Annotated in this window: 106 protein-coding genes and 1 riboswitch (1 of these 107 running past the window's edge); of the genes, 81 read left to right on the top strand and 25 right to left on the bottom strand. The window is 46.7% G+C overall.

Annotated features, from left to right (window positions below; translation table 11 throughout):
• From BP97_RS0116755 to BP97_RS0116715, 9 genes are all read left to right on the top strand, one after another.
• Nucleotides 1–953, top strand: the 3' portion of a protein-coding gene (locus BP97_RS0116755) for an ABC transporter permease (protein ID WP_028550125.1). The gene continues 10 nt to the left of window position 1, outside the view; only the last 953 of its 963 coding nucleotides appear in the window; the start codon falls outside the window, past its left edge; it ends in the stop codon at nucleotides 951–953.
• Nucleotides 954–968: 15 nt separating this feature from the next.
• Nucleotides 969–1,850 (top strand): carbohydrate ABC transporter permease, encoded by an 882-nt coding sequence (locus BP97_RS0116750; protein ID WP_028550124.1) that lies wholly within the window; start codon nucleotides 969–971, stop codon nucleotides 1,848–1,850.
• 119 nt (nucleotides 1,851–1,969) lie between these two features.
• A complete protein-coding gene (locus BP97_RS0116745) occupies nucleotides 1,970–3,268 on the top strand; it encodes an ABC transporter substrate-binding protein (RefSeq protein ID WP_028550123.1) in 1,299 nt (432 codons plus the stop codon).
• Between the two features lie 12 nt (nucleotides 3,269–3,280).
• On the top strand, nucleotides 3,281–5,509 hold the full coding sequence (locus BP97_RS0116740) for a glycosyl hydrolase family 95 catalytic domain-containing protein (RefSeq protein WP_197035479.1): 2,229 nt from the start codon (nucleotides 3,281–3,283) through the stop codon (nucleotides 5,507–5,509).
• Nucleotides 5,510–5,851: 342 nt separating this feature from the next.
• Entirely contained in the window at nucleotides 5,852–8,206 is a 2,355-nt protein-coding gene (gene helD / locus BP97_RS0116735) for an RNA polymerase recycling motor HelD (protein WP_036746072.1), read from the top strand.
• Nucleotides 8,207–8,323: 117 nt separating this feature from the next.
• A complete protein-coding gene (locus tag BP97_RS0116730; RefSeq protein ID WP_028550120.1) occupies nucleotides 8,324–8,560 on the top strand; it encodes a DUF6953 family protein in 237 nt (78 codons plus the stop codon).
• 530 nt (nucleotides 8,561–9,090) lie between these two features.
• Nucleotides 9,091–9,993: a PAS domain S-box protein gene (locus BP97_RS0116725; protein WP_028550119.1), complete on the top strand. Its 903-nt coding sequence runs from the start codon at nucleotides 9,091–9,093 to the stop codon at nucleotides 9,991–9,993.
• A gap of 32 nt (nucleotides 9,994–10,025) precedes the next feature.
• Complete coding sequence (locus tag BP97_RS0116720; RefSeq protein WP_051620664.1) at nucleotides 10,026–11,990, top strand: HAMP domain-containing methyl-accepting chemotaxis protein; 1,965 nt, start codon at nucleotides 10,026–10,028, stop codon at nucleotides 11,988–11,990.
• A gap of 130 nt (nucleotides 11,991–12,120) precedes the next feature.
• Nucleotides 12,121–13,437: a deoxyguanosinetriphosphate triphosphohydrolase family protein gene (locus tag BP97_RS0116715; RefSeq protein WP_028550117.1), complete on the top strand. Its 1,317-nt coding sequence runs from the start codon at nucleotides 12,121–12,123 to the stop codon at nucleotides 13,435–13,437.
• 376 nt (nucleotides 13,438–13,813) lie between these two features.
• On the opposite strand, the gene BP97_RS0116710 is transcribed toward BP97_RS0116715, so the two are convergent.
• On the bottom strand, nucleotides 13,814–14,878 hold the full coding sequence (locus tag BP97_RS0116710; RefSeq protein ID WP_028550116.1) for an acyltransferase family protein: 1,065 nt from the start codon (nucleotides 14,876–14,878) through the stop codon (nucleotides 13,814–13,816).
• Nucleotides 14,879–15,067: 189 nt separating this feature from the next.
• Here BP97_RS0116710 and BP97_RS0116705 point away from each other — a divergent pair, with 189 nt between their 5' ends.
• Complete coding sequence (locus BP97_RS0116705) at nucleotides 15,068–15,397, top strand: hypothetical protein (RefSeq protein WP_028550115.1); 330 nt, start codon at nucleotides 15,068–15,070, stop codon at nucleotides 15,395–15,397.
• A gap of 80 nt (nucleotides 15,398–15,477) precedes the next feature.
• Here the strand turns inward: BP97_RS0116705 and BP97_RS40700 are convergent, their stop codons facing one another.
• The 3 genes from BP97_RS40700 to BP97_RS0116690 all read right to left on the bottom strand — a co-directional run bounded on the left by BP97_RS40700 (nucleotide 15,478) and on the right by BP97_RS0116690 (nucleotide 19,533).
• Entirely contained in the window at nucleotides 15,478–15,930 is a 453-nt protein-coding gene (locus BP97_RS40700) for a hypothetical protein (protein ID WP_028550114.1), read from the bottom strand.
• Between the two features lie 188 nt (nucleotides 15,931–16,118).
• Nucleotides 16,119–17,828 (bottom strand): proline--tRNA ligase, encoded by a 1,710-nt coding sequence (locus BP97_RS0116695; RefSeq protein ID WP_028550113.1) that lies wholly within the window; start codon nucleotides 17,826–17,828, stop codon nucleotides 16,119–16,121.
• 364 nt (nucleotides 17,829–18,192) lie between these two features.
• Nucleotides 18,193–19,533, bottom strand: coding sequence for a hypothetical protein (locus tag BP97_RS0116690; RefSeq protein ID WP_442952370.1), 1,341 nt, complete (start codon nucleotides 19,531–19,533; stop codon nucleotides 18,193–18,195).
• Nucleotides 19,534–19,869: 336 nt separating this feature from the next.
• Here BP97_RS0116690 and BP97_RS36610 point away from each other — a divergent pair, with 336 nt between their 5' ends.
• Both BP97_RS36610 and BP97_RS0116680 read left to right on the top strand, forming a co-directional pair.
• On the top strand, nucleotides 19,870–20,559 hold the full coding sequence (locus tag BP97_RS36610) for a TetR/AcrR family transcriptional regulator (protein WP_064745713.1): 690 nt from the start codon (nucleotides 19,870–19,872) through the stop codon (nucleotides 20,557–20,559).
• Nucleotides 20,556–21,212, top strand: coding sequence for an MBL fold metallo-hydrolase (locus BP97_RS0116680; protein ID WP_028550111.1), 657 nt, complete (start codon nucleotides 20,556–20,558; stop codon nucleotides 21,210–21,212). The genes BP97_RS36610 and BP97_RS0116680 overlap by 4 nt, the downstream gene beginning before the upstream one ends.
• Nucleotides 21,213–21,279: 67 nt before the next feature.
• Here BP97_RS0116680 and BP97_RS0116675 read toward each other — a convergent pair whose 3' ends face one another.
• A complete protein-coding gene (locus tag BP97_RS0116675; RefSeq protein WP_028550110.1) occupies nucleotides 21,280–22,080 on the bottom strand; it encodes a Cof-type HAD-IIB family hydrolase in 801 nt (266 codons plus the stop codon).
• Nucleotides 22,081–22,250: 170 nt separating this feature from the next.
• Between BP97_RS0116675 and BP97_RS0116670 the strand changes: the two genes are divergently transcribed.
• Both BP97_RS0116670 and thyA read left to right on the top strand, forming a co-directional pair.
• Entirely contained in the window at nucleotides 22,251–23,003 is a 753-nt protein-coding gene (locus BP97_RS0116670; protein WP_028550109.1) for a (S)-benzoin forming benzil reductase, read from the top strand.
• Between the two features lie 145 nt (nucleotides 23,004–23,148).
• Nucleotides 23,149–23,943, top strand: a complete 795-nt coding sequence (gene thyA, locus BP97_RS0116665; RefSeq protein ID WP_028550108.1) for a thymidylate synthase — start codon at nucleotides 23,149–23,151, stop codon at nucleotides 23,941–23,943.
• Between the two features lie 64 nt (nucleotides 23,944–24,007).
• Here the strand turns inward: thyA and BP97_RS0116660 are convergent, their stop codons facing one another.
• Nucleotides 24,008–24,910: a helix-turn-helix domain-containing protein gene (locus tag BP97_RS0116660; RefSeq protein ID WP_028550107.1), complete on the bottom strand. Its 903-nt coding sequence runs from the start codon at nucleotides 24,908–24,910 to the stop codon at nucleotides 24,008–24,010.
• A gap of 320 nt (nucleotides 24,911–25,230) precedes the next feature.
• Between BP97_RS0116660 and BP97_RS0116655 the strand changes: the two genes are divergently transcribed.
• From BP97_RS0116655 to BP97_RS0116635, 5 genes are all read left to right on the top strand, one after another.
• Nucleotides 25,231–25,485: a hypothetical protein gene (locus BP97_RS0116655; RefSeq protein WP_028550106.1), complete on the top strand. Its 255-nt coding sequence runs from the start codon at nucleotides 25,231–25,233 to the stop codon at nucleotides 25,483–25,485.
• Between the two features lie 104 nt (nucleotides 25,486–25,589).
• The gene (locus BP97_RS0116650; protein ID WP_028550105.1) at nucleotides 25,590–26,090 is read left to right on the top strand and encodes a dihydrofolate reductase; all 501 of its coding nucleotides are present in this window, start codon (nucleotides 25,590–25,592) and stop codon (nucleotides 26,088–26,090) included.
• A 79-nt stretch (nucleotides 26,091–26,169) separates the two neighbouring features.
• Nucleotides 26,170–26,487: a hypothetical protein gene (locus BP97_RS0116645; protein WP_231506324.1), complete on the top strand. Its 318-nt coding sequence runs from the start codon at nucleotides 26,170–26,172 to the stop codon at nucleotides 26,485–26,487.
• A 266-nt stretch (nucleotides 26,488–26,753) separates the two neighbouring features.
• Nucleotides 26,754–27,911, top strand: a complete 1,158-nt coding sequence (locus BP97_RS36605) for an LCP family protein (RefSeq protein ID WP_051620662.1) — start codon at nucleotides 26,754–26,756, stop codon at nucleotides 27,909–27,911.
• A gap of 15 nt (nucleotides 27,912–27,926) precedes the next feature.
• Entirely contained in the window at nucleotides 27,927–28,583 is a 657-nt protein-coding gene (locus BP97_RS0116635; RefSeq protein ID WP_028550103.1) for a hypothetical protein, read from the top strand.
• 249 nt (nucleotides 28,584–28,832) lie between these two features.
• On the opposite strand, the gene BP97_RS0116630 is transcribed toward BP97_RS0116635, so the two are convergent.
• The 3 genes from BP97_RS0116630 to BP97_RS0116615 form a co-directional block, all read right to left on the bottom strand.
• Nucleotides 28,833–30,212 carry a sensor histidine kinase gene (locus BP97_RS0116630; protein ID WP_028550102.1) on the bottom strand — a complete coding sequence of 460 codons (1,380 nt, stop codon included), beginning with the start codon at nucleotides 30,210–30,212 and terminating at the stop codon, nucleotides 28,833–28,835.
• Nucleotides 30,209–30,889 (bottom strand): response regulator transcription factor, encoded by a 681-nt coding sequence (locus BP97_RS0116625; RefSeq protein WP_028550101.1) that lies wholly within the window; start codon nucleotides 30,887–30,889, stop codon nucleotides 30,209–30,211. The genes BP97_RS0116630 and BP97_RS0116625 overlap by 4 nt, the downstream gene beginning before the upstream one ends.
• 367 nt (nucleotides 30,890–31,256) lie before the next feature.
• Nucleotides 31,257–32,483 carry a glycosyltransferase family 2 protein gene (locus BP97_RS0116615; protein WP_028550100.1) on the bottom strand — a complete coding sequence of 409 codons (1,227 nt, stop codon included), beginning with the start codon at nucleotides 32,481–32,483 and terminating at the stop codon, nucleotides 31,257–31,259.
• Nucleotides 32,484–32,620: 137 nt separating this feature from the next.
• Between BP97_RS0116615 and yyaC the strand changes: the two genes are divergently transcribed.
• Nucleotides 32,621–33,190, top strand: a complete 570-nt coding sequence (yyaC, locus tag BP97_RS0116610) for a spore protease YyaC (protein WP_028550099.1) — start codon at nucleotides 32,621–32,623, stop codon at nucleotides 33,188–33,190.
• Nucleotides 33,187–34,998 (top strand): ABC transporter ATP-binding protein, encoded by a 1,812-nt coding sequence (locus BP97_RS0116605; protein WP_028550098.1) that lies wholly within the window; start codon nucleotides 33,187–33,189, stop codon nucleotides 34,996–34,998. Before yyaC ends, BP97_RS0116605 begins: the two co-directional genes overlap by 4 nt.
• Nucleotides 34,999–35,053: 55 nt before the next feature.
• On the opposite strand, the gene sugE is transcribed toward BP97_RS0116605, so the two are convergent.
• Together sugE and BP97_RS0116595 are read right to left on the bottom strand one after the other, a co-directional pair.
• Nucleotides 35,054–35,368, bottom strand: coding sequence for a quaternary ammonium compound efflux SMR transporter SugE (gene sugE, locus BP97_RS0116600; protein WP_028550097.1), 315 nt, complete (start codon nucleotides 35,366–35,368; stop codon nucleotides 35,054–35,056).
• A gap of 13 nt (nucleotides 35,369–35,381) precedes the next feature.
• Nucleotides 35,382–35,972: a TetR/AcrR family transcriptional regulator gene (locus BP97_RS0116595; protein WP_036746047.1), complete on the bottom strand. Its 591-nt coding sequence runs from the start codon at nucleotides 35,970–35,972 to the stop codon at nucleotides 35,382–35,384.
• Nucleotides 35,973–36,202: 230 nt separating this feature from the next.
• Here BP97_RS0116595 and BP97_RS0116590 point away from each other — a divergent pair, with 230 nt between their 5' ends.
• On the top strand, nucleotides 36,203–36,490 hold the full coding sequence (locus BP97_RS0116590; protein ID WP_028550095.1) for a hypothetical protein: 288 nt from the start codon (nucleotides 36,203–36,205) through the stop codon (nucleotides 36,488–36,490).
• Nucleotides 36,491–36,610: 120 nt separating this feature from the next.
• Here BP97_RS0116590 and BP97_RS0116585 read toward each other — a convergent pair whose 3' ends face one another.
• Nucleotides 36,611–37,375, bottom strand: a complete 765-nt coding sequence (locus BP97_RS0116585) for a sulfite exporter TauE/SafE family protein (protein ID WP_028550094.1) — start codon at nucleotides 37,373–37,375, stop codon at nucleotides 36,611–36,613.
• Nucleotides 37,376–37,630: 255 nt separating this feature from the next.
• Here BP97_RS0116585 and BP97_RS0116580 point away from each other — a divergent pair, with 255 nt between their 5' ends.
• A complete protein-coding gene (locus BP97_RS0116580; RefSeq protein ID WP_028550093.1) occupies nucleotides 37,631–38,017 on the top strand; it encodes a VOC family protein in 387 nt (128 codons plus the stop codon).
• Nucleotides 38,018–38,099: 82 nt separating this feature from the next.
• Nucleotides 38,100–38,762, top strand: a complete 663-nt coding sequence (locus tag BP97_RS0116575) for an SDR family oxidoreductase (RefSeq protein WP_028550092.1) — start codon at nucleotides 38,100–38,102, stop codon at nucleotides 38,760–38,762.
• Nucleotides 38,763–38,784: 22 nt separating this feature from the next.
• Here BP97_RS0116575 and BP97_RS0116570 read toward each other — a convergent pair whose 3' ends face one another.
• Both BP97_RS0116570 and BP97_RS0116565 read right to left on the bottom strand, forming a co-directional pair.
• Nucleotides 38,785–39,099, bottom strand: coding sequence for a hypothetical protein (locus BP97_RS0116570; RefSeq protein WP_028550091.1), 315 nt, complete (start codon nucleotides 39,097–39,099; stop codon nucleotides 38,785–38,787).
• A 138-nt stretch (nucleotides 39,100–39,237) separates the two neighbouring features.
• Nucleotides 39,238–39,759, bottom strand: coding sequence for a cupredoxin domain-containing protein (locus BP97_RS0116565; RefSeq protein WP_231506320.1), 522 nt, complete (start codon nucleotides 39,757–39,759; stop codon nucleotides 39,238–39,240).
• 118 nt (nucleotides 39,760–39,877) lie between these two features.
• Between BP97_RS0116565 and BP97_RS41570 the strand changes: the two genes are divergently transcribed.
• The 4 genes from BP97_RS41570 to BP97_RS0116545 all read left to right on the top strand — a co-directional run bounded on the left by BP97_RS41570 (nucleotide 39,878) and on the right by BP97_RS0116545 (nucleotide 43,152).
• Nucleotides 39,878–40,972, top strand: coding sequence for an undecaprenyl phosphate transporter UptA (locus BP97_RS41570; RefSeq protein ID WP_064745710.1), 1,095 nt, complete (start codon nucleotides 39,878–39,880; stop codon nucleotides 40,970–40,972).
• Nucleotides 40,973–41,072: 100 nt separating this feature from the next.
• Nucleotides 41,073–41,639: a thioredoxin family protein gene (locus BP97_RS0116555; protein WP_028550089.1), complete on the top strand. Its 567-nt coding sequence runs from the start codon at nucleotides 41,073–41,075 to the stop codon at nucleotides 41,637–41,639.
• Nucleotides 41,640–41,652: 13 nt separating this feature from the next.
• Nucleotides 41,653–42,288: an MBL fold metallo-hydrolase gene (locus tag BP97_RS0116550; RefSeq protein ID WP_028550088.1), complete on the top strand. Its 636-nt coding sequence runs from the start codon at nucleotides 41,653–41,655 to the stop codon at nucleotides 42,286–42,288.
• Nucleotides 42,289–42,405: 117 nt separating this feature from the next.
• Nucleotides 42,406–43,152: a lipase family protein gene (locus BP97_RS0116545; RefSeq protein WP_028550087.1), complete on the top strand. Its 747-nt coding sequence runs from the start codon at nucleotides 42,406–42,408 to the stop codon at nucleotides 43,150–43,152.
• A 1-nt stretch (nucleotide 43,153) separates the two neighbouring features.
• On the opposite strand, the gene BP97_RS0116540 is transcribed toward BP97_RS0116545, so the two are convergent.
• The gene (locus tag BP97_RS0116540) at nucleotides 43,154–45,466 is read right to left on the bottom strand and encodes an AraC family transcriptional regulator (RefSeq protein ID WP_028550086.1); all 2,313 of its coding nucleotides are present in this window, start codon (nucleotides 45,464–45,466) and stop codon (nucleotides 43,154–43,156) included.
• Between the two features lie 122 nt (nucleotides 45,467–45,588).
• Between BP97_RS0116540 and BP97_RS0116535 the strand changes: the two genes are divergently transcribed.
• The 4 genes from BP97_RS0116535 (at nucleotide 45,589) to BP97_RS0116520 (ending at nucleotide 50,905) form a co-directional block, all read left to right on the top strand.
• Nucleotides 45,589–47,118 carry an extracellular solute-binding protein gene (locus BP97_RS0116535; protein WP_028550085.1) on the top strand — a complete coding sequence of 510 codons (1,530 nt, stop codon included), beginning with the start codon at nucleotides 45,589–45,591 and terminating at the stop codon, nucleotides 47,116–47,118.
• A gap of 283 nt (nucleotides 47,119–47,401) precedes the next feature.
• Nucleotides 47,402–48,931 carry an extracellular solute-binding protein gene (locus tag BP97_RS0116530; RefSeq protein WP_028550084.1) on the top strand — a complete coding sequence of 510 codons (1,530 nt, stop codon included), beginning with the start codon at nucleotides 47,402–47,404 and terminating at the stop codon, nucleotides 48,929–48,931.
• Between the two features lie 109 nt (nucleotides 48,932–49,040).
• Entirely contained in the window at nucleotides 49,041–49,994 is a 954-nt protein-coding gene (locus BP97_RS0116525; RefSeq protein ID WP_028550083.1) for an ABC transporter permease, read from the top strand.
• A gap of 29 nt (nucleotides 49,995–50,023) precedes the next feature.
• Nucleotides 50,024–50,905, top strand: coding sequence for a carbohydrate ABC transporter permease (locus BP97_RS0116520; RefSeq protein ID WP_028550082.1), 882 nt, complete (start codon nucleotides 50,024–50,026; stop codon nucleotides 50,903–50,905).
• Between the two features lie 104 nt (nucleotides 50,906–51,009).
• Here BP97_RS0116520 and BP97_RS0116515 read toward each other — a convergent pair whose 3' ends face one another.
• Nucleotides 51,010–51,237: a hypothetical protein gene (locus BP97_RS0116515; RefSeq protein WP_028550081.1), complete on the bottom strand. Its 228-nt coding sequence runs from the start codon at nucleotides 51,235–51,237 to the stop codon at nucleotides 51,010–51,012.
• A gap of 257 nt (nucleotides 51,238–51,494) precedes the next feature.
• Here BP97_RS0116515 and BP97_RS0116510 point away from each other — a divergent pair, with 257 nt between their 5' ends.
• The 3 genes from BP97_RS0116510 (at nucleotide 51,495) to BP97_RS0116495 (ending at nucleotide 53,944) form a co-directional block, all read left to right on the top strand.
• The gene (locus BP97_RS0116510) at nucleotides 51,495–51,806 is read left to right on the top strand and encodes a hypothetical protein (RefSeq protein WP_028550080.1); all 312 of its coding nucleotides are present in this window, start codon (nucleotides 51,495–51,497) and stop codon (nucleotides 51,804–51,806) included.
• Between the two features lie 225 nt (nucleotides 51,807–52,031).
• Nucleotides 52,032–53,195: a YhgE/Pip domain-containing protein gene (locus BP97_RS0116500; protein WP_028550079.1), complete on the top strand. Its 1,164-nt coding sequence runs from the start codon at nucleotides 52,032–52,034 to the stop codon at nucleotides 53,193–53,195.
• 149 nt (nucleotides 53,196–53,344) lie between these two features.
• Complete coding sequence (locus tag BP97_RS0116495) at nucleotides 53,345–53,944, top strand: TetR family transcriptional regulator (RefSeq protein ID WP_028550078.1); 600 nt, start codon at nucleotides 53,345–53,347, stop codon at nucleotides 53,942–53,944.
• Between the two features lie 73 nt (nucleotides 53,945–54,017).
• On the opposite strand, the gene BP97_RS0116490 is transcribed toward BP97_RS0116495, so the two are convergent.
• Nucleotides 54,018–54,584 (bottom strand): GbsR/MarR family transcriptional regulator, encoded by a 567-nt coding sequence (locus BP97_RS0116490; protein WP_028550077.1) that lies wholly within the window; start codon nucleotides 54,582–54,584, stop codon nucleotides 54,018–54,020.
• Nucleotides 54,585–54,855: 271 nt separating this feature from the next.
• Between BP97_RS0116490 and BP97_RS0116485 the strand changes: the two genes are divergently transcribed.
• Genes BP97_RS0116485 through BP97_RS0116475 form a run of 3 tightly spaced genes read left to right on the top strand, consistent with a single transcriptional unit; the run spans nucleotide 54,856 to nucleotide 57,788 of the window.
• Nucleotides 54,856–56,073 (top strand): quaternary amine ABC transporter ATP-binding protein, encoded by a 1,218-nt coding sequence (locus BP97_RS0116485; RefSeq protein WP_028550076.1) that lies wholly within the window; start codon nucleotides 54,856–54,858, stop codon nucleotides 56,071–56,073.
• A complete protein-coding gene (locus BP97_RS0116480) occupies nucleotides 56,051–56,890 on the top strand; it encodes an ABC transporter permease (protein ID WP_064745709.1) in 840 nt (279 codons plus the stop codon). The genes BP97_RS0116485 and BP97_RS0116480 overlap by 23 nt, the downstream gene beginning before the upstream one ends.
• Before the next feature lie 4 nt (nucleotides 56,891–56,894).
• On the top strand, nucleotides 56,895–57,788 hold the full coding sequence (locus BP97_RS0116475) for a glycine betaine ABC transporter substrate-binding protein (RefSeq protein WP_028550074.1): 894 nt from the start codon (nucleotides 56,895–56,897) through the stop codon (nucleotides 57,786–57,788).
• Between the two features lie 102 nt (nucleotides 57,789–57,890).
• Here BP97_RS0116475 and BP97_RS0116470 read toward each other — a convergent pair whose 3' ends face one another.
• Entirely contained in the window at nucleotides 57,891–58,655 is a 765-nt protein-coding gene (locus BP97_RS0116470; protein WP_051620661.1) for a polysaccharide deacetylase family protein, read from the bottom strand.
• Between the two features lie 309 nt (nucleotides 58,656–58,964).
• On the opposite strand from BP97_RS0116470, the gene BP97_RS38920 reads away from it, so the two are divergent.
• The 12 genes from BP97_RS38920 (at nucleotide 58,965) to BP97_RS0116405 (ending at nucleotide 71,445) form a co-directional block, all read left to right on the top strand.
• Nucleotides 58,965–60,617, top strand: coding sequence for a serine/threonine protein kinase (locus BP97_RS38920; protein ID WP_051620660.1), 1,653 nt, complete (start codon nucleotides 58,965–58,967; stop codon nucleotides 60,615–60,617).
• Nucleotides 60,618–60,633: 16 nt separating this feature from the next.
• Complete coding sequence (locus tag BP97_RS0116455; RefSeq protein WP_028550072.1) at nucleotides 60,634–61,332, top strand: SAF domain-containing protein; 699 nt, start codon at nucleotides 60,634–60,636, stop codon at nucleotides 61,330–61,332.
• Nucleotides 61,333–61,360: 28 nt separating this feature from the next.
• Nucleotides 61,361–62,638 (top strand): P-loop NTPase family protein, encoded by a 1,278-nt coding sequence (locus BP97_RS0116450; RefSeq protein ID WP_028550071.1) that lies wholly within the window; start codon nucleotides 61,361–61,363, stop codon nucleotides 62,636–62,638.
• Between the two features lie 3 nt (nucleotides 62,639–62,641).
• On the top strand, nucleotides 62,642–64,330 hold the full coding sequence (locus BP97_RS0116445) for an ATPase, T2SS/T4P/T4SS family (RefSeq protein WP_028550070.1): 1,689 nt from the start codon (nucleotides 62,642–62,644) through the stop codon (nucleotides 64,328–64,330).
• A complete protein-coding gene (locus tag BP97_RS0116440; protein ID WP_028550069.1) occupies nucleotides 64,308–65,300 on the top strand; it encodes a hypothetical protein in 993 nt (330 codons plus the stop codon). The genes BP97_RS0116445 and BP97_RS0116440 overlap by 23 nt, the downstream gene beginning before the upstream one ends.
• Before the next feature lie 24 nt (nucleotides 65,301–65,324).
• Nucleotides 65,325–66,218 carry a hypothetical protein gene (locus BP97_RS0116435; RefSeq protein WP_028550068.1) on the top strand — a complete coding sequence of 298 codons (894 nt, stop codon included), beginning with the start codon at nucleotides 65,325–65,327 and terminating at the stop codon, nucleotides 66,216–66,218.
• Between the two features lie 24 nt (nucleotides 66,219–66,242).
• Nucleotides 66,243–66,479: a hypothetical protein gene (locus BP97_RS0116430; RefSeq protein WP_028550067.1), complete on the top strand. Its 237-nt coding sequence runs from the start codon at nucleotides 66,243–66,245 to the stop codon at nucleotides 66,477–66,479.
• Nucleotides 66,480–66,490: 11 nt separating this feature from the next.
• On the top strand, nucleotides 66,491–66,874 hold the full coding sequence (locus BP97_RS36590; RefSeq protein WP_156043236.1) for a hypothetical protein: 384 nt from the start codon (nucleotides 66,491–66,493) through the stop codon (nucleotides 66,872–66,874).
• A 7-nt stretch (nucleotides 66,875–66,881) separates the two neighbouring features.
• A complete protein-coding gene (locus BP97_RS0116420) occupies nucleotides 66,882–67,376 on the top strand; it encodes a hypothetical protein (RefSeq protein WP_028550066.1) in 495 nt (164 codons plus the stop codon).
• A gap of 37 nt (nucleotides 67,377–67,413) precedes the next feature.
• Nucleotides 67,414–69,237 (top strand): hypothetical protein, encoded by a 1,824-nt coding sequence (locus BP97_RS38915; RefSeq protein WP_051620658.1) that lies wholly within the window; start codon nucleotides 67,414–67,416, stop codon nucleotides 69,235–69,237.
• A gap of 25 nt (nucleotides 69,238–69,262) precedes the next feature.
• Nucleotides 69,263–69,919 carry an S-layer homology domain-containing protein gene (locus BP97_RS0116410; protein WP_028550065.1) on the top strand — a complete coding sequence of 219 codons (657 nt, stop codon included), beginning with the start codon at nucleotides 69,263–69,265 and terminating at the stop codon, nucleotides 69,917–69,919.
• A gap of 332 nt (nucleotides 69,920–70,251) precedes the next feature.
• Nucleotides 70,252–71,445, top strand: coding sequence for a M24 family metallopeptidase (locus tag BP97_RS0116405; protein ID WP_028550064.1), 1,194 nt, complete (start codon nucleotides 70,252–70,254; stop codon nucleotides 71,443–71,445).
• Nucleotides 71,446–71,594: 149 nt separating this feature from the next.
• Here the strand turns inward: BP97_RS0116405 and clpP are convergent, their stop codons facing one another.
• From clpP to BP97_RS0116390, 3 genes are read right to left on the bottom strand one after another with little or no spacing between them, the layout of a single operon-like run.
• Nucleotides 71,595–72,179, bottom strand: a complete 585-nt coding sequence (gene clpP / locus BP97_RS0116400) for an ATP-dependent Clp endopeptidase proteolytic subunit ClpP (RefSeq protein ID WP_028550063.1) — start codon at nucleotides 72,177–72,179, stop codon at nucleotides 71,595–71,597.
• 46 nt (nucleotides 72,180–72,225) lie between these two features.
• Nucleotides 72,226–72,564 carry a hypothetical protein gene (locus BP97_RS0116395; protein WP_028550062.1) on the bottom strand — a complete coding sequence of 113 codons (339 nt, stop codon included), beginning with the start codon at nucleotides 72,562–72,564 and terminating at the stop codon, nucleotides 72,226–72,228.
• Nucleotides 72,565–72,569: 5 nt separating this feature from the next.
• Nucleotides 72,570–73,172: a helix-turn-helix domain-containing protein gene (locus BP97_RS0116390; RefSeq protein WP_028550061.1), complete on the bottom strand. Its 603-nt coding sequence runs from the start codon at nucleotides 73,170–73,172 to the stop codon at nucleotides 72,570–72,572.
• Nucleotides 73,173–73,601: 429 nt separating this feature from the next.
• On the opposite strand from BP97_RS0116390, the gene BP97_RS0116385 reads away from it, so the two are divergent.
• From BP97_RS0116385 to BP97_RS0116345, 9 genes are all read left to right on the top strand, one after another.
• On the top strand, nucleotides 73,602–77,504 hold the full coding sequence (locus BP97_RS0116385) for an invasin domain 3-containing protein (RefSeq protein ID WP_028550060.1): 3,903 nt from the start codon (nucleotides 73,602–73,604) through the stop codon (nucleotides 77,502–77,504).
• An 890-nt stretch (nucleotides 77,505–78,394) separates the two neighbouring features.
• Nucleotides 78,395–79,342 carry an ABC transporter permease gene (locus BP97_RS0116380; protein ID WP_028550059.1) on the top strand — a complete coding sequence of 316 codons (948 nt, stop codon included), beginning with the start codon at nucleotides 78,395–78,397 and terminating at the stop codon, nucleotides 79,340–79,342.
• Nucleotides 79,343–79,354: 12 nt separating this feature from the next.
• Nucleotides 79,355–80,224 (top strand): carbohydrate ABC transporter permease, encoded by an 870-nt coding sequence (locus tag BP97_RS0116375; RefSeq protein ID WP_028550058.1) that lies wholly within the window; start codon nucleotides 79,355–79,357, stop codon nucleotides 80,222–80,224.
• Nucleotides 80,225–80,295: 71 nt separating this feature from the next.
• A complete protein-coding gene (locus BP97_RS0116370) occupies nucleotides 80,296–81,882 on the top strand; it encodes an extracellular solute-binding protein (protein WP_028550057.1) in 1,587 nt (528 codons plus the stop codon).
• Nucleotides 81,883–81,971: 89 nt separating this feature from the next.
• Nucleotides 81,972–83,711, top strand: a complete 1,740-nt coding sequence (locus BP97_RS0116365) for a sensor histidine kinase (protein ID WP_028550056.1) — start codon at nucleotides 81,972–81,974, stop codon at nucleotides 83,709–83,711.
• Nucleotides 83,711–85,333 (top strand): response regulator, encoded by a 1,623-nt coding sequence (locus tag BP97_RS0116360; RefSeq protein WP_028550055.1) that lies wholly within the window; start codon nucleotides 83,711–83,713, stop codon nucleotides 85,331–85,333. The genes BP97_RS0116365 and BP97_RS0116360 overlap by 1 nt, the downstream gene beginning before the upstream one ends.
• Nucleotides 85,334–85,433: 100 nt before the next feature.
• Nucleotides 85,434–87,659: an FAD-dependent oxidoreductase gene (locus BP97_RS0116355; RefSeq protein ID WP_028550054.1), complete on the top strand. Its 2,226-nt coding sequence runs from the start codon at nucleotides 85,434–85,436 to the stop codon at nucleotides 87,657–87,659.
• 7 nt (nucleotides 87,660–87,666) lie between these two features.
• Nucleotides 87,667–88,878, top strand: coding sequence for an SGNH/GDSL hydrolase family protein (locus BP97_RS0116350; RefSeq protein WP_028550053.1), 1,212 nt, complete (start codon nucleotides 87,667–87,669; stop codon nucleotides 88,876–88,878).
• Nucleotides 88,879–89,090: 212 nt separating this feature from the next.
• A complete protein-coding gene (locus BP97_RS0116345; protein WP_028550052.1) occupies nucleotides 89,091–89,624 on the top strand; it encodes a hypothetical protein in 534 nt (177 codons plus the stop codon).
• 24 nt (nucleotides 89,625–89,648) lie between these two features.
• Here BP97_RS0116345 and BP97_RS0116340 read toward each other — a convergent pair whose 3' ends face one another.
• Nucleotides 89,649–90,539, bottom strand: coding sequence for an AraC family transcriptional regulator (locus BP97_RS0116340; protein WP_028550051.1), 891 nt, complete (start codon nucleotides 90,537–90,539; stop codon nucleotides 89,649–89,651).
• 117 nt (nucleotides 90,540–90,656) lie between these two features.
• On the opposite strand from BP97_RS0116340, the gene BP97_RS38910 reads away from it, so the two are divergent.
• Nucleotides 90,657–92,543 carry an ADP-ribosylglycohydrolase family protein gene (locus tag BP97_RS38910; RefSeq protein ID WP_051620656.1) on the top strand — a complete coding sequence of 629 codons (1,887 nt, stop codon included), beginning with the start codon at nucleotides 90,657–90,659 and terminating at the stop codon, nucleotides 92,541–92,543.
• 189 nt (nucleotides 92,544–92,732) lie between these two features.
• Complete coding sequence (locus BP97_RS36575; protein ID WP_156043235.1) at nucleotides 92,733–92,951, top strand: hypothetical protein; 219 nt, start codon at nucleotides 92,733–92,735, stop codon at nucleotides 92,949–92,951.
• Between the two features lie 457 nt (nucleotides 92,952–93,408).
• On the opposite strand, the gene BP97_RS0116325 is transcribed toward BP97_RS36575, so the two are convergent.
• Nucleotides 93,409–93,618 carry a hypothetical protein gene (locus BP97_RS0116325; protein WP_028550049.1) on the bottom strand — a complete coding sequence of 70 codons (210 nt, stop codon included), beginning with the start codon at nucleotides 93,616–93,618 and terminating at the stop codon, nucleotides 93,409–93,411.
• A gap of 186 nt (nucleotides 93,619–93,804) precedes the next feature.
• Here BP97_RS0116325 and BP97_RS41045 point away from each other — a divergent pair, with 186 nt between their 5' ends.
• The 10 genes from BP97_RS41045 (at nucleotide 93,805) to BP97_RS0116280 (ending at nucleotide 104,081) form a co-directional block, all read left to right on the top strand.
• Nucleotides 93,805–94,119 carry a MerR family transcriptional regulator gene (locus tag BP97_RS41045; protein WP_051620655.1) on the top strand — a complete coding sequence of 105 codons (315 nt, stop codon included), beginning with the start codon at nucleotides 93,805–93,807 and terminating at the stop codon, nucleotides 94,117–94,119.
• Nucleotides 94,044–94,865, top strand: a complete 822-nt coding sequence (locus BP97_RS36570; protein WP_231506319.1) for a class I SAM-dependent methyltransferase — start codon at nucleotides 94,044–94,046, stop codon at nucleotides 94,863–94,865. Before BP97_RS41045 ends, BP97_RS36570 begins: the two co-directional genes overlap by 76 nt.
• Nucleotides 94,866–95,108: 243 nt before the next feature.
• On the top strand, nucleotides 95,109–95,789 hold the full coding sequence (locus BP97_RS36565) for an SDR family oxidoreductase (protein WP_051620653.1): 681 nt from the start codon (nucleotides 95,109–95,111) through the stop codon (nucleotides 95,787–95,789).
• A 60-nt stretch (nucleotides 95,790–95,849) separates the two neighbouring features.
• Nucleotides 95,850–96,656 carry a 6-carboxytetrahydropterin synthase gene (locus BP97_RS0116310; protein ID WP_028550048.1) on the top strand — a complete coding sequence of 269 codons (807 nt, stop codon included), beginning with the start codon at nucleotides 95,850–95,852 and terminating at the stop codon, nucleotides 96,654–96,656.
• Nucleotides 96,657–96,696: 40 nt separating this feature from the next.
• Nucleotides 96,697–99,240: an EAL domain-containing protein gene (locus tag BP97_RS0116305; protein ID WP_028550047.1), complete on the top strand. Its 2,544-nt coding sequence runs from the start codon at nucleotides 96,697–96,699 to the stop codon at nucleotides 99,238–99,240.
• Between the two features lie 347 nt (nucleotides 99,241–99,587).
• The gene (locus BP97_RS0116300) at nucleotides 99,588–99,968 is read left to right on the top strand and encodes a hypothetical protein (RefSeq protein ID WP_028550046.1); all 381 of its coding nucleotides are present in this window, start codon (nucleotides 99,588–99,590) and stop codon (nucleotides 99,966–99,968) included.
• Nucleotides 99,969–100,195: 227 nt separating this feature from the next.
• The gene (gatC, locus tag BP97_RS0116295; RefSeq protein ID WP_028550045.1) at nucleotides 100,196–100,483 is read left to right on the top strand and encodes an Asp-tRNA(Asn)/Glu-tRNA(Gln) amidotransferase subunit GatC; all 288 of its coding nucleotides are present in this window, start codon (nucleotides 100,196–100,198) and stop codon (nucleotides 100,481–100,483) included.
• Nucleotides 100,484–100,513: 30 nt separating this feature from the next.
• Nucleotides 100,514–101,971: an Asp-tRNA(Asn)/Glu-tRNA(Gln) amidotransferase subunit GatA gene (gatA, locus tag BP97_RS0116290; protein ID WP_028550044.1), complete on the top strand. Its 1,458-nt coding sequence runs from the start codon at nucleotides 100,514–100,516 to the stop codon at nucleotides 101,969–101,971.
• A 27-nt stretch (nucleotides 101,972–101,998) separates the two neighbouring features.
• Nucleotides 101,999–103,444: an Asp-tRNA(Asn)/Glu-tRNA(Gln) amidotransferase subunit GatB gene (gene gatB, locus BP97_RS0116285; RefSeq protein WP_028550043.1), complete on the top strand. Its 1,446-nt coding sequence runs from the start codon at nucleotides 101,999–102,001 to the stop codon at nucleotides 103,442–103,444.
• A 163-nt stretch (nucleotides 103,445–103,607) separates the two neighbouring features.
• A complete protein-coding gene (locus BP97_RS0116280; RefSeq protein ID WP_028550042.1) occupies nucleotides 103,608–104,081 on the top strand; it encodes a GNAT family N-acetyltransferase in 474 nt (157 codons plus the stop codon).
• Nucleotides 104,082–104,113: 32 nt separating this feature from the next.
• Here the strand turns inward: BP97_RS0116280 and BP97_RS36560 are convergent, their stop codons facing one another.
• Nucleotides 104,114–105,814 (bottom strand): hypothetical protein, encoded by a 1,701-nt coding sequence (locus BP97_RS36560; protein ID WP_036746043.1) that lies wholly within the window; start codon nucleotides 105,812–105,814, stop codon nucleotides 104,114–104,116.
• Nucleotides 105,815–106,028: 214 nt separating this feature from the next.
• Between BP97_RS36560 and BP97_RS0116270 the strand changes: the two genes are divergently transcribed.
• The 7 genes from BP97_RS0116270 to BP97_RS0116240 all read left to right on the top strand — a co-directional run bounded on the left by BP97_RS0116270 (nucleotide 106,029) and on the right by BP97_RS0116240 (nucleotide 112,221).
• Nucleotides 106,029–106,718: an MgtC/SapB family protein gene (locus BP97_RS0116270; protein ID WP_028550041.1), complete on the top strand. Its 690-nt coding sequence runs from the start codon at nucleotides 106,029–106,031 to the stop codon at nucleotides 106,716–106,718.
• Nucleotides 106,719–106,802: 84 nt separating this feature from the next.
• Entirely contained in the window at nucleotides 106,803–107,411 is a 609-nt protein-coding gene (locus BP97_RS0116265) for an RNA polymerase sigma factor (RefSeq protein WP_028550040.1), read from the top strand.
• A complete protein-coding gene (locus BP97_RS36555; protein WP_036746041.1) occupies nucleotides 107,356–107,829 on the top strand; it encodes an anti-sigma factor family protein in 474 nt (157 codons plus the stop codon). The genes BP97_RS0116265 and BP97_RS36555 overlap by 56 nt, the downstream gene beginning before the upstream one ends.
• Before the next feature lie 61 nt (nucleotides 107,830–107,890).
• Entirely contained in the window at nucleotides 107,891–108,517 is a 627-nt protein-coding gene (locus tag BP97_RS0116255; RefSeq protein WP_028550039.1) for a hypothetical protein, read from the top strand.
• Between the two features lie 22 nt (nucleotides 108,518–108,539).
• Nucleotides 108,540–109,790 (top strand): DUF4097 family beta strand repeat-containing protein, encoded by a 1,251-nt coding sequence (locus BP97_RS0116250; RefSeq protein ID WP_028550038.1) that lies wholly within the window; start codon nucleotides 108,540–108,542, stop codon nucleotides 109,788–109,790.
• Nucleotides 109,791–109,893: 103 nt separating this feature from the next.
• The gene (gene perR, locus BP97_RS0116245) at nucleotides 109,894–110,328 is read left to right on the top strand and encodes a peroxide-responsive transcriptional repressor PerR (RefSeq protein ID WP_028550037.1); all 435 of its coding nucleotides are present in this window, start codon (nucleotides 109,894–109,896) and stop codon (nucleotides 110,326–110,328) included.
• 150 nt (nucleotides 110,329–110,478) lie between these two features.
• On the top strand, nucleotides 110,479–112,221 hold the full coding sequence (locus BP97_RS0116240; RefSeq protein WP_028550036.1) for a glycosyl hydrolase family 18 protein: 1,743 nt from the start codon (nucleotides 110,479–110,481) through the stop codon (nucleotides 112,219–112,221).
• An 80-nt stretch (nucleotides 112,222–112,301) separates the two neighbouring features.
• Here BP97_RS0116240 and BP97_RS36550 read toward each other — a convergent pair whose 3' ends face one another.
• On the bottom strand, nucleotides 112,302–112,649 hold the full coding sequence (locus tag BP97_RS36550) for a DUF2614 family zinc ribbon-containing protein (RefSeq protein ID WP_036746039.1): 348 nt from the start codon (nucleotides 112,647–112,649) through the stop codon (nucleotides 112,302–112,304).
• A 116-nt stretch (nucleotides 112,650–112,765) separates the two neighbouring features.
• On the opposite strand from BP97_RS36550, the gene BP97_RS0116230 reads away from it, so the two are divergent.
• The 3 genes from BP97_RS0116230 to BP97_RS0116220 all read left to right on the top strand — a co-directional run bounded on the left by BP97_RS0116230 (nucleotide 112,766) and on the right by BP97_RS0116220 (nucleotide 114,939).
• Nucleotides 112,766–113,635, top strand: a complete 870-nt coding sequence (locus BP97_RS0116230; protein ID WP_028550035.1) for a nucleotidyltransferase-like protein — start codon at nucleotides 112,766–112,768, stop codon at nucleotides 113,633–113,635.
• A gap of 50 nt (nucleotides 113,636–113,685) precedes the next feature.
• Nucleotides 113,686–113,822: riboswitch (TPP riboswitch) on the top strand.
• 90 nt (nucleotides 113,823–113,912) lie between these two features.
• On the top strand, nucleotides 113,913–114,113 hold the full coding sequence (thiS, locus tag BP97_RS0116225) for a sulfur carrier protein ThiS (RefSeq protein WP_028550034.1): 201 nt from the start codon (nucleotides 113,913–113,915) through the stop codon (nucleotides 114,111–114,113).
• A gap of 52 nt (nucleotides 114,114–114,165) precedes the next feature.
• Complete coding sequence (locus tag BP97_RS0116220; RefSeq protein WP_028550033.1) at nucleotides 114,166–114,939, top strand: thiazole synthase; 774 nt, start codon at nucleotides 114,166–114,168, stop codon at nucleotides 114,937–114,939.
• Nucleotides 114,940–115,343 lie beyond the last annotated feature (404 nt).

Here is a 115,343-nt window from a genome sequence, read left to right as displayed (position 1 = left end):
AAACAGTCACCAAACCTAACATAGTTCCCTACGCGGCAAAAAGGAACTTAGCTATAGAATGGCTTGGGGATATTCGGAAAAATAAACTGCTTTACTTAATGCTAATACCGGTTGTCTTGTTCTTTGCCATCTTTCATTATGTTCCTATGTATGGCGCTATTATTGCATTCAAGGATTATTCGCCGCGGCTCGGCATTTGGGGCAGCCCATGGGTAGGACTGGAGCACTTTCAAAGCTTTTTCGGAGGACTTTACTTTTGGCGGGTATTAAAAAATACGATCCTTATCAGCTTATACGAGCTTTTATTCGGATTTCCGGCACCGATCATATTAGCGCTGCTGCTGAATGAAATCCGTTCCTCCTTGTTTAAAAGAACGGTGCAAACCGTTACGTATATGCCGCATTTTATATCGCTGGTCGTCGTCTGCGGGATGATCAAGGAATTCACTTCCAGCTCAGGAATCGTCAACGATGTGATCGCCTATTTCGGAGGGGAGCGATTCTCCCTTTTGCTGGAGCCTGAATATTTCCGGACGTTGTTCATTTCATCCGGGGTCTGGCAGCACATCGGCTGGGGAACGATTATTTATTTAGCTGCACTGACAGGGATCGACCCTGAGCAGTATGAGGCTGCTAAAATTGATGGCGCAGGCAGATGGAAGCAAATGCTGCATATTACGCTTCCGGGCATCATGCCGACGATCGTGATCCTTATTATTCTGGATATCGGCAGGCTGATGAACGTTGGTTCGGAAAAGATTATTCTACTCTATAATCCGTCGACCTACGAAACCGCCGATGTTATCGGATCTTATGTGTACCGTATCGGTCTGCAGGAAATGAACTACAGCTTCAGCTCCGCTGTCGGTTTGTTTAACTCGGTTATTAATTTCACATTGGTCATTTTTTCGAACTGGTTAAGCCGCAAGCTCAACGAGACGAGCTTATGGTAAGGGGAGGGCTTGAATATGCCATATCGAAAAAAGTTAGGTGAGATCGCCTTTGAGTGGAGTAACGCTGCTTTCCTTACCTTGTTGATGATAGCAACGATTTATCCGTTAATCTACGTCATTTTCGCTTCGTTAAGCGACCCTGGCGAATATATGGCCCACAGAGGATTTCTGCTGAAACCGCTTGGGTTTAATTTGGATGCCTATAAGATGGTATTTGATAACCCAATGATTCTAAAAGGCTATGGGAACACGTTGTTCGTTGTCATTGTCGGCTTGGCCTTTAACATCTTTTTCACTTCACTAGGGGCTTATGCACTGTCGCGCAAATGTTTGAAGTTCCGCAAGCCGATCATGTTATTTATCGTGTTTACAATGTTTTTTAATGGTGGACTCATCCCATTCTATTTAACGGTTAAGGGATTGGGCATTACGAATACGTTATGGTCCTTGATTATTCCGCAAGCGATCAGCACCTTCAATCTAATCATTATGAAAACCTCCTTTGAAGCTATCCCGGATAGCTTGGAGGAGTCGGCCAAAATGGACGGAGCGAACGAATTCGTCATCTTATTCCGGATCATTCTGCCTCTATCGATGCCGGTTATTGCCGTGATGCTGTTGTACTACGGAGTAAGCCACTGGAACTCTTGGTTTAATGCGATGATTTTCTTGAGAGACCGTTCATTATATCCGTTGCAGCTGATTCTAAGAGAGATTTTGCTGCAAAATGAAGCGAGCAATATGGCGACGGGATCGAGTGCAAACGATATTGCGATGCTATCGGAGACGCTGAAGCATGCGACGATCGTCGTAGCAACGATCCCTATCCTGCTGGTGTATCCTTTCCTGCAAAAATATTTCGTGAAAGGCGCATTGGTTGGAGCCATTAAAGGTTAAGCTGTTTAGATGGAAAGTAATAGGATTTATGGTCGAGGCAAGTCTTCTTTATCAAGGGGGCTTGCTTCACATTTGAGAGGCGAAGCGGATACAGAATTTATAGATGGAGGGGCTTGTAGATGTTGAATCAATCCAGAGTATGGATTGCAGCTATGGTGCTTGTCCTGATGGCGGGCTGCAGTGCAGGAGGAAGCTCATCACCTAAAGAAGAGAGTACAGGCAAAGCCGCAGTCAGCAATGAACCGGTTACGTTGAAGCTGTTCATGCGTATTGCTTATCCGGAGGACAGCATAAAAAAATACATCATAGAGCCTGTACAGAAAAAGTATCCGAATATTACGATTGAAATCATCAATAACGCTAAAGGTTCGTCTATAGAAGATTTAATTGCAGCCGACAATGTGCCGGATCTCATCTTCCTCAGTACGCCTTATGTTACCGATATGCGTAAACTGGAGGTTGTCGAGGACCTGAATGCTCTAGCGAAGAAAAATAACTTTGCATTAGACTCCTTCAATAAGGAAGCATTGGATGCTATTCGCAAGGCAGGCGGCAGTGGCGATAAACTGTATGCGCTTCCTTTTTCCGCTAATTATGCAGTAACGTATTACAATAAGGATATTTTCGATAAATTCGGCATCCCTTATCCAAAGGACGGGATGACCTGGGATGAGTATCTGGATTTAAGCCGCAAGCTGACAAGAGTCGTGGACGGTGTGCAGTATTCAGGTGTCAATCCTTATGCGCTGAAAGGCGGGGCACCGATGTCGCTCGATTATATCGATCCTTCTACCAAGCAGGTGGCGGTGACTTCCGACGGGTGGGTTAAGGCTTTTAGGATGATGCTGGACTTTTATTCGATTCCAGGCAATCAATTTATGAAAAATTATCGCGATCTTTTCATGAAAGAAAGAACGCTGGCAACCTATGTAACTTACGACAATACGCAAAATCTCGAGCAATTGGAACGCGAAGGCAAGCCGATGAATTGGGATATGGCCACCTTCCCTGTTATGAAGGATAAACCAGATGTCGGTCATGGAATTGACTCGCACAATATTGCGATTTCATCGACCAGCAAGCATAAAGAGGCTGCGTTTCAGGTGCTGATGCAGCTGACCTCCAAGGAGACGCAGACAGAGCTCAGCAAGAACGGCAAGCTGCCTGCAATTCAGGATCCGGAGCTGCAAAAGGTGTTCGGTGAGAAAGTGAACATATTGAAAGGAAAGAACACCTCGGCTATATTTAAACTGAAGGCAGCTCCGATGCGTCAAATCAATGAGAACGATACGTTCGTTTCCAAAGAAATCGATAAAGCCTTTGATGCTTTAACGACAGGCAATACAGATATCAATACATTACTCCGCACGGCTAAAGAGGCAGCGGAGCAGTCTATTAAGAAGAACAGCGCTAATTAGGAGGAGTACCGTATGAGGGTGGAAGAGGAGAAGTCGAACCGGCTGGAGGTAAACCTTGATTGGAGCGAGTTTTTATCCCGACACGACATGAAATGGACCACGCGTCCGATGACATGGAATGAAGGCGCATTCATCGGCAATGGCTTAATGGGAGCCATGATGTTCGGTGAGGAGCATAGGGATAAGAGAAATGTACTGCGGTTCGTGCTTGGCCGCACAGATGTAACAGCGGCCCGTAAGAGCGGGTATAGTCCTAGAATTCCAATCGGGGAGATAGAACTCGAATGTGTAGGGTGGGTATACCAGCCGACGGAGATCAAGGTCGATCTGTGGAATGCTGAGATTAAAGCAAGAGTTGTAACTACTGTAGGTGAGATCGGACTAAGAGCTTTCATCCACAGTGAGAAAATGATCATGGTGATTGAACTTGAGACAACAGAAGGGGAACGCGGAGCTAAGCTGCAGTGGTATGCCGAGCCTGAGGTATCCCATGTGCTGAAGAATGCAGACGGGCCAAATCTGAACCAATATATTCCGGAAATCAAAGTAAGCCGGTACACAGAGCAAGAGGTGACTGTGGGAGTCCAGCAATATCCGTTAGGAGATGGCTGTACTACGGCTTGGCAGGAGCTGGAGACGGCAGAGGATCATCGGATTTGCTATTTAACGATTCAGAATGGGGTAAGCGAAGAGGTCCAAAAGGACGCGATTGCTCTAGTGCGCGAAACGGCCCAGGCTGATTTGGAGCAGGAGGTGCAGGCACACCGAGGCTGGTGGCACGCGTATTACCCTCAAAGCTTTATTTCCATTCCGGATACTTTGCTGGAAGGCTTTTATTGGATTCAAATGTATAAGCTGGCTTCGGCAACACGCAAGGAGCATTTGATCATCGACAATCAAGGGCCTTGGATGACGCCTACACCGTGGCCGGGCGTATGGTTCAATATGAACGTTCAAATGAGCTATTCGCCGGTTTATACGTCCAACCGATTGGAAATCGGGGAGTCGCTGATTCGAGCGCTGGATGCGAATTTCGATAATCTCGTCGCGAATGTGCCTGAAGAGTATCAGCATGATTCTGCAGGATTAGGCCGCAGCTGCAGCTATGATTTGAAGAGCAAGGTTGTGGACGAGACGGGCAACCTGCTTTGGATTTGCCATAATTATTGGCGTCAATACCGCCATTCGATGGATGAGTCGATGCTGAGAAATGGCTTGCTGCCATTGTTAAAACGCGGTGTGCAGTATTTCATTCACATTTTGGAGCAAGGCGAAGACGGCAAGCTGCACCTGCCGCCGACCGTGTCACCGGAATATGGCTCCTTCAAGAAAATGACCGTTCCCGACTGTCATTACGATCTGTCCTTGATTCGTTGGGGCTGCGAAACGCTGCTCAGCATTAACGACAGACTTCAGCTCGATGATTCGGCTGCAGAGCGTTGGACGTATGTGCTGGACAACTTGACTCCATATCCAGTGGATGAGAATGGGCTTATGCTTGGGCATAATGCTCCGATCGAATTTGGCCATCGACACTTCAGTCATTTACTGGCGGCGTTCCCGCTGCATCAAATGACGGGGGAGCAGGAAGAGGAGCGGAAGCTGATTCATAAGTCGCTTCGCTACTGGACCGGGATGGAAGGAGATATGCGGGGCTTCACGTTCACAGGAGCTGCGTCTATCGCGGCGGCGATAGGAGAGGGCGATGAGGCGCTTCAGTACATCCACAGCTTCATGCACTTGATTAAGCCGAATACGATGTACAGGGAAGCAGGACCGGTTATGGAATCTCCACTGGCTTGCGCAGAGTCGATTCATGATCTTCTGCTGCAAAGCTGGGGAGACAAAATCCGCGTATTCCCTGCCTTACCGGCAGTGTGGGAAGACGTCAGCTTCCACAATCTACGAGCGGAAGGGGCATTTCTCATCAGCGCTCAGCGAAAAGCGGGCAAGACGGCCTTCATCCGTGTGAAAAGCTTGGCGGGAGAGCCATGCAGGCTGCAAACGGATTGGTCGGATACGGCAAATGTACGAGTCAGCGGGGAACATGATGTGCCAATGAAACGGCTGGGCAGCGGGCTTATCGAGCTGGAGCTGAAGCGGGATGAGGAAGTGGTGCTGTACGAAGGCGAGCACCCAGAGGCTTTCACCATTGCTCCAGTACAAGCAGTGCGGAGCCTGTGCAATTATTTCGGTGCACATAAGCCATGGCGCCGATACGGTATACCTTTTCAGGATTAAATGCCAGTGGAGTGTTAAGGGCGGTGAAGTTAAGCTTCCCGGCTCTTATTAAAGTAAATAAACCGTTATGCATTGTTCCCTATCACGGGAATGAACATAACGGTTTTTTGCATAAATAGGCAACTGAAATAAAAAAAACGTCTTCCGACGTTATGTTAGGCTTGTCTGATATTGATTTCAAAAAGGAGAAGTGCTACAATGGAAATCGGTTGTTTTCAAACGATGAAATAAAAATAATGCATGTTAACATTTCTTAATATCATTATAGCATCCTGTTCAAGCAATGTCAAACATGAAAATTTTTGCTTACATTCCATTCGAAAAGAGGCGATTTTTTTGAGTATGTCAGAAATCGATTGGCGCGAAGAGCAGCAGCGAGTGGATTCAGTTACGAGCAAGATAGGAAAGAGAATTGAACGGCTGGCGGTGGAGGTCGGCGATGTTAAGACCGATGTTGTCGATATCCGCAAGCATTTTTGGGATGAAGTGACGGTTAACTTAAGTACCATGGAGGATTTGACGGAAACCTACTTCAGCTTGAAGCAGCAGGTTGAAATACTCAATGACCGGGAACGCAGGCATCGTCAGGCTTCAGTCGCTCTCGGCAAGCTGACCCGTTTAATCAAGACGCCTTATTTTGGGCGGATCGATTTTAAAGAGGATGGTACAAGTGGAGCGGATAAGATTTATTTGGGTATCGCTTCTTTTTCCGATGAGGATGACAATACGTTTCTTGTGTATGATTGGCGCGCTCCGGTGTCGAGCTTGTACTATGATTATCCGCCGGGTCCCGCCTCGTATGAGACGCCAGGTGGAGAAGTGACAGGGACGATGGAGCTAAAGCGCCAATATGTCATTCGCGACGGGCAAATCCAGCTCATGTTCGATACAGGCGTCACGATCGGTGACGAGCTGCTGAAGCAGGTGCTGAGCCGCAGCTCTGATGCTCAGATGAAAAGCATCGTTGCGACGATTCAGAAGGAGCAGAATCGAATCATCCGTAACGACCGCAGCCGGATGCTGATCGTGCAAGGGGCAGCGGGTAGCGGTAAAACATCCGCCGCGCTGCAGCGGGTAGCCTATTTGCTGTATAAGCATCGGGAGACGCTGCAAGCGGACCAAATGGTGTTGTTCTCTCCGAACCCGATGTTTAACAGCTACGTTTCTACAGTGCTTCCTGAGCTGGGAGAAGAGAACATGCAGCAAACGACGTTCCAGCAATATTTGGAGCATCGTCTTGGCAAATATTATAACCTTGAGGATCCGTTCGCACAGCTTGAGTATGTTCTTTCATCGGCATCCGATCCAGGATATGAGGCGAGAATAGATGGGATTCGTTACAAGTCCTCCGTTGATTTTTTGACGGTCATATCCCGTTATAAAGAAGTCCTGGAACAAGAAGGGATGGTCTTTAAGCCTGTAAAGTTCCAAGGCAAGGCCATCATCTCCGCAGAACGTATTAAAGAACGGTTCTATGAGTTCGACCGATCCATCCGACTGCCGAATCGACTCGTCTTACTTAGAGATTGGTTGCTCGGCGAAGTGAGAGAGTTCGAGAAGAAGGAACGGCAGGAGGAGTGGGTAGAGGAGCGGATCAATCTGCTTGAGCCCGAAGATTACCAGCGCGCCTACACCCAGATGCGCCGCAAGCAACAAGATCTGCCGATCACGTTCGATGATTACGACGTGGAGAAAGATCTGCTTGCCCGCATGGTTGTTCAGGAGCAGCTGAAACCCGTTCGAAGCCGGATTAAGCGGCTTCGCTTCGTTCATGTAACAGCTGTCTACCGCCAGCTGTTCGAGGATGAAGGACTGTTCTCTCGCGCTGCGAAGGAGGTTGGCAAACCGGAGCTGTGGCCGGATATATGCAAGCAGACGGTATCGCGAATGGAACTGGGAGACATCGCTTATGAGGATGCGACGCCGCTCTTGTATTTGAATGAGCAGATGCTGGGCTTCCAGACGAACACTTCGGTTCGTCACGTGATCGTGGACGAAGCTCAAGACTATTCTCCGTTTCAGCTTGAATTTCTGAAACGTCTGTTTCCTCGCTCTCGTATGACGGCGTTAGGCGATATGAATCAGGCGATCTACGCTCATTCCTCAGCGCTCGGCGAGCTTGATCCTATTACAGCGCTGTATGGTCCGGATCAGACGGAGCTGATCCGACTGACTCGCAGCTACCGGTCCACTCGGGAAATCGTCGAGTTTTCCCGAGGTATGGTACCGGGAGGCGAAGAGATCATCCCGTTCAACCGCGGCGGCGATAAGCCGCAGGTGTTTGAGGCGGCAGACCGAAATTGTATGCACGATAAAATCACAGCCGATATTGAAGCGCTGCGAGCAGAGGGCTTCGATTCGATCGCCATCATTTGCAAGACGGCAGAGGAGAGTGCGGAAGCTTATGATGCCCTGCAGGGACGACTGCCGCTGCAGCTTATAACGAAGCATACGCCAGAGTTCGCCAAGGGCATCCTTGTGCTTCCGGCTTATTTGGCCAAGGGCGTTGAGTTCGATGCCGTCCTTATCTATGACGGCTCGAAGAAGCAATACTCGCGTGAGAACGAACGCAAGCTGTTCTATACCGCGTGTACTCGAGCGATGCACCTGCTTCATATTTACGTGTTAGGTGAGCTGAGTCCATTCATCACTACCCAGCCTGAGGATACTTACGTACTGGAGAACCTTCATGCGTAACTACTTTGACCGGTCGCTATTGCGGCCGGTTATTTTAGTTGCGGGCGTCGCCGTGTAAATCCAAGGGGCTTATGATACAATGGGGAACACATCATTTTATAGCGAGGGGAATACCAAATGAGTTATACGGCGTATGAAGTTGCCGAATGGATGGTGAAAGAGGTGCGATTTGCCGGTATCTTATACCAGCAGGAGGCTGTCGATCACATAGCAAAGCACTTTGGCGAAGCGTTCATTTATGTCAATGAAAACGGAAATCGTTCCATAGATAAAGAAGTCAAAAAAATATTTAAAAAGCTTCATAGCGGAAGAGCGGCTTGGGATAGAGACGGGTTTTTCTGGGGGTGGACGTAAACCGTCGCTACGGTTGCATGAACGATTGGACAGAATTTGGCCTAGCATCTGATTGGATGACTAGGCCGATTGGTGTTGTCTTTATTATAAGCGAAATTCTATATATCCTCCCCGTAACGTTACACAAGATCGTGCAGTACGGCATTTCTGTCGTATCCAGGTGCCAAAAATTCCAAGTAGTGCCGCTCCTGCATGTATCACCTCATAAATAAGACCATTCACCCTAGGAATTAGTTCCCACAAAAGAAGCTGAAATGAAAAATATAAGCTTGAAAGTTTAATTAGGTAAAGTTTTATGCGAAATATGTCGAAATAAGTAAATCGAACTCGGAAACATAAGCTTTGCCTGTACTGTTATTATCCTGAAAGCGTTTGTACTGCTTCAAAATGAACCCATATACTGATTGTATAATCCTTCATTCCGTTCATCGTTTTACTTCTCCTATTTGGTACCATTTAACAATGGCTTGTTATTTTATGGCTTTGTTACAATGTTGGCAACAGATAATAAACTGGGGGGAGGGCGAATTATGAACGAGATTTTTCAATATGCTGCGGATGCTATGGTGCTTATCGGACTGAAGGAGGGAAAGCCGTCGCAAATGGTTGCGGCTAACGAATCGTTCCTTGCCTTATTGGGGTACGACTCCATATATGAATTAATTCATCTTCATCCAAGAGAATTGTATGCTCCGGAGTATGAGCGCGAAATGCTCAAGAAAGAAGAGAAGCTACACAAGCTTAAAGCTGTGCTGGCAGAAACGGTACTAGTAAGAAAAGATCGGACTACGGTCTCCGTCGAACTGAACATGAGCTTGATTCCCCGAAAGCCGGAACCGCTTTTACTCAGTATTGTACGGGATATATCTGAACGAAAATGGATTGAATCACAGCTGCGTCTACCGCATATGATCGGTTCGGGACTGCTCAGCGAGCAATTAACGGTGGAACGGTTAACACAGCATGTTCCCGGAACGGAATTATCCGTTGAGAATTTCGAGGAACGCCCCCTTGTTCATTTTGCAGCATCGGAAGATATTATGATGATTCGTCAAAAGCTCAAGCAATGCGCCAAAGAAGGAAAAGTCGCGGAGTTTATATTTTCTACCTTGGTAAAAAATGTGAGGCGTAGACGAAAAGCCCTTGCATGCCCTTTTTATAAAGCGGACGGGACATTCCGGCACTTTGCTTTTATATTGCAGGAAGTACATAACGATGTGCTGCCTTCGGTATCTCCTTCCGTAAGGCTTCAAATGCTAATGCTGAACCGGCAGATTTCCCTTTTAGAATTGTGCCGAATGACTGGTATTTCCAAAACGACACTTTCCAAGCTGCGCAACGGTAAAATAAACAAGCCTCATGCTTACACAAGAAGATTGGTTGCCCGTGCTTTGGGTGTGGATGAATCGGACATTTGGGATGCTACGAAATAACACCATGTGAGAGATGGAAGGAAGACATGAGGATGCCAGGATTTAAAAATATGAGCTTAAAAAGCAAGCTGATTACAGCTTTTGCTTTGGTGCTGATCGTTCCTTGTTTGCTAATTGGAATTATTTCTTATCAAACGGCCAAAAGCAGTATGCATAGTGAGTTGATTGCTTCGGCGGAGGATACCGTTAGCTTGATGAATCAATCTGTAGAACAGTATATCCGCATGGAGATGGGCAATGTGCAGGCCTTGGCCAAGCAGCTGACAAGTGCCGCTATTGATGAGAAAAGCCCTCGTGCCCGAGAAATTACGGATTCCTTCACCTCCACCCATCCGGAGCTTGAATTGGCCACTCTGGGTAATGAAAACGGGGCATGGATGAAGTCACCGGACCCTGGGAGTCAAAAGTATGACCCGCGGGAGAGAGATTGGTACAAGGATGCGATGAAAGCCGCAGGGACGGTCATTGTATCCGATCCGTATGTGTCGGCTACTACGGGGAATATGGTAGTAACCATTGCCACGTCGCTTCCAGATAAAAAAGGTGTCATCGGCATTAATTTAAGCCTCGAGAAGCTGTCTTCCATGGTAAAAAGCGCTCAAATCGGGGAACGCGGCTACGTATACATATTAGATAAAAATCAAAAGTTTCTTGTCCATCCATCGCAGAAGCCAGGTGATGAAGCAAAGGATGAACACTACTCTTTGTTCTATAAAGAGGAAGCGGGCAAAGTAAATTACGTGCTGAACGGTGAGCAGAAGCAGGCGGCTTTTGCGACAAACTCGTCCACAGGATGGAAGCTGGTAGGCACTATGGTCTCGCAGGAAACCGTGGAAAAATCGGCGCTCATTTATCAGGTAACGGTAGGCGTTATCGTGATTTCCTTTATACTTGGCGGACTGCTGGTGTTCGGCATTATTCGTTCCATTGTGACTCCATTAAGGCGGCTTATGGAATCGGCAGCTTCACTGAGTAAAGGTGATCTTCGTCAAATGGTGGAAGTGAAATCTCAGGACGAGATTGGGAAGCTGGGACAAAGCTTCAATGACATGGTGCATTCCTTAAAGACGATGATTATCGAAATCGGTGAAACTTCAACCCAACTGGCAGCCTCTTCAGAGCAGCTGAGCGCAAGCGCAGAGCAGAACGCGAAGGCAACGGACCAAATTGCGACCTCAGCACAGGACATGTCTTCCGGGTCACAGCTTCTTGTAGAGCGCGTTAGTGAAAGCTCAAGAGTGACAGGAGAAATGGTCACAGATATGTCGGACATTACCAAATTGGTGCAGCATACTTCGGCACGCGCGGCAGAGGCCAGAAGCTATTCGGATGAAGGAGCCATAGTGCTGGGGACGGTCATTCGGCAAATGGATGTGATCGGTGGTAATGTAGGACAGCTGGAGTCTATTGTGAAGGAACAGGCAAGCCGTTCTCGGGATATTAATCAGATTATCTCGCAAATTACGGACATCGCTAACCAGATTAATTTGCTATCCCTTAACGCTTCTATTGAAGCGGCGAGAGCAGGAGAGCATGGCAGAGGCTTTGCCGTAGTTGCCGGCGAGGTGAAGAAGCTGGCGGAGCAGACCGCAAAGTCTTCAAACGAGATTAATGAGCTGATTGGGCATATTCAAGACCAGTCCGAGCAAGCTCTAGGCTCAATGATAGTAGCGGCACGTGAAGTGTCTGAAGGCAAGCAGGTTGTAGATCGAATGGGACTTCTGTTCGAGGAGATTAAAGTGAAAATTACGGAAGTATCTGATCAGATGCAGGTCGCATCGACCTCCTCGGAGAACGTATCTCAAGGAACCCGCAAGGTGGGTGAAACCATGAATACCGTATCACAGGTTACTGAAACGGCTGCTGAGCATACGGAGCAAATTTCTGCAGCGGCGGAAGAGCAAATGGCATCCATGCAGGAGATATCTTCCTCCGCGCAGGCACTGTCTTCTATGGCGGAAGAGCTGCAGATGAAAATCGAACGATTCAAATGTTGATTTTATTTTGTCCACGGAAATGATAATATGGTAAGTAGAAAAAGAAAACGGCGTTCCCGGGGAACGTCGTTTTTCGATATAGATTACCGGAAACGGACCCGGGATTGGCGAATTGGAGATGAGGACATAGATGGATTTGCGAAAGCTTCGATTGAATGACACAACGGCAACAAAATCTAGCGAAGAACGCGATGAGTATGAGAAGGATTACGCGAGATTGATTCAATCTCCTGCGTTTCGGCGCCTTCAAGGCAAATCGCAGGTGTTCGGCGCGGGCTCCGGCGATTATTACCGCACACGGTTGACTCATTCACTGGAGGTATCCCAAATAGCTCGGGAAGTAGCCCGCAAAATGGGGAAGTTGTATCCTTTCCTGGGGCGCAAGGAACATCCAGGGCTGATGATCGATCCGGCCGTAGTGGAATGCGCTTCGTTAGCTCATGATTTGGGACATCCGCCATTCGGACATAAGGGAGAGGATGTGCTGAACAGACTGCTTGCAGTGGTTCACGGAATGGCCTATGAAGGCAATGCGCAGAACTTCCGTATTCTGATGTTTCTTGAAAAGCGCGCAGGCAGCGGAAGCGGCCTCGATTTAACGGCGGCTGTACTGCTTGCAATTAATAAATACCCGTACAATCTGGATGAACCGGGACGGATCAAAGGCGTTTACGGGAAGGAATGGCAAGAGATTGCCATGCTTCGGGATCACTGGGGTATGCCCGAGGGCTGTTCCACGCTGGAGGCACAGCTGATGGATTTGAGCGACGATATTGCCTATTCGACGCATGATATAGAGGACGGCATCCGTGCTGGTAAAATTCAGATGAACCGGACTTTTTTTGAAGATCCGCGGCTCGTAGACAATGTCATTCAAGAAATTGTAGACGATCATGGTAATGGAGATATGGGCTGGGATCAGGTCGATATGAAAGCGATGGTCAAGCAGGTGCTTATTTCGTTCTTGGAGCAATGGGAGACGATTTATAAGGAGTGCGGCCAGGAGTCCTCAAGAACGCGCAGGGAGATTAAAGCTCGCTGGGTTAGCTTGTTTGCTCATCAGGTCGGAATTATCGACGATCCGAAGAAGGGCTGGAAGAGAGTTACCTTTGTTCGCGACGGGCAGGAGGACGTTCATCTGCTTCGTACGATGGAAATTTTGAAAAAATTGGCGTGGGTGACGCTAATTAAAGATTTCCGTGTGCAGCGGCTGCAAAAGCGCAGTGAAATTATGATTCAAAGATTGTGGACTAGCTTCATCGAATACGAAACAGGCCGCTTGATCATCCCGCCGGACTGGATGGAAAATTACGAGCAGCACAAAAGCAAATGGCCATGGCCACGTTTTGTTGCCGACTATATCTCTGGCATGACTGATGCCTATGCGGAAAAAGTGTACGCCGAAATGTTTGCTAGCAAATCCGGCTCGATTTATGAGATGGATTAAAGGTGAAAAAGGACGCTCATCGGGAGCGTCAGGTTGACGAGAACCCTACGAAAGCTTGAAATATTGCTTTATACTCCGGTCAGGTATACCCCTACGGCCGCTGTTGTTATCGGGAAATTTTTAATTTTTTCGCTTTCAGCGGTGATTTCCCGATAACAAAGGCGGACGCTATCGCTCCTCCAGGACATACCTCACCTACCTATATAGCAAATTTCTAGAAGACACGGTTTATCGCCAAAAAGGACGCCCCTCGAAAGGGCGCCCTTTTTGGCGTGAGGACTAGGAAAGAACGACGAGTCTGTTTACTCATCTGTTATAGAGACACAGTACAAACGTCAAACCCCTAGGGATGATCCAGGGTTTGGAGGCAGCAAGTTTATTTTGATGCGGCAGCTGTAGGCTGAATCTTGGGCAGCAAGAGCTGTTTCAAACGCTGTACCAGTGGTTTTTCAATGAATGCATAGAACACGCAGCACATGACTAATGCCGCCAGGAAACAAAGGGAAGTAACGGCAGCAGGGCTGATCCATTCGGTCATATGGGCGGCCTTCGCTACCTTCAAAGTAATCGATAAACAGACCAGACTTGTCAGTAATATCGAGTAGGAGGCGTCTCCAAGAAACTGCAGAGGCTTTAACCACTCAGGAGCCTTCACCTTAAGCGAACCGATTCCTACCAGAACGAGTGCCGAACCTAATGTATAAAGGGTATTCACATAGGATAAATCAGGATATACATGTCGAAAGCCCCAAACAATAGGAAAAACGGCGATTCCCGCAGCAAGCCACATCCTGCTCTTTCGAATGGCCACATGCTGGAGGAAAAAGGCAACGGCAATCCCTAACATAAATTCTAGATGAAAGCCATCGAATAAAAAGCGAATCCACAAATTGTCTTTTAAATGAATCCATCCGAGACTGTTCAATCCGATAATAGCAACCCATACCGTAAACAAGAGGAAGGCAGCCGGTTTTCTCAGAACAAACAGCAGGGAGAAGGCTATATAGAAGAAGACGATGTATATGAGAGACCATGCTACTCCTAGAATAGGCGGATTTGCTCCTGGAACGAGCAGCAGGGACCGGACGATTTCTGCGGGCTTCGTTTCAAACCCAAGACCGAAGCTTGGCATTAGAAAATAAACCGGAATAACGGCTAGTGTAACGAGCCAGTACAGCGGATAAATGCGCAGGAAGCGCTTGACGATAAAAGAGAGCCACATTTCGGCATGACCAAAATGACGCTGGTACAAGGTGTACATTAAAAAACCGGTAAGCACGAAAAAGTATGCATATCCTCCAGAGCGCCCCATGTCGCTCACCCCAAGGAAATTTATTTGAAAATATTTGTTGGCCATTTGCGATGCATGGAACAGCATGACCAGCACAACGGCAATGCCACGCGCAGCTTGAATGTAAGGGATAGTGAAGCGTTTTTCCATTGCGGTTGTCTCTCCATTTGCTTTCAGATTTTTTTCTTTTGGATTCATCATCTCATAGGGAAATGTCATAAGTATGACTTTAATCTGAAAGCCTGCTGAAAGGACCCTTAAAATATGCTTAATCGTAAGCAGCGCCGCATAAGCTGATACGGAAGCCTGAAAATGATTTTGCGTGGAGGGGAATGAGCCATGACGAAAGAAGAAGTACTGCTGTTGCTGCAGCAGCTGCCTGAACAGCTGCGGGAGGCGGAGTCTGATTACTATGATGGACTTAGCCGGTTGGAGGATGCCAAGCTGGCCCTACATGCGAAGGAATGCGAGCTGTTCAGTCTCGGTATGGTGACAGGGAAAAACGAGCAGGCGCGCGACGCGGAAATTTGGCAGCATACCCATGAGCTTAGAAGAATGCTCACGAGAGCCAAAGTAGCCGTAGATCAATCCAGAGTCGATTACGATTATTTGAAGAACAAGCTGGAAAATACCCAGCTCATTGCTCAATTGCTGCTCCAATTGGATTAATGAACACGAAAAAAAAGACCTGATTTACAGGTCTTTTTTCACTATTCGCTATAACAATTTCGCTTTGAACTAACTAGGCTTTAGAAGCAGGTGAACTGCCTGATTCTGCGCAAATCCAAGCCGAAGAACAGCCAGAAGCCTACAGGACCGATACCGTACCAGCGGAATCCGGATATCGAGTTGCGGCCTACGTGAGTCAAGAACATCCAGTACTGATCTCCGTTATCCTGCCAAATGTAAGTGTTGCGGAATAAGCAGCCGCGAATGCTGCCGGGGTCTACGGCAAATGGTGCAACGGCAGGCTCTGGAGGAATGAATGAAGGCGGGGGAGACTGCGGTGCTCCGGGAGAGCTGCCCCCCGGTCCAGGACCCATGCCGCCTTGAGGCGGTGGAGGCGGGAATCCGCCTGGTCCCCCTGGAAATCCCCCCGGACCTCCGCCAGGCCCACCCGGAAATCCGCCCGGTCCCGGCATAAAGCTTCTTGTATCGTGTCCATTGTATAGTGATTGTTGATATGGATACACGTTAAACATCTCCTTTTCAGTAACAACTAAACAAATGCCTATCTAAGATTCAATATATGTAGCAGGTGCCTATTCGGTTATGGGCACGAGCCCGGAAATTTTCAATTCACTCAAAAGGCTGCACATAAAATAAGACCCGATGCCTGTTCGAATCAAAGTACAAATCAGTGTACTCCGCTCCGTGGCATCGGGTCTATCTATACATTTGCTAATTGTTTAAGGATACGATCAACAGCCGCTTCGACGGTTAATTCCGCTTGTTCGCTGCTGCTGCGTGTTTTGTATTCAACTAAGCCATCAACCGCTTTTTTGCCAATGACGAGCCGGATTGGAATGCCAATCAGATCAGCATCTTTGAATTTGACTCCTGGTCTTTCCTCGCGATCATCCATCAGCACCTCAATGCCTAGACCGCTTAGCTGCTGATAGAGGCTCTCGGCTAAATTTCTTTGCACCTCATCTTGGGTCGAGACTGGAATCAGATGAACCTGAAACGGAGCTATCGAAGCCGGCCACGTGATGCCCTGCTCGTCGTGATATTGCTCGACTATAGCAGACAGCAAGCGGGATACGCCAATACCATAGCAGCCCATGATGAGGTGGGTTTGCCGACCTGCTGCGTCCGCTGTTTCTGCCTTAAGCTTATCGCTGTATTTGGTGCCAAGCTTAAAGACATGACCGATTTCAATTCCACGATGAAACTTCAATTCACTTGCGCAGTGCGGGCATCCTTCCCCTTCCTTGACGTTGCGGAAGTCTCCGACGTGGTTGAGAGGGAAGTCTCTTCCGGGCACTACGTTGCGAACATGATAATCTGCTTCGTTAGCACCGGCTACACCGGAGGCGACTTGAGCGGCAGAATGGTCTACCAGCAGCTTAAATGGTAAACCGACCGGTCCTATGTATCCTGCCGGCCCTCCTAAGGATTGCTGGATGGTCCATTCATCGGAAAGCTCTAGCGCTTCGGCCTGAAGCCACTGCTTCACCTTCAATTCATTGACTTCGTGATCTCCACGGATAGCTATGGCTACTGGTTGCCCGTCCGCAACATAAACAAGCGTTTTGATTATCGTATCGGCTGTAATCCCCAAAGCATGCACAAGCTGATCTATTGTCTTGATACCAGGTGTGGCAAACTTTTCACAATCGCAGCTGGGTGCCGAAGTTGCCTTTTCTTGTATTTGCTGCGCGGACACAGCCTTTTCCAGATTAGCCGCATAACCGCAGCTTGAACATACCACTACCGTATCCTCGCCAATCTCTGCAAGGGCCATAAATTCGTGGGTTTCTCCTTCACCGCCAATAGAACCAGCATCCGCTTCTACCGAACGGAAACGCAGTCCGCAGCGCGTAAAGATTCGATGATACGCTTCATACATTGATTGGTACGTCGAATCGAGACTCTCCCAATCCATGGCAAAGGAATAGGCATCCTTCATTATAAACTCCCGGCCGCGGAGCAGTCCGAAGCGGGGACGACGCTCATCCCGAAATTTCGTCTGGATTTGATACACGGTCATAGGCAGACTACGATAAGAGCTCACCGTGTCACGTATTAATGAGGTAACGACTTCCTCATGGGTAGGTCCTAAAGCAAATTCCCTTTGGTTTCGGTCATGAAGCCGAATTAGCTCGGGGCCGTAAACATTATAGCGTTCGGATTGCTGCCATAGCTCCGTCGGCTGCATCGCAGGCATGAGAAGTTCCTGAGCTCCGGTACGATCCATTTCTTCACGGATAATGCGCTCTATTTTCCTTAAAACCCTCCAGCCAGTAGGAAGGTAAGTGTAGATTCCCGCCGCCAACGGCCGGATGAACCCGCCTCGTAACATGAGCTTATGGCTTGCTGCTTCGGCTTCAGCTGGAATTTCCCGCAATGTTGGGATCAGCATATTTCGCTGTCTCATAGTTTTGCCTCCTAACGTTTTAATCCCCAAGTTGGATTCGATGGGTTTGGATAAAAAATAAACGCACTCGTCAGGGACGAATGCGTCGTGGTACCACCCTATAATTTTAACCGCCCCAAACAATCAAGGCAGCATCTTCATGAAGATAACGGCTTCTGCCGTCAGCGGATACATGGCTTGCTGGTTCCCCGCTGAAGCTTTCAAGGTGGGAAGGAGCTCTGTGATTGTGGAGACTCGCAGTCTTAGATCTCCTTCTCTGTAACAATCAGCCTGTAGTCCTTATATCCTTGGTCATTGCTTATAGATGTATAAGTTGGTACTACTTTACATGAAAAGTACTGGATGGTCAAGTGCAAGCAGCTGGCTACAGCAAAAACATCGCTACAACGGTCGTTACCGCTAATCCGATCACGACGGGCTTCAGATTACGCCGCGCCAGCTCGAAAGGATCGACGCCGCAAATCGCCGCGGCAGGAATAAGGGCCCAAGGGATCAGAGTTCCACCGCCGACCCAAATGGCGGCTATTTGCCCCAGAGCGGTCAATGTGGCGATGCCGGAACCGATGGCGGTAGAGAATAGATTGGCAATCGAGCCGGCCAGAGAGATACCGGAGAATCCGGAGCCGTCCAAACCGGTAATGGCTCCGACTGTGGTCAGAGTGACCGCACCGACCGCGCCGTTAATAGGTACCGTATGGGCTAGAGCAAGCCCGAGGTCGTTGACCAAGCCGTGAGAGCCTGCAGGAAGCACCTTCCCGAATATGTCGATAAAGGCTGAGTCTCCCAAGTAGAAAAACGCGGCTATCGGGATGACCGGTCCAAAAATTTTGAAGCCGAATTGAAGGCCTTCCACTAAATATTCGGCTGATTTTTCAAGCCCTTTGTTCTTATGTGCCGTTAAGGTAATGAACAGCATGATGAGGAGAGCCGTACCACCTACTAGTGCCGTTGCATCTCCGCCTTGCAGCTTTAGCAAGAACATGGCGATGACATCGGCTAGGAATAAGATTGGAATAATCACCGCGAATATGAGGCGATTGGAGCGGGATAGAGGGCTTATACCGTTGCCTTCCGTGGCAGTGGTTTTCACAGGCTCAGCTGAAAGACCGGTCGTTGCGGTTAGCTTGCCGCTCTTCATGTCACGGCGAAGCAGCCAGAAGCTAGTGATGGTCGTCACCGCACCCATTACGATAACGAGCGGTACGCTGGCCTGAATAACATCGCCCACCGGGATGCCAGCAGCATCCGCCGTCAGCTTAGGTGCGCCTTGAATGACGAAATCGCCGGATAAGGCGATGCCGTGCCCGAACAGATTCATTGCGATAGCTACGCCAAGCGCAGGCAGGCCGACCCGGAGAGCGACGGGGAGGAGTACAGCTCCCAGCAAAGCAACGGCAGGCGAAGGCCAGAAAAACCATGAGATGACCATCATCAGGCCGCCAATGATCCAGAACGCGAGCGTTGGAGTCCGTATGAAGCGAGCGAATGGGGAGATCATTGATTCGTTAATGCCGGTCTGTGACAGCACTTTGCTCATGGATACGATGATAGAGATGATCAATATCGTACCCATTAATTCCTTTATGGCGTAAATAAAGCTGTTGAACACACCGCTAATGGATTGGCTTAAGGAGTGTGTGGACAGCAGCCCGAGTAGAAAAATGCCCAAAATACAGAGAATCGTTGTATCTCTGCGGAAAACCATGAACCCGATAATCAAAACGATAAACAGCAAGTACACCCAGTGCAATGACAGAATGGAAACCTCCAACGCAATCGCCTCCCATGACAAAAGCCCAAGCTTAGGTAATACACCATATGCATGGGCTTTCCGTTGGTGACGAGGTAATAGGGGGGCCATCGGCTTTATTTTTGAAGAGCCTAGCAGGAGCGAAAGTGAAAGCTGAAAAGCAATGGGGGAGGGACTAAAACTGGAGTTTTGAAATGTAATCAAATGGGGCTTGACGGGAATTATAACCATCGGTTATTATATAACCAACGGTTACTAACCAATGGTTATAAGGTGCTCGGAGGTGTCATTATGGAAGAGAAAATCAAAAGAAGCAGACAGGAAACACGGTCGGAGGAAACCAAGAGCAGCATCCGCGAGGCCGCGGGCAAGCTGTTCACCGCCCGTGGATACGATGCAGTTACGATGCGGGAAATAGCCAAGGAGGCGGGCTGCTCACATACGACCATTTATCTTTATTACAAAGATAAGGAAGCGCTGCTGGAGCAGCTTGCAATTCCCCCTTTGATGGCGCTGGAACAAACAATGCTTGAGACTTTGGACAACGAAGAGATCACGGCAATCGAAGCATTGAAGGAGATTAGTAGGCAGTTTCTTCGCTTTTGCTTGGCTCACAAAAGCATGGTGTCGGTTATCATCAACATGAAAGCGGCCCGTGTTGATGAAGTCAATCCTAAGAGCGAAGTGAATAAACATAGAAACCAAGTGTTTGCGTACTTGGCGGAATCTCTGAACCGGCTTATCGAGACGGATACGAATGAGCAGAAGATCAATGATGCGCGAATCTTTTTTTATATGCTGAACGGTATGGTTCATACCTATCTCAGCAACGAGGAACCGCTCGAACAGCTGTTGGAGAGAATCATTCCTTTATTGGATGAAGGCTTAGAGATCATAATTCTGGGCATGCAGAAGAAGCGCAAGCAGGAAGAGAAGCAAACCAAGAAGCTGAAGAACAAATCGGGGAGGAATTCATTATGAAAATCGTACAAATTTCGGATCATATTTGGAAATGCACTACTTGGATCGGTTTTTCCATCAGTGCGTGGGTTGTAAAGTCGGATGAAGGCTTGACACTTGTGGATTCGGGAATTCCTTGGATGGCGAACGGGCTGCAGAAATGCTTCAAGGAGCTGCAAGCTCCGCTCCGGCATATTGTGCTTACCCATGGACATTCCGACCATGTGGGAGGAGTCAAGCGCATCCGCGAACAATTTCCGGTTCCAGTCTATGTGCATGAGATGGAAATCCCTTATATGGAAGGGCAGCTTCCATTCCCCGGCCGGAAAAAAGCGGAGAAGCTCACAGAGCCAGGTCTAGTGCAGCCTCTCGATACGAATGTTTTGAGCTCGGCAGGATTGACAGCCTACCACACGCCAGGCCATTCCCCAGGGCATACTGTATTTTATCACGAGCAGGATGGCGTCCTGCTGGCGGGTGACTTGTTTACTTCCAAGCGAGGCATGCTGAATCGGCCGATGCCGATGTTTACATCGGATATGAAGCAAGCAATAGAGAGTGGGGCTATTGTGAAGCAGCTAAGCCCTAAACGTGTCAGCGTCTGTCATGGCGGCGACGTGTCCATTGCGAATGCTCAGGAGCAGTACGAGGATTATGTTAGCCAGTTCGCTTAAGTGATGCAGGGCTGGTTTTGCATACAAAAATACCGCCCTTATTCCGGGCGGTATTTTACGTGCTTTATTAAACCGTCTGCAAGACGAACTTATCTACCACATGCTTAACGCCATCCTCGTTATTGCTCAGCGTTACATAGTCGGCAATCTCCTTAAGTCCTGTAACAGCATTCCCCATGGCAACACCAAGTCCTGCCGCTTCGAGCATTTCACGATCGTTCCAGCCGTCCCCGATAGCAATCGTTTGCGACATGTCATAGCCGAATTGTCCTGCTAAATAACGCAGAGCGTCTCCTTTAGTTCCTTGATGATGAATGATTTCAAGAAAATGAGGTTTCGATTTCGTGATATGAACCTGCCCTTCAATAAGGTTTCTTAGCTCGACTGCGACTTCATCCAGCTTGGCAGGATCATCGATAATTAATAATTTGGAAGAAGGCTTGTTAACGAATTCTGCGAATTCGGGATAGACGGTATATGGAATTTTGGATAGCTCCGAATAGGCTTTGATTTTATCGTTATCCTCTTTTACATACAACACATCGTCAATGTAGGTTTGCAAGTGCAGTCCGTTCCGTTCGCAATAATCGAAAATGATGGTGGCTGCGTCCTGTGGAACGCACTGCTCGTACAATATCTTGCCGTCACCGGAATTTTTGACAAGCGATCCGTTGTACGTAATGAGAGGCACGTTCAGCTCCAATTGAGCAGCTAATTGCTTAGCGGAGGCATACATACGTCCTGTAGCAAGCGTTACGGTGACTCCGTGAGCCATGGCATCCGCCAGTGCTTGCTTGGTTCCTTCTGTAATTTCCTTTTCATCGTTAATGAGCGTGTCGTCGATATCGATCGCTAGCATTTTATACATGTTCAACCACTCCCGTTATCTTTCTGTCTACGGCTTTCATTATACCTTACATCGGTGGGAGGGACTATACATAAAAAACGAAAATCCTAGCGTTGACAATTTCCAATGATAGGAATAGGGTGATTTTAGTATATGGTACTAGTACTAGGTTATGAATAGGAGGGCTGGATATGAAATATTTTATTATTACCGGCACGTCGAGAGGTATCGGTCAGGCCATGGCAGAGCAGCTTATTGCACCTGGACATTGCGTTTTATGCATTTCAAGATCAGAGAATCGATCGTTGATTTCAAGGCAGGGCAACCTCCGTTATTTTCCGTTTGATCTTGGCAAATGCAGCGAATTGGATGGTCTCATGGACGAGGTGTTTACGTGTATCGATTCGTCCCAAGCGGAGTCAATATACCTCATTAACAATGCCGCGGTTGTGGCTCCTCTCGCATCGATCGAACAGTGCAGCGCTGAGGAAATAACGTACCATATGCAGGTCAACTTGATTGCGCCTATGATTCTAACCTCCATGTTTATTCAACGAACCGAACATATCCAAGCAGATAAAAGAATAATGAACATTTCCTCCGCCTCCTCTAAGCATTTATTTCCTGGGATGAGCTGCTATTCGTCGGCCAAAGCGGGATTGGATACATTTACACAAGCAGTCAGTTTAGAGCAGCAGCATACGGAAGGGGGAGTCCGGATCGCGTCTGTTTGGCCCGGAATGATTGAAACTGCTCTGCAGGCGGAGGCAAGAACAACGAGCAGAAGCAGATTCGCGTCCGCGGATATTTTCACGAAATTTAAGGAAAAAGGAATGCTGACCACACCTGAATATACGGCGGAGCAGCTGGTACAATTGCTGTTAGAGGAAGACTTTGGGCATGGCTCCGTAGTCGAGCAGCTGCCGCCAATACATAGAGCTTAGTGACCCAACTGCTTTTCCGGATGGCGTAAAACACGCTATACCTCCGCATAGACACACCTTCCACGGTCCGATATAATAATTCAAGAATGAACGGCGGTCCAACGCCGTGATGTAAGAGCGAACTGACAAAAAGGTGGTATACGATATGAAACAATATCTGGATTTGCTGCAAGATATATTGGAACACGGTGTAGAGAAGACGGATCGAACCGGAACAGGGACTCTATCCGTCTTCGGCAGGCAAATGCGCTGTGATTTATCGCAAGGCTTCCCGCTGCTGACAACGAAGAAACTGCATGTTCGGTCTATTTTCCATGAGCTGCTCTGGTTTTTGAGTGGGGATACCAATATCGGTTATTTAAGAGATAACAAGGTAACGATTTGGGATGAATGGGCAGATGAGAATGGTGATTTGGGTCCTGTTTACGGCTCCCAGTGGAGGAATTGGCCAGCTCCGGATGGTCGGCAAATCGATCAGATCCAACAGGTAGTTGAGCAAATCAAACGCAATCCCGATTCACGCCGACATTTGGTCGTAGCCTGGAATCCTGCGGAAGTGGATAAGATGGCGCTGCCACCCTGCCATTATGCGTTTCAATTTTATGTAGCGCAGGGCAAGTTGTCCTGCATGTTTCAAATGAGATCGGTGGATACGTTCCTAGGACTACCGTTTAACTTGGCAAGCTATGCTCTGTTGACACATATGATTGCCCAGCAGTGCGGTCTTGAGCCTGGAGAGCTGGTTTGGACGGGGGGCGATGTCCATTTGTATTTGAACCATTTGGAGCAGGCCAAGCTGCAGCTATCACGGGAGCCTTACCCGCTGCCAAGGCTGATCATTACTCGCAAACCTGATTCTATATTCGACTATAAATTCGAGGATTTTGTCATTGAAGGCTATGAAAGTCATCCGGGAATTAAAGCTCCTATTTCGGTATAAGTAAGCAAAGCAAAAGTCGGCCCCTTAACAAGAGGTCGATTTTTTGTTGTGCCTATTAAGCTGGTTACCGCCTTGTCTCCGCCCAAATATCGGAAACCGCCACGCCAAGCTCACCCGCAATAAGCTGAGCCGTTAACAATTGCGGCTTCGTCACTTTGCCGTTTCTCAGCTTGGAAATGGTTTGGATAGTGATGTTGGTCGCTTCGGACAAGGACTGAGCTGACATGTTGCGTTGCGCCATAAGTACTTTTAAACGGACAGCTGGGTCGGCGCTCACTTCAAACAGCTCCAGCTGACTGATAACGAATGCATACTCCAGAAAAGTACCTACCCCGTCAAAAAAAGGACGTACCATAATTTTCATCTTCAGCTCCAACTGATCCGCAAGCTTTGTTGTCCGCAGCACGACCTCTTTCGTTTGCTTGGTTTGCTTAATTTCCTCCAATAACTTCTTCATCACTGGATGATCTGCTTTAGCTATAAGCTCGAAGATGGATTCTTGCTCGAATCGACTTTTATGATCGACGATAGGATCAAAATACATATCGTAGCGTGTCATAATATAAGAGGAATTGACAACGCCTGAGCAAAGAATCGGATTGTTGGCGATTTGATGATCAATCCACTTCTTACTGCTAATATGATCCGCGAACACAATGATTAGCTGGTTAGGACCATCATCAATCAGGTATAGTTCTACTTCTAGAATGACATTAAGATGATCCTTAGATAGAACCGTAACTTCTGTTTTTAAAAACTGATCGTTCTCTAACTGGGTAAATGCTGGATTAGACTGCTCCCTTGCTAGCATCAGGTGAGGATCTACCTTCATAAGCTCCTCACGGGTATATCCTGACAAAGCACAAAAAGGCTCATTCACTTCTAGAAAAGAAAGAATTTCGCCATCTATTTTAATGATTCCCATCGGTTTTTTTAATATTCGGACTAACGATTCAACGGTTAGCAAGATATTTCCTCCTTGTCTGGGATGTTGTTAAGTATATAAATGATTTTGGTACTTAAACAACCTCTGAATATTGGAAGAACCGCTTATTCCTTATTCTACTGGACTTTTTTTGCTTAGGTTTAATTAGTTAAACTCATTTGACCAAATCGCCCGTTATGGCCGATATCGGGCCTAAGGGGCTACTGAGCTGGTTTCTTCAACGTTCACTCGATTTTAACGAATGAATGTGAAACCGTATAATAAAGAGGTCTCGATATATATTAAAATGCTCAGGCTTTATGAGCATCATGACCACTAACACAATAAAGAGGGATCACAATATGAAGGAATGTATAGTGGAAGGATGCCAGCGCCTGGTAAAGGCTAGAAATCTGTGCTCCATGCATCATCAGAGGCTGCTTCGAACCGGTAGCCCGGATATGGTGAGGAAGAAATCCAAAAAGGAACCCAAACAGTGCCAGTGGATTAATTGCTGCCGTGATGCAGTGTCCAAGGGCTACTGCGCCAAGCACTATTACATTCATAAAACGCTAAATAAAGCTGCCAACGCCGTTAAGGTAGAAATTGAAAGATGATCAGTGCCCGTGATATCATACGGATGATATAGTTCGTGCCTTGATTTTTGAAAGCGTTCTTCCTTTCTGTCAAGGCTATTCAAATGATGAATAGAGGCTGACATATGATCATTTCATTTATTTTTGCTATGGATGAGCACCGCGGCATTGGTCTGGATAATAAACTTCCATGGCATTTGCCCGGGGATCTCGCGTTTTTTAAAAGAGTGACGAGCGGTCACACGATTCTAATGGGTCGCAAAACGTACGAATCCATCGGAAGGCCCCTCCCAAAGCGGCGTAACGTTATTATGACCCGCGATTTGACGTTTGCAGCGGAAGGCTGCGAAATCGTTCATACCGTTGATGAGGCTCTCGAACGTTTCAAATCCGAGGATCAGAACGGTGAATTGTTCGTCATTGGAGGAGCAGAGGTGTTTCGGTTATTCATGCCACACGCTGACAAAATGTATGTAACGGAAATTGCCCATAAATTTGAGGCAGACACGTTCTTTGACGAACTCGATCTAGCCGAGTGGAATGTGATTTCCCGAGAGCAAGGTCCTAAAGACGAAAAAAATCCGTATGATTATGAGTTTGTGATTTATGAACGAAATCGGCATTAATACATAGAATGAAGCCTGCGGTTTCGGTGCATCTTAAGGTTGAGAATGCAACCGAAAGGGAGTGTGCCTTTTGACAGAGGTGAACCAGCACCAAATGCCGCTGCGTCATGTAATTGATAATGCCGAGAAAGCCATTCAAGTGGCTAAAGATGCCGAAATGGCGGTACGTCACGCTCAAATGGAATCTAACCCGCAAAAGCTGGCCAGCTCGATTCAGCAGTTAGAGACAGCGCAGAGGGCTGTACAGCAAGCTCAAAGCCAGATTGATGCCCAAATTGGCGAACACCACCATCAGCACGAGCAAGAGCTGAAGCAAATTCAAGAGCAGCTGACCCAATCGATGCAAACCGTCGACATCGTCAGTGCCAATACGGAGCAGCCCAAACAAGTTCGTTAACTGCTGAACAAAGCAGAAAGCCATCACACAAACAGTCCACAACGTCGAAGTTCGGTGTTGTGGTCTGTTTTTTTATAACAATTATTAGTCATTATAGAATACACTGGAAATATGACGAATTTATGAGTAAATTATGTGGAATTATGGCTGAATTTCATCAAGTTCATGGGAAAATAACGAAAATTTAAGCTTTTTGTCAGCTTATTTTAAGGTTATTCATATATAATCTTAACCATTGGTTTTCTGGGAAATGAGGGGACGATAAAATGCTCAAAAAGATCGTCAAGATTGCACTTTCTTGTGTTCTGATAGGAGTCGCCAGCGCGGGCATATACGCTTCTGTTTTATACAAAGATGCCAGTGAAGTGATTGATAAAATAGGTACGCCGGAGCTTGTAGCGGAGGCCGAGTCAGCAAAAGTAAAACCGCTTACATTGTTGATGATGGGCATCGACCATCGTCAGGATACGGGAAGCTTGAATTCAGATGTCATTATGGTGGTCACGGTTAATCCGAATACCCAATCGGCTACTGTAGTCTCGATCCCCAGGGATACGCAGTTAACCCCGAAGGGGCTGCCGGAGAGAAAAGCGAACTACTATTATCCTTACTTTTATAATATGAACAAGGACCAAGCCTTTGGAAATACGAAAAAAGTGTTCTCCGAGCTGCTCGACGTACCCATCGATTATGCCATCACCGTAGATTTTGACGGGTTTCGCCAGGCGGTTGATGTTTTGGGAGGGCTCACGATCAACGTAGATATGGATATGCGTTATGTGGACGATGAGGACGGGACGAATATCAATTTGAAAAAAGGCATTTCCAAGCTGAACGGCAAGCAGGTGCTCGATTTTGTCAGGTACCGCAAGTCGAACATGGATACACAGGAATCCAGTGATTTCGCCCGCAATGCTAGGCAGCAGCAGGTGCTGAACGAGATGCTTAAGTCTGTGAAGACTGCCGGGGGAATAACGAAGCTATCGCAAATGATCGAAACGGTCGGTAATCATATGAGCACGGACGTGCCTTCCTCGCAAATTCGCGAAATGATTCGCACCTATTTCAATATGAACCCATCCAATGTAAACTATGTTCATCTGGAAGGCGAATGGGAAAGCCCTTATGTTATTATAAAAAAAGAAGAGCTTATGCGGGCGAGCGATGCTCTGAAGCAGCAGCTGGGTGACACGGACACGACGGACACCGATGCTTGGGACAAGAACAATTCAATCACTAGCAATACATACAGCAGCGTTAAGAATTCTGGCAATACTTCTAATGTTGGCAATAGCTCAAGCAAAAGCTCAAGCTCCGGTAAAACTACAGTAAGTGGAGCAACATACGGAAAGCTTAACAATGTAACATCAAAAGAAATAACACCGGCCCCATCGCTTGGAGGAAATCCTTTGCCATTTGAATAGAAGGGAGCGATATCCATGACGGTAACGATAGGCTGCTATCATGCACATTATTCGAATATCGAGATTATTCAAAAAGCACTGGAGCCGTACGATGTAGAGCTCCTTCATTTTGTAGACCCTGGACTGGATCGGCGTAAATCCGATCCTCTTTTTTCTTTAGAGAAGGCGCAGCGTAAAATCAAGGAGACGTTGGATTGGGTAGCGGCTAGCCGTGTCGATGCCATTCTCGTAACTTGTACCTTCTTTACGGCTCATATGCCTGAAGAGCTGGACTATGGCATTCCGATTATCAAAATTGACGATCCGTTGTTCGAGTCGATTTGCGAAAGCGGGCAGCCACCTCTGCTTGTATTTACGAATCCAGCGACGGTTCAGGGCACTTTAGAGCGTCTGATCCGCTATGCAATGCTTAAGGGCAAGCAGCTTGACCTTCAATCGCAAACGCTGGAGCATTCCTTTGAGCTTTTAATGCAAGGAAAAAAGGGTGCTTATGTCGAGCTTGTTGCCGCGGGGCTGAAGAGATGGATTGAAGCTCAGCCTGACAGGCAGGTGTGGGCAGCCCAGCTGTCCATGGTGCAGGCTGCGGAGGAGGCGGAGAGAGCCAGCGGTGTCCGTGTGGGCGATCCTTTGAAGGCTTTGGTTGGTCATCTGGTGGAGCGGCTGCAGTTATAGGTGCAAGGAAATGGATGAGAAACCTTGAAAGCAAAAAAATGTGATGCAGTACTCCGGTAGGACAGCCCCTTCCAGCCGCTGTTGTTATCGGGAAATGTTCAATTGATTTGCTTAGCAGCGGTGATTTCCCGATAACAAAGGCGGACGCTACCGCTCCTACAGGGGATGCCCTACCTACGTTCTGTCACAATTTCATAAATACAAGCTTCTCAACCATCTAAGGCTGCAAATATACTGCAGCCTTTTTGGTTAGGTTAAAAGAGGAAGTCGGACTATGAAAGTAGAGCCCTCCCCTAAACGGCTGCGGACTTGTATGCTGCCGCCATGAAGCTCCACAATTTTTCGGGCGATGGATAGCCCGAGACCGCTGCCGGAGCGGGTTCGGTTTCTGGCTTGATCCGCTTTGTAAAAGCGGTCGAAGATGTGAGGAAGCTCGTCTTCTGAGATACCCATCCCGGTATCGCTAATTTCTACGAGGATCTCCCGTTCAACTGCCGCGTTAATGCGAAGGGTGCCCCCCGTATGAGAAAACTTGATGGCGTTAGTAATCAGATTAAGCCACACTTGAACCATTAGCTGTGCATCACCAGTAACGATCATGTCGGGAAGCTCGAGATCGAGCTGCAGCCGCTTTTCAGTCCACTGCCATTCCGTAACGATAAGCGCCTGGCGTATTTGCTCATCCAGCCGGAAGGCTGTACGTTTCACAGGCGTATCCTCTTTGTCCAGCGCCGCAAGGGTTAAGAGCTGCTTACCCAAGCCTGACAGCCGCTTGCTTTCCTCCTCGATAATTTTCAAATACCGCTCCGTTTCCTCGGGTGTCGCTTGCTTGTCGAGCATCGTTTGAGCGAAGCCCTGAATGGAGGTGAGAGGGGATTGAATCTCATGCGATACATTGGCGACGAACTCTTGTCTCATTTCATCCAGCTTTTTTAGAGAGCTAGCCATCTGAGTAAAATGGCGTGCTGCATTTCCGATTTCATCCCGTCTGGATATGTCCAACTGGATGTTGTAGTTGCCTCCGACGATTTTATTGGTTGCTTCCGTTAATTGCTGCAGCGGCTTTACGATAAAGCGGGTCAAGACGGCGATTAAGGCGATGCTGAACAAGAAGGTGAATCCCAACAGAAAACCCATCAGGATGCGTACCTCTCCGATTTGTTCTTCCAGATTGGGCCGTATAAACAACGCGTAAGGTTCCCCGTTCACCTTAATGGGGAGCCCTGAGGTGTTGCGGATACTGTTCTCAAAAAAACCGGTAACCATCAAAGCGTGCTGTTCTTCCATGATCCCGCGGTACATATCTCCAGCTAACACACGCCGAACGATGTCCGGATCAAATTGGGTGTGCTTAAAGGGTGCACCGTAGAAAGAACCTTCCATTTTGCTGTTGACGGCATAAATTTGATAGCCAAGACCGGCAATATGCGTTAGATAGGCGCTTAGCTCCATAGCGGGCATTTGCTCGTATAAATCGCGGATTTCACTGCCAATGCGCATAATCTTTTGTTCATTATAAGTTCTGAGTTGGGATGTATAGTAAGTATTTGTAACGAAAAGGGCGAAGATGCTGCTAATCAAGGCAATGAAGATAAAAGTGACCACGATCCGCGTATACAAAGTTCTCATGAATCATGTACCTCAAGCTTGTAGCCTAGCCCTCTAATGGTCGTAATGCCGAAATCCTCGGTTTTAGGAGAGAAGCGTTCACGCAGTCGTTTGATATGCACATCGATGGTCCGGCTATCTCCCTCATAATCGGCGCCCCAAATTAGTTGCAGCAATTGATCCCTTGTGAAAATGCGTCCAGGATTGCTGGCCAGCTGCGATAGGAGCTCGAACTCCTTTAATGGGATCGTAAAGATCTCGTCTTTAATGGTGATCTCGTAGCTTTTGCGATCGATGGTCGTATCGCCGAACCGGATGGTTTCGAGTGAAGCCATTTGATAACGGCGCAGCAGAGCCCGGATCCGAAACAGCAGCTCACGCGGTTCAAACGGCTTGACTAAATAATCATCGGTACCGGACAAGAATCCTTTTTCTTTATCCTCCATAGCACCTTTGGCGGTTAACAGGATGACTGGTATGTCGTAGTGTCTCCGTATTTCCTCGCATAGTTCCCACCCGTTTTTACCAGGCATCATGACATCGATAACGGCCAAATGGACCTGCTCGCTTTCCATTAGATGAGAAGCCTGCTCTCCGTCTTCGGCCTCATACACGATGTAGCCTTCATTATGTAGATTAAACCGCAGCAGCTCGCGGATATGCGGATCGTCGTCAGCGATCAATATATGAATTCTCATGCGAATACATCCTTTTTTGGCTAGCTTGTGAATCCCTTTCTTAACTATAACGATATCTTCAAAGATTTCAAAACTTGGCTGCCGAAAAACAAAAAACCGGCACGTCATGAACGTGTCGGTATAATGTGAATAGTCTATCTATAATTGAAAAATAAGTGCTACGCTTGGATGTGCTGATAAGCAACAATGAGAACAAACGTCAGGAGCATGACGCCCGTAACATAAAATAATTGTTTATTGGATAATTGAGTCATGGTCAGCTCTCCCTTATATACGGCGTAAGTCTTGTAGGACGTACGCTCTTTACTATTATTTTATAATAACATAACGGCCTGGAGTGTAAAAATTTTGTTAAAGTGATGGGCGGTCAGCGCCGCATCTTTCTTAGCTCGTTCAATGAATAATAGGTTCCGCGCCAATGGATTCCGTCCTGACGAAGGGTCAGCCAGACAGAACGAACTACAATGTAACACAGCAGCCCGACTGTTAAAGGAAACACAAGCACCTCGGTTCCACCTATGCCCGTCAAAGAATGAACGAGCCGGAAGTACACGAATAGCATGATGAGGATCGATAGCCCGTAGATCCAAGAAGCCCAACCACCGGCTATGAACAGCGCGATGAACGGGAACAAGAACATGATCAGCTGACCAAGGACTCCAATAAAGGCCAGACTGAGCTTGTACTGAAAGCCGGAGAACAAGTTTTTCTCAAGTCCCCGGACGGCTTCGCCCAAGCTTTTGTACCACTCTACGGCAATGTGTTCCCTGCCGGAAGCCAGCCGCTGTCGCAGCATGGCCTGCTTGACCCTCTTTCCAAGAACCAGATCATCGTCAGGTCGAAGGGCAAAGGCCTCATGGGTGCCGATTTTTTCGTAAGCATGCCGGGTAAGTAAGTTAAAAGCCCCTATTCCCATGCCGTGCTTATGCTGGCTGTCGATATTGGACCTCCAAGGGCGAACATACAAGCTTAGTGTGAAGAAGAAGTACATGACAAATGCCCTCAGCCAAAATCCGTTGACGATCATGTTCGGTGCCAGCGTCAAATGATCGACCTCGTTAGCCTTCATATAGTGAACCGCATCCGCGATCGTGTTGGGCTGAAATAGGACATCGGCATCGGTGAACAGCACATATTGGCCGCGGGCCTGCATATAACCTTGGTACAGAGCGTGGTTTTTGCCGAGCCAGCCTGCCGGTAGTGTCGTGACATGAATAATTTTTAAATGTATGGAAATATTTTCTTTTCCCTCAGACCATTTGCGAAGCTCTTCGAGCTTGCGTCCCGTCCCGTCCTGCGAGCGGTCGTTGACGGCGATGATTTCGAGTCGCGAATAGGTTTGATGAAGCAGATGCTTGACTGTCTCTACGATGGAGGCTTCTTCCTCCTTGGCAGCTATGACGACAGATACAAGTGGAAGCTCCTGCTGATTCATTGCTGGATTCGGCTTCAACTTATGGCCAGATGAGGCAGCGAAAGCATCTGGAGGTGCATGAGGCAAGCTCAACATTCTTTTGCGTGCTTGAAGCGTATCCCAGAGCATGATAATCCAGTAAATGAAGGTTATGATGGCGAGCAGCTTGATTATCGGCATGGGTGAATCCCGTCCTTTTGGCAAACCGTTTGGTCGCATTATATCATGGGCTGCGGCATAACAACAAATTCTGGTTTCTCTGTGATACAATGAGGAAAAGACTTGAAATATGGCATACGCATAGGAGGGGGGAGGCCATGCAAGGGAACGGGGGAGCAGCGCCCGTCATTCGCAAAAAGGTAAAAGGCGGGGAGCTGGCTGAATTCTTATCGACGATACGGCAGCCGGAGCTGGATGCCGAGAAAATATTGTTTTTATGCATCGGAACAGACCGATCTACAGGAGATGCGCTTGGTCCATTAGTAGGCACGATGCTGGTTGAGGCGGGTTATCCATATGTAATGGGGACGCTAGAGGCTCCATTGGATGCGAGCAATATGATTGAACGACTGGCCCGCATTCCGACCGAGCAAAAAGTCGTCGCTATTGACGCGTGCTTGGGTCAGCCTGCATCTGTAGCTTCTTATCAAGTATCCAATCAACCGATGGAGCCGGGGAAGTCGCTTGGCAAGCAGCTCCCGGCCGTGGGAGATTACTCCATAGCAGGCATCGTTAATGTGGATGGCGGACAAAAATACTCTACGCTTCAAAGCACTTCGCTTTACCGGGTCATGGTCATGGCCAAAGAAATTGTGGCAGCAATCCGTATAGCGTTTCCAGTTAATTCGGTATCCACAAAGTCGCAAGTAAAGGAGGACGAAGGATGAGAGGAGAAGGGGTACGTTGGGAGGCAGGCAACCGTCAAATGCTGCAAAGCCGAGGGAAGGCGACACTTAAGGAAGTCTCGGTAAAACGCATTTACGGTTTATTTCGAGGTTATCGCTGGCAGCTGGCAGCCATTTTGGTGCTAGCTCTTGTTTCTTCATTAATAGGACTTCTTCCGCCACTTATCATGAAGGAAATTATTGATACAGCTATACCACAGGGAAATAAAATACTGCTATTGAAGATGGTCGGACTTATGGTGCTTCTACCGCTTCTGAGCGGATTACTCGGCGTTTGGCAAAACCATGAGAATACCAAAGTAGGCCAAGGGGTTATGCGCGATTTGCGGCAATCGCTGTTTGCTAATTTGCAGCGCCAGTCCATGGGCTTCTTCACAGATTCAAAATCAGGGGAGATCATTCAGCGGCTGACAGGTGACGTGCTCGCAGTGCAAAATGTAGTGACCACCATCGTCGTTTCGGCGGTTACACAGACGGTTATTGTTTTGACAACCGTTATCATTTTGTTCGCTCTGGATTGGCGGCTCGCCCTGCTGGCTTTAATCATTCTGCCCTTGTTCATTCTGCCGGTGCGTAAGGTTTCAGAGGTTCGTAAGCGTTTACGGGGAGATACGCAGAGGGTGCGCGGGGAAATGTCGTCGCAGTTAGGTGAAATTTTTGGTGTATCGGGTGCGCTGCTGACCCGGATCTTTCAGCAGGAGAAGCAGCAGGAAAAGCAGTTCGGTGAGCTCAACCAGAAGGTCATGGATTTAGAGCTGCGGCTTAATCTGGTAGGGCGCTGGTATGGAATGGTGCTTGGCATTCTAGGACCCATTGGTACGGCGCTGATTTATTTGTATGGCGGATGGAATGTGGTAACCGGGATTATGACGATCGGAAGCATCGTTGCATTTACACAATATTTGGGACGGCTGTATGGTCCCGTCACGACACTGCTCAATCTGCATGTGGAGGTAGCAACGGCGCTCGGCGTGTTCCAACGGATCTTTGAGTACCAGGACATGGAGCCGGAAGTGGCTGATTCATTGACGGCACGTGAGCTTCCGGCTGTTCAAGGGAAAGTAGCTTACCGCCATGTCACTTATGCATACCAGCCTGGCAAATACGCGTTAAGGGAAGTATCCTTTGAGGCCCTTCCAGGCGAAGTGGTAGCTATCGTCGGCCCAAGCGGAGCAGGCAAGTCCACATTGATTGGCATGCTCGGCAGGCTTTACGATCCTACGTCCGGTATTGTGGAGGTCGACGGCTTCAATATCAAAGAAGTCAGGTTGGAGACACTGCGAAACCAGGTTGCTTTTGTTACGCAGGAATCGTTCTTATTCCATGCTTCTATAAGGGATAACTTGCTGTTTGCAAGGCAGCATGCTACTCAAGAGGAGATCGAGGCTGCCTGTAGGCAAGCCTACATTCATGATATGATCATGTCGCTGCCCGAGGGGTATGACACAATGGTAGGGGAGCGGGGGCACAGGCTTTCGGGTGGCGAGCGGCAGCGGCTGGCGATAGCTCGGGCTATCTTGAAGGATCCGCGTATTCTCGTACTCGATGAAGCGACGTCGCATCTTGACTCCGAATCGGAAGCCTACGTGCAATCCGCACTGGATGAACTGATGCGCAGACGGACAACGCTGGTTATTGCCCATAGACTGTCGACGATCTTATCGGCTAACCGTATTGTCGTCATGGACGCGGGGCAAGTGATGGAAAACGGCCGTCACGAGGAGCTGCTGGAGCTGGATGGATTGTATGCAAGATTATATCGGACGCAATTTTCCAAAGCGATGGAATAAATGAATAAAGGCAGGTCGGAATATTTCCGACCTGCCTTTTTGTGGTTGTATGTTTTTAGGCGGTCACCTTCAACCCGACAATGCCTCCTACGATCAATAGAAGAAACAGAAGGCGGATAGCGTCCCGCGGTTCTCCTAAGAAGAGCATTCCGACGATGACGGTACCCATGGCACCAATGCCTGTCCATATTGCATAAGCGGTTCCCATCGGTAAAGATTTTAACGCTTGGGATAAGAAATAGAAGCTTACGGCCATACCTGCAATGGTTACGACTGTGGGAACTAGCTTCGTGAACCCGTTCGTATATTTAATGCTCACGGCCCATACGACCTCAAATAATCCGGCAATAATCAAATAAATCCAAGCCATTCATGCTCACTCCTTACTCTTGATGCTGTACAATGATGCCTTGCCAATATAACCGCCAAATGCTTTGGATTCGACGCTCGAAATCGGTTCGAGCATAGTAATGCTGTTGGATAAACGTTCCGTCAAGCAAGCAATAGAAGGATGCCAGCAGCTCCTCTACTTGCACATGGCGAATAATTCCCTCTCGCATTCCCTTCTCGAAAATGTCTCTAAGGACCTCGGAGAGAGCAGCTTCCGATTGTGGAAAGCGTCTTTGCAGCTCCTGCTGCAGAGACTCAGGCGGAAACAGCATCGCTCTCTTGAGGAAGGTGATGCTCTCTTCGCTCAATAAATAAGTCTGGCACGCATCCTGCAAAATGGTGTACAGCTTGTCATGTACGCTCATCTCGGCAATAAGCGTCGCCAATTCAGTAACATGGTCGAAATGCTCTTGTATGACATCCTCGAAGATAGCGAGAAATAAATCTTCTTTACCTTTAAAATGAGCATAAAGAGAAGGGGTTTTAATACCAACCTCTTTAGCAATTTCGGATAGCGGAGTGGCCTCGTAGCCCTTTAGTGCGAACAGACGCAGTGCAGCAGCTTTGATTTTCGTTATGGTCATAGACAAGACCTCCTTATATCCACTGACTAACTAACGTTAATTAGGTAAAACCCATTTTACTTCTTTATTTCGACAAATTCAAGCCCCATCTCTAAAAATACCAGATGCTGCGGATGAGAGGGGAATGGCAGTAATTTTAAAAAAGCTTAATAAAATGGGTTCATACATTTAACATTTGGTTTATATAATAAATATTACATTCAGACTTCAGTCTTAAAGGGGTGGACTTGGTGAAAACCATTAACCATGTTAATTATAAGGATCAGGACGGAAACATCTACTGCTGTCTCCGCAATAAAATTGTGAAGCTTGACGATCAGCAGCGTCAATCATTTTGCAAGGGCTGCAGCATGTTTGCGGGTACGGCCGGCGGGAAGGGCGTAGAATGCGTATGGGACGACATGCGCAACGTCGATGATCCGCATATTGTTACGGATCCGCTACATGAGTTTTTCCGTAATCAAGTGCGGCATGTCAATATAAACTATTTAAATGCAGTTGCTGTTTTTTGCGGATAATCCGATGAAGGATACCTACGAAACAACTTTAACAATAAACGGCCCTCCGGACCGTCCTTTGAGAAAAGGGTGACCGGAGAGCCGTTTTTTAATTTTACTAATCCGATATTCAGGTACTCGTCATTGCAGTAAATCCCACAGCTGCTTTCCGATGAGCACGGTAGTAACGCCGATGAACAAAGGCTTTACATAGCGGGCACCATGGCGAATAGCGAGCCTGGAGCCTACGAACGCCCCTGCAATCATTGCGATGCCCATCGGCAGACCATATCCGAGATGGACCGATCCGAGCATAAAGAACGCAGCAAGGCTTGCAATGTTGCTCGCCATATTCAGCACCTTGGCATTTCCTGATGCCCCGACGAAATCAAAGCCGAGCAGCAAAAACAAAAATAATAAAAAAGAACCTGTGCCTGGTCCGAAGAACCCGTCATAAAATCCAAGAACAAAGGCGCATAAAGCGCATGCTGCTTTGGTTGCTGTTGTTAAAGGACGCGGTTTGGCATCGGCACCCCAGTTCTTTTTGAACAACGTATAGATAAGAACGATGACAAGCAGTGAGATGACGAGCGGCTTAAGGAACGAGGAAGGCAGCAAATGCACAGCATAGGTTCCGAGTGCCGATCCGACGAACGATAGAGGAAACAAGGCAAGCACCAGCTTGCCGTTAATTTTTCCCGAGAACAAAAATGATATTGTGCTCGTGACGGAGGAAAGAGTCCCTCCAAGTTTGTTCGTACCCAGCACCATACTGGGAGGAAGCCCGGTAAGCAGCAGAGCGGGCACCGATATAAGTCCGCCGCCTCCGACAACCGAGTCGACAAAGGCTGCGACGAATCCGGCAATAATAAGAAACAAAAGCATATCCATTGAAGGCCAGTCCATGAAAGTAGTTCTCCTTTTTTCCGATAAACCTCGAAAGAATAGGCTAAGTATATAAAATTCGACACAGATCTACAATACTTTTTTCCCATCCAGAATTAAGAAGATGATTAGTAGTAGAAGCTGATGAAGTCAGTCAGAAAGCCATCTTACTCGAGGAACTGACAATATGGCTCAAACAGATTGCGCAATGGTCTTGTCCATGATATTCTTCATTCGAGTACAAGAAATGATCGTATGGGGAGAGGTGTGTTCAGGATGATTCACAAGCTGGAGCATATTGGTGTTATGGTTAAGGATATGGATGCTTCTATCCGTTTTTATACGGAGGTGCTGGGGTTGAGATTGGTGAAGCGGGTGGCGCTGGCAGACGGTGCCGAGCTCGGCTTCTTGTCCTTCCCGGGCTCTGAGCAAATCGAGATCGAGCTTGTAGGACGCGGACGCGAAGGACTGCCGGATAACGGTGTCGTGCATCATATTGCTTTCACGGTTAGCGACATTCAATCCGAGATCGACCGTTTGAAAGGTTTGGGCGTCAAGCTGATGGATGAAACACCGCGCATGATTCTCGATGGCGATCTGATTGCCTTCTTCTTTGGACCGGATGGCGAACGTTTGGAATTTTTCCAGCCTGCAGCCAAGTAGATATTGCCGCATCGTACAAAAGGCTGTTGGGATGTATCCCGGCGGCTTTTTTTGTAAGTTTTAATCGGGAGGGGAGAGCTCTATGACCAAAAAAGCTATCGTCGCAGGAGCGACGGGATTGGTAGGTGCAGCACTGCTCGATAAGCTGCTGGCCGATCCGTATTACAGTGAAGTGTACATCTTGGTCAGGAGAACAACGGGACGGCAGAACGATAAGCTGACTGAATGGATAGTCGATTTTGACAGGCTGGCTCTGGACGCCTCTACGTTGCAAGGGGCAGATGTGTTCTGCACATTGGGTACAACCATCAAGAAAGCGGGGAGCCAGGAGCAGTTTCGCAAGGTGGATTGCGAATACCCTGTGGAACTGGCTAGGCAAGCCGCAAGCAGCGGGGCCGATCAATTTCTGATCGTGACGGCAATGGGTTCTGATACGAAGTCGATGTTTTTTTACAGCCGGGTCAAAGGGGAAACGGAGGCGCTGCTGCGTCAATTGGCTATTCCCGGCTTGTCTATCTTTCAACCGTCATTGCTGACGGGAGAGCGTGAAGAGGTGCGTCGCGGCGAAAGATTGGGCGAGGCGGCAGCCCGCCGGCTTTCGTTCGTGTTTACGGGGCCGTTTCGTAAATACAAGCCGATCGCAGCGGCTACCGTTGCTGAGGGCATGATCCGGGCGGCTCGCTTGAACCGCCCCGGCATTAAGATATACGAGTCGGATGCGATTTCTGATTTGGTAAGTCACTGATGCCTGTGCCGAAGAGAAAGCATTACCCTCCGAACGATTCTCTGAAAGCTCTCGCCAGCGTTGCAGGCTCCACATCCCACAGCTCTGCAATCTCTGTGCATACGTTTTCGTCCCACCAATCAGAGAGCACTTTGCGGTTGCTGCTGTTTTCTACGATCCAGGGCAGATTCAACAACACCTTTTTGTAATAGATCTCATCACCTTTATCGACCAATTCGGGTGAGATCCATTTGTCGATTTTTTTACGGGCGCGGTACATTTCCCTGGAGCAGGCCCGGCGTATTTTACGTGCGGTGGGATACGATTGGTCATGCTTTACTTTATTTGCTGGATTCATGGGCATTCATCCTCTCCTTCCTACCGTATCGTATGCGGGAGAAGAGTCTGATGCCCCTGTCGGAGGTATGATTCTCACTTATGAAAAAGCCCTAATGCATAGTTCATGCGTTAGGGTTTTGTGTTCGCTGTTCTTCGACTAGGCGTCGACGATAATATATCCGACCATAGGGCCATTGTGTGCAATATCCGGATGAGATAAGCAAACGATGCGATAAGTACCCGGCTTGTCGGCGCGGAAGGAGACGACGGTTTCCTTTCCTTTTTTCACCTCGCCCTTCACGTTAAGACCGTCAATGATGAAAGGATGATTCGTCCCGTTAACACCAAAGATGCTCAGGTTAATCTGCTCGCCTTGCTTGACATGGATGGTCCCGGGGTCCCAACGGTAGGCCTCGATTGTCTTGCCGTTTGCATCCGTCGATTTGAATTCGCCCGTGACGAGATGAATCGTTCGCGCTTCCCCTGAAGGTGCCATCGTACTGCTTGTCGTTTTTGCCTCGCTGTATCCCCAGTACCATGCGGCTCCTAATGTACCCAGCGCCATTAAGCCGATAAGAAGCCAATGTCGAAGCTGTCTTTTGCTGACTACGAATACTTTGGTCATGACTATCCCGCCTTCTTCTGATCTTTTCTTGCTCTCCTCAGAGTTTGTACTCATTGTATGCTCCAGCTTGTCTCTTCATGCTAGCTGGTTGGAATGAACAGATTTATGATAGAATAGGATAGATTGTGACAAGTCGGGCTTGCCCGGAATGAGAGGAAGAGGCTGGAGAAGAATGTTAAAGGATCTGATTCACAGCGCGTTGATGTTTATTCAGGATTTGGGCGTATGGGGAATACTGATTGGTTTGATGCTTGAAGTCATTCCTAGTGAAATCGTACTCTCTTACGGGGGGTACCTTGTATCGACAGGAAACGTTTCTTTTCTAGGTGCAGTCATTTTTGGTACGTTAGGCTGTCTGATTCAGCAAGTCTTTTTGTATTGGATTGGTAGATACGGGGGAAGGCCGTTCATAGAGAAATACGGCAAATACATTCATCTTAAGATGCGTTACATTAACATAGCGGAAGGATGGTTTAATAGATACGGCGCGGGAATGGTGTTTACTGCCAGATTTATTCCGGTCGTAAGACAAGCGATCTCCATTCCTGCTGGCATGGCTCGTATGCCAATGCCGACATTTTTGTTCTATACCTTGCTGGGGACGATCCCATGGGCGGTATTGTTCGTCTACTTGGGCAACACCCTCGGCTCGAATTGGGAAAATATCGATGAGTATGCATCTAAATATACGACACCATTTATTATTGCTTCCGTTACCTTGACGGTTCTGTATGTGCTGTTCAAGCTGGTAAGACGCAAAAAAAGCGACACCAAACACGGTGACGAAGGGGAAAAGAACACCGCTCATCAGCTCAAGTATATCGGCAGCGAGTACCGAGTGCTTAACAGCCTCCACGTAAAGGCTGGGGGAGGCTCGCAGGAGCTCGATCATATTGTCATTGGTCCGAATGGGGTCTTCCACATCGACTCCAAGCACTGGTCGGGTGAGATCGTGTTTACTTCGGAGGGTGTGGAGCGCAGTAAAGAAGGACATTCGGCAGATCCTACGGCTCAGCTGTACCGTCATGAGCATGTGCTGAAGGAGCTGTTCCGTTCGGCCAAGCTGAATCCGGAATTGGTCGGCGTCCTCTGCTTTACGCATCCGGACAGTCATATTGTCGGCAATAGCCCGGCTTTTGCGACAGTGAAGCTGGACCGACTGGCCGATTTGATCAAGACCCATAAGTCGAAAAAACCTCTGCTCACGGCCTCAGAAGTGACAGTCATTGAGCAACTTATTAAAGAAAACAGTCATAGCAGCAAATAAGTATAGCCTCGCTTCAATTCGGAAGCGGGGCTTTATTGCCTAGTATTCCTTTTTTATATAGAATGAATATTATACCAACCCATAAGGAGGGCTTTATATTATGAGTAAAAATTTGTCCAATAAGCTCCGTACCGGCTTGAAGCCGCAGCAGTTCATCGACGGTATGACGAAGAACCAGGAGAAATTTGTGGAATGGTATGACAGCTTTGCTTGGCAAAACGAGGACGACAAGGAGTTCTTCGACTCGTTAAATAACCGCGACGACCTTCGTTGTCTGATCCTGATGGCGGATTGGTGCGGTGATGTGGTGCGTAATGTGCCTGTCGTATTCCGTGCGCTTGAAAATTCCGGTATTCCGGTAGAAGTACTTATCAAGGAAGAGAATCCGGATGTCATGGCCCAGTTTCTAACCGGAGGTGGAGAAGCGATTCCGATCGTTATTTTCACCGATTTCAGCGGACATGTCCTTGGACATTGGGGACCTCGTCCTAGCAACGTTCAGGCCGTCATGAATCAGTTCAAAAAAGAAAACCCGGATCGTACCGCACCGGATTATGATGAGAAAATTAAAGTAGCGCGCCAGGAAATGGGCCGCCAGTATGGAGAAGGCACAGGCTATCATGCCGTTATTGTGAAAGAATTGCGCGACCTTCTTTCGACATTTTAAGGTGGAGTGACAGATGAATTTAGAAGGATTGAAAATAGAATCATTCTCCTTGGGACCGCTCGGCACCAATGCGTATTTGCTTTCGAAGCCCGAGGAAGGCAAGGGGATCATTATTGACCCCGGCATGAACCCTAAACCGCTGATCAAGCGGATTGAAGGATTGCAGATCGAAGCTATATTGCTGACACACGCTCATTTCGACCATATCGGCGGAGTAGATGAGATCCGTAAGCTTAAAGGCTGCCCGGTCTACCTGCATGATGCCGAAGCGGATTGGCTGACCAATCCCAAAAGCAACGGATCTTCGAGATGGCCGGAGCTTGGAGGCCCCATCGTTACAGAGCCAGCAGAATATGCGTTGGATCAAGGACAAGTGCTGAAGCTGCTGGGGCTTGAAATCAGAGTCATGCATACCCCCGGTCATTCGCCGGGTAGCGTCAGCTTCCTGATAGGTCCTCATTTGTTTGGTGGTGACGTGCTGTTTAGACTGTCTGTCGGCAGGACCGATCTATTCGGTGGCCGTTCGGAAGAGCTGATGGACTCCATTCATCTGAAGCTGTTCGAGCTGCCGGATGAGACCGTCGTGTACCCTGGTCATGGCGTTAAGACGACCATTGGCTATGAGAAGGAAAATAACCCTTACGTTTAACCGATTTATCGAGCAAAGCTCCTCTGTTATGGCCATTATTGGCGATAGCCGAGGAGCTTTTGTATTTCCTTGAATAGAATGCTTATACAAGCAGTCTTATCTCAAGGAGGAGTGGGTATGGGCGGCAAATTGATTGTAGACAGGGATATCTTTTTGGCAGCGGCCGTATTTCAAGCGGTGGAGCAGTTCAAACATAACGGGCGTTGCGTGACGCCCAGAGGCTTTCGGCTGACCAAGGTGCTGGGGAGCAAGCAGAATCCGTATTTCGGGATGATCCTGCAATCGAAAACAACCATTGTGATTGTTTTTCGCGGCACGGAGACTGTCGCTGAATTACTGTCCGATACCGATACGGTTCAAGTGTCGTTTCCTTATGCATCTGAGGGAGGGCGTGTCCATCGCGGGTTCGCCCGGATGTACGCCCGTTCCATAAGAGCTCAGGTCATGAATATGCTGCGTAAGCAATCCCCAGGCAAAGAAGTATGGATAACCGGCCATAGTCTGGGCGGTGCAGTCGCTACTCTTTGCGCGATGGATGTTGCCATGAACAGCCCATTCAGCAATCCACTGCTGGTTACCTTCGGTTCCCCTAAAGTTGGTAATGCGAAGTTCAGGACTGCTTTCTCGGGCAAAATTCGCCGCTCCGTGCGCGTCGTCAATGCTTCTGATCTAGTCCCTGTCCTGCCTCCCTCCTTGAAGGGCGCAGAGTATAGCCATGTCAAAGGGATTTACCGAATCCGGTTCAGCCGCTCAACGATTATGAGCAATCATACGATACGGAATTATTATGACGTGTTGGCCGGCGCCAATCCCTCATACAGAGAAAGCCTAAAAAAACAAAGCCCAGGATTTCTCCCGGACTAGATTAATGGCCGCGTTTGCGGAAGGACTCCCGATATTGCCCCGGCGTGACACCTTCCAATTTTCTAAACGAGCGGATAAAGTTTTGAGAGTTCAAATACTGCAGCTTTTCGGAAATTTCTTTAATCGTCATATCTGTTTCCGTTAACCACTTCTTAGCCATCGTGAACCGGTAGGCTGACAAGTAATCGCTGAATGTGGTATGGGTTTCTTTGCGGAAAATACCGCTCAAATAGTTAGCGTTATAGTGAAGCTGTGATGCACATTCCTCAATCGTAAGATCGGTATCGTAATACTTATGAATCATATCGATGATTTTCTCTGAGATACTGTGGTATTGAGAGTTTTGGCGGTCACGGTAAATGGCCATCAAAGGCGAAATGACACGATTCCAGAACCATTCTTGGATTTCGCTTGTCATTTGCAGCCTATTCAGTTCCTCGTACAAGGAACCGTCTCCCTGCTTTAACTGATTCAAAGTAACGCCGGACTCCTGCATAGCGACCATGAGACTTGTAAACAGGCGAACCATCGAAATTTGATACTCTTGAGGCGTCATCTCATGCTTGAAAATGGTATTCATAAACTGGTTCAAATACAGCTTGGCATTGTCTTCATCTGCAAGCAATATCGCATCGAGAAGATCGCTTTCTGTTAAGAATGGGTAATCCAGATAAAGCTGATGCTTGCCTTCATTAACGTTAGCATAAGAAATGATGACTTGGCCACCCAGATGGAGGCGCTGCTTCAACGCTTCCAAGCCTTCGCGGTAAGCTACGGATGCTTTTTTAGGATCATCGAACGGCAAGCTGATCCCGATACTGATTTCCAGGCCAAGCACACGCTGCACCGCTTGTTGAATCGACTCGGTCAATGAGAACATAAAGCTGTTGAATTCAGCCAAGGATGGATTCTTGCTTCCGATCATCGTAACCTGCGTTTGCTCGATAAATACAGGGGGAAGACGGACGTCCACAGGAATGATTTCCTCGCTAATATTATTGATGGCGAACAAGAGAAGCTCCAGGTCTTCTTTACCGTATCGCGTATTTTCCAGCGTATCAATCTGGAGTGTAATAACCGTAAATGCCTGCCATTCGCTCAGTCTTCCACTAAATCCGAACAGCTCCATTTTATCCATTAATTCATTTCGACGAACTTTACCTTGAAACATTTTGATTAGAAAATAAGTTAGCGCCTGCTGCAGATGCTGGTGGGCTTCCTTTTCGAGCTGTGTCTTGGAACGGAACAGATCTTGAACCTGATGGCTTATAATATCGAACTCATTGTTGCGCTTCCCGCCGTTAGGAACTTTTCCGCCGACCTCTCTCATGAGCCGCTCAATAGGATTGTACATTTGTCTTGAGCCGAGCCATGCGATAATAAGGAAGACGGCTACGATGACTAGACAAACGACCAAGGTGTACCGGCCGATTTGTTTGGAATCCCGGGTCAGACTATCAATGGATATGATGGACAAATAAATCCAGTTGTTATAATTCGAGCGCAAGTAGGTTGCCGTATATTTTTTATGATCAACTTCCGTTTGAAATTGTCCGCTAGGTTGCGAGAAGATAGATGGATCTTTAATAAATTCAGTGTTAATGGCATATTTGCCAATCATAGAAGGATCGGAATGAAACAGGATGCGTTCCTGATCATCGAGAATCATGACGGTTTCCGATTCTCTAGGCGTGTAGTTGAGCATTTCGGCCAAGCTGCAGGTGGTCAGATTCGTAAACGCCAGCCCGAACTTGTCTAAATTTTGATCAGGGAGCTTCTTAACGAGACTGATTGTATATGGGCATGTGGCAGCGTTTGCTTTTTCCTCGCTATAAAACCAAATACTTGGGTTTAATACCCAAGAAAACGAATTGGGAAGAAGCATTTGATTGGCGAGCTGAAAATGATGCAAATAATCGGTGAACGTATAGAAACCAGAATTTTTAATCATCCAGTTTTGCTTAATATTGATGATCACCACGTCTTCGACCTTCGTATAGAACGATTGTGTATTGCTAATTTCCTTGCGCAGATCTTTGTACAGCATGAAATCATCCGTTGTGAAAGGCTCGTTCAATACTTTGGCCATGACAGGAGAATTGACCAACTGATCGAAAGCATGATTAATGGTTCTTAATACCTGCTCGACATTGGAGTTCATCTGGGTCAACAGCTGGATTTGTCCACGATTGACCTGCTTTTGAATTTCGTTGGAAGATTGCAGATTAGATACAAAGCCGATAAATATGACGGGAAGTGTACATAAGATGCATCCAAATAATATGAGTTTGGTGAGATAACTGAATCTTTGCACCCTGTATCCTCCTGGTTTCGACATCGATTCTATATTACCAATGGAACTCAATTGGAGCAATGATTTCATACAAAAGGGCATTCGTGTATAATGAAACCAAGATGAAATCCTGGGAGGATCGCATGATAGAACGTCTTCATAGGCTCGCTAGAAAAAGGATATTGGTAATCGCTTTCATCCTGTTCATGGCTGCATTCCTAACCATTGGCTGTGAGCAGCAGAACCAACAGCAAAATAACCAGGGCGTAAGCTCCAGACCTATCGGCATTATGGTTCCATTGCACCAGAATCAGGCTCCTCCTCAGGAGATGCTTCGTACGGTAGAGCAAGCTGCGCAGGCCAAGCTCGAGATGGATTGGATACCTAACGATAACTATAAGGAAAAAATGATCAATGCACTGCAAACAAATTCTTTGAAGCAGGTTACCTATGTCAACCAATCGGATTATGTTTACGTCAAAAATGCCATTCGTTCCGGAATGTTCTGGGAAATCGGTCCTTATTTGAACTTTTATCCGAATTTGAAGACATTGAATAAAAGCATACTGAACGAATCGAGTGTTCAAGGTAAAACTTACGCTCTATATACGGAAAGACCTGCCTCACGTCAAGGTGTCATTTTGCGGAAGGACTGGCTGGACAAGCTGCATTTGAAGGAACCGACGACAACCGAAGAGCTGTACCAGGTTTTGAAGCAGTTTACCTATAATGATCCAGATGGGAACGGTATACAAGATACGCTAGGAATTGCAGATCGTGGTGATCTTACTTACGGAGCCTTCAAAACATTAAGTTCCTACTTCGGAACGCCAAACAACTGGGGAATTCAAGATGGAGCGCTAGTTCCTGAATTTAAGACCCGCTCCTATTTGGACACTATGGATTTCATGAGAAGACTCGTAAATGAAAATATTATGAATAAAGATTTTGCCGTTACTAGCAAACAGATTCAGAGATATATGCTGATCAATGGGAAAGCGGGAGGTTATATAGGCAGCATGGCTGATGCGCCTAGACTTCTAAATGAGCTGAGGAAATTTGATCCTAAAGCGGATTTGACTTTAATCAACCGGATACAAGGACCCAAAGGGGTAGGAGTATGGTCTAATCCCGGGTTCAGCGGAGTGTTCCTGTTCTCGAAGAAAGCGATTAAAAATGAGGAAGAGCTGCGAAATATTCTATCATTTTTCGATCGCAGCATGGGACCAGAGGTTAGTAACTTGCTGCAGTACGGAATTGAGGGCAAGCATTATGAGCTTAACCAAGGCAAGGTTCTCGTAACAGCGGCGATGAATCAACTCCGTGACACGGATGTGCTTCCTTTAACTTCCCTCATCGTTGGGGGGATGAATAATCCCAATATGATGACGCTAAAGGAAGATGAGGATCCAATGGTCATCAAAGCCAACCAGTTATCGAAAGACAATGATCAGATTTTGATTCATGATCTCACGGAAGGATTATCGTCACAGACCTATGATCTCATGGGGGCAAATTTAACGGATATAGTGAATGATGCAACGTTCAATTATATTCTTGGTAAAATCGATTTGCCAGCGTTTCAGAGCGAGATTCGAACATGGGAGAGCCGCGGCGGAGCGGATATCATGAACGAATATAACGAAGCCTATCAGAAAAAGAATAACCCATAGATCATAGAAGCCGTCATCCGGGATGACGGTTTTTTGTTGTCTATTCCGTTGGTTGGGCTTGAAATCGTGGCCTTGAATTACATCTGATATGCTCCATTTACAGCAATATTATGGGATGTGCAGATTTTAACCTGTTAGAATACGATGCCCCAAAGCCTTGATATGACTGGGTTTTCGCGCTGTGTGTGATTCAATGATTGTAGTTGTAATGAAGGTTATCGGTATATGATTAGCTCAGCAACGAAAACATACAAAAACAAACGGAGGTCGAAACATTTTGAAGATGAATCCGAAGTATGCGAAAAGAACCAGCATGGTCTGCGCCACTGTACTTGCACTAACTACCATCTTGGCAGGATGCGGTGATACCAAAACAGACACGAAGCAAGCAGCTGACACTGGTGCCGCGAAAAATGACGGACCACTTAAAATTACGATCATGGCGAACTTGTCTACACCTGAGGTGCCTTCCGACAGACTAGAGAAAATATTGGAAGAAAAAACAAACAGCCAAATCGAATTCCAATGGGTTCCTGATGGTTCATATGATGAGAAATTCCAGGCCGCTTTTGCAACCGGTTCCCTGCCGCAAGCAGCTTACCTGAAAAACCAATCTTCCTTTGTTCTGCTTCGCGATGCGATCAAGAACGGCCAGTTCTGGGAAATCGGTCCTTATTTGAAAGACTATCCGAATCTTAGCAAGCTGAATCCGGACGTTTTGAAAAATACGGCGGTTGAGGGCAAAATCTACTCCTTATATCAAGAAAGACCGATTGCTCGCCAAGGTATCATTTACCGTAAAGACTGGGCGGATAAGCTCGGTCTGGCAGAACCGAAAACAACGGATGACATCTATAATATGCTGAAAAAATTCAAAGAAGCTGACTTGGCAGGCGGCGGCAAAACATTGGGCATTGCAGACCGTAACGATCTCATCTACGGCTCGTTCAAAACTTTGTCCTCTTATTTCGGAACACCGAACGGTTGGGGCGTTGTAGACGGTAAATTGGTTCCTGACTTCACTACTAAAGGCTACATGGACACTATGAAGTTCATCAAGAAGCTGCGTGATGAAGGCTTAATCAACCAAGACTTCCCTGTTACAAGTAAAACAGACCAACAAAATATGATGTACACCAGCAAAGCAGGAATGTACGTCGGTTCCATGCAGGACGTATTGACGATCCAAGACAAAACTTCCAAAAACAATAAGGACGCTCAATACGATGTATTGAACCAAATTACAAGCCCTAGCAATGCCAAACCTACTACTTGGGGTATTCCAGGCTATGGAACCTTGGTTGTATTCCCTAAATCCGCTGTAAAAACGGAGAAGGAACTGAAGCAAATCCTGGCGTTCTTCGACAAGTTCTATAATCCTGATGTGGCGAACCTGTTGAAATATGGTGTTGAAGGCAGCCACTATACGCTGAAAGATGGCAAAGTACAGCCGGGTGAAGACGAGAAGCTGAAAGAAAAAGAGCAAAAGCCTTACCTGACCGTTGCCTTGGCTGATACAACTAACATTCTTCCTTCTCTGTACACGCTGAAAGCACAAGAGAAAGCTGTAAACCTATCCAATGATGCTGTTAAATTTGCTCTGCAGGATCCAACTGTACCTTTGGATTCCAAAACGTATAACGAAAAAGGCGCAAGATTACAAGACACGATCAAAGACGCTACCTACAAATTCATGCTCGGCAACATTGACGAAGCCGGTTTCCAAGCTGCTATCAAAAAATGGCAGGATGACGGCGGTGCCAAGATCATTGAAGAATACAATGCATCCTACAAAGCAAGCGGCGGTAAATAAATGGTAGTTTAACCGGAGTTGGGCTTCCTGAGTATTCAGGAGCCTCTCTCCCTCATTACAGCAACCCAGGGTTCCGCTGATCTTACGGAAAGAAAGGAAGTTATTCACTATGAGCAATACTGTCGCTCGGCCTAAAGTGATGGAGGCTCCCAAATCTAATAGCGATCTAATGAAGAGGATTGTCCGGAACCGTTATATGTATTTCATGATTATTCCAGGCTTGATCTTTTTCGTTATTTTCAAATATTTGCCCATGTACGGATTAATCATTTCTTTCCAGGATTACATGCCATACAAAGGGATTCTGGGAAGCGAATGGGTGGGGTTAAAGCATTTTGAGAAGCTGTTTACCGACGGTGAGTTTTGGAATATTTTCAAAAATACATTAGTCCTGTTTTTATATAACATTGTCTTTTATTTCCCTGTACCTATCATTTTGGCAGTTATGTTGAACGAAGTGGCTAGCCAGTTTTTCAAACGGTTTGTCCAAACGATTGTGTACATTCCGCACTTTTTATCCTGGGTTATTATCGTCTCCATTACCTACGTTATGTTAACGATGGACGGCGGGATTATTAATGAATTGCTTGTTTTCTTCGGGCTTCCTAAGATCAACTTCCTGTTGGATTCCGCATGGTTCCACCCAATGTACATTGCCCAGGTTATCTGGAGAGAAGCGGGCTGGGGAACGATTGTCTATCTGGCTGCTATTGCTTCCATTGATCCGCAGCTTTATGAGGCAGCAAGAATGGACGGGGCTGGCCGATTCAAGCAAATTTGGCATATTACGCTTCCATCGATTCGGAGTGTAATTATTGTTCTGTTAATTCTTAGAATAGGCAACGTTCTCGATCTCAGTTTCGAACATGTATACTTACTGCTCAATTCCATGAACCGTCCTGTAGCGGAAATATTAGACACGTATGTGTACACCGTAGGTCTTAAACAGGGACAATTCAGCTTCAGTACGGCAGTTGGCTTTTTCAAATCGTTTGTAGGCTTGATCCTGGTTGTTTTGTCTAATAAATTGGCTAAAAAAATCGGCGAGGAAGGCATCTATTAATTCAGCACGAAGAAAAGGAGAGCATCTTCATGGTACAAGATAAAACGTTTGGCGGCAGAATGTTTGATATCGGTAATATCGTTCTGCTGACCATTATTGCGCTGATCACCTTCCTCCCGTTTTTGCACGTTGTTATGGCGTCCTTCACGACGGAAGAGGAGATGGCTAGAAAACCGTTCGTTTTGATTCCTACGGAATTTACAGTGAAAGCCTATCAATATATTTTGTCTACTAACGCCATCTATAAAGCACTAGGTGTTTCTATCGGGGTTACTCTAGTCGGTACGTTGGTCAGTATGGTTCTTACTTGCCTCATGGCGTACGGATTGACACGCAGAGATTTGGATGGCCGCAGAGTGTTAATGTTCCTGGTGGTATTCACCATGCTGTTCAACGGTGGTTTGATTCCAACGTTCCTCGTGGTGAAGGAGCTAGGCCTGGTTGATTCCTACTGGTCGCTGATTCTTCCCACTGCAGTCAATGCCTTTAACTTGATCATTATGCGAAGCTTCTTTATGAATCTTCCGGATGGGATAGAAGAGTCCGCCAAGATTGACGGCTGCAACGACTTCGGTATTTTGTTCAGAATTGTTATTCCATTGTCCATGCCGGCAATTGCAACGATTTCCTTGTTCTATGCTGTAAACTATTGGAACACCTATTTCAACGCGATTCTATATTTGAATGACGGCACCAAATGGCCGATTCAAGTGCTGCTGCGCCAAATCGTCATCGTGGCCAGTGCCTTCAGTGCAGATACATCCGGATTTGGTGACGATTTCGTCAAGCCGCCGGAGCAAACGATCAAAATGGCCGTTATTATGGTATCTACCGTTCCGATCCTGCTTGTCTATCCATTCTTGCAAAAGTATTTCGCTAAAGGTGCTCTGGTCGGTTCTGTAAAAGGATAAGCCACTTGCGGCAATAAAATAGCCTTAGTCCGAAACTAATCGGGCTAAGGCTATTATTGTTTATATCAATCTGCATATGCTGCAACAGTCACGGCAGCTTAACTCTATTTTAAAAACTGGATCAGTAAATCGACGAGCAGCATCAAGGTGGCCGAGGTAAAGAAGAAGTAGCCGAAGTATCGAATAGGTAGTGGCAACGAGCTTAATTCGGCATTTCTAATGGGCCCGCCGCTGTGGATTTGCTGAAGCTCTTGCAGCTGCGGGTTTATATAGTCGGCTTTGAGCCCGACTCGTACGGATTTCGGTTGGGTTTCGTGAAGCGGTTTTGTCATAGAAGTACTCCTTTCCTGAGGAAGGATGGGTAAAGTTTATGATTTCGCTCCCAATAGTGGAAAAATTTATATAATCATTTGACGCATGACATTCCCAAAAGTTGCTTGGCCGAAACAGCATTTGTACGGGTTGTCATACAGGCACCTGTCTAATTTTTCATATATAGGTGAATACCGTGTTCTCCCTAGGTGATTCTCCATAGACTGTTGGTGTGTTCAATAGTAACACGCCCTTAAAACTTACGGAGGTGTCCCTAATGGATAAATTTAAACCAATGCCAATGGTTTCCCCAGCGACGCAAATGCCAGGACCTATGCCTATGAATGCACCTATGCCTATGCCTATGCCTTATCCTTCGCCTAGCTATGTCTCTCCTAGCTACACTGCACCAAGCTACTCTGCGCCGATCAATGTTCATGCCAGTTATGAAGAAATCAACATCTACGAGCCGAAGAAGCATCATCATCACCATCATGGTCATTGCCATAAAGGGTGTGGGACAGGAGTAGGTACAATTTTGGTTCTGTACATTCTGCTGGTAATCATCCTGCGCGGCGTCTTCAGATGACACAGTAGAGGCGAGGTGCTTTATTAGCACATGCCCAACTGCCATGATGGGAAGGCTCCTTACTCTAACGGGTGGGGGTAAGGAGCCTCTCGCGGGTGGCCAAAAAGTAAATGTAGAGGAGATATTTGGTAAAGGATTGACAGGAAGAGTTCTTGTCGAGTATGTTATAAACAATCGTTTAATTTAAACAATTGTTTAATACCCATACATAGAGGAGAGAATGCTATGCTCGAAGCTTTACAAGCCTATATGAAAAAGCCTGCTACCATCGTCGGTATCGTTACGGCCATGATGTTTCAGGTTATTTTTAGTATTATATGGATGACAGGATACGCCGGAGTAACGGATAACACGAAGCACCTTAAAATTGCGATTGTGAACGAGGATAACGGAATGGGTGCGAAGGTGGCCGAGCAATTAAAAGCCAATTTACCTTTTCAGCTCTTGAATGAAAGCTCTTATGAGGCTGCCAAACAGCAGCTTGAACACCGGGATGTACAAATGGTGCTGCATATTCCTGCGGATTTCTCCAAGCAGCTGCAAACACCGGGACAGAAAGGGCAAGTCGAATATACGATTAATGAGTCTAATCCGGCTCTAATTAAGAGCATGATGCAGAGCGTGGCAAACGGAGTGACCTCTACTGTGAATAAGGAGGCCGTAGCTGCCGGAGCACAGGCTGTTCTGACACAAGCGAATGTTCCTTCCCAGCAGGCGCAGGGTATGGCGCAAGGGCTGGCTGAGAAGGTGACGGGACAATTTGAATATACCAATCCAGTCAGTGGAATGGCTAATCAGATGATCCCGATGATGCTAGTCTTAGCCTCCTTTGTAGGTGCTATGATTATGGGGATGAATATACAGCAGGCAACCATGATGCTAGGGCATAAGATCGGTAAGTGGAGCAAATTTTCCGCGCGAATGACCATTAACGTGGTCTCAGCCCTCTTCATAGCTTTAGTTGGGACCTCGCTGGTGCTTTCGCTTGGAGGCACTTCGGCCGGTGGGTTCTTATCGATGTGGCTGTTTCAAGCTTTGTTCCTGCTCACCTTTATGCTGTTCTCCCAGCTTTTCCTGATTGTGTTCGGCATGGCAGGAATGCTGTTCAATATTACCATGCTATCCGTTCAACTAGTTTCTTCCGGAGCCATGGTGCCGCGGGAGCTATTGTCCGACTTTTATATCAAGTTAAGTGATTACCTGCCTGCCACCTATGCGGTAAGAGGTATCATGAACATCTTGTTTAACGGTACTGGAGCGGCGGCCGAAGCGGGAAGCTTAGCACTCATCATGCTGGTATGCGGTGTTCTTGGTGCATTGGCTACAGGAGTGCGCAGGGAGGCACAACCGGCCCCGGTCCATGCGGAAGCGGGACTCACTCGGGCGTAAATTTGCTATTATCAATCCGTCGGTTTTGCTTTCGGCGGATTTAGATTTATTCGAAATTGTAACCGCTTGCGATTCTTAAGAGAAAGTTCCATAATAAGATTTAATAATAGATTAAAGCTTAAGAACGGCTTCATAATTAAGGAGATGTCATGACACAAACCGAATCGGATATGAAAATACGGATTTTGCTTGCAGCGAAAAAGCTGTTTGCCCAACAAGGGTTTGACGGAACGACCGTACGCCAAATTTGCGAGGAGGCAGGCGCCAATGTAGCTCTGATTTCGTATTATTTCGGGGGTAAGGAGAAAGTGTTTCACGCGGTGTTCGATTACTTCTTTGTAGGACATCGACTGAAGGAGCTGGAAGAGCAATTAAAGGAGCCTGTATCGGCTCTTCGGCTTATGGTGAAAGAAGTTGTATGGTTTTGCATGAATGAGCCTGAGATATCTTCTATCATTCAGCAAGAGTTCGTAGCTAACTCCCAAAGAACGCCTCACATTACCGAGCGAACGTTTCCGATATGGATGAAAATAAGAGAGCTGCTCATTAATGGAAAGCAGGAGGGGGTATTCCGATATGAATCTCTGGATCACACCTTGCTTTTTATCATCAGTACAGCACTTTCTTTTAAAAAAATGGTGACCATGAAGCCACTGTTTACAGATCAGGAAACGAGTGTGGAGAAGACGGCGGAGCACGCCAGCTTGTTTGTACTGCGGGCTCTGGGAGCGGCAGGTTTTGATGAGTAAGGCCTCAGTTATATAAAAAAGAATAAGCCGGGGATCCGCGGGATCACTCGGCTTTTTTGTGCTTTAGCCTGAACTATTTATCAGGAACTTCTTTGGGGATAAACTGATATATTTCGCCTGTTTCAAACGAATCAATCAGCTTATCGAACCACTTATAATAAGCTAATGCATTTTTTATTTTATCTATATCTGTGAGCAAGCAGGTTTGAAGAAGCTCGTCCTCAGGGAAGCGATCGGCCAGATCCTGCAGCTCTACTAACGATTTACGCAGAGATTGCAAATTAATTTCCAGTGCCTTGCGCCACTTAATGCCGAAAAAATCGGCAAGCGTCTGGTACCAGTCCGATTCCACCTCGTAAAGATCCTTTCGCGATCCTTTTTCCCATACTTGATTCACCATCTTTAAATCCAGCAGTGAACGAATTCCCGTACTCATGCTTGTCTTACTCATTTCCATGGCTTCGCCCATTTCGTCAAGCGTCATCGGTTTGTTCTGAAAAAACATTAAACCGTATAAAAGCCCATGAGATAAAGTAATTCCATACAAGTCCATATTTTTGCCGATGGATTCGATGACACGCTTTCGCGCTTTTTGAATCAGCTGTTCCTGTTCGGGCGCGATCCCTTCTAACCCGTTCATTATTGCACCCACTCCTCTGTCGATGTCCTAGACTTAGATGGCTGTCATCATTATCAGAACTCACGATTATTGTAAGAAACAAAAGGCAGATTGTAAAGCTCTGGATAACGGACGATGCAAAAGGAATCGGGAGGATTCTATATGTAAAGATCGTAAAGTTTTTACTGTACGTACGTTATAAACTAAAAAAAGTGTTGACTCTGTACAAAGCATTCTTTACACTTAGGTACGAGAGAACTGGAAACGAAATGGAATGGAATGAGGTGAAACCATGGCCATTATCGAAGTAAAAGAGCTTTCGAAGGTATTTGGCCCTAATCCCGAAAGTGCGCTTAGTCTTCTCGATAAAGGCTGGTCTAAAGACAGCATTTACAAGGAAACGAAGCATACCGTGGGGGTTAACAAGGTTAGTTTTTCAATTGAGCCCGGAGAAATATTCGTCATTATGGGATTGTCGGGAAGCGGCAAATCCACGATGGTACGACTGCTGAACCGTCTGATCGAACCGACACTTGGAACGATTGCCATTCATGGTCAAGACATTGTGCAGATGAATCAAGAGCAGCTGCGGCAGGTCAGAAGGAAACAAATCAGCATGGTATTTCAAAAATTCGCGCTGTTCCCGCACCGAACGGTGCTCGAAAACGTAGAATACGGACTCGAAGTACAAGGGTTGGAGAAATCCTCCAGAAGGAGCAAGGCGGAGGCAGCGCTAGAACTGGTCGGCTTGAAGGGCTGGGATAGCAGCTTTCCCGATCAGCTTAGCGGAGGCATGCAGCAGAGGGTAGGTCTCGCGAGAGCGTTAGCCAACGATCCGGATATTTTATTGATGGACGAAGCATTTAGCGCCCTGGACCCGCTCATTCGCAAGGATATGCAGGATGAGCTGCTGGAGCTGCAGGACAAGATGAAAAAAACCATCGTCTTTATTACCCATGATCTGGACGAAGCGCTGCGGATTGGTGATCGGATTGCGCTTATGAAGGATGGGGCAGTCGTACAAATAGGGACGCCTGAAGAAATTTTGATGAATCCGGCAAATGAATATGTGGAGCGATTTGTTGAGGATGTCGATTTATCCAAGGTGCTAACAGCCGCTCATATAATGCGCAGACCGGAGACGGTAGGACTAGACAGAGGTCCGCGGGTAGCCCTGCAGCTTATGCGGGACAGCGGTATTTCCAATTTGTTCGTAGTCGATCGCTCGAAGAGGCTGCTCGGGGTTATCACAGCGGAAGATGCATCCAATGCGGTTAAGGAAGGTCAATCGCTGGAGGATATCGTCATTGACCAAGTGCCTACAGTATCGCCGGAAAAGCTTCTTAATGAATTGTTCGAAATATGCGGCTCATCCAAATATCCCGTTGCCGTTGTCAATGAGAATGGCCGCATCGTAGGCGTTATCGTTCGCGGTGCCGTTCTGGGAGCTTTGGCTGGACAGCATATCGCTAAGGAGGTGAAGACGGATGATTCCGAAAATGCCTCTTGATGAGTGGGTGGAGAGTGCGGTAGATGCTCTGGGTACGCATTTATCGATTTTTTTCGATGCCGTTTCGATGGTCATTGAAGGAATTGTAAATGGCATATCCACCGTGCTGCATTTGGTGCCATCCTTGCTATTTATTATAATACTAGGCGCGATCGCGTATTGGTTCGCCCGTTTGCCGATGACCTTATTTACTATTATCGGATTATATCTTATTGATAACCTAGGCTACTGGGATCACACGATGGACACTCTTGCGTTGGTTTTGACGTCGGCGATCATTTCAATCGTGCTTGGCATTCCGCTTGGCATATGGTGCGCCAAGGATCAGCGGGTACAGAACGTACTCACACCAATACTCGATTTTATGCAGACGATGCCTGCCTTCGTTTATTTAATACCAGCTGTCACCTTTTTCGGCTTGGGTGTTGTGCCCGGAGTTATCGCTTCCGTTATTTTCGCGGTTCCTCCTACTATCCGCCTGACGAATTTAGGGATAAGACAGGTTCCCGCCGATCTGGTCGAGGCTTCAAATGCATTCGGCTCGACATCCGGGCAGATGCTGTTCAAAGTCCAGCTGCCGCTAGCGGTGCCTTCCATTATGGCAGGCGTGAACCAAACGCTGATGCTAGCTTTGTCTATGGTTGTTATTTCGTCCATGATTGGTGCCCAAGGTATTGGAGCCGACGTGTATCGTGCGGTCACGCAGATTAAGACCGGTCAAGGCTTCGAAGCTGGCTTATCGATCGTTATTCTAGCTATTTTTCTGGATCGAATGACGCAGCATTTGGTTAAACGAAAAAGAACAAAGAGAGGGTAATGAAATGAAAAAAACGATGAAAACTTTTATGTTTGCAGGGCTATCCGCCCTTGTTATTTTGACAGGCTGTGCCAAAGAAAAAGAAGCGCCACAAGCCCAGACGATTGGTGCTCAGGTCAAGCATGAGATTATTGGGATCGACCCTGGTGCAGGGATTATGAAGTCGACTGCACAGGCGATTAAGGATTACGAGCTCACCGATTGGAAACTTGTAGAGGGCTCGGGAGCGGCGATGACTGCTGCTTTCGATAAAGCTTACAAAGATAAAAAGCCGATCATTATTACAGGCTGGACACCGCATTGGATGTTCGGTAAATATGATCTGAAATATTTGAAGGACCCTAAAAATGTCTATGGTGGCGACGAACAAATTCATACGATTGTCCGTAACGGACTGAAGCAGGATGAGCCTTCAGCATACAGCTTGCTGGATAAGTTTGAATGGACTCCTGAAGATATGGCCAAAGTCATGGTGGATATTCAAAACGGTAAAAAACCTGAGGATGCTGCCGCGGCTTGGGTTAAGGACAATGCAGACAAAGTGGATGCGTGGAGCAAGGATATTCCTAAAGCGGAGGGTAAAAAGCTGAAGCTTGCCTATGTTGCGTGGGATTCGGAAATTGCCAGCACGAACGTTGTGAAAAATGTTCTGGAGACGAAGCTCGGCTACAAAGTCGATCTATTGCAGGTTGAAGCAGGACCGATGTGGGCCGGAGTATCCAATGGGGATGCAGACGCTATCGTAGCAGCATGGCTGCCAACTACGCATAAGGATTACTATGAGAAGTACAAAGGAAAATTTGAAGATCTTGGCGTTAACTTGAACGGTACCAAAATCGGACTTGTCGTTCCTACCTACGTCGAAATTGATTCTATTGAAGATTTGAAAACCAAATAATATTCGTATGAAAGAGCAGCCTTCTTCGGAAAGCTGCTCTTTATGTTAGATTAGTTTGTTTTATGGTATTCTCTGTAGCTTAGAGGAGAAATGCTTAATGGACTACTTTAATGGATCTCCCTGTTTAACCGGGCTAAGCTTGCTGTAAGACAACAGCTCGGAAATAGTAACAAACCGATAGCCTCTGTTTTTCAGCTCCGGTAATATTTTTTTCAAAGCCGCGATGGTTTGTGTTTGTCCTTCCACATAATCGTGGAACAGAACGATATCACCATTACGGGCATTGTCAAGCACAGTTGAGGTGATCTTGGATACGCCAGGCGTATTCCAGTCCATTGTATTTTGATGCCATGACCACATCACGACGGTAAAGCCTTCTTTTCTTGCGATGCGGACGAGCGTCTCGTTATAATAACCGCCTGGAGGCCGGAACAGGTGTGGCCTTTGCCCACTTGCGTTATATATAGCGTCCTGTGTTTTTCGCAGTTCATCCTTGAACCGATGCTCGGAAACCTTTCGATTGAAATATAGGTGCTTGTAGGTGTGATTGGCCAGTTCATGTCCTTCGTCCGCTTCTCTTTTGACGAGATCAGGGTACATTTCCGCTTTATTTCCGATAATAAAAAAGGTTGCTTTCACATCATATTGCTTAAGTAAGTCTAGGATTTCAGGCGTATCTTCGGGATCAGGGCCGTCGTCAAAGCTCAGCGCTATGACTTGTTCCTCGGTGGGCACTTCCCAAACGACTTCGCCACGCTTTTCATAATACGGACGTCCCTTACTCGGAGCGGCCGCTAAGGTTGTACTGAATCCAAGCAGAAGTATACAGCCCGAGAGCGCCAATACTTTGAAGTTACGACTACGCATGTCATTGAGGCCTCCTATTGCATCCTAAATATGAGAGTGTACCATAGTTTTCCCGAGTGGAGTAAAATTAGACATCCGCTTCCTTCCATAATGCGGCAGGCTGAAATTCAAAGGTTTTTGCGAAAGTATCAAATGCGGTTGCATAATAAAGAAAATTGTGGTAATTTATATACAACATTGGGAAATAAGAGCGGAAGAACCGCCTCTATCCTGCGTCAACGCGCAGGAAAGGGGCGGTTCTTTTGTCGTTCAGGAAATGTTCGGTTCGTTAACAGACATAACCATGATGCTGATAGAGGTGAAATCTGCATGAGAGGACAGCAAGAACTTGTTGAAGGTGATGTGTTGGGAAATCGGTATCGAATCCATTCTGTGATTGGTAGAGGTGGGATGAGCACCGTCTACTTGGCAGAGGATTTGCGATTGCCGGGGAAGCGTAGGGCGGTGAAAGAAACCAGGGTTGAAGCGGACGAGGCATATACCGGGCTTGCGGAGGCGGATATGCTTGTACGCCTGAATCATCCCAATTTACCCGATATCGTAGATTATTATGCCGATGAACGGGGCGGTTCCAGCTATTTGGTCATGGACTATATCGAAGGCGAAACACTGCTGCAGCGTTTCGAGCGGAGAGGTCGACGGATGGAGCTGGATCAGGTGCTTAATTACATCCTGCAGCTGTGCGACCTATTTGATTACTTGCATAGCCGAAGGCCGGAGCCGATTATTTATCGTGATTTAAAGCCGTCCAACTTGATGTTTGATGCGCAGGAACGGCTTCGGCTTATCGATTTTGGTATTGCGCGAAGCTATAAAGCTGGACAGGCTGCCGATACCGTCCGCATCGGGACTGTCGGCTTTGCCGCACCCGAGCAGTTCGAGGGGAGACAGACCGATGAACGCACCGATCTGTACGGGCTCGGAGCGCTCATGTATTTTTTGCTGAGCGGCGGATTGTACTGCCATGCGGGGCGCAAACAGCTGCATGAGCTCGACGCGAAGCTTCCTGCTAGGCTTGCCGATCTCGTAGAGAAGCTGCTGCAGGCGGACCCGGCCGGACGCTGCCGAAACGCAGCGGAGGTACGCGAGGAGCTGCTAAGGGTGCAAGCGGAGCGTCGCTTGCAGGGAGTGGCAGCAAGCATCGTAGGCGAGGCACAAAGCGGCGGCAACGCGGCTCAGCCGCCGCGCATCCTAGCTGTAGGCGCGCTGTACAGCGGCGCCGGGGCGACGTTCGCGGCGATAGCACTTGCCCGCGCGCTGCACGGGCTCGGCGTACCGCACGCGGTAGCCGAGGCGCCGAAGCAGCAGCCGGAGCTGCATGCGCTGCTGTTCGGCGAGAAGCACGCGCCGCCCGGCTACCGCTCCTACAATGCAGCGGGCGCCGACCCGCGGCGGGATGCAGCCTGGGTGGACGGCACCACGCTGTGGCTGCCTTCAGCAGCCGAATCAACCGATGGCGGCATGGGTTCAAGCCGCTGGGTGCAGCCGCTGCTGGAGCTTGACCGGCCTGTGCTCCTGATCGACATCGGAGCGGATTGGCAGCGACCTGATATTCGTGAGCTGTTAGGCATGGAGCATGTGGATATCGTATATGTGGTTGACCCCATGCTTCATAAGCTGGAGCTGGAATCGACACGTATCATTCAACTGCAGCTGCAGCAGCTGCGGCAGTCGGGTAAGCGAGTATACGGCGTAGCGAACAAGATGGTAACCTCCGGACATACCGGTCAATGGCTGCGCGTACTGCCAGAGCCTCCGTTATGTATGCTTCCAGCGATCGACTACGCGAAGATTGCCGAGGCGAGCTGGCTTGGACTTTTAGTTCAGGACCGGCCCGTAGTCCAGCAGCAGCTTGTTCGAGCTGTTAAGCCCTGGCTGAGAGAATGGCTGGAGGAACGAGAATCGCGCACTGTGACAAGTGGTACTTTGCATGCGCTGCGCAAGCTGTGGAAAAACGGATAACAGGAGAAGAAGCTCGATGAACTTTTGGTATAAATGCATGTACTATGTGCTGGTCATAGGACTATGCTTCTCAGGTCCAGCATTGTTAATCGGCTGGAAATGGGGTGTAGAGCCGAGATGGGGTACTGTTGAGGTCCTCCAGGCAGCACGTACGGTAGAACGAGGCGTCCGTTTGTCGGAGGCTGATCTGAAGACAGTGAAGCTGAAAAAAGAACTGCTTGTTGATGGTGCCATCGACAAGGTCCCTCGTGCTCTTGGACAGGAAACAACGCGAGTCATTCGCGTCAATGAGCAGATAACGGATGCGATGCTAAATACGAATCATTTGCTGCCCGGCCCAGGGGAATGGAATATGTCGCTGCCTGCGGAATGGATGTTCGGAAAGCCTCCAGGAAGCTTGCTCCGTGGGGACAGGGTATCCCTGCTGTTAGTCCAAAAGGAAGAGGCCAAAAAAGCGGAGGATAAATCGGGACAGGAGCTGACCCGCGAAAAGCTGGAAACGCTGAACATTCCATTCGAGGAGGAGAAAAGGCTGCAGGAAATGGTCGTCAGCTTTGTCAAAGGAACGAATAATCAGGAGATTGCTTCGACCGATGATCGCAAGAAGACGACAGGAGCCGTCAATACGGTTGAATTTATAGTCAATGAAGAGCAGAAGGAGCTCATTCGCAAATATGGTACCAAAGGTTACCGGTTTTTAATCGTATACAGATAGTGCAACCCAAGAGGAGGCGTCAATACAGTTGAATGCTTATGTAGTAGCCGAGGATCGGCGTTTGCTAGAAGAGCTGCGGCTTTCAAGCGATTATGGCTCGATCTCATCGATTTCCAGAGAAATGATAGCTGTGCTGCTGATGGAAGCGGAAGAAGGCGAGAGTTCCAGCAGCCATGTCGGTTTTACAGGATCAGCCTCACAAGAGCTTGGCAGATCAGGTTTGGAGTCGGCATCGGATGTTTGGATCGTCAGCGGAGAATGTCTTGATATATATGAAGTGATTGCTTTAAGAGCGACCTGCCGAGCGCATACCTTCATTTATTTATTGAGCAATGAACCAGATTTTATTGGATTGAAAACAACGCAAAGCCTTTGCGCCGCACATGGAATCCGGTATGTGATGCCCAATCTGACACCCGAGCAGGCAGCAAGAGAAGTAGGGAGACTCTGCTTTGCCAAGGAACAGCCTGTTAGTAAAGTGATTACAGCCATGGGAGCACTGCCGCAGTTAGGGCTTACCTCCAGTCTGTTATTGACAGGACTGCAGCTTTCCAAGTTGTCAGGTAAACGCATTGGCATTTTGGGTTTGAACGGATGGAATCCCGGGGACAACGGTCTCAAGTACGAGGCTAAATATTTGGATGAGCTGTGGGGCAGCCTCCAGGGACGTCAGCTGCAAGGCGGAGATCTTCTCGGCAAAATGCAGGAGATCGCTCCGGGTGTTCATTATTTGGCCGGCAACAGGGATTTAAAAAAGCTTTATTACTATCATACTGACGGAATCTCTTGGCTGATTGACAAGGCACGTGAAAGCTTTGATCTCGTACTTATCGATGCGGGGAGCTATCCGGATCATGCGCTGTCAGCGCAAAGTATTTATGCTGCGGATTTGCTGCTGGTGCAAATGAATCAAAGTCAGGCGGCCAAAGAACAGTGGAGGCGTATGTGCGAGCATATTTTATATCCCGTGTTTCATTTGGAGAATCGGCAGGCGATGCTGCTGTTTAACCGAATGCTTCGTTCTCCTGATATGGAAAATGAGAAGCAATTGTCTCGCCAGCTGAATATGCCGTATGTCGGAAGTCTCCCACAGGTAGCCTCTTTTTACCGGAGCGAGGCGGAAAAAAGCCTGCTCAGCCAATATTGGCCTGAGTATGATAAGGAGCTGCGCAAAGTATGCCGCGCTATTCTTCATTATTACAGCATTCCGCTACTGCCTGCTTCGGACAGAGTGGCTTCCTCCGTCGCTGCCAAATCCGAGAAGAGTTCGTGGCTTCGTTGGGTGAAGCCGCTAAAGGAGGCTTGACCTATGGGAGGCTACTCCAGATTTCATATCGGTCAATTTAATAGAGAAGCATCGATAGAAGCATCCTTGGCGCCCCACGCTGTACTACCGGCAGTCGATCATACGCCCGTTAAAGCAGGGAAGACGTCATTCGAACAGGTGTGCAAAACCTACAAGGATCTGGTTGGCGAGCGGTTCGCAGGAACAATGCATCGAAGGGATGCAGATAGGCTGCAAGCCGATGGAACCGGGGCAGATGAGGCGCAAGCTTTTGTCGAACTGGAAAATAAGGCGATTATCGGTGTTCCTGAGACTGTATCGGCTATTATGGAGCAAATCCAGTCTTATGTGGATCAGAACGGTTTGTATCAAGTGGAGCTGCCTGAATATTATGTGGGCTTAAGGCCTTATGCGAGAGAGGAGCAGCAGTGCTACTCCGACATAACTCATGCAATATTTCACGAAATCTATGGCTTTAAAGCGCTAGCCTGCTGGCAAAAGTACCCTGACAGCTATGCGGCGCAAATTATCGGTACGTCGATTTGGATTCATCACAATGGACGTCATGAACGGATGCCCTTTCAATTTGTATCCACCCAAGAGGTCGACAAAATCATTCGTGCCTTAACCCGGCAGAGAGAGGATGCCATCGTCAACTTGTACAACACCACCTTGGAGGTCGATTTGTACACGGGAGAACGGGTGACATTAACGGTCAAGCCGGATGTTCGGCATGATGTCATTACGTTTCGGCGGTTTCTGATCGGACGGGTAACGGTGGACGATCTGGCGGACGAGCGTCGCAGAACCATTCCACCCGAAGCAGCGGTTCTGCTGAAGGGGATTTCAAAGACACACTGTAATATGTTGGTGATCGGACCTCCAGGGACTGGGAAGTCCACGACCCTGAAAGCATTAATAGCCGAGAGGGCCGATGATTATACAGGGGCCATTATCGAAAAGCATTATGAGCTAGCGGCTAGCCGTGATTTTCCCGAAAAAAAATTGATCGAGCGGGTCACGCATGAAAATACGTTTCATCATGCGATGGATCAAGTGCTTCGATTTGATGTTGATTATGCCATCATCGGCGAGGTTCGGAGGGTGGAAGCGGAAGGAGCAATGCTTGCCTGCGAACGACTGCTCAAAGGCTTCGGCAGTACCTTTCATACATGGAAGCCTGAGACGGTGCCTTCGCAGTTCGCACGACTGTTATGTAGTCTGAACCCGGGCGTGCGGTACGAAGAAGAAGAGAAACGGGTTGCTGATAATATTGACATTCTGATCGTTCAGACCCAGGACGCGGGAAGGTCGCGCAAAAGGATCAAGAGCGTAATGGAGCTTCGCTATAACCGGATGAATGGTGAGATCAGCACGCATGAGCTATTGCATTGGAACGAGAGCGACGACACTTGGACTTACAGAAATGATTTAAGCGAGCGTCTGCGTAAAGAAATGCGGCAAATTCAGCCCGAGTGGGCTGAGGTCACTGAGCGGGCGCTGCGTAGATTAGCTGAAGCATCGCCTATTCCTGAAGGAGAAGGGGTTGTGGTACTGAATCCTGTCCACGCGAATCCGCTTCATCGAATCAGTGAGACATTGGAACAGGCGTATCCTCTCTATGAGAAGCATCGACGAGACTCGGCTATCGGTGTTCGTGAATGTATCGAAGCATGGGGAGGGCAGTCGGATGGTTCTATATCCGATCGTTAATGCAGTAGTACTGCTTCTATCCGCATGGTTGTTTACACTCGGGCTATATAAGACTTTGATGCCCTTGCTCCGTTATTGGGGAGAAGTCATACGTACCGACCGCCGTTACAGGAGAGGCATGAAGCAGCTTCGCAAGCAAAAGGAGCCTGAGAAGAATGCGTCACGGATAACCGCTGTATGGCTGCGGATGCGACGAGAGCTGGAGCTCTTGCTTAAGGTAACGCACGGCGAGCGTTATAACGATCACACCGTACAGAGGTTTGTTCTGCTTACTGTATCGATGGCTGTGTCCGTAGGTCTGATTATTTATTTCATTACTTTGGACGCAAGATTCAGTTTTTTTATGGGCGCTCTCATTCTAGCTTGTCCTGTTGCCTACCATCGCTTGAAGCTGAGAAGCTCGCAGATCCAGAGTGGGTATGATCTGGCGGAGGCAGTCGGTATTTTATCAAGTAAATATAAGGTGACCCGTGGGAATATGCGAACCGCCTTGCAGCTCGCCAGCCAGGAAGTTTCCTCGGCTCCTATCCGACGGCACTTTATGAACTGGATTCGAGAGGAGTTGAATTATGTAGATTCGCGTGAGATGGAGAAGGCAATTGAAGAGTTTATATACAGCATTCAAACCTCCTTCGCCAAGCAGCTCGGTTTGACGGTACTTAAAGGGCTTTTGCGAAGCGAGAATGTCGAGAGCACACTCAACGCAATAGATAAAAACATTCATAAGCAAATCGATATGCTGCGTGATGAAGGAGATTCGAGCTCGGAGGTACTGCAGCTGAGCTGGCTTCATGTCATCCTGTTTCCGCTGCTGATCGTTATTATGATTGTTTTTATGGGCTATAACAGCACGATGCACTACCAGCTCGGGACCGAGCAAGGAAGGTTTTGGCTGACGGTAACACTTTGTTTTATTGGGGGTTCGCTGCTTCTTGCCATATGGTTCCGTCGCCCCCCTAACGACTATTGAGGAGAATGGAGATGACAAGCGTTCATGCAGCTGCAGCATGAAGGATATGCCATAGCAAGCGCCTTGTTCGCTTTGCTCATTTGTTTGCTGTATGTTTATGCCGCTTATTTGGTTCATCGCAGACTGCGCGCACCTGTATCGCTGAAGTACATGACGCGGCTGCAATATATGCAGCTCAAGCGCTGGCTGTATCATCCGGAGCTGGAGCGGCGCTTGGAACAGACGGGTTACCCGTTCAGGCTGAACGCCTGGAAGATTCAATCGCTTCGCTACGGTACGGCTTTGGTGTGGATCATGAACAGCTTATACGATGCTTCCTTTCACTGGGCGGAGCTTACATGGCCAAGCCTGCTGCTCCGGCTGTGGGGGCCGATTGTCGTGCTGCTTGCTACGAATACGAAGGCTTCCTTGCTCACTTATGTGTTAAGCAAATGGAAGGAAATCGATGATGGGGAAAAAAATCGCGAGCTGTTCATGATTTACAGCATGATTGCAGACGAGCTGAAAGGAAACCCGAAGCGAAGACTAAATTTGCACACCTTGCTCACCAAACTTCGCGACTATACGGTACGCATCAAGCCGTCCTTGAATAAAGGGCTGAGGCTTTTTGACGAGGGGGCTCATATGGCGCTGCAGACGATTGCCGATGATATCGGAACCCGTGAAGCGAAGGAGCTGTGCAAACTGCTTGCCGATTTAGAGCTGACCCCTCCGGAGGACATCTCGGCATTGGTTGATACCAGGGAAGAGAGCTACACGCAAATGCTGAGGGAAAATCGCCGTCGTCAAAGAAAGTTTTTCGGCAGTATCGCTTATGCGGCTGCGTTCAGCCCTTTGCTCATTTACTTATGGAATGCGTTAAATATTGCTCAGCAATATGTGACGGATTTAGCCCGCAGTACGAATCACTTCGGATAATTAAAGACGAGGAGCGAATAAAGTATGAAACCGGCTTTGGAGAAATTTTTGTTAATTGCAGCTACATTGGCTGCTATCGGAATTTTCATTTTTGTTGCGTTATGGGGATCGATTAAAGATAAGAAAACGCAAATGGATGATTTATTTAATAATACAAACGTTCCAACATCGTACCATTATCAAATGAAAGGAACGCCTCAGCTGGACTCCTTAGAGAATGATGAATCACCCGGGATTAGTATTGAAAATTTGACCGTATGAAGGCAGCTTTGGTGGAAATGCTGACGGTTTATATTTTAATGCTGCTGCTGTTTCAGCCCATTCTGCACGATATATATTCAACTCGGGCGAACGCGGTAGAGATGGTGCTTGACAGTGCGATCCAAAAAGCGTCAAATGCCGACAACGGACGATTTACCCCCGAGATTATCGATGAAATGCGGGGTACGCTGGTGCACACGTTTTTGCTTGATGCCAGCGACATTCGTTTTACCGGGACGACGGAGCTGACGCCAAGGGGGGAATATGTTGAGGGGAAGCTCTCAGTAAAAAGTACGCCAAGATGGCTCTTTAGAAGCATGTTCGGCAGTATCGACAGGGATCCTCCTGAAATCGTGCGCTATGCGAAGCAAATGAGTGAGGCGTTGGTACGGTGAGGGGGATATGAATCGCGCGCTGCTGCTCATTTTTGTAGTACTGATGTTCTTGTATACAACAAGCTTTGAAGCCGACCGCTTCGTGACCACAACAACGCATAATCGGCTCAAATTCGCAATTAATCACGGAGCTCACGATGCTGCCCTGCAGGTAAGGAAGGACAGGCTTGCTGAGGGGCAAATTGTGTTTGAACGGAGTGATTCGCGAGCCGCATTCGAAGCGGGGCTGGAGTACAATTTGCAGCTTGATGCTGAAGGGACTCCTTATACAGGCACTTTATTAAAGGAACGACCCGTTGTCGTGTTCGAGGATTATGTAGATGATAGCACTCCGGGAGTAGGCTTTCCTTTCAGCTACGTTAGGGAAAGTGAGCGAATATCCAAAGTATTGAAGGGGCCTTCCGTAATTTACAAAGTAAAAGTAAAGCTTCCCAGAACCAATGCGCTGTCCTACGACGGCGATGTTTATAAGACGGTTATTTACGAGTATCCCCTTGATTGAAAATTTACTTTCTTAATATATGGAGGTGCGTTGCATCTTGTTAAGACACAATAGGAAAATAGCGTTAGCAGGGCTGCTTTCGTGTGTTGTCTTTTGTTCGCTGCTTCCAGTGGGAACGGTACATGCGGCCATATCTGTACCACCTGCACCTAGCTTGATCAGGGTTGACAATAGAACGGCCGGGCTGAGTGATCTTGTTACGGTAAGTGGTTTGTCCGCGGGGGATGTAGTGAAGGTCTATGCCGATGGAGGAGCGGTTTCCCCTATCGGCAGCTCGACGGTTAGCAACGGCTCTACCAGCGCAACGGTTACGATCGACCAGTTAGGTATATTAGGCGGTCATATTTACGTTACAGTAACGCAGCCATCCTATTCCGAGAGTCGTCGTATCGTCAAATCCTTCGCGGAGGAGCCTGTTTCTGCAGCACCTGCTGTGACATCCATCCGCATAACGAATCGGTCGGGTGGAGCGACGGATCAGGTCACTGTACGTGGTATTCATGTTGGAGATGTAGTGAAGGTTTATAAGGATGCCTCCAAAATAAAGCTGCTTGGTTCAAGTACAGTAGCGTCGAGCACAACGGACGGGACGGTTATTTCGGTCGGACAGCTAGGTGCGGATGAAGGCATTATTTATGTAGCTGTAACAGAGCCAGGGAAAAGAGAGAGTCGAGCGATAGAAAAAGCTTATGATGCCGAACCGAGAACAGGCAAGCCTCAGCTTGATCAAATACGTGTCATAAACGAACGGGGGGCCAATGACCGCGTTATTGTTTCACAATTGCAGGCCGGGGATACAGTGAAGGTTTATGCTTCCAATCGGGACTCGTCACCCGTAACTCAAGCCGTTGTGGCTTCAGGGGCATCATCTGTGGAAATTCCGCTTACCCTTCCTTCCTCAGGCGATGATCAAGAGAGCATTTATATTACGGTCACCTCACCTCCGCTCTTGGAAAGCGAAAGGATTTCGAAGCGTTACAGCTCGGAACCTGTAACGCCAGCCTTGGCGCCGGGGATGATTGTCGTTATGAATGAGCAGGAAGGCACGGACGATCATATAGAAATCTTTGGACTATCACCCGGCGATATCGTCAAAGTGTATCCGACTGCAGACGCGACCCATACATTGGGAACGGCGACGATAAGTTCATCATCATCTCTGGCAATCATCAAAATAGGACAGCTAGGAAAGCAAGCAGGCTACGTATATGTCAGCGTAACATCCGTATCCGGAAGGGAAAGCAGCCGAACGGTCAAAAGCTATGCCGCAGAGCAAGCTGGCCTGGCTCCATCGCGTTCTGATATTTCAATCCGCAATGCGGCAGGCCCTAACGATACGGTTACCGTAATAGGGCTTCAGCCAGGTGATATGGTCAAGGTGTATGCGGATGAAGCGGCCGCAGCTCCCATTAGTACAGCTGTTGCAGACGGAACAGCATCTGCTGTCGTACATACGGCCTTACCGGAATCAGGTTATGGCATTGTATATGTTACGGTAACCCGCTCACAAGGTGAGGAAAGCTCACGAACACCTAAAATCTTTGCGGCAGAGCCATTAACGCTGCCATTATCACCTAACAACATTTACGTTACGAATGTTACGGATCAGAACGTGGATGAGGTGACCATCACGAATCTCAAGCCCGGGGATACTGTGAAGCTGTATGAGGATGCTTCTTCCACACATCCTATTCAAACGGCTTGGGGATCAGATGCTGTCGCAACTGCGTCAGAAGGCAGCTCGGTCGTCACGATCAAACGTTTGCAGTTGAATTCAGCCGGCGGCAAGCTGCATGTGACGGTCACTTCCCCGGAGCGACGTGAAAGCAGTCGCGTGCTGAAAGCATATGAAGCAGAGTAAATAGGAAGAAAAGAGGTTAGATGCTATGTCCGCCATTCGGAGACAAAAAAATAAATTGAAATTGATGTTTGCTGCTGCATCCGTAGTCCTTATTCGCAGGACCGCTTATGTATTCGCATTGGCTAGTCTGCCATTTGCTTTTACAACCGGAGGGACCGCAATTCATGCTAATCTGGAGTCCTTTGAGTTTAGTGATATGGATGGTCATTGGGCGGAGGAGCCCATTCTGGAAGCCGTTTCCGAAGGTATTATCGCCGGTTACGACGATGGCACGTTCCGTCCCGATCGTTCGGTCAGTCGAGCGGAATTCATCAATATGCTATTGGCAGGACTTCATATACCGCTTGCAGCGTCTTCTTCAGAGCATAGTAACCAAGAGGCAAGCTTCCAGTCCCTTCGTGATGTTGGCATCGTAGATGAGAACGATTTTTCGGCCGATGAGCTGGATGAAGAGCTTCAGCGTGCGGAAATGATTAGGCTGGCGCTTCGCACCATGGATCCCGATGCAGGTAAAGGGCAGGCAGCTAATCAAAGAGAACAGGCCGTAGCTTCAGGACTGATTGATGAGGCAAGTGACACGTTGGAAGGAGCTCAAGCGGCAACGCGGGCTGAAGCGGTTGTTGTATTGCAGCGCTTGAAGCATATTATACAAGCCAAGGTATCGGAGAGTGTTAGTTCTTAAAAGCGCAGCTTGTTAATGAAACTGATGTCGGCATATTGAATGCTTGCATCAGTTTTTTGCTGTGGGTATGCAGTATAACAAGAGCAACAGACGATGGGAAGTTCTTGAAGGGTGTTCGACTAGCCAACACGCCCTCCAAGTTGAAAGCCTACAAAAGATGGAGTACTCTTACAAAAGAGAGTTAAGGAAAAGGTGCACATTACATGCTGGTTGAAATTAGAGCAGGCAGAAATCGTATGGTTTAAGCCATGTACACTTAAATGGGTTCTCGATAATCTGGCGTTCCTTATTATAGAAGGTCGATGTTAATTTTGTATAAAGGAGTGGTGAAATTGAAGGAATACATATTACGTATCCAACGCTTGCAGGAGCGTTTGCGCCAGAGTCAGCTTGATGGATGCATGATCACTCAAAATGTGGACTTGTACTATTTTACCGGTTCCATGCAAACCGGGTATTTATTTGTTCCAAGCGAAGGGGAGGCTGTCTTTTTCGTTCGCCGTAGTGTCGTAAGGGCACAAGAGGAATCAGCAATAACCGTGGAGGCGCTGGGCTCGTTCCGAAGCTTTGGGAAAAGGCTTGCCGAAGTTTTCGGTGCTTTGTTTCAGCAGGCAGCAGGCTCACCCAAGCTGAAATTTGCGGCTGAATTCGATGTGCTGCCGGTGCAGCAGCTGTTGAAGCTGCAAAATGTATTGCCTAATGTTGAATGGGCTGACGGATCGACAATCGTCCGTGAGCTGCGGATGATCAAATCCGCTTCGGAGATAGCTTATATCAAGGAAGCCGCTCGTGTCATCGATCTTGCGTTTGAGCATTCTCTCAGCATACTGAAGCCTGGGGTGACGGAGCTGGAGCTTATGGCCAGCATCGAACAGTTCATACGCCTTAACGGTCATATTGGTTTGATGAGGATGCGTGGTTACAATCAAGAAGTTATCACAGGTATGGTTGGGGCAGGAGAAGCCGCCGCTACGCCAAGCTACTTTGACGGCCCGGCGGGGGGCCGAGGCTTGAGCGCTGCTGTTCCGCAAAGTGCCAGTCGCCGGCCGATTCAGGCCAATGAGCCTATTTTATTGGATGTAGGCTGCTGTATCGACGGTTATGTCATCGACCAGACCCGTACCGTAGTTATGGGCAATTTGCCAGATGACCTTGTCCATGCGTATGATACATCGGAACGAATCCTCCGCAGTGTCGAGGAAATGCTGAAGCCGGGTACAGTGTGCGAGCGCTTGTATATGCATTCGCTGCTTATGGCTCATGAAGCGGGCTTAAGCGACCATTATATGGGCTTCGGAGACGATCAAGTGAAATTTCTTGGACATGGTATCGGGCTCGAAATCGATGAGCTGCCGGTATTAGCCAAAGGCTTCAACTATCCGCTACAGCCCGGAATGGTTATAGCGATTGAACCGAAATTTACGTTCCCGCAGCGCGGTGTTGTTGGAATCGAGAACAGCTATGCGATCACCGATACGGGTTTTGAGAAGCTTACCATTACCCGGGAAGGTCTGATTAGAGCGTAGTCTTCAGCACTGAATAGAACAAAAAAAACAGTCGGGAAGGCAGTGAAATCACTGTCTAGCCGGCTGTTTTTTAATATGAAACGCCAGGTGTTTATGATTTTCCGATAAATGGATCCGTCTCCGTGTGGTTCCTTAAGAAGACCACCGAACTACTGAACCCGTTCGATAACTTTATCGATCAACCCATATTCCTTGGCTTCTATTGCGCTCATGTAATAATCTCTGTCGGAATCCTTCTCAACCTTCTCATAGGGCTGACCGGATGTTTCCGAGATAATATTGTACAGAACTTTACGAGTCTTCATAATATTAGCCGCCCGAATTTGAATATCCGATGCTTGCCCCTGTGTGCCGCCCCACGGCTGGTGAATCATGATTTCGGAGTTGGGAAGGGCAAACCGTTTGCCTTTTGCTCCCCCTGTCAGCAGGATAGCTCCCATGGAAGCGGCAAATCCAACGCAGATCGTCGATACATCGGGTTGAATAAACTGCATCGTATCATAGATCGCCAAGCCTGCCGTAGTTGAACCCCCAGGGGAGTTGATATACAAATGGATATCTTTCTCAGGATCGGCCGCCGCCAGAAAGAGCAGCTGTGCGATAATGCTATTCGCCACTTGATCGTTGACCTCGGATCCGAGAAACACGATGCGGTCTTTCAACAATCTTGAATAAATATCGTAAGACCTCTCACCGCGACCATCTTGCTCAATAACAACAGGAATATAGCTCATTTTCCTACCTCCATTTCACTTATTGAACCTGTGGGTTCCAATTGTTTTAAGCAGCGATGCACTGAATATCCGTATTTCTCGAAATGTAGCTTCTTTTGCCGCCGAATCCAGAGGACACCATAATGAGCTTGACTAGAGGCTCCCTCTCTCCGGTGTTCAGCTGCCATTCTTGTACGAGTGCTTCCTCGGAGATAAGCTGACCTTGACCCGCTTTGTATTGTTCCAAGTCAACAACGTTGCTGTGCTGTTCTGATGACTCTTTTTCTCCTACACTCCCGCCTTGTCTCGATACGAGCAAAGGGGATGAAGGAGTTGCAGCTTCCGATGCGCCTCCAGCGGACTGCTTCTTTGTTGTCTCATCGTCATGAACTATTTTCTCGCTCATTGGGATCACTCTCCTTCATCGGCCTTCGGATATACAGACAATATCACCTTGTAAAGAGTGGGAGTTTGACCGTTATCCGCGGCCTTAGCATATTTTCCAACCAGCTGCTTTACCATGTTAACGTAATCGGCAATGAAAGCTTCCCGGTCGTCGCCGTCGAGTAGAGGGATATCCATTTGTAGGGTAGCGCTCGGGATTTCGGTGCCTTTCTCCGAATGCTCCATGAGGTAGACGGCATCCTTCTTCATTTGCTCTGCGGTTGTAATGAGCTGGGCCAATGAGCCGTGCTCCTTCAGCCGCTCGATCGTTTCCTCCGACAAACTCAGCGATTCTGCCAATACGAACGTCTTGGCAATCGACTGATACAGTACCTCGACAAGATTGCGTACCTGTCTTGTACCGACTCTTCGAATTAATCCTGTCTTCTCCAGCGCCTTCAAGTGATAATTCATGCGTTGAGGCGGCTCGTTGATCATTCTTCCCAGCTCGGCAGCCGAAGCGGGCTCAATAAGTCGCGAAACGATATCCGCACGCAGCGGATTGAGCAGAGCCATCGCTTGATCCGGCGACTGAATGAGACAGCTTTCCAGAATATCTTGCTGCTGCAAAGCAAACCAACCTCCATACAATATTATACTTACGTAAAAATATTTTATTACGTTATTTTGATTTTGTCAAAGGGCTGATGACATGGTTCTGTTGGATGACAAATTGGTTTTGAAATGGACAATAAAGTTTTGAAATGACAAATAAAGCTTTGAAATGACATTCGAAAAAACGTCGCCGAATGATATCACCGTTGAACATAAAATATTTGTCATATGACAAAAAAGATGACAACAGTCACTATTTGTCATAAAGATTATGCAATAAAATTTAACTATATTAATTTTATTTGGAGAGAGGCTGATTGCTACTAGGGAAGCCAGAAGAGATTACTATTGGCGTATTGTTATGCAGATCTTGTAAGCAGATGATAGTAAATAGATAATGAAAAATAGATATTCTGAAGTGAGATCGAAGAATGGGGGTCAGTGATGAAAAACTTGAAACGAAGATGGACGGCCGTGATGCTTATCGTCACGGTGATTTTTGGGTTGTTCCCTATAGGGAATGTGTTTGCTGCATCTGATGTACTGGATCAACAGCAGACCAATGGGTCCGGGAACACTTGGGTTAACAGCACCTATCCGAAATATCAAACATTTACTCCTGCTATTTCAGGAAATCTTAGCCGGTTTGAACTTAATTCTGCCGGTTCATATGGAGCAACGGGAGCAATGCTGCTGAGCCTTTATAAGGAAAGCGATTTATCGACACCGCTTGCATCCACACAGCTGACATCGTTCGGATCGGGCTGGGTATCCGTTGATTTCACCGGGATAGCGCCCTATTTGAAGAGAAATATGGAGTATCGGATGATTGTTAGTACTGAATACGGAGGGTCTGCCGGATTCGGATGGTATATGACTGGCGGTGATCCATATCCAAGAGGAACCTCACCTTCTATTGGATATGATTTTGCATTCAGGACCTATATGATTCCAGACTATTCGCTATCCCCAGCAGAAAGCAAAGTCACTACTGCTCAGTCTAGTCTGGAGGCGGATGGGACAAGCCAGACGATGGTCAGCGTGCAGTTGAATGATGCACAAGGCAATGCAATAACGAGCGGCGGAGCGGCTGTAGCGATAACGTCAACCTTAGGTACGGTTAGCCCTGTAACGGACAACAATAACGGCACCTATACGGCGACACTGACGGCACCAGCGACGGTGGGCACTGCGACAGTAAGCGCCAGTGTCGGAGGCAGCCCAATCGCATCGACGGCAACGGTGCAGTTCGTACCCGGAGCGCCTTCGGCTGCGAACAGTACGCTAACTGTGGGAGGAACCTCGCTAACCGCCAATGGTACAAGCCAGACATCGATCATCGTAAAGTTGAAGGATATGCATGGGAATTCACTAACTAAGGGGGGAGCAGCTGTTGCGATTACTTCGACACTCGGTACGGTAGGCACAGTAACGGACGACAATAACGGCACGTATACGGCGATGCTGACGGCTCCGACGACAGTGGGTACTGCGACGGTGAGCGCCAATATCGGAGGCAGTGCCATCGCCTCAACGGCAAAGGTACAGTTCGTACCAGGAGTAGCGTCAACAGCGCGAAGTACGGTCACCGTTGGGAATGCATCTTTGACCGCAGATGGAACTAGCCGTACAACAGTCACTGTAACGTTGAAAGATGCTCAGGGCAATGCCCTGACAGTTGGCGGCTCGTCTGTAGCGATAACGACGACGCTAGGCACAGTTGGTCCCGTAACGGACAACAATAACGGCACGTATACAGCGATGCTGACGGCTCCGATGATAGTGGGTACTGCGACGGTGAGCGCTAGCATCGGAGGCAGTGCCATCGCTTCAACGGTAACGGTACAATTCGTGCCGGGAGTAGCGTCAACTTCGCGAAGCACGGTGGTCGTGGGGAATGCAACTTTGACCGCGGATGGTGTGAGCCAAACGACGGTTACTGTGAAGCTGAACGACGCACAGGGTAACGCTTTGACGGTCGGCGGGGCAACAGTAGCGATAACGACAACGCTAGGCACAGTTGGCCCCGTAACGGACAACAATAACGGCACGTATACGGCGACACTGACGGCACCATCAACGGTAGGTATTGCGACAGTCGGCGCCAGTGTTTATGGCAGTGAACTTGCTTCGACGACTGCCATCCAATTCTTGCCTGGGGAAGTAAGTGCAGTCCACTCCACTGTAACGGCTAGTGATTTAGTTATACGGGCGGATGGCATCAGCAAAGCCTCCATTTTCGTGAAACTCAAAGACGATTATGATCATCCGCTCGCCGGAAAACGGGTATCGCTTCAAGCAAGCGGCGGACATTCCGTAATGGCTGACGTATATGGTTGGACCGACAGCATGGGACTTGCTGCTTTTTCAGTGAGTAATACAACTGCGGAGAGTGTAACCTTTTTTGCTAAGGAAGAACAAAGTGGTCAGTCCCTGCACCAAAACGTAACTATTAAGTTTACATATAACCAGCCTCCAACTATCACACTGCAGGCCAATCCGTTTCTTCCGACCTTTGGAAACGTGACGGTCTCCGTAGCAACGTCGGTATACGGCCAGTTCAACAGGGTTTCATCTATAAAGTGGGCGGCGGGAAGCCATCCCCTATCGTATTTTGAGACGCAAGGCATGGAAATCGCGGATTATTTCACTGTGCAAAAGAACGGGGTCTATTCCGTCTATGTGGCTGATACAGCGGGTAACGCGAACATTGGATTCATTGACATTCAAAACATCGTTCCGCTGAGCAATAATGCATCTTTAAGTAATTGGCAGCTTGCAGGATTAGGCGGAACGGTACCGTTTGATGAATTTGACCCGGGAACAACGAGCTATTCTGTATTGGTAAGTCCTGCGGTTTATGGGTTGACAATGAAGCTGATCCCTTCAGATGTTTATTCTGTTGTCTATGTAAACGGTGGGCAAGTAGCCAATAGCGTGATAACAAATGCCTATTCACTTGTAACAGGTAAAAATACATTTGAGGTGAATGTCAAAGCTCAAGACGGTTCCCTTAAAACGTATACACTCGATGTGATTCGTGCCAGTGCAAGTTCCGGTTCACATTCGGGCTCAGGGACAGTAAGTTCATCGACTGATTCGTCACCTGACAATGCGGTTTCTATTTGGATCAACGATCAAAAATTATCAGGACATGCCTCGGTTCGAATGGAAGCGAATGGCACCAAATCCATCGATGTTCGATTGGATACGGACACCGTAATAAAGGTAATCGACTCGTTTACAACGACAACTGAGCGGAGTATCTCGATTATGGTTGACGATGAAGCCGGTAAAATCGCTCTTCAGCTTTCTGGTGAAGCTGCTGCGCTTCTCGCTCAAAAGGGAGCTGCATTAACATTAAAAACGCAGCAAGCCCAATATCGTTTGCCGTTGGCGGAAGTCGTAAACGGCATATCTGCTTGGTCCAAGGATACAGGAGTTCAAATAACGATTGAACGCGGTAAACTCAACGAGATTCCAGAGCTACAGGATGCAGCGAGAAAAGGCGATTTCCAATGGATGACGGATCCGGTTCATTTTCATGTTTATGTTCTACGCCAAAGTGAGAGCATTGAAGTTTCAAACTTTAAGCATTATGTGGAAAGAGTCATTTACTTGCCCAAAGGCTTGGACCGCACGGCATCTACGGTCGTGGCCTGGGATCAAATGCATGGCGTGCGTCCGGTACCGACGGCATTTATGAGCATTGACGGGCGTGAAGCTGCTGTGATTCGCAGTCTTACGAATAGCACCTATGGGCTGGTTTCCAAAGCATCCAGCCTAACAGACATTCAAGGGCACTGGGCGGCTGCCGAAATTGTTGACTTGAATAAAAGATTGATCGTAAATGGCATCGATGAAAAACGATTCGTACCCGATTCCGTCATTACCCGGGCTGAACTTGCTGCTTTGCTGACCAGAGCCTTAGGGTTGCCAAAAGGATCCGGTCATGCTGGCTTCCGTGATGTCAGCGACTCAAGCTGGTACAGCGATTCGATCGCAGCGGTTAAAGCAAATGGCCTTATGGATGGATTCCAAGACGGTACATTTGGGCCGAATCAGGAGGTATCGCGTCAAGAAGCGGTAGTTACGATTATCCGGGCGATGCAACTGGCAGGGGCCACTTCCGAAGCAAGCAGAGCCAGAGTTAAGACAGATTTATCCGAGTACGTGGACCGCAATCAAATTGGTGATTGGGCTAGCGCGGCGATACAGACAGGCATTCATGAGGGATTGGTGGAAGGCTACGGGAACGAGCTGCGTCCGCTGAAATCATTAACACGTGCGGAGACCGTAGTGCTTATATACCGGCTGCTGCTCAAAGCGAACTTCATTAATAAGTAAGTCATTCTGATTTTCTTAAAAGCAACAGCTAGAAATTTTATCAATTGGACAGTCCGGAACTTTATTAACAGGTTCTGGACTGTCTTATTTCTGTGCGGGGCAAAATAATATTATCAACCCTATGTGAAATTGCTCTTCGTAGTTATTTTTGTTTATACATTTTCTGTATGAATAATGTTTCAACTAATGATTTTAGATCCTTACCCACTCCAAATAACAGAAATAAAAACGAGACAATGATTTATCATTAGTCTCGTTTTTATGGGCAAGAATGGAATAGTTTTCCGTGGTTAATTATTGGTTTACTTTCAAATTGCTAAAATATAAAAACTCCATTTGTTGGGATTTGTAGATTTCTAATTTACGTTATACCATTCTAAAAAAAACAAGTGAGACTTGGAGGACAAAAATGGAGTGAGTTAAATGATGACCCAAACAAGACGATTTATTTAACCCTCGAAGATCTGTAATATCAATTTGACCAATAGGAAAGTCTGAAGATCTACGGAATTTAAAAGTATAGGATTACATTGATGAAGAAACCACCTTGGCAATCTTTAAATTCGGTGAATGACACATAACTATCTCAACCCTAAGGGTGTAGCCTACACCGACCAACTTTAATAGTTTGTAAAAAGTATTTCAAAACTAATTTGTAATTCAGACAATTTACCCCGAAATTCATTTCAAAACCAATTTGTCATCCAACAGTAGTGAAAGCACCTAGAAACGGTGACGGTCACTCTGTCCGTTTGTTTCTCATGCCTATTGTATTGGAATTTTCCAAGGCCCCACTTACTTAATATCTTATAAGAAATTCTTGAAATTACAGAAATTTATCCGATAGGGGGATGCTATTATACAAATAGAAATAAAGACGAGGTGATGATATGCAAGCGAAATTGGCAGCGGACGCCATTCCCCTCCCCCATAAGCGGAATTCATGGATAAGAGCGATACAAAAGCATAAAGTGATGTATGCTCTTTTATTCCCGGCATTAGTTTACTTTGCTGTATTCAAATACATTCCTATGGCGGGAATCATTATTGCTTTTAAAAACTACAACCTGGCTTTGGGCCTATGGGATAGCCCATGGGTGGGATTGAAAAATTTTAAAGATTTTATTAACGGCGTTTATTTCTGGGACATCATGAGAAATACGATTATCATATCGCTGTATAAGTTGTTGTTCGGTTTCTCCGCTCCCATCGTACTAGCTCTGCTGCTCAATGAAGTGTATACCCAATGGTTTAAGAAAATCGTACAAACAATCACTTATTTGCCCCATTTTCTGTCATGGGTCATTGTTTATGGACTGATGGTGGCATTATTAGCCCCAGGAGATGGCCTTTTTAATATGATTCTGAAGGAAAATGGTATTCAACCGATCTCCTTTCTAACGGAACCTGCCTGGGGCAGACTGCTGATCATCTTATCTGAGATATGGAAGGATATTGGATGGGGAGCGATATTGTACCTTGCCGCATTAGCAGGAATCGATCCAAGCTTATATGAAGCGGCTCGAATTGATGGCGCTTCCAAATGGAGACAGCTATGGCATGTCACATTACCCGGCATTCGAGGGGTCATTATTCTGATGCTGATTCTTAAATTAAGCCATATTCTGGACGCTGGCTTTGACCAAATATTCATGTTTGCCAACAGCTTTAACCAGGAGAAGATCGACATTATCGACACATGGGTTTACCGTGAAGGGTTGGAGCGTCTTAAGATTGGCTTGGCTACTGCTGTGGGATTGTTTAAAGCTGTCATCGGATTTATTTTAGTTTTGGCTGCAAACAAGCTCGCCAAAAAATTCGATGGTCAAATTTGGTGAGGTGGTTTTCGTATGATTAATCTGACAATCGGGGAAAAAGTATGGCAAGTAGTCGTTTATATTATTCTAATTGTGCTATCCCTACTTTGTTTGCTTCCCTTTCTATATGTGGTTGCTGTTTCCGTGACGCCAGAATCGGAAGTGTTAAGAAGAGGAATTGTTATTATACCAGAATCCTTTACTTTTGCAGCCTATAAAGAAGTATTCATTTCTCATGGTATAGGGCAGGCGTATAAAATTACGTTGTTTCGGACGGTTGTAGGCACTGCGCTTAATGTGTTTTTTACGATCATAGCAGCTTATCCATTATCCAAAAAATATTTACCAGGGCGCAGCTCATTTTTAATCTTCATTGTGTTTACCATGATGTTTGGTGGAGGGCTGATTCCGACTTATTTGTTAATCCGCTCGCTGGGATTGCTGGACAGCCCGTGGGTATTGATTATTCCGCATCTCATTAGTGCTTTTAATCTGGTGATCATTAAAGGCTTCTTCGAGCAATTGCCTGCTGAAATCGAGGAATCGGCGAGGGTTGACGGCGCAAGTGAACTTCAGTCGCTATGGAGGATCATTTTACCTCTGTCCTTGCCCGTCCTTGCCACCGTTTCCTTATTTTACGCAGTGGGGCATTGGAACAGTTATTTCGATGCGATTGTCTACTTGAATGATTCGAACCTAATGCCGCTTCAAGTAGTCTTGCGCAACATTCTGCTTAACGTCGCAACACAAAGCGCTGATTCGATTGCCAATTCCGGGACGGTCAGCCAGTTCGCTGTGCAAATGGCGGCTGTCGTCGTGACGACGGTTCCGATTTTGATCGTTTATCCTTTTATGCAGAAGCATTTCACGAAGGGTGTGCTCATGGGATCGATTAAAGGTTAAAAGGCAATTTCTACCTAGGTTGTTTCGGGGACACCATGATAATATATATTCAAGCAAAAGGAGAGGTCAATATGCAACGTAAAAAGCTTTCATTTACTGTTCTGGCTGCTATCGTAGGGCTGGGAGCGCTATTGTCAGGATGTGGGGACCAAGAAGTAGTGAAGCCGACAGCTTCAAGCAGCCCTCAATCCGAGGCTAACAAGTTTGCGACCAAAATGAAAATTTCGATGTTTAACCAAGGTACTTTCAACGCTGCCGCTCCAATACCTCCGCGTGATGAAGATATTCAACGCCAAATGTTGGAAAAGGCGATGAATATCGACTTGGATATGATGATTCCTCAGGCTGGGCAAGCAACAACCAAACTGAATACGCTCATTGCTGGCGGGGATATTCCAGATTTGATCTTCTTGAAGAGTCGGGCCGATCTCGCGCAATATTATGATCAAGGCGTTCTTGCGGATTTGACTCCGTACGTGGATCAATTTCCTGAATTGCAGAAGCGTTTCGGCAAAGACTCCTGGGAAGCGATGTCCTATCAAGGGAAAACCATTGGAGTTCCAGGTTATGATAATGTAAACGGCATCAGTCGAAGCTTCTTCATCCGCAACGATTGGCTGAAAAAGCTGAATATGAAAGTGCCGACAACCCCTGACGAGCTGTTCGAAGTGATGAAAGCCTTTACGGAGAAAGATCCAGACGGAAACGGCAAAAACGATACGTACGGATTCATAGGCGGTATGAATAAAGAAGGCAATTTGCAAACCTACGGCTTCGATAGCTTAATGTGGATGTTTGGCGTCAATCCTCCCTCAGCCATTGAAGTGGAAGACAATAAACCGGTGTTCCTGTTTATCGATCCCAAAATGAAGGAAGCGCTCGCTTACATCAATAAAATGATGACAGCCAAAGTTGTAGACCCCGACTGGGTGACGATGAATACGCCCGATTTGTTGGACCAAAAGTTATTTAAAGGTAAAGTTGGCTTCATGATTAGAGATGCCCGCAGACTGGAACCGGATTATCAGCAGAAAATGAAAGAAATCGGCGGAGAAGTACCGGAATGGATCGTCATTCCTCCAATGAAAGGGCCTTACGGCGATCAAATCGTGGAGAGAAAATCGTTCCAAGGCAATTCATGGGCCATTTCCAAGAAAGCGGATAGGGACAAAATCATTCGGATCTTGTCTATGCTGGAATATCTCTTTACGGACAAGGAAGCCTATCCGAATTTCGCATACGGGATCAAAGGGATTCATTGGGATATCGTGGATGGCAAGGTCAAAAACAAAACTTCTGAGTTAGCGAAGGAAATGAAAGAAAAGTATCTATGGGTTGATCATTATAGAATGCCGCGCCGTGGCGATGATGCCGAGTACTTCAGCTTCCAGAATCCGAAGACGGCAGAAGCTTTCACGAACAATCAGAAATATGTAGGGCTTACTTTGCCCGGAAATTTATTGACTGCAGACCCGAGCGATACCTTGGCAGCTGACCGCACACGTTTCATTAATGAAAGCTTAGTCAAATTTATGACGGGCAAAGACCCTCTTACCAACTGGGATAATTTCCTCAAAACCTTGGATACCAAGTTTGACATGCAGAAATATAAGGATACAGCAATCAAGCAATTTAAAGAGGCAGGCCTAATCAAGTAAATAAACAAAGAGAGTGGCGATAAATAGCCCCTCTCTTTGTTGTCCTATGCTATTCTTAGTTTAATACAGATTTAAAAGGAAGATGACGGATGCGAAGAAGAATCAGCTTGCCTTTAAAACTATTTTTAATCGTGTTTGCATTTGTATTAAGCTGCATCATCTTGATAAGCCAACTGTCCTATCGCTATGTCCAAAAGGAGATAAGGACCAATGATATTTATTACACAAACCAAATATTGGACAAAGTTGACCAGTATTTAACGGTTAATTTTTCCTCTTTCCAGACGATCCTGTTCTCGGTCGAAACATCGGTGAAAGCAAACATTAACAATACGGAAGTGATTAAAAAGCAATTAAGAGAGCTGTATGAGCTCAATGATAATTACATCAGTAACATTTACTTGATCAATAGCGATTTATCCATTCTAGGCGGAAGTACGCCGACGCGAATTTTCGATGAACCCTTATCTGACAGAAAACCGTTGTTTGATGCGGCCGACAAGAACAAATGGACTACCTTTGTCAGTGATCCTTATAAATCCAAGTATTCCGGCTGGACAGTTACGATGGTTCGATATCTGAACGGCTCTCCGTTTCCTATGGCCATTGCGATAGATTTGGATCTAAATGCCATTGAAGAAACCTTGTTCAAGATTAATAAAAAAGAACAAATGAATCTGGCCCTGATTACCACATCGGGTAAAATTATTGCCGGATTTTCAGAAAATAGAGGACCCCTGAATATTCAAGATCATACGTTTTCAATCGGGGAAATGTCGGCGGAACAAATTCTTGATACTACGGGAACAAGCCTTCAACTGCATACCAAGGATGGCATGCCGGTCTCCATTCTGAAGAAACCGACAGAGAAATTCAATTGGTCCATCATCTCGATCAACGATGAATCTCGCATGAAAGCTGCGTTGTTCAGATTGGAAACCTATTATATCGGGCTTCTAGCCGCCGGTCTTCTATTAAGTCTGTTCATTTCTTTTTTTATTGCCAAATATATAAGGAATCCGCTCTATGTGCTCAAAACAAAAATGAAACGGGTGGAGCAAGGCGATCTGACAACGACAATGACGATGAACCGAAATGATGAATTCGGCGACCTTTCCCGAGCCTTCGACCGTATGTTGCAGCAAATTGTGGAACTGATTCGGCGAGCAGAGCTTCATAATGAACTTGAGCGGAAGCTGGAGATCCAAGTGCTGCAATCGCAAATAAATCCTCATTTTTTGTATAACACGCTTGGCTCTATCAGCAATGTCATACGCCTGGGACAAATAGAGAAAGTAGATGTGGTGATAGGGTCTCTCATTTCAATATTGGAATACGGGATAGCCGACGCTTCGGAGAAGGTTTCAATACGTCAGGAATTGCAAAATGTAGCGGACTATATCGCGATCCAGAACATCCGTTATAACAGGCACTTCCACTTGATTGAGAATATCGAAGATGGATTAATGGATTTCCCCGTATTTCGAATGCTGCTGCAGCCCATTGTGGAGAATAGTATCTTCCATGGCTATAACGGAGGGGGAATCGAAGGTTCGATTACTATTCATGCATACGAGCAGGGCGGCATCGTCATGATAGAAGTCGTTGATCAAGGCGAAGGAATTCCAACGGATCGAATAAAGCATATTCTAGATTCAGAACCGAGTGATCTAGAGCTAAAAAGGAAAAGAATTGGGTTAAACAATATTCATGGTCGAATAAGACTTCACTACGGAGAGCAGTTCGGGCTGCAAATCATTAGCATACCGAATGAAATAACCCGTGTCCGCGCAATATTCCCGGCAGGTATGTTTAAAGGAGATGCATGATGGTGAGAGACTACACCTGCTTCATCGTTGATGATGAAGATCTAATCCTCCAAAGATTGGAGCTGTTTTTTAGCGAGCTCTCCCATAAGGAAGGGCGATTCAATTTGGTGGGCAAAGCGAATAATGGGCAGAAGGGGATCGAGGAGATCTTACGGCTTAAGCCGGATATCGTAATAACCGATATCGTTATGCCGGTAATGGATGGAATTTCCATGATCGAGCAGTTAAAGCCGGAGCTGCCCCATACCCAATACATTCTTTTGACCGCCTATTCGTCTTTTGAGTACGCTCAGCGAGCTATCCATGCCAACGTATTGGAGTACATTGTTAAGGTTCCGTTGCGGGAAGCTGATTTGGATCGAGCTTTGGATAAGGCAGCCGGAATTTTGGATGAGGTTAAGAAAAAAGAAGAGGAATTTCAATCTTTAAACGTATCCGTTCTTGAAAATAAATATAGAGTCCGTAAGCAATTTTTTAACGAGCTGATCAGAGGCGAAATCCCTTCTCATCGGGCATCCGATTTCGCCAATCGTATGCAGTTCCATTTCTTTCAAGCCAACTATTGCTGCTTTATTGTTGAAATGAATCTGTATGAAAATTTTCGCCATGAATATTCAGCGGTTGACCAAAACATCTTGAAATATGCGATTACGAATGTAATCGAAGAAACGGTGATGAATAGCGGCAGGGGTGTAGCTGCGGATCTCTCCGATAATCGTTTTATTGGCTTTCTTTCCTGGGAAAATAATCGCAGTGAGATGGATACGGAATATGCTTGCCAGACCTTGGGGAGCCAGATCGTCTCTCATTTGCATCAATATTTGAATCAAAGGGTATCCGTCGCTTTTGGCGGTCCGCACCGAGGCTGGGAATCCATCAAACAAGCTTACACGGAAGCTAATAATGTGAGTGAGGATTTCTATTATCATGCAGAGAAAGTAGTGAAAACACCCGCGCATCGGTTCCATTACCATAATGACAGAAAGGTGGATTTTCAGCAGAAACTGGCTAATTTCCTTGCATGGGTGCAAAGAAAGGTTTCCAGGGAAGAGCTGGAGAAAGAATTTGCTGATTTAAACCAATTTGTTACGGATCATAAAATCCATAAGTCCATCATGGCACCTATGCTTCGAGACTTGTACAGAGACATTGCTGTGAAATTTAAATCGGGGAACACGTTGATCACAGATGTAGCTGAGTTTCCCCTAGAATTTATGGCATTTCGGGAGCAGCTAGCGTATATTGGCGACTTCACTTTCGAATATGTACACGCTGGCCAACTTTTACATCGTGCAGAAATCATGAGTGCCATACGGTTTATAGAGAAAAACCTGAAACAGCGTTTAACGTTGGAGGCTATTGCTGAGGAAGTGAATTTAGCCCCGTCGTATTTTAGCAGTCTATTCAAAAAAACAATGAACGAAGGTGTTATCAGCTACATCAACCGTAAAAAAATTCAATTGGCTCTCGAGCTGTTAAATGTTCGGGATTATTCTTTATTGGAATTGTGTGAGGAAGTCGGAATTGTAAACGAAGGGTATTTTTGCAAATTATTTAAAGAATATACAGGTGATACACCCAAGCAATATCGGATAAAAATGACACGGTATGAATCCAAATAAGGTTGCAAAAAAATGTATGAATTTTTCGCGAAATCATGTAAAAAAACGGGGTTCAAAAAGATTACCATGATAGATGTATCTAATCATGGAGGTTATCACAATGGAGCTTATTAAAGCGGATGTAACCGTCATAGGCGGAGGTATTGCTGGGGTATGCGCCGCCATTGCTGCAGCACGTCAAGGGCTGCAAGTTTCACTTATTAATGATCGACCGGTTCTTGGGGGGAATGCCAGCAGCGAGGTCAGGGTTCATATCAACGGGTCGGCCTATCTTGGGAACAGTCCATCCTATTATGCGCGTGAGGGCGGGTTGGTGGAAGAACTCAAGCTGAAGATTTTCCACTATAATCCGTTATATAACAAGAAGCTTATGCTTTCGCTTTCGGATACGGTCCTGTTGGATATGGTCTATGATGAGCCTAACATTTCTCTATTTTTGAATACCTGTGTACATGAAACGGGAATGGAGAACGGAAGAATTAAATGGGTGGAAGGACTTCAATTGGCTTCCGAAAGGAAATTCCGTTTTGAAAGCCGAACCTACATCGATTGCTCCGGAGACGGGGTCGTCGGATATCAGGCAGGTGCGCTCTTCCGATGGGGGAGAGAAGCGAGGCATGAATACAACGAAGACTTGGCTCCCGAAGTGGCGGATCATTACACCATGGGAGACACGATTCTTTTTCAAGCTCGTGACGTAGGATACCCCGTTCCATACAAGCGGCCTGGCTTTGCGTATGATATTACGAAGTTGGGCTTTTTCGATAGTATCAGAAAAGGCTTGAACCATCGGGCTTTCCCTAGAAAAATCAACGGGCTCGGCGGATTGTGGTGGCTGGAATACGGCGGGCATATGGATGTTATCGCAAACAATGAAGACATCGCATTAGAGCTGCGGAAATTGGTTTACGGGATTTGGGATTATATCAAAAATAGCGGCGAATTTGATGATGTGGACAATCTCATCTTGGATTATGTCTGCCCAATTCCGGGAAAGCGGGAGTCGAGGCGGTTTATAGGAGATCACATGTTGTCTCAGAACGATCTTACAGCAAAGTCGCATTTCGAAGATGCTGTATCCGTCGGGGGATGGTATATGGATTTACATGCTGCTAAGGGCATCTACGATGAGGGGCCGGCTACAGCATGGAATTTCGTGCCGGGCTTGTACAATATTCCGTTCCGTAGTTTATTTTCTCACAATATTCCTAATCTCATGTTCGCTGGTCGCAATATAAGTGCTACCCATGTTGCTTTCGGATCTACAAGAGTAATGGCTACCTGCGGTTGTATGGGGCAGGCGGTTGGAACGGCAGCTTCGTTATGCTTGAAATATGAGGTAGATCCCGCAGCCATAGTCGAATCTCATATGGGGGAGCTGCAGGCGCTGCTGCTTCGAGACGGACAAACGATTGTAGGGCTTCAAGAGGAATTGGATCCTTACTTCGCTGACGGATTAAATATTCGTGCCTCGTCTCAGCGCAGCTATGCCAATCCTTATCCAACCGAAGCTATTCCTTTGGAGAAAGGGTTATGTTTGGTCTTGCCGATTCAGACATCCGTGGCGGAAAGCGTACAGATCAAAATTAAAAATATTTCCGAGCATTCGGAAACACTGCATGTGAAGCTGTTTGGCGGGGAACGGAAGGAAAATTACATTCCAGACTGCGAGTTGAAAGACTACCGCTTGGCTATTGCAGCTGGTCATGACGACTGGACTACGCTGGACTTGGGCTGCAAGAAGCCGGCGGACGACAAAATTTACATCGTACTGGAAGGTACAGCGAACCTTGCCGTTTACGGCAATGAAGAGAAAATGACAGGAGCGGTCAGCTTCCATTATAGGCCGGAAGTGCCGTCCAGGCTGAAGAAATTCAATAAAAGCATTTGCTTTAAGGACCTGCTGCCATCCCAAAATATGTATAATCCCGAGAATCTCGTCAACGGCTACTCCAGGCCCTATGGTCTGCCAAATGGCTGGATTTCCGAACGTACGGAAGGACAGGAATGGTTGGAATTCTCTTTTGCAAGCCCCAAAAATCTGGACGAAATCCATCTTGTTTTCAATTCGCAGTTGGATTTGGAGCATTTCGACGATCCGATCGAGTCCCTTATCCAAGATTATGATGTGATCTTGACCTTAGAAGACGGAACGGAGAGGGAAATCGTAATCCGTGGCAATTATCTCACGTTGAATAAACATAAGGTGGATGCGGAAGGAGTAACCCGAATTCAGATTAATTTCTGCGCAACTTACGGTTCGCCTTATCATGAAGTGTTTGCTGTAAAATTGTTTGCTCCTACAACCATAAGTGAGGTCAGGTGAAGTCGCGATGAAGGAATTATTCCCTCGAAGAGGGCTACCTAATGTAATTCAGAAGTTGGAAAATGGGGAAACCGTGACAATCGTCTATTTTGGCGGCAGTAATACGCGTTCTGAAGGATATAGAGTCATGACGGCGGATTGGCTTCGTGGGCAATATCCCAAGGCTGATATCCGTTGTGTGAATGCAGGCATTTCTGGGACAGGGTCGGATTTGGGCTGCGCCCGTTTGGAGAGGGATGTGCTGGGTCATCAGCCTGATCTAGTGTTTGTTGAATTTGTCGGCAACGATGGCGGAGTGCCCGAGTCCAAGGCGCGGATCGAAGGGATCGTCCGTCAAATCCGCAAGCGGAGCCGGTTTACCGATATCCTGTTCATTTATACGCTGAAGGAGCGGGATGTGGCCTTATTTCAGTCCGGGGAATACCAGAAGGGGGCTCTTATGCAAGAGGAAGTGGCCGATTATTACGGTATTCCTTCGATTCATCTGGGCGTAGCGGTCAGTCATTTGGTGTCGGAGGGAAAGCTCATTTTTACCTCAGGGGCAGACAAGTCCATTCCCGGAGCCATTGTTTTTACGCATGATTCGATCCATCCGACAATTCCCGAAGGACACCGGATTTACACAGATACGATCACTCGGTCGTTTGAGAAAATGTACGAACTTCAAGGTCACTTGGGAAGAGTCGAACATAACTTGCCTCAGTCCCATTTGGTCCCGGCCAATCCTTGGGAGTACGCGACTATGCTGCCGCTGGATGGTCATGCCCATTTATCGGCTGGATGGTCCTACGTGACTCCCGATGATTCAGCTTTGGCCCGAGAGTATGATTGGTTGTTCTCCGGCCTATGGCGAGCGGTTAATCCGGGGGAGGCTATCACGGTGCAGTTCGAAGGCACACACATTGGACTGTTCGATATCGGGGGGCCAGATTCCGGCAGATTGAAGGTGACGGTGGACGGCGGGGATCCCTTCCTTGTGGATCGATTCACACCGCATAACGATCATAATCGGAATCAGTATGTTTTCTTGCCGGAGCTCCCGAATGGGAAACATACGGTTCGCTTCGAAGTCGATACCGAGAAGACAGACAAAGCGGCCGTGTTTGAGGTATGCGGTAATGAACGAAGCCTTGAGCATGTTCGGCAGCATCCGGATTGGTACGATCAAACAGTGATCCAGCTTGGCAAGTTGTTATTAGTACAGCCGCCATTAGTGTAGTTTAAAGTCGTTTTGTTCCTAATGTAAAACTTGCAACGTATCTGACTGCTGTTGAGCAGACGAATACGTTGCAGGTTTATTTTCACTTAAAATCTTATAAGAAATTAAAGAAATTTCACGGTTAAGCGACATGCTATGATATCAAAGACAAAGGGGGGATCAACCAGTAGGATGCGGATATTGCTTCTTTGCGATCATGTGAATAAAGGAGATTGCGAATATTTGAAAGCGTTATCAATTCAAGGAAAGGAAGTGAGCTGTATGAACGATCCATTCGGCTTTTTTATTTCTTGGAATTTAGTATTGAATTATGCAAAATGCTTGTAAAACATGATGTAAAAAGACAGCGCATCACCGTTACTACAGTAGACGGCGAACTCTCGGCTTCGGCTCAAATCGTTGTGAATCCTGTGCCAGAACCAACCGTATCTATAGCCAAATTCGAGATTGATCCGACTCCGAATACCCTGCCGCCTTATTTCTTAGGAGCACATAACGAGCAACTGGTTAAGGTTGGAAGGGTAACTGACTTTCAATTGGAAAGCTTTGATAATCTGGGCATGGATCTCAAGCTTCAAAATGTTCGCGGACCCGATGGAACAGGTGCCTATTATTACTTGAACAACGAAGGCACGGTCATGAATTCAAAAGATCCGCGATATCAGCAATTCTATGGGAATCGAACCGTTGGAGCGGTAGAGAATGTGAATCTGCAATCTGGGTTCCCGGGACTATTCTGTAAATAGAGTCGCCGCGTTCGTGCGCCACTTCTACCCCATCGGTTCCTTATTTCGATAATGCTGAGGTGCGACGCCTTCGATCTTTTTAAACATCCGGCTGAAGTAAAAAGGATCTGGATAGCCGACTTCTTGGGCAATTTCCTGAACACTTTTATCTGTACTGCGAAGTAGGTATTTGGCCCGTTGGGTTTTAAGCTGGTGGATGTAGTTGTGGATGTTCGTTCCAGCATATTTTTTAAACACCTGACAAAGATATTCGTATTTTCGATCCAGTATACGCTCTAGCGTTTCTTTGGAAATGTCCGAATCGTAAAAATTGTTCAAATGGTTGACTAGCTTGCGGAATGTGAGGTAAGACGTGGGGAAAGCCGTATCCAAATGGCTTTGCTTCAAAAAATCACTCGACATAAGCCCGAGTATTTGGCCAAGCAACAGGGTGGCATGAAAACGAAAATAGCCCTTCGGTTCGTTCATTGTCACCACTAACTCTTCAAACAAGCCGAGCAGCTTATAACGCTGTATGGAATGAAACTGACGGGGTACGACAAGCAAATCCTCATGAAGGATTTCCGTGGTTCTTAGCTCCGTCCGTTCAGCATGGACAATATTAAGCTCGGATGCCCGATCCAGCACGAATTCATTGAGGCAGGGATCACAGGAAAATTGCACCCAAAAAAACTGACCCTGTCGTTCATGGGAATTCCATCCGGAATGTGTCTCCCAAGGCATCATAAGCAATGATTCGCCGGCTTGTAAGCTCATACGCGATTCGCCAGTCTGCAAATGTACCGTTCCGTCGGCAATGACGATTAGTTCGTAATGTGGATTGTGATGCTGGCCGAAGAAATGGAGGTTATTTGCATCGAAGAGATCCGCCCATTTAACGTCTAGCGTAGATAATCGAGAAAGAGAATAGTACATGGCATGACATCTCCCGATGTTTATTCTTTTGAAAACAAAACTATGTACATGGCACTACAAAAGAACCGCTCCTATACTAAACTTATTACTATTATATCAAACAATGGAGGTTCTCACATGAATACAAGTATTTTAAACGAACAAGATTACTATCGGATCGTTTACGGGGGATGGCTGGGGAAAAATATCGGGGGGACGCTTGGGGCACCAGTCGAAGGTAAAAAAGTGCTGCTTGAATTGACCTTTTATCCGGAGCTGCCAGACGGTCCGCTTGAGAACGATGACTTGGATCTGCAATTGGTGTGGCTGCACGCCTTGGAGCAGTATGGTCCGGGATTGACCGCCCGCGAGCTTGGGCAAGAATGGTTGGAGCATATCTTTTTCCCGTTTGATGAATACGGTTATGCCTTGACGAATCTGCGAAGAGGTTTACTTGCGCCGGTTGCAGGCTGGTTCAACAATCCTTTCAACAACTGTATGGGTTCACCTATTCGTTCTGAAATTTGGGCAATGGCGGCACCTGGAGCACCGGAAACTGCGGCTCATTATGCGTATCAGGATGCGATTGTAGACCATGCCGGAGGGGAAGGGGTATATGGTGAAATGTTCTTTGCCGCTTTGGAAAGCGCTATTTTCTTTGAGAAAGACCGGGATCGGTTGATTAAGATTGGAATGAGCTATATTCCTGAGGATTGCCGTACCGCCAAAGCGCTGAAAGATCTGCTCCGTTGGCATCAGGAAGGGAAGAACTGGACCGAAACGCGCTTGCTCATTCTGGAGCACCATGGTAGCGACAACTTCACAGATGCTCCGCAAAATATTGCATTTACGATCCTTGGATGGTTGTATGGTACAGATTTTGAAGACGCCATTTTGAAAGCCGTCAACTGCGGTTATGATACGGATTGTACCGCAGCAACGCTGGGTGCGATACTGGGAATGCTGCTTGGACCGGAAGGCTTGCCTGCCAAATGGGTGAAGCCAGTTGGTGACCGAATCGTTGTCAGTCCTCCGATTAAAGGATTCCCCGCTCCTAAGAATTTGGACGAGCTGACCCGCCGCACGATCTGTATGGGCAAACAGATTCTTGCCGCTTGGAATACCGGAATTATAGTGCATTCTGACCTTCCGACTTCTTGGAACCGATTGGTAGCTGCGGGAGAAGCAGATGAAACGATAAGGGAGCTTTGGGAGAGAAAGGTGACGTCCAATCTTTACTTGCTGCCGCAGGGAACGAAAAGTTGTCCGGACGCCGAGTTATTCATCGACTTCGGAACTGATGGCCCAGCCATCGGAGTGGGTCAAAGTAAGGTACTGCAGTTTACGCTGACGAACCGTTCACTTACCCCAATTTATGGCAACATTGCTTTGGAGCTACCTTCAGGATGGGAGGGGCCGACACCACTTGATATTAGACTGCAGCCAGGCGAATCCTTCCAGTGGGACACGGAAATCTTGGCTGGGGCGGTAGCAGCCGCAAGTCATGAGCTTGCTTTTCGCTGGACCCGAAGTCATGACCATGCGGTATGGGCCGTTCAGAAAGTGACTTTCGCAATGGTCAGCTCATCCAGATGGATCGTCTGGGGTCCAGATGGCGGAGCGGGAAAAGAGATGTATGTTCCAGGGAATCGAGTGGAATGGGAGAAGGCTCTTGGGTTAAATGTTGGGTTGATGGCAGACGGAATGTACCGCGCTCAAACGACGCTCACTAACCCGATCGAACGCAAAGTTCGACTTATTGCAGCGGCGAATAGTCCTGTAACGCTGAAGTTGAACGGACAGATTGTGATAGAGTGCAAAGAAACGTTGGAATTCATGCCGGCGTATCATCGTGCTCCACAAGAACAATGGGTGGAGTTAACACTAGAAGCTGGAAGCCATCAGATAGAAGTAGAAGCTTTCAGAAATGGCTGTTCTCTAGAGGTGTACATCTTGCCGGTAGCACTTCGCGACACAACATCACCTGGTCCTTACTATTACTATACGGATATTTTGTTGGGGTGAAACATGAGAATCGATGCGCATCAGCATTATTGGAGAACAGAGCGTTGAGATTACGGTTGGCTGACTCCGGAACTGGGTATTTTATATGCGGACTATTTACCGGAGCAGTTGCATGAAAAACTGGAGTTTTATGGATTTACAGGGACGATTGTAGTGCAAGCTGCTCCCACGCTAGAGGAAACTGAATTCATGCTTTCATTATATGAAAAGTATGACAGCATTGCCGGGGTAGTCGGCTGGCTGGACTTGGCTTCGCCGGAATTTGGGAAGCAATATGCTAGATTCCGCAAACATAAAGGCTTTGTGGGGTTTCAACCGATGCTGCAGGATTTACCTGACCAATGGCTCCTTCAGACTCAGGTCAAATCTCAACAACTGATTATTCAGCTAATGGGAAACGAAAGTTGAATGAGACCTGTAGATAGTTGTTTGTAAAAGTACTTCATAACCAATTTGTAATTCTACGTTGTTCCTTCGAAGAACCGCTTCAAAACTTTATTTGTTAATCAATTTCACAAGAAAAGCCAGTAAACCCTTGAGTTTACTGGTTTCTTGCACTTCAAAACATAATTGTCACCCAACAAATCTAATAATCCAAAAAAGGGAGGCAGCACAAAGCTACGCTCCATGAGATTTCTCGTGATGTCGCAAACACGGGAGAGGGAATCCAGACAAAAAGAAACCACAGCACGAGGTTTAGTCGCAATGTGGTAAAAAAATTCTTATTTCTTTTCAAGCTGATGATCGTGTCTCAATTTCGGCAGAGAATAGCCGCCGGAAGGGTTCTCGATGGCTACGGCATTGCCTAGACTCTGCGTACATTGGGTTATAAGATATAGAGATTGCTACCTCCATTAATAATTTATCAGCTGAAGGCCCATATAGCATAAACGATATAACCGCCTGCAATGGTAATGACGTAATAAATAGAGAGTCTCAGAAAAATTTTGCCCGTACTCTTGTCGTAGGAAGGGTTTCCTTCTTTATTTTTCTGTGACATCCCGACGGCTATAGTGGCAATAAGCCCGAACATGCCTACAATAAATATAAGAATGAACAACACAGTTAGATTCATAGATTCACCTTCTGCGAATTAGTTTCATTAAATACTGATTTTATTTTACAGGAATACAGTCTATTCGAAACCATCCAATTGGATGATCTTATACCCATCCAGTTGCTACAATTCGTTCACATGTCGGACAAAACCGGTAGCATCAACCGTATTCATTATATTTTATGTCAATAGAGGAGGCTGTGCATGAAAATCAACGAGCTCGCCAAACGTCTAGACGTGACGCCGAGAGCAATACGTTTTTATGAGGAGAAGGGCTTGCTGCAGCCCGAGTATGAAGAGAACGGATACCGCCGATATACGGAGGATGATGCTTGGCGTCTTCAAACGATTGCTGCGTTTCGAGAAATTGGGTTTGGCATTGAGGAATTTCCAAGCTGCTTCATTATGCGGATAGCGGTGACCGGGAGACGTACCGGCATTATTTGGAGCTTCAGCGTGCCGTATTGTTCGATCAGTGGGTGGAGTGGAAGCAGCTGCTTGCTGCAATGGACAAGCTAATCGACAAATCGGAGCATTCGGCGCCTCTTAGACTGGACGATCTTTTCACACTCGCTGATCACATCAAGCAGTTGAAGATAACCCGTTCTTCCTGGGAGGATCGCTGGGGCTTTGATATGCTTGCAGAACGGTTTGACCAAGGCAGCTCAGGGGACCTAAGCCCCTTCGGCTGTTTAGCCTCTATCGAAGAGTACGAAAGAGCGCTGGCGTATACCGTTCAGTGGATAGCCCCTGAAGCTGGTGAAATGGGGCTCGACATCGGAGCGGGAACCGGAAATTTGGCAGGGAGGCTGCAGCAGGAGGGAGCGAGCATGTTCGCTGTGGAGCAGTCAAGGCAAATGCTGGCCAAATGTCGTGGCAAATATCCGGATATTCCGGCAAAGCTGGGCAATTTTTTGGCGCTGCCTTTCTTTGAGGGACAGTTCCATTTTATTGTGACGAATATGGCCTTCCACCATTTGAACGAGGAGCAGCAGCTGCTGGCGCTTGAAGAGATGAACCGGGTGCTGAAGCCTCAAGGGAGGATTGTCATCACGAGTCTTATGTTCGAGCATGCTGAAGCCCGTGTGGAGAGGCTTTCCGAGCTGGAGATGTCAGGCAACAAGGAGCTTATTATGGAGCTCGACCGGAAGTACCCGTCCGACCGTTCGCTGCTTTTACAGTGGTTCCGTGGGCGAGGCTTTATTACTGTTCAGCAACAGATTAATGAATGGGTCCATATGGTCTATGCTGTCCGCAAGCATTAACTGTCGATTTTGGGGTCCAAGATAGAACAGCTTTCCTCTAAAAATGACTTTCCAACCCATTTTATGTAATAAAATATACATTTAATTTAAAAGTTAGCATTATGATGCAGGGTAATATCTACATTTGTCGAAAAGATAAATGGAATGAATACCCTTTTTAAAAATGATTTAGGAATCATTTTTCATAGAGGGCGGACTTCCGCCCATGTCGGCATTTAAATAGTAAGAGGGGGAGGCAGCTTCATGGAACAAAAGATTGCATTAGTTACCGGAGCATCAAGAGGGATTGGTGAGGCTATCAGCCATGAACTATCTAAGAACGGTTACATAACCTATGCCATTAGCCGCGGCGGAAATGAGCGGAATAATGATGATAGACTCACTCATCTACCTATGGATTTGCGTTCGGAGGAAAGCATTCAAGAAGCGTTTAGCATAATTGAACGAAAGCATGGGGTATTGGACGTATTGGTGAACAATGCTGCGGTGATGATCAACAAGCCCTTTGAACAATTCGAGAGGGCAGATTGGGAAGATACCTATGCAACCAATGTGTTTGGTCCGATTCAGTGTATTCAACAAGCCTTTCCTTTAATGAAAAAAAGAGGCGGCAGAATCATCAACATCTCCTCCATTATGACGGAACGGCCTTTGCCTCAATCCGCACTTTACACTTCCTCCAAGCATGCGCTCAATGGATTGGGCGAGGCGCTTTCAGAAGAATGGTATCCTCATCGTATTTTTTTGACAAAGCTGTGCCTAGGGGCGACCTATACCGATATGTGGAAAAATGTAGGGGGCTTTACACAGGATGATATGCTTCAGGTGGAGGACGTTGCCCGGATGGCGGCCTTCATTGCGCAAACTCCGCTGCATGTTCGTATGGATGAAATCAAGATGACTCCACCCAAAGGAGTACTCTAGCATCTCAATTCAACTAAGACTGTAACGTAAACATTCATTCTAAAGACGGGAGCTAAGCACATGATTTATATGAGTAGGAAGCTTCATTTTTCCGCTGCCCATGTTTACTGGGTTGATGCATGGACAGAAGAGGAAAATCAAAGAGTGTTTGGATTATGCAGCAATCGCCACGGTCACGGGCATGATTATGTCCTGGAGATTATGGTCCGAGGGGAGTTGGATCCTAGGTCAGGCATCGTTGTCAACATTACCGATATCGATAAAGTGGCAAAAGAATTGATAGAATCAGAGCTGGATGGCAAGTTTTTGGATCGTGAGCACCCGTACTTTAGAAAACATATCCCGACGACGGAAAATATCGTTGAATATCTTTGGCAAGCACTTGACGGCAAGTTCCCTGACTGTGAGCTGTATCAATTGATTTTAAGAGAAAATCATTATTTGCATGCGGAGAAGGAGCGGGATTCTATGGTTCGTTTAACAAGAAAATATCATTTCAGCGCAGCGCATCGTCTGCATAGCTACTTATTAAGTGATGAAGAAAATAAACGGATTTTCGGTAAATGCAACAATCCTAACGGACATGGACACAATTACTATTTGGATGTGACCGTGCAGGGAGAGCCTGACTCTGTAACCGGAATGATCATGAATTTGGCGGATCTGGACCATATCGTTGACGAATTGGTTATCAAGAAATTTGATCATAAGCATTTGAACCTGGATACGGAAGAGTTTAAAGAGTTGAATCCTACGTCGGACGTAGTCGTAAAGGTGATTTGCGAAATGCTGGCGCCCCGCATTCCTAAGCTATTTAAAGTCGGACTATGGGAAACGGAAAAAAACTACTTTGAATATTACGCATAATAACTTTTGCCTATGACTCGTTTCAGTTGGAGGGATTCCATTGCCTCTTAGAAAAAAATTAGCGTTAACTTTTATTGTTGTAGTAACTATTATTATGGGCTTGTACAATTTTTTGAATTACTATTTTTCAAGGGATCTTTTATTGAAAGACCAAGAGAAGCAAATGGATCTACTAGCTAAACAAATTGGAATCTCCATTGAACAGTCTCAATTTGGCGCTCAATATGTTGAAGATTTGATTGGAAATAAACTTCGTGTTGTAGCTATGGCTGCGCAAAATGCGTTAAACCCGGATATCGACAAGGTTACTAATGAAGAGCTTGTTGAACTCTCGGAAAAATTAGGCGTATCTCATATTACTCTTTTACAGCAAGTAGGCGACGATATTAAAGGAGTCAAATCCTCGGATTCCAAAGAGCTTGATATGAGTACTAAGGATTGGGATTATTGGTTTGTGGCCTTTAGCCAGCTGCTGACGAACAAAAACACAGTAGTGACTCAAGGTCAAAAGCTCCCGAATTTTTGGTCCGGACCTGTGAACATATCCTATTCCGATCCTGATCATGTCGATAAGTGGGGCTATTATTACGATGGGTCAACGAATTACATCATCAACCCCTACATACGCGATACGCAAATCATGAAATTTCAACAAATTCTCGGACCGGAATCCATCCTGGAAAAAATATTGAAAAACAACAAAAGCGTATTGGAGATCACCGGGTTTAATCCCAAAACGTTCGGAAATCCTCCTGTATTTTCAGAAGCTAACGGGCAAAAGTATATCGACCTGGTCAATAGGGACATTCAGTTTGGACAATATGTTTATAAGGAAGCCGACGATGTTCAGAATGTCAGGGCATCCTTCCAATCGGGTAAGTTGATTAGTGTCGTTGCGGAATCTAACGGGAAAAAGATACTGAAAACGTTTATTCCGATCCAATCGGCTAATCCGTATACCATCGGGATCGTTACTGACTACCACATCATACAGGATATTTTAAACGAGCAGTTATTAAATAATATCGTCATTTCATTGATCGTCCTGCTGTTCGTGTTGATCGTCAGCTTTTTATTGGCGGCTTACATTGTGCGTCCTATCAATCACATACTATATAAAGTGAATGAAATCGCAGAAGGTAACTTTGGTGCCAAAATTGCCATTGATCGCAACGATGAATTAGGCTGGCTGTCTAAGCGGGTCAACACCATGTCTATGAACCTCCAAACCTATACGCAGGAACTGAAGGACAAGAATGCAGAGATTGAATTTCGCGCTAATTATGATTTTCTGACGGGTCTTCCTAACATCCGATTGTTTAATGAGCACTTCACGAAGACGCTGGAATCGGTGAAAAAGGACGGTTCCTCCATCGCGGTTCTTTTCTTGGATTTGGACCGGTTTAAGTGGATCAACGATACGTTTGGTCATTCTAGTGGAGATTACTTGTTAAAAGAAGTTGCCCAGCGGATCGCAGGCATTGCCGGAGGGAATGAGATGGGCTCACGGATAGGCGGAGACGAGTTTGTTCTTCTACTGCCCGGCTATTCGCGGGAAGCGACGGAAACGAAGGTAGGGCAAATTTTGCAGCTGCTGTCTAGACCCGCTTTATATGAAGGACAGGAGCTTTCCGTAACTCCAAGTATCGGGATCAGTATGTTCCCGTGCGATGGTGAGGACATTGATACGCTTGTCAAAAATGCTGATATTGCGATGTACCGCGCCAAGGAGCAGGGACGCAACAACTTCCAGTTCTACGCGCTGGAAATGAAGGACAAGATCGTTAGAAGGGCTGCTCTGGAAAAAGGATTGCGTAAAGCGCTTGAGCGCAATGAGTTTACGCTGTTTTATCAGCCTCAGGTTGATTTGAACACTGGGAAAATCGTTGGTGTAGAGGCGCTCGTACGATGGATTCATCCAGAGAACGGTCTGATCTCTCCGTTAGAATTTATTCCGTTAGCCGAAGAGACCGGCTTGATAGCCCCTATGGGCGAGTGGATACTGCATACGGCTTGCAAGCAAAACATGCTGTGGCAGGAGAAAGGCTTTCCGCCTATGCGGGTATCCGTGAATCTATCGGCTCGCCAAATTCAACAGCAGAATCTCGTCGATTATGTCCGGCATGTGCTGGAAGAGACCGGGTTGGAGCCGACGCTGTTGGAGATGGAAATTACCGAGAGCATTGCTATGTACAATGAAGATTACGTTATAGGAAAATTGAATTCCTTAAAAGAATTGGGCATTCAGATAGCTATCGATGATTTTGGAACTGGGTATTCCTCTTTAAATTATTTGAACAAATTTCCAATTGATACATTGAAGATCGATAAATCATTTATAAGCCAGGTCAAAGATAAGTCCGATAATATGGAAATCATTATGACTATCATAGCCATGGCCCGCAATTTAAAGTTAAAGGTCATAGCTGAAGGCGTAGAAACGATTGAACAGCTTCATTTCTTGCAAAACAACAAGTGCAACGAAGCCCAAGGTTATTTTTTCAGCAAACCGTTGTCAGTTGAGGATTTCGAACAATTATTCGAGCAAATTGCCCGCTCTGCTGCGGGGAAAATTGAAAGCTAGCCTAGGCTCTGCTCTATGCAGACCCTGGGTTGGTAATTGCTTGAGAGTCACACAGCGATAAGCCATGCCGGTTGTCCAATTGGATGACTCGGCTTATTGTGCGTTAACCAAAGAAAGTCTAGGTGAATTCGACTGTTATAAATATAGTAAATCGTTAGGGTGAGCAGCTTGTCTATCATTGCTTAAGCCCAAAAAAGATGCTAAAATTAATAGAATTAATTCATAAACGTATACCGATACTCATGGCTCGAATCATTAAACCAATCTATTATGTTGTTATTTCCAACTCATAATAACCAAATCGGGCATGAATCAGATAGGCACGTTAGTCTTGGGAGGAATGGCATATGCTGCGTTTGGGACAGAAGGTATATATCGTCACAGACAAGTTTGAGCAAAATTTGCCCGTTGGAGATTACGGATACATCATCGCTTATGACCGCAATGCGGATAATGTGTTTGATTATGTGGTCCGCGTCCCTAAAATAAATAAACATTTCTTCGTATCGGCTGATGATATCGAGCTTGAAGAGGTATTGATTCAGCAGGAAGTAGATAGGCTGGAACGGGAGTCGTTGATCGATTTTGCTCTAGCTACTAAGAATGAGGAATTGTTCCGGCGCATTATGAACGGGGATGAAGAGCCGGAGGAACCGGCTGAAGCAGCTAAGGAAGTACAGTCGCAAGAGGATTTTATCAAACAAATCAATTTAAAGGCATGGATTTAATTAAGGGTACATGATGTCCTTATTTATGGGCCAGGCTTATTATGAAACAGTCCTTGTCGGATCCTGTGGGTTCGGTTGGGGGCTGTTTTTTTGTTCTTTTTGCTGCGTTTTTTAGGTTTTAATTAGGTAATTGAGTTCAATATTCATCTGGTTTATAATATAAGGATGAGTTTTCGTCCATTTTGTCGAAAATAACGGTAGTTAGACTAAGAAGCGGGGGGCAGTCGATGAGCATTTCGATTAAAGATGTAGAGCATGTAGCCAAATTGGCGCGACTTGAACTGGGTGATCAGGAAAAAGAACAATTAACCGAGCAGATGAACGCCATCTTAAAATATGCCGAGAAGTTAAATGAGCTGAATACGGATAATGTGGAACCGACCAGCCATCCGATGCCGCTTTCCAATGTTATGCGCGAGGACGTATCGAGACCTTCTCTGCCGATTGAAAAAGTACTGTTGAATGCGCCGGATGAAGAAGACGGTCAAATCAAAGTACCTGCTGTATTGGAATAGCCGCAATATTATTGAAGGGAGGATGCAGTTTTGTCTTTATTTGATCTGAAATTACAAGATATACATAACCGGCTTCATGCCAAAGAACTATCCGTCTCCGACTTGGTGAGCGAATCCTATAACCGGATCGGACAAGTAGAGGATAAGGTGAAGGCGTTTTTGACGCTGGATGAAGAGAATGCCCGTACAACTGCAAAATCATTGGACGACCAGCTTGGAACGGATAAGTCCAGAGGTTTGCTGTTCGGCTTGCCGATTGGAATCAAGGACAATATTGTGACCGACGGTGTTACAACGACTTGTGCGAGTCAATTTTTGCGTAATTTCCATCCGGTTTACGACGCAACCGTAGTCCGGAAGCTGAAAGAAGCCCAAGCGGTTTCTATTGGTAAGCTGAACATGGATGAATTCGCCATGGGCGGCTCCAATGAGAACTCCAGCTTCCATGCAACATTCAACCCATGGAACTTGGAACACGTTCCAGGAGGCTCCAGCGGTGGCTCTGCTGCGGCTGTTGCTGCAGGTGAAGTTTACTTCTCACTCGGCTCTGATACAGGCGGTTCGATCCGTCAGCCTGCTGCTTATTGCGGTATTGTCGGATTGAAACCAACCTATGGTTTAGTATCTCGCTTTGGCTTGGTAGCCTTTGCTTCCTCCTTGGACCAAATCGGTCCTTTGAGCAAAAATGTTGAAGACAGCGCCTATTTGCTGCAAGCTATTGCAGGTCATGATTCGCAGGACTCAACGTCCGCGAACGTGGATATTCCTGATTACTTGAGCGCCCTTACAGGCGATGTAAAAGGCCTGCGAATCGCTGTGCCGAAGGAATACATGGGAGAAGGTATCGATCCCAAAGTTCGTGAAGCGATCGTCAATGCATTGAAAGTGCTCGAAGGGCTTGGTGCCATTGTGGAAGAAGTGTCGTTGCCTCATACCGAGTATGCAGTGGCTGCTTATTACTTGCTTGCTTCTTCGGAAGCTTCGTCGAACCTTGCCCGTTTTGACGGCGTTCGTTATGGTGTCCGTGCAGAGAATCCGAAAAACCTGCTGGATTTGTACCACAAATCGCGCAGCGAAGGCTTCGGTTCTGAAGTAAAGCGTCGGATTATGCTTGGAACTTATGCACTGAGCTCCGGTTATTACGATGCTTATTACTTAAAAGCGCAAAAAGTGCGTACATTGATCAAACAAGATTTTGATCAAGTATTTGAAAACTATGACGTTGTTATCGGACCAACAGCTCCTACTACAGCCTTTAAAGTGGGCTCCCAGGTTCATGATCCGATGACGATGTATTTGAATGATATTATGACCATTCCGGTTAATCTGGCGGGAATCCCTGCGATCAGCGTTCCTTGCGGACTTGCTGACGGCATGCCGGTTGGCTTGCAAATCATCGGGAAAGCGCTGGACGAGTCGACGATTTTGCGTGTGGCGCACGCCTACGAGCAAAATACCGATCACCACAAGCAGCGTCCTCAGCTGTAACAGAATAGATGAAAGGAGCAAGCCAGCATGTCAGCAACCCAAACGAAATATGAAACGGTCATCGGACTGGAAGTCCACGTTGAACTTCACACGAAGTCCAAAATTTTTTGCGGATGCTCCACGGAATTCGGTGCTCCGCCGAACACTCATACATGCCCGGTCTGCCTAGGCTACCCCGGCGTACTGCCCGTGCTGAATAAGCAAGCGGTGGAATATGCGATGAAAGCCGCTATGGCGCTTAACTGTCAAGTTGCAACGGATAGCAAGTTCGACCGTAAAAACTATTTTTATCCGGATTCGCCGAAAGCCTACCAAATTTCGCAATACGACAAGCCAATCGGAGAGCATGGTTGGATTGAGATCGAAGTGAATGGGGAAACAAAACGAATCGGCGTTACTCGTGTTCATCTGGAAGAAGATGCAGGGAAGCTGACCCACGTGGACGGCGGATATGCTTCATTAGCCGACTACAACCGTGTAGGTACTCCGCTGATAGAGATCGTGTCCGAGCCGGATCTTCGTTCTCCTGAGGAAGCTCGCGCTTATTTGGAGAAGTTGAAGGCGATCATGCAATACTGCGATGTCTCCGACGTGAAGATGGAGGAAGGCTCGCTTCGCTGCGATGCGAACATTAGTATTCGTCCATACGGACAAGAGAAGTTCGGAACACGCGCAGAGTTGAAGAACATGAACTCGTTCCGCGGCGTGCAAAAAGGTCTAGAGTATGAAGAGTGGCGTCAAGCCGATGTATTGGATGGTGGCGGTGAGGTTGTGCAGGAGACGCGTCGCTGGGATGAAGCCCAAGGTAAGACGCTGACGATGCGCAGCAAGGAAGAGGCTCACGACTACCGTTATTTCCCGGACCCGGATCTGGTTCGCTTATACATCGACGATGAGTGGAAGGCGCGTGTTCGTGACAGTATTCCTGAGCTTCCTGACGCTCGTAAAACTCGCTATGTTACTGAGTATAGCTTGCCTAGCTATGATGCTGAGGTTATTACCTCTTCGATTAAAGTGGCAGACTTCTTTGAAGAAAGCTTGAAGTACACCAAGGATGCCAAAGCCGTTTCTAACTGGATCATGGGTGACTTGTTGGGTTATTTGAATGCCAATAACCTTGAGCTTCAGGATGTTAAGGTTACAGGCAAAGGCTTGGGTGAAATGATCGGATTGATAGAAAAAGGAACGATCAGCACCAAAATTGCTAAAACCGTGTTCAAAGCAATGATTGAAACTGGCAAAGCTCCACAAACAATCGTTGAGGAGCAAGGTCTTGTTCAAATCAGCGATGAGGGAGCTATTAAAGCGGTTGTTGAGCAGGTCGTTGCTAATAATCCGCAATCGGTTGCCGATTTCAAGGCAGGCAAAGATAAAGCTGTTGGCTTCTTGGTCGGACAAGTCATGAAAGAAACTAAAGGAAAAGCGAACCCTGGGCTTGTTAACAAGCTTATTGTGGAATGCTTGAATCAATAATCCATAAGAACAGTTTCCGTTTTCATTAGATGCGGAGACTGTTTTTTATTCTGGAACAAAATTTAACAAGCTATAGGAATGGGAACGATTGGAATGAAGGGGCTTCTGTTGTATACTTCAGCTAGAGCATATAAAGATACTGCCAGCGAGGTGAGAGGACCGCATGATTCAACCGATTGATATAGACGACAACCAGCAAGTATTGGAGCTATTGATGCTGCAGCAATTGTCTTACCGAGTGGAAGCAGAACGGATCGGTTTTGAAGACATTCCTCCGTTATTCGATTCTCCCAAAACGATTCGGGAATCGGGTGAGCAATTTTTTGGTTACTATGATGAACAGCAGTTGGCAGGTGCCGTAGCTGTGAAGCAAAGCTCCAAGGAACTGATCATATGCCGTCTGATGGTCCACCCGTCTTTTTTTCGCCGCGGAATCGCTACCCGCTTACTTCAATTTGCCGAACAATTTGCCATTCCAGGAATGATGATTAAAGTATCGACCGGTACGAACAATGAACCGGCTGTCCTACTGTACGGCAAACATGGGTACGAAGCAGGTCAAGTGCTTGAGATAGCTCCGAATGTAACGCTTACCGTATTTTATAAAAGAATGCCATATGTAAAAGAAGAAACGTGATGCGAAAAAGCCGCATCACGTTTTTAATCGTTCTATATACTAATAACATACTCATCCCAACGAATGGTCTGACCATTAATCGTTGCTTCACTGTTCGGCGCCGTGCCAAGCCTAAGCTCGTCCTGCTTTCTTGTTGTGTATACGACTTCAATGCCGCCGTTTTCTTCTTTCTTTTCGACGAAGTTCAATTTGGATTGCTGCATTCTGGCAGCGAACTGCTCCAAACTGAATATACCCAACTGCTCAGCTTCTTTAGAAGCTACAACTTCCATCACGACCCCGTTAGAGCCTCCGACGAACAGACTTGTAATTGAAACCCGATCCGACCGTTCCTCCGTGCTGAAATCATTCATAAGATGAAATGCCGCGTAAAGGTTACCGATACGCCCGAAACCGCTTCGTTTAGTAAAAGACCATTCTCCTTTGGGTAAACATCCGACGAGAGAAGGGAACGCCTCGTTGTCTTCAGATGGAATTTCCCATAACTGAGCGACTGTATCTTGATGAAGCAGTACTTTACCATATTGGCTTTGGTGCCTATCGTCGCCTTCTTTATATTTGGCCCCAGGATGGAAGAAGAAAGCTTGGTTAACCCCTATGGCTGCGGCAGGATCTGTCAGAGGCAGTGTAACGTCCCAGCGCTGCTGCTCATTGTCGAATTCATCTCGACGCTCCCAAATGCCGCCTACAGCATAGTCAGTTGTAACATACGTATAGAGATGGGCTTCTTCCGTTACCTCACCGTCAACCTCAGCAAATCGGATCTTACGTTTCAGCTCCTCTACGGAGCTGCGTTCTACCGCACGCTTCACGATATCCTCGGATACTTCATAAGTATATAGACTTGCACCTTCCAGACGGGTAATGACAGAAGGCATAGGGAAGTCTCCGAACTGGATGTAATCGAGCAGGGTGTTATTGTCCTTAGGACCGTCATGCGGCCATTGGCGAGATTGAGCGCCAACCCAGGCTCCTTTCAAATAATAGTCCGCACGTAGACTCCATAAGTAGTCCAGCATCGCGCTGACCGTTTCACGAACCTCTGCGTCATCGACCACTTCCCAAACGCAGGTGAAGGATTGAATCCAGTGCCAATGCCAAGGCAGAGCGCCATATTCTTTAAAACCGAAGGTTTTCACATGCTGAAGCTGCTGCTTGGCAAATCTCAGTCCTTGTTGGAGAAGCTCTTGATCGTCAAACTGATGACCGAGCAGAAGTTTCAACGAAGTATGCTTCGCTTCGTGGTGATGAATTTGTTTAATCGGCTGACGATACACACTGCTTTGATAAATATGCAGAATCGACAGATTCAGCTCGCTTTTAAGGCCAAGAGGGAGCACATTTTGAAACTGATTATAAAATAAAATAATGAGACAGCCCATCAGCTCTACAGGGAGCAGATTGGGTTTGGCTGCTGCAGGATCGCTACCCAGATTAAGAGGCCAATGGCCATACATCGGGTTGTCGGAATCTTGCACCTGTAGGCTTAATACCCGGCTAATCATATTAGAAGCTAATTCCAATGCGGCTTCTCGCTCATTTTCACTCATTTCGGTAGAAGCTTTCTTGTCAGTGCAATAAGAGAACAAATGAATCGCATAATAGAAGTTATCGCGCACATCGCTATGGAACCAGAAGCCGCTAGGCTGAATAGGCAGCTCAAGTGCTTTGCGCGCAGCAAACTTACGAATGGCATCTTTTCTTTCCGTCAATGATGAATAAAGTGTAGTCAAAGAGAGTTCCTCCGTTCGATCTTTTTACATGTGATGGCTTTAAACGTTTCATCCTTTACATTCTAAGTGTAGCGTCATAGAATGGGAAGTCAACTCCAAGCCTTAAAAACATTTCGTACGTTGAGGATAAACCATGTTAAAATATTCTCAAATGAAACGATGTTTTCTCTTCCTTGAATAGACGCGGTCCACCAAAAAGGAGCTAGAGATTAACATGGCAGATCCGTTCTATATCGATCCGTTTCATATCACTCTGCGGCTGGTTGTTTCGTTGATGCTTGGCGGCTTGATTGGCTTTGAGCGAGAACGCAGCAGTCACGCGGCAGGACTAAGAACCCATATTCTCGTCTGTCTCGGATCTACTTTAATAATGCTTCTCTCCATGTATGGCTTTTCCGAGTTTGCTAAGCTTGATAACGTGCGCCTAGACCCTGCGCGTCTGGCTGCCCAAGTGATTAGCGGCATTGGATTTCTAGGAGCCGGAACGATATTGTACACTGGCAAATCGATAACGGGATTGACGACAGCAGCTTCACTATGGGTCGTGGCAGCGATAGGGCTAGCTACAGGGGCGGGCTTTTATTACGCCTCCGTATTGGCATGTTTGTTAGCGTTGTTAAGTCTTTGGGTGCTTAATGAGGTGGAGAAGCGATATTTTCACGGTAAAAAGCTGCGTCTGCTGAGGATTCGAGCGGATGAACGACCAGGTCTGCTCACGCGTATTTCAACCTCCTTAAGCGAACAAGGACATGATGTTCAAAAGCTTACCGTAGAGGAGAATGAAGGAGAATTTAACTCGATGATCGTGTCGCTCACGGTGCGGCTTGGACGAGGCAAACCCATTACTTCTTTAGTAGAGCAGCTGCAGCACCTTGAAGGGGTCCATGCTATATCGATCGAGTAAATATATTTTTATTATTTTTGAAGGGGTCCTTTATTTTCTGACGTCAAATCATTTATAAAAGAACATAACAAAGGCGGTGAAACGATGGAACAATTGACGGATGAGCAATTGGTCGAACAGATCCGTCAAGGCGATGAAGAGGCTTACCGCTTCTTAATAGAGCGTCATAAGAATTATATCTATACGCTTGTATATCGCCTGGTTGAGCATCGCGAAACCGCCGAAGATTTGACGCAGGAAATCTTTATTAAGCTGTATCGGTCACTGGTACATTTTCGCGGGGATGCCAAATTTACGACATGGGTTTACCGGCTGACGGTCAACTTGGTTACCGATTACCGCCGCTCTCAGCGGCGCAGGCCCTATGAGGCCATGCTGGATAAGGTGAAGAACTGGTTCGGCAGCCGTCAGGAAGAGCCTGAAGCGGCAGCGCTGCAAAAGGAAGAGCAGCAAACGATCTTGAAGATGCTTTCGGAGCTACCGGACAAATACAGGCTCATTCTGTATCTATACCATTACAAACAGCTGTCCTACCAAGAAATCGCCGAAGCTACACAGCTTCCGTTGAAAACGATTGAGACAAGGTTGTATCGTGGTAAATCGCTGCTCAAACAAAAATGGCAGGAGGTACGCAATTATGAACAAACATCATCTGCATCCGGACGATCGTCATCTGCAACGATTTCTAAATAACGCTTGCTCTGAGCTGGAATTGAAGAAAATCGGGCGGCATATTCAAGGATGCCCCGATTGCCGGACAAGACTTCGTGCGTATCTCGAAATGGAATCTTTATTGGATGAAATGCCTCTGCTTCAAGCACCAGAGGATATAGAGGACAAAGTTATGGGAGCTATCGGCAGGGAATCCCGTGAACAGTCCCATCGATTAAGGGAGGCATCCGCTCGCAATGAATCCAAACGCAGGACAAGATGGCGCAATGAACTGGTTCACGGGCTGGTAGCCACCGCCGCGACCTATGTGTTTATATCCTCTGGCGTATTAGGTAAAATCATGTCCATCAATGCAGCGCAATGGGGGGATGACGTCCAGAGCAAGGTTGCGGCAGTAGAATGGATCGTGCAGCAAATCTCTATGCAGCTATTTTCATAGAAAGTCCGAAACTTAAGGGTCAACGGCCACTTATTAACGAAATGAATGGAGGTAAACCTATATGGAAGACCAGCGTAAGCAACCTTTTTTTAATGAAGAAGAGAAGGAAGATGCTTTTTTGAGGGAGCGTATGGAAAAATGGAATCAAACGTCCCCCAATCAACCGCCTTTTGATCCGTTTCGTTCCGTTCCGCGCAAAAGTAAATTTGTAGCTTGTCTGCTTTCTTTCCTTATTCCCGGCACAGGCCAGCTATACCTTGGGTTGATGCAGCGGGGAATGATGCTGATGCTGCTGCTGATTGCTGATATTTTTGCCATCGTATTCTTTGCTACCAATTCAAGCTCAAGCATCCCGTTGATCGTATTATTCTCTTTGTTTGTCCCCGTGATCTATTTCTATAATATTTTTGATGCTCTACAGCAAACCGATAAGGTGAACTCAGAGTGGAGCGGTCTTTATACCGATCCTCTGGGGCAGCCTGGAGTCAGTCCACGGTCTGCATCCAAATTCCTCAAAGGAAGCACGTTAGGTTACTTGCTAATTATTGGAGGCGTATTCTTGTTTCTCGTTAGCAGCAAGCCGGCCTGGCTGAACCGTATTTTTGAACTGCTGGGTTCATCTATTGGCGCCATTGTGCTTATCGTTGTAGGCATCGTACTGTTTTTGAAAGAAAGCACTAAAAAATAAATTCAGGAAGGAGAAAAGTGCTATGCGAAAAGCAGGTCGCTACACGGCTGCGCTGTTATTGGTTTTAGTCGGCGCGGCGGTCATTGCTGATCAGTATATGGGATCGCACTGGACCGCGCTTCTGATCGATTGGTGGCCCGTATTATTTGTAGCTCTTGGCGTTGAATATATACTATTTAATATAAAGTATGGAGATAGCGACAAGCAGTTGAAGCTTGATATCAGCGGTGTTATAGTGGCCGTCATCCTCTCGGCAGTCGTTATAGGGAGTACGCAATCCGCTTCATTGTTTCGTAATTGGTCGGGAAACCTGAATTTAGGAGAGGCTATGCTTTCCTTCACTCAGGAGGGGCACAAGTTCGAGCAAGGAACCACGACTATTACATTAGCAAATGGCGTAGATAAAGTAACGGTTAGGAACCCCTCGGGCAATGTCGTTTTGAAGCAAGGAAGCTCCGACCAGATGCAGATTCAATCCACGGTTTACGTTGCATTGGATGACGAGCAGGAAGCAAGCGAGATTGCCTCGGAGTCACGCTTAGAACAGCGGGTCCAAGGGAATGAATTGACGATTATATCCGAAGGAGCTGAATATGGCGGCAGCTTCTGGCATCAGCGTAAGGCCCGCACGGACCTTGTAATTAGCTTGCCTCAGCAGGTAAAGCTTGATATGGATTTGGAAACGAGCAACGGCAAAATAACGGCTGATCAACTGGTATTTAAGCAGGAGCTTAAGCTAAAGACAACAAACGGAGAGATTCAAGTTTCATCTGTTGAAGCGGCCAAGATAGATTTGGAATCTACCAATGCCCGTATTACAGCTTCGCAGACCAAAGGAAATATGAAGTTGGAAACGACCAACGGCTTGTTGAATGTGAAAAACCATCAAGGGGATGCTGAGCTGTCTTCTACTAACGGAAGTCTTGAATTAAGCCATGTCAGCGGTTCTGTAGCTGCCGAGACTACTAACGGAAATATTCAGATCATCGAAGCGCCACATGAGTTGAAAGCCAATACAACCAACGGCTCTGTAGATGTAACGAGCCTTATCGTTAATGGGGATTGGGATATTGAAACAACACATGGCAACATTAAGCTCGCACTCCCGTCTAATGGTAATTTCACCGTCAAAGGAGAAGGACAAAATGGCAGTATCCAATCCGCGCTCCCGCTGCAAATTGGCAAAAAATCAATCGAAGGCGTTATAGGCACAGGAAAAAACAAGATTCAATTAGAGACGAAAGGCAATATCAGCATTCAAAAGGCCGAATGATGAATTCATTTTTTTCAACTATACGGTAACTTCATTGACAAATGTAAACGAAGCCGCGTAAAATAAATCGATACCCTTTTATCGGATTAGGCGGTGAGACAGCATGGATTCACGATTGGAGCAAGCGTTGCATAAATTGAAATCGACAGGCGTACGCATGACCCCACAAAGACATGCTATTCTGGCCTATTTGTTAAATACGATGACGCATCCTACGGCCGACGAGATCTATAAGTCTTTAGCTCCACGGTTCCCGAGTATGAGCGTGGCAACAGTGTATAACAATTTGAAAGTATTTATCGAGGTTGGACTCGTTCGTGAAATGACCTATGGCGATCATTCAAGCCGGTTTGATGCTGATATGTCAGATCATTATCATGCGCTGTGCGAGGAATGCGGCAAACTGGTTGACTTCGCTTACAAGCCTTTGGACGACCTGGAGAAGACAGCAGGGATAGAAACGGGGTTTGTAGTTAAAAGCCACCGTGTCGAAGTGTACGGAATCTGTTCGGACTGTGCCTCTGTAAAACAACGCTAAACTATTGTCGTAAATTGGAACAATCTACTAATATAAGGTATAATGGACGTGCTTAAAGCCTGCTTGGCAAACAAGTGGCTTTTGGTACGTCTTTTTTGTTAAACTAATACTAGTTTGAGAGATTAATAGAGTCACCATGGGAGTGAAACAATGGAACCGGATTACACGACGAATCATAGATCAGCAAGAAAAAGATCGAAAAAATGGCGTATATGGACACTCCTGTTCGCTGTTTTCTTGGGTGCTGCTGCCGTAGTGTATTGGGATAAGTATGTACCGACCAATAGGCACGAAGACCCTTCATTTGATGGAATCACTAAACCGATCTTCTATAAAGGCAACTTGTCGGAGCAGCCGGCCGTGGGGAAGGAAGAGAGCTTGAAGCTGCCTTTCGCTATAGCTAAGGAATTAATAGATTCGACCATGCTATACGAGGAGTCGAGCGATTCGACAATTATAACGACCCAGGATAAAGTAGTTCGTTTACGGACAAGTCAGCTGACGGGCACTATTAACGAAAAACCATTCAATTTGAAGTTTCCTCTAGAGAAGGTGAATGGGGCTTTGTACCTCCCGATGGAGCCGTTAAAGCAGCTTTACCGGATTGAATTGAGAGAGTCGAAGGACACCGGTGCCGTCATTTTGGTGAAAGAAGAAGATGAGATCCGTTGGGGCAAGACGATATCCTATCCTAACAAACCGGATAAAACGATTCCAATGCGCAAGGAAATGTCAATCAAATCTCCCATCCTTGTCGACTTGAAACAGAATGAGGAAGTGATGATCTGGGGAGAAGAGGAAGAATGGTTCCATGTGCAGCTGACTAATGGGTATATGGGCTACATCAAAAAAGATCACCTCTTATCCGATCACATAGAGAAGGTTCCCAAGCAGGAGCAGCCACCAAGCTTCGTAGCGCCTAAACTGGCGGGCGGAAAGGTCAATATGACCTGGGAACAGGTAACGACTCCAAAAAGCCCGGATACGTCCAAATTTTCGCCTATGCCTGGTTTGAATGTGGTTAGTCCAACCTGGTTTCATATTGACGATGGGCAAGGTAACCTGAAAAATATCGCTGACCCTGCATATATTAAATGGGCGCATAGCCAAAATTATCAAATCTGGGCGCTGTTCAGCAACGGCTTTGAACCGAAGCGTACGACGGAGGCGCTCTCCACATACGATCGAAGAATGAAAATGATCAAGCAGCTGCTCAGCTTTGCTCAATTATATTCATTGCAAGGCATCAATATCGACTTTGAAAATGTGAATACGAAGGACAAAGAGAACCTGGTCCAGTTTGTTAGAGAAATGGTGCCCTTAATGCATGAGCAGGGACTTATCGTATCGATGGATGTGACGCCTAAGTCATCGAGCGAGATGTGGTCTGCATTTTATGATAGGAGATCGCTGATCGATTCCTTGGATTACATGATGATTATGGCTTATGATGAATTTTGGGCGAGCAGTCCTACATCAGGCTCCGTCGCCTCAATCCCATGGGTAGAAAAGAACGTAGTGAAACTGATGAAGGAAGACCAGATCCCGGCTTCGAAGCTAGTTCTAGGTATTCCTTTCTATACCCGTATCTGGACAGAAGAAGTGGTGGACGGCAAAACAAAAGTAAGCTCAAGGTCCGTTTACATGGATAATCCCCAAAAAACGATTAAAGAAAAAAATCTCACTCCAGTATTCTTACCGGAGGCAGGCCAAAACTACGTCGAATATAAGGACGGGGACAAGCTGATCCGAATATGGTTGGAGGACGAGGTTTCCATGAAAGCTAGAATGGATATCGTCAATAAATATCAGCTTGCTGGAGTGGCTACTTGGAGAAGGGGCTACGAAAACCCGGCTATATGGGATCTAATTCGTACGGAGCTTGCTAAATAGAAAAGTTACTTCAACAAAAAAACTGGCTTCTTTCTGCACACATCAAAGTGTGGAAAGAGCCAGTTTTCTTTTGCAAACATTTATAGATTTGCCTTAGCATTAGGATCATGCTGTGGATCCAGCGACAAAATCGTTTTACAAAACATGCAGCGGTCTGTTTTTCCGAGAAGTTTCGTTTGCTTTCCGCACTCGGGACATTCAATTACGGTCGTGCTGGTCGACATCATACCGGCCCAGAAATAAACGCCCATACTTGCAAGCATGGAGATAGCGCCGATAACCATACATATGCCCGCAATAATTTTGCCTGCAACTCCCCAATTGAAGACAATACCCGCTAATCCTACGATCATGAGAAGCATACCGCCCATGGTAAGCAGCAGTCCCCATAAACGGAACTCATTTACTTTACTGGATTTCAATCTCACTGGTGTCACTTCTTTCTTTAGATAAATTGTGAAATTTGTCACTGAAAAATGCAGGAAACCGCCTACTTGTGTAGAAATAAGATGTATCATGTAATGTTATGTAGGAGGCTACGGCGATGAACGCCTTAAAGGAACAAAGGATTGCCAGGCTCCGGGAAGACGAAGCAGTCATGAGTATATTGGCGGTCGATAATCCGTCGATGTTTTCTGCCATCACGGACGGATTCGATCTCCTGTTGCTAGTCATTGTAAAAGAAGGCCTGCAAACCGATCAACAGTATCATTATATAAAAGACGACTGCCGTATACAAGAAAGATGGTTTGGACCTTCCGCAATTCAACAGCTCATTTTGCATGGAGAGCATCGCAACCTCATTTACTGGATCTTAAAGGGAGAGATTCTTCTGGATCGGAATATGTATTTAGAAGGTTTGCGGCATCGAATGCTGGAGTTTCCATCGGACATGAGAGAACATAAGCTGCTCATCGAGTTCTCCAAGTTTTTACGTAAATATATGGAGAGTAAAGAATATATTTTGGAGGATCATCTGCTTGATGCTTATAATAACATTCTAGAAGCGCTGCATCATTGGGCTAGGATTGTTATCATTGAAGCGGGGAGTCACCCTGAAATCACAGTCTGGCGTCAAGTGAAGACGATCAATCCCGGTGTATACAAGCTGTATGAGGAGCTTACCTTAAGCAACGAGACGTTGAAGCAGCGGGTTCAGCTCGTTCTTCTGGCTAGTGAGTTTTCCGTCATGTCCAAGATGGAACGGTGCTGTAGACTGTTGATCTCCGTATTATCGAGTCGTGAGGATGCCTGGAGCTTATCTGAGCTTCAGCAATGTGAGAAGCTGACGGACGTACGCTTTGAGCTGCCGATTATCCTTAGCAAACTTGTGAAGAAATCGCTTGCCAAGGAAGTCATTTATACGCTGGACGAGCAGTTATCTTTATTGGAGATACGTTACACTACGAACTAAGTATTTTAAGCGACAAAAACGTTCATTTCTGCTATACTAAATTTTAATTGAATAGCCACTAGGGGAGCCTTTTATAGCGAGGCTGAGATAAGAAAGCTATTTCTTGACCCTTGGAACCTGATCTGGCGTGTCTCTTTTTGGCATGCTTCTGGATGATACCAGCGTAGGGAAGTGGACGGACGTAACAATGCCGGTTTTCGGCATGATTACAAAGTCAACCTCTGCGCGGGGTTGGCTTTTTTTGTGCGATTATAATTGGAAAGCGTGGTGTTATAACGTGAAGCTAACTATTAATGGCGAGGTGAGAGAAGTATCCGACGTGGCCAACGTTGCTGATCTGCTTGCCGCTTTTAAGCTGGAGCAAAAAATACTTGTTATTGAGTTGAATCGAGAAATTATCGATCGCGGTGAATATGCTAGTACTGCTCTTAAAGAAGGAGACTCTCTCGAGATTGTTCACTTTGTTGGTGGGGGCTAATGAGTCATTGCTTCTTTTACTCATAGATTAATATAAATGGAGGGTATTATAAATGAACGATGTATTAAAAATCGGTCCGTATGAATTCAAATCCCGTTTACTGTTAGGAACAGGTAAATTTTCAGCGCTAGATATTCAAAATCAAGCGGTTCAAGCTTCCGAGGCCGACGTGTTGACCTTCGCTATTCGCCGTCTTCCTATCGACAACCCGGAAGCACCTAATTTCCTTGAAACACTTGATTTGAAAAAATTCACCCTTCTGCCTAACACTGCAGGTGCTTATACGGTAGAAGAAGCAGTTCGTATTGCAAAACTGGCTAAGGCTTCGGGCCTATGCGATATGATTAAAGTTGAAGTTATCGGTGATCCTAAGACATTGCTCCCAGATCCTATTGGAACATTGGAGGCAACCAAAATTTTGGTAGACCTTGGCTTCATCGTATTGCCATACACATCGGACGATCCTATCTTGGCGCGCAAACTTCAAGAAGCAGGAGCGGCGGCTGTGATGCCAGGAGCTTCACCTATTGGCTCCGGTCAAGGTATTGCGAATCCGAACCAATTACGTTTTATCATTGAGGAAGCTAAAGTGCCTGTTATTGTCGATGCAGGTATCGGCGGACCAGCTGACGCAGCTTTAGCTATGGAGCTTGGTGCTGATGGAGTTCTTTTGAATACAGCTGTTGCTGGAGCACAGGATCCTGTTCTTATGGCTGAAGCGTTCAAACTAGCCGTAATTGCTGGGCGCAAAGGATTCTTGGCAGGCCGTATTGCTAAAAAGAGATATGCGTCGGCAAGCAGTCCGAACGAAGGAATGATTGAGTAGTAAGGAATCGATAAATATACAGGAAGTACGGTCTGCTAATGGCGATCGTACTTCCATTTTTGTTCTGATAAGGGCTTCGTAATATTTTTTTGAAAATACCCTTGACTTTATATATAAGCCTATGATACATTAACTCTCGCCGCTAAAAACGGCAAGCGCATCTGAAAGAAAGCAAGCTTGATTCAAAAAATAAATTTGAAAAAAAGCTTGCATTAAGATGGGTGAATGTGATATATTAAAAAAGTCGCTGCTAAACAAAGCGACACAAAATGACAAGATGAAAATTACGAAAGTAATAAGGTTTTGTCGAAGAATTGTCCTTTGAAAACTGAACAACGAGTGAATGTTTTAAAGAGAATGAAAATTCTCGCTAGCATTGAATTTTGAGCTTAAGACAAGCTCTG

Source organism: Paenibacillus sp. UNC451MF (genome assembly GCF_000686845.1).
GTDB lineage: Bacteria > Bacillota > Bacilli > Paenibacillales > NBRC-103111 > Paenibacillus_S.
This window is presented reverse-complemented; position numbering and strand designations above follow the sequence as displayed.

What these genes read in the sequence shown, in the direction of transcription:
- BP97_RS0116750 (WP_028550124.1), top strand. Translation starts at nt 969, where the DNA reads ATGCCATATCGAAAAAAGTTAGGTGAGATCGCCTTTGAGTGGAGTAAC.
- BP97_RS0116745 (WP_028550123.1), top strand. Translation starts at nt 1,970, where the DNA reads ATGTTGAATCAATCCAGAGTATGGATTGCAGCTATGGTGCTTGTCCTG.
- BP97_RS0116740 (WP_197035479.1), top strand. Translation starts at nt 3,281, where the DNA reads ATGAGGGTGGAAGAGGAGAAGTCGAACCGGCTGGAGGTAAACCTTGAT.
- helD (WP_036746072.1), top strand. Translation starts at nt 5,852, where the DNA reads ATGTCAGAAATCGATTGGCGCGAAGAGCAGCAGCGAGTGGATTCAGTT.
- BP97_RS0116730 (WP_028550120.1), top strand. Translation starts at nt 8,324, where the DNA reads ATGAGTTATACGGCGTATGAAGTTGCCGAATGGATGGTGAAAGAGGTG.
- BP97_RS0116725 (WP_028550119.1), top strand. Translation starts at nt 9,091, where the DNA reads ATGAACGAGATTTTTCAATATGCTGCGGATGCTATGGTGCTTATCGGA.
- BP97_RS0116720 (WP_051620664.1), top strand. Translation starts at nt 10,026, where the DNA reads ATGCCAGGATTTAAAAATATGAGCTTAAAAAGCAAGCTGATTACAGCT.
- BP97_RS0116715 (WP_028550117.1), top strand. Translation starts at nt 12,121, where the DNA reads ATGGATTTGCGAAAGCTTCGATTGAATGACACAACGGCAACAAAATCT.
- BP97_RS0116710 (WP_028550116.1), bottom strand. Translation starts at nt 14,878, where the DNA reads ATGGAAAAACGCTTCACTATCCCTTACATTCAAGCTGCGCGTGGCATT.
- BP97_RS0116705 (WP_028550115.1), top strand. Translation starts at nt 15,068, where the DNA reads ATGACGAAAGAAGAAGTACTGCTGTTGCTGCAGCAGCTGCCTGAACAG.
- BP97_RS40700 (WP_028550114.1), bottom strand. Translation starts at nt 15,930, where the DNA reads ATGTTTAACGTGTATCCATATCAACAATCACTATACAATGGACACGAT.
- BP97_RS0116695 (WP_028550113.1), bottom strand. Translation starts at nt 17,828, where the DNA reads ATGAGACAGCGAAATATGCTGATCCCAACATTGCGGGAAATTCCAGCT.
- BP97_RS0116690 (WP_442952370.1), bottom strand. Translation starts at nt 19,533, where the DNA reads ATGGTTTTCCGCAGAGATACAACGATTCTCTGTATTTTGGGCATTTTT.
- BP97_RS36610 (WP_064745713.1), top strand. Translation starts at nt 19,870, where the DNA reads ATGGAAGAGAAAATCAAAAGAAGCAGACAGGAAACACGGTCGGAGGAA.
- BP97_RS0116680 (WP_028550111.1), top strand. Translation starts at nt 20,556, where the DNA reads ATGAAAATCGTACAAATTTCGGATCATATTTGGAAATGCACTACTTGG.
- BP97_RS0116675 (WP_028550110.1), bottom strand. Translation starts at nt 22,080, where the DNA reads ATGTATAAAATGCTAGCGATCGATATCGACGACACGCTCATTAACGAT.
- BP97_RS0116670 (WP_028550109.1), top strand. Translation starts at nt 22,251, where the DNA reads ATGAAATATTTTATTATTACCGGCACGTCGAGAGGTATCGGTCAGGCC.
- thyA (WP_028550108.1), top strand. Translation starts at nt 23,149, where the DNA reads ATGAAACAATATCTGGATTTGCTGCAAGATATATTGGAACACGGTGTA.
- BP97_RS0116655 (WP_028550106.1), top strand. Translation starts at nt 25,231, where the DNA reads ATGAAGGAATGTATAGTGGAAGGATGCCAGCGCCTGGTAAAGGCTAGA.
- BP97_RS0116650 (WP_028550105.1), top strand. Translation starts at nt 25,590, where the DNA reads ATGATCATTTCATTTATTTTTGCTATGGATGAGCACCGCGGCATTGGT.
- BP97_RS36605 (WP_051620662.1), top strand. Translation starts at nt 26,754, where the DNA reads ATGCTCAAAAAGATCGTCAAGATTGCACTTTCTTGTGTTCTGATAGGA.
- BP97_RS0116635 (WP_028550103.1), top strand. Translation starts at nt 27,927, where the DNA reads ATGACGGTAACGATAGGCTGCTATCATGCACATTATTCGAATATCGAG.
- BP97_RS0116630 (WP_028550102.1), bottom strand. Translation starts at nt 30,212, where the DNA reads ATGAGAACTTTGTATACGCGGATCGTGGTCACTTTTATCTTCATTGCC.
- BP97_RS0116625 (WP_028550101.1), bottom strand. Translation starts at nt 30,889, where the DNA reads ATGAGAATTCATATATTGATCGCTGACGACGATCCGCATATCCGCGAG.
- BP97_RS0116615 (WP_028550100.1), bottom strand. Translation starts at nt 32,483, where the DNA reads ATGCCGATAATCAAGCTGCTCGCCATCATAACCTTCATTTACTGGATT.
- yyaC (WP_028550099.1), top strand. Translation starts at nt 32,621, where the DNA reads ATGCAAGGGAACGGGGGAGCAGCGCCCGTCATTCGCAAAAAGGTAAAA.
- BP97_RS0116605 (WP_028550098.1), top strand. Translation starts at nt 33,187, where the DNA reads ATGAGAGGAGAAGGGGTACGTTGGGAGGCAGGCAACCGTCAAATGCTG.
- sugE (WP_028550097.1), bottom strand. Translation starts at nt 35,368, where the DNA reads ATGGCTTGGATTTATTTGATTATTGCCGGATTATTTGAGGTCGTATGG.
- BP97_RS0116595 (WP_036746047.1), bottom strand. Translation starts at nt 35,972, where the DNA reads ATGACCATAACGAAAATCAAAGCTGCTGCACTGCGTCTGTTCGCACTA.
- BP97_RS0116585 (WP_028550094.1), bottom strand. Translation starts at nt 37,375, where the DNA reads ATGGACTGGCCTTCAATGGATATGCTTTTGTTTCTTATTATTGCCGGA.
- BP97_RS0116580 (WP_028550093.1), top strand. Translation starts at nt 37,631, where the DNA reads ATGATTCACAAGCTGGAGCATATTGGTGTTATGGTTAAGGATATGGAT.
- BP97_RS0116575 (WP_028550092.1), top strand. Translation starts at nt 38,100, where the DNA reads ATGACCAAAAAAGCTATCGTCGCAGGAGCGACGGGATTGGTAGGTGCA.
- BP97_RS0116570 (WP_028550091.1), bottom strand. Translation starts at nt 39,099, where the DNA reads ATGAATCCAGCAAATAAAGTAAAGCATGACCAATCGTATCCCACCGCA.
- BP97_RS0116565 (WP_231506320.1), bottom strand. Translation starts at nt 39,759, where the DNA reads ATGAGTACAAACTCTGAGGAGAGCAAGAAAAGATCAGAAGAAGGCGGG.
- BP97_RS41570 (WP_064745710.1), top strand. Translation starts at nt 39,878, where the DNA reads ATGTTAAAGGATCTGATTCACAGCGCGTTGATGTTTATTCAGGATTTG.
- BP97_RS0116555 (WP_028550089.1), top strand. Translation starts at nt 41,073, where the DNA reads ATGAGTAAAAATTTGTCCAATAAGCTCCGTACCGGCTTGAAGCCGCAG.
- BP97_RS0116550 (WP_028550088.1), top strand. Translation starts at nt 41,653, where the DNA reads ATGAATTTAGAAGGATTGAAAATAGAATCATTCTCCTTGGGACCGCTC.
- BP97_RS0116545 (WP_028550087.1), top strand. Translation starts at nt 42,406, where the DNA reads ATGGGCGGCAAATTGATTGTAGACAGGGATATCTTTTTGGCAGCGGCC.
- BP97_RS0116535 (WP_028550085.1), top strand. Translation starts at nt 45,589, where the DNA reads ATGATAGAACGTCTTCATAGGCTCGCTAGAAAAAGGATATTGGTAATC.
- BP97_RS0116530 (WP_028550084.1), top strand. Translation starts at nt 47,402, where the DNA reads ATGAATCCGAAGTATGCGAAAAGAACCAGCATGGTCTGCGCCACTGTA.
- BP97_RS0116525 (WP_028550083.1), top strand. Translation starts at nt 49,041, where the DNA reads ATGAGCAATACTGTCGCTCGGCCTAAAGTGATGGAGGCTCCCAAATCT.
- BP97_RS0116520 (WP_028550082.1), top strand. Translation starts at nt 50,024, where the DNA reads ATGGTACAAGATAAAACGTTTGGCGGCAGAATGTTTGATATCGGTAAT.
- BP97_RS0116515 (WP_028550081.1), bottom strand. Translation starts at nt 51,237, where the DNA reads ATGACAAAACCGCTTCACGAAACCCAACCGAAATCCGTACGAGTCGGG.
- BP97_RS0116510 (WP_028550080.1), top strand. Translation starts at nt 51,495, where the DNA reads ATGGATAAATTTAAACCAATGCCAATGGTTTCCCCAGCGACGCAAATG.
- BP97_RS0116500 (WP_028550079.1), top strand. Translation starts at nt 52,032, where the DNA reads ATGCTCGAAGCTTTACAAGCCTATATGAAAAAGCCTGCTACCATCGTC.
- BP97_RS0116495 (WP_028550078.1), top strand. Translation starts at nt 53,345, where the DNA reads ATGACACAAACCGAATCGGATATGAAAATACGGATTTTGCTTGCAGCG.
- BP97_RS0116490 (WP_028550077.1), bottom strand. Translation starts at nt 54,584, where the DNA reads ATGAACGGGTTAGAAGGGATCGCGCCCGAACAGGAACAGCTGATTCAA.
- BP97_RS0116485 (WP_028550076.1), top strand. Translation starts at nt 54,856, where the DNA reads ATGGCCATTATCGAAGTAAAAGAGCTTTCGAAGGTATTTGGCCCTAAT.
- BP97_RS0116480 (WP_064745709.1), top strand. Translation starts at nt 56,051, where the DNA reads ATGATTCCGAAAATGCCTCTTGATGAGTGGGTGGAGAGTGCGGTAGAT.
- BP97_RS0116475 (WP_028550074.1), top strand. Translation starts at nt 56,895, where the DNA reads ATGAAAAAAACGATGAAAACTTTTATGTTTGCAGGGCTATCCGCCCTT.
- BP97_RS0116470 (WP_051620661.1), bottom strand. Translation starts at nt 58,655, where the DNA reads ATGCGTAGTCGTAACTTCAAAGTATTGGCGCTCTCGGGCTGTATACTT.
- BP97_RS38920 (WP_051620660.1), top strand. Translation starts at nt 58,965, where the DNA reads ATGAGAGGACAGCAAGAACTTGTTGAAGGTGATGTGTTGGGAAATCGG.
- BP97_RS0116455 (WP_028550072.1), top strand. Translation starts at nt 60,634, where the DNA reads ATGAACTTTTGGTATAAATGCATGTACTATGTGCTGGTCATAGGACTA.
- BP97_RS0116445 (WP_028550070.1), top strand. Translation starts at nt 62,642, where the DNA reads ATGGGAGGCTACTCCAGATTTCATATCGGTCAATTTAATAGAGAAGCA.
- BP97_RS0116440 (WP_028550069.1), top strand. Translation starts at nt 64,308, where the DNA reads ATGGTTCTATATCCGATCGTTAATGCAGTAGTACTGCTTCTATCCGCA.
- BP97_RS0116435 (WP_028550068.1), top strand. Translation starts at nt 65,325, where the DNA reads ATGCAGCTGCAGCATGAAGGATATGCCATAGCAAGCGCCTTGTTCGCT.
- BP97_RS0116430 (WP_028550067.1), top strand. Translation starts at nt 66,243, where the DNA reads ATGAAACCGGCTTTGGAGAAATTTTTGTTAATTGCAGCTACATTGGCT.
- BP97_RS0116420 (WP_028550066.1), top strand. Translation starts at nt 66,882, where the DNA reads ATGAATCGCGCGCTGCTGCTCATTTTTGTAGTACTGATGTTCTTGTAT.
- BP97_RS0116410 (WP_028550065.1), top strand. Translation starts at nt 69,263, where the DNA reads ATGTCCGCCATTCGGAGACAAAAAAATAAATTGAAATTGATGTTTGCT.
- clpP (WP_028550063.1), bottom strand. Translation starts at nt 72,179, where the DNA reads ATGAGCTATATTCCTGTTGTTATTGAGCAAGATGGTCGCGGTGAGAGG.
- BP97_RS0116395 (WP_028550062.1), bottom strand. Translation starts at nt 72,564, where the DNA reads ATGAGCGAGAAAATAGTTCATGACGATGAGACAACAAAGAAGCAGTCC.
- BP97_RS0116385 (WP_028550060.1), top strand. Translation starts at nt 73,602, where the DNA reads ATGAAAAACTTGAAACGAAGATGGACGGCCGTGATGCTTATCGTCACG.
- BP97_RS0116380 (WP_028550059.1), top strand. Translation starts at nt 78,395, where the DNA reads ATGCAAGCGAAATTGGCAGCGGACGCCATTCCCCTCCCCCATAAGCGG.
- BP97_RS0116375 (WP_028550058.1), top strand. Translation starts at nt 79,355, where the DNA reads ATGATTAATCTGACAATCGGGGAAAAAGTATGGCAAGTAGTCGTTTAT.
- BP97_RS0116370 (WP_028550057.1), top strand. Translation starts at nt 80,296, where the DNA reads ATGCAACGTAAAAAGCTTTCATTTACTGTTCTGGCTGCTATCGTAGGG.
- BP97_RS0116365 (WP_028550056.1), top strand. Translation starts at nt 81,972, where the DNA reads ATGCGAAGAAGAATCAGCTTGCCTTTAAAACTATTTTTAATCGTGTTT.
- BP97_RS0116360 (WP_028550055.1), top strand. Translation starts at nt 83,711, where the DNA reads ATGGTGAGAGACTACACCTGCTTCATCGTTGATGATGAAGATCTAATC.
- BP97_RS0116355 (WP_028550054.1), top strand. Translation starts at nt 85,434, where the DNA reads ATGGAGCTTATTAAAGCGGATGTAACCGTCATAGGCGGAGGTATTGCT.
- BP97_RS0116350 (WP_028550053.1), top strand. Translation starts at nt 87,667, where the DNA reads ATGAAGGAATTATTCCCTCGAAGAGGGCTACCTAATGTAATTCAGAAG.
- BP97_RS0116340 (WP_028550051.1), bottom strand. Translation starts at nt 90,539, where the DNA reads ATGTACTATTCTCTTTCTCGATTATCTACGCTAGACGTTAAATGGGCG.
- BP97_RS38910 (WP_051620656.1), top strand. Translation starts at nt 90,657, where the DNA reads ATGAATACAAGTATTTTAAACGAACAAGATTACTATCGGATCGTTTAC.
- BP97_RS36575 (WP_156043235.1), top strand. Translation starts at nt 92,733, where the DNA reads ATGCTTTCATTATATGAAAAGTATGACAGCATTGCCGGGGTAGTCGGC.
- BP97_RS0116325 (WP_028550049.1), bottom strand. Translation starts at nt 93,618, where the DNA reads ATGAATCTAACTGTGTTGTTCATTCTTATATTTATTGTAGGCATGTTC.
- BP97_RS41045 (WP_051620655.1), top strand. Translation starts at nt 93,805, where the DNA reads ATGAAAATCAACGAGCTCGCCAAACGTCTAGACGTGACGCCGAGAGCA.
- BP97_RS36565 (WP_051620653.1), top strand. Translation starts at nt 95,109, where the DNA reads ATGGAACAAAAGATTGCATTAGTTACCGGAGCATCAAGAGGGATTGGT.
- BP97_RS0116310 (WP_028550048.1), top strand. Translation starts at nt 95,850, where the DNA reads ATGATTTATATGAGTAGGAAGCTTCATTTTTCCGCTGCCCATGTTTAC.
- BP97_RS0116300 (WP_028550046.1), top strand. Translation starts at nt 99,588, where the DNA reads ATGCTGCGTTTGGGACAGAAGGTATATATCGTCACAGACAAGTTTGAG.
- gatC (WP_028550045.1), top strand. Translation starts at nt 100,196, where the DNA reads ATGAGCATTTCGATTAAAGATGTAGAGCATGTAGCCAAATTGGCGCGA.
- gatB (WP_028550043.1), top strand. Translation starts at nt 101,999, where the DNA reads ATGTCAGCAACCCAAACGAAATATGAAACGGTCATCGGACTGGAAGTC.
- BP97_RS0116280 (WP_028550042.1), top strand. Translation starts at nt 103,608, where the DNA reads ATGATTCAACCGATTGATATAGACGACAACCAGCAAGTATTGGAGCTA.
- BP97_RS0116270 (WP_028550041.1), top strand. Translation starts at nt 106,029, where the DNA reads ATGGCAGATCCGTTCTATATCGATCCGTTTCATATCACTCTGCGGCTG.
- BP97_RS0116265 (WP_028550040.1), top strand. Translation starts at nt 106,803, where the DNA reads ATGGAACAATTGACGGATGAGCAATTGGTCGAACAGATCCGTCAAGGC.
- BP97_RS36555 (WP_036746041.1), top strand. Translation starts at nt 107,356, where the DNA reads ATGAACAAACATCATCTGCATCCGGACGATCGTCATCTGCAACGATTT.
- BP97_RS0116255 (WP_028550039.1), top strand. Translation starts at nt 107,891, where the DNA reads ATGGAAGACCAGCGTAAGCAACCTTTTTTTAATGAAGAAGAGAAGGAA.
- BP97_RS0116250 (WP_028550038.1), top strand. Translation starts at nt 108,540, where the DNA reads ATGCGAAAAGCAGGTCGCTACACGGCTGCGCTGTTATTGGTTTTAGTC.
- perR (WP_028550037.1), top strand. Translation starts at nt 109,894, where the DNA reads ATGGATTCACGATTGGAGCAAGCGTTGCATAAATTGAAATCGACAGGC.
- BP97_RS0116240 (WP_028550036.1), top strand. Translation starts at nt 110,479, where the DNA reads ATGGAACCGGATTACACGACGAATCATAGATCAGCAAGAAAAAGATCG.
- BP97_RS0116230 (WP_028550035.1), top strand. Translation starts at nt 112,766, where the DNA reads ATGAACGCCTTAAAGGAACAAAGGATTGCCAGGCTCCGGGAAGACGAA.
- BP97_RS0116220 (WP_028550033.1), top strand. Translation starts at nt 114,166, where the DNA reads ATGAACGATGTATTAAAAATCGGTCCGTATGAATTCAAATCCCGTTTA.